At 68.8% G+C, this 114268-nt stretch carries 102 protein-coding genes and 1 pseudogene (2 of these 103 running past the window's edge); 60 read left to right on the forward strand and 43 right to left on the reverse strand.

The window, feature by feature from the left end:
* On the reverse strand, positions 1-98 hold the start of the coding sequence (locus tag QFZ21_RS14580; RefSeq protein WP_307378962.1) for a MerR family transcriptional regulator. 709 nt of this gene lie to the left of the window's left edge; 98 of the gene's 807 nt are visible here — the first part of the coding sequence; it begins with the start codon at positions 96-98; the stop codon falls past the left edge of the window.
* Between the two features lie 182 nt (positions 99-280).
* On the opposite strand from QFZ21_RS14580, the gene QFZ21_RS14585 reads away from it, so the two are divergent.
* Complete coding sequence (locus QFZ21_RS14585; protein ID WP_307378964.1) at positions 281-1675, forward strand: HNH endonuclease signature motif containing protein; 1395 nt, start codon at positions 281-283, stop codon at positions 1673-1675.
* Between the two features lie 75 nt (positions 1676-1750).
* On the opposite strand, the gene QFZ21_RS14590 is transcribed toward QFZ21_RS14585, so the two are convergent.
* Positions 1751-2410: a hypothetical protein gene (locus QFZ21_RS14590; protein ID WP_307378966.1), complete on the reverse strand. Its 660-nt coding sequence runs from the start codon at positions 2408-2410 to the stop codon at positions 1751-1753.
* A gap of 199 nt (positions 2411-2609) precedes the next feature.
* Here QFZ21_RS14590 and dnaK point away from each other — a divergent pair, with 199 nt between their 5' ends.
* The 6 genes from dnaK (at position 2610) to QFZ21_RS14620 (ending at position 8909) form a co-directional block, all read left to right on the forward strand.
* On the forward strand, positions 2610-4475 hold the full coding sequence (gene dnaK, locus QFZ21_RS14595; RefSeq protein ID WP_307378968.1) for a molecular chaperone DnaK: 1866 nt from the start codon (positions 2610-2612) through the stop codon (positions 4473-4475).
* A 2-nt stretch (positions 4476-4477) separates the two neighbouring features.
* Entirely contained in the window at positions 4478-5155 is a 678-nt protein-coding gene (locus QFZ21_RS14600) for a nucleotide exchange factor GrpE (protein WP_307378970.1), read from the forward strand.
* Positions 5156-5162: 7 nt separating this feature from the next.
* On the forward strand, positions 5163-6146 hold the full coding sequence (locus QFZ21_RS14605; RefSeq protein WP_307378971.1) for a DnaJ C-terminal domain-containing protein: 984 nt from the start codon (positions 5163-5165) through the stop codon (positions 6144-6146).
* Positions 6147-6191: 45 nt separating this feature from the next.
* Entirely contained in the window at positions 6192-6620 is a 429-nt protein-coding gene (locus QFZ21_RS14610; RefSeq protein ID WP_307378973.1) for a heat shock protein transcriptional repressor HspR, read from the forward strand.
* A 205-nt stretch (positions 6621-6825) separates the two neighbouring features.
* Positions 6826-7869, forward strand: coding sequence for a Gfo/Idh/MocA family protein (locus tag QFZ21_RS14615; protein ID WP_307378975.1), 1044 nt, complete (start codon positions 6826-6828; stop codon positions 7867-7869).
* Positions 7866-8909 carry a Gfo/Idh/MocA family protein gene (locus QFZ21_RS14620; protein WP_307378976.1) on the forward strand — a complete coding sequence of 348 codons (1044 nt, stop codon included), beginning with the start codon at positions 7866-7868 and terminating at the stop codon, positions 8907-8909. The genes QFZ21_RS14615 and QFZ21_RS14620 overlap by 4 nt, the downstream gene beginning before the upstream one ends.
* Before the next feature lie 33 nt (positions 8910-8942).
* Here QFZ21_RS14620 and QFZ21_RS14625 read toward each other — a convergent pair whose 3' ends face one another.
* From QFZ21_RS14625 to QFZ21_RS14665, 9 genes are all read right to left on the reverse strand, one after another.
* Entirely contained in the window at positions 8943-10835 is a 1893-nt protein-coding gene (locus QFZ21_RS14625; RefSeq protein ID WP_307378978.1) for a hypothetical protein, read from the reverse strand.
* Entirely contained in the window at positions 10832-13444 is a 2613-nt protein-coding gene (locus tag QFZ21_RS14630) for an alpha-mannosidase (RefSeq protein WP_307378979.1), read from the reverse strand. The genes QFZ21_RS14625 and QFZ21_RS14630 overlap by 4 nt, the downstream gene beginning before the upstream one ends.
* Complete coding sequence (locus QFZ21_RS14635) at positions 13441-14019, reverse strand: SIS domain-containing protein (protein WP_307378980.1); 579 nt, start codon at positions 14017-14019, stop codon at positions 13441-13443. Before QFZ21_RS14635 ends, QFZ21_RS14630 begins: the two co-directional genes overlap by 4 nt.
* Positions 14012-14977, reverse strand: a complete 966-nt coding sequence (locus QFZ21_RS14640) for an ROK family protein (protein WP_307378981.1) — start codon at positions 14975-14977, stop codon at positions 14012-14014. The genes QFZ21_RS14635 and QFZ21_RS14640 overlap by 8 nt, the downstream gene beginning before the upstream one ends.
* A gap of 113 nt (positions 14978-15090) precedes the next feature.
* On the reverse strand, positions 15091-15789 hold the full coding sequence (locus tag QFZ21_RS14645; protein ID WP_307378983.1) for a phosphotransferase family protein: 699 nt from the start codon (positions 15787-15789) through the stop codon (positions 15091-15093).
* 2 nt (positions 15790-15791) lie between these two features.
* Positions 15792-16820, reverse strand: a complete 1029-nt coding sequence (locus QFZ21_RS14650; RefSeq protein ID WP_307378984.1) for a LacI family DNA-binding transcriptional regulator — start codon at positions 16818-16820, stop codon at positions 15792-15794.
* Entirely contained in the window at positions 16817-18679 is a 1863-nt protein-coding gene (locus tag QFZ21_RS14655; protein ID WP_307378985.1) for an MBL fold metallo-hydrolase, read from the reverse strand. The genes QFZ21_RS14650 and QFZ21_RS14655 overlap by 4 nt, the downstream gene beginning before the upstream one ends.
* Positions 18676-20454 carry a hypothetical protein gene (locus QFZ21_RS14660; protein ID WP_307378987.1) on the reverse strand — a complete coding sequence of 593 codons (1779 nt, stop codon included), beginning with the start codon at positions 20452-20454 and terminating at the stop codon, positions 18676-18678. Before QFZ21_RS14660 ends, QFZ21_RS14655 begins: the two co-directional genes overlap by 4 nt.
* Positions 20455-20499: 45 nt before the next feature.
* Complete coding sequence (locus QFZ21_RS14665) at positions 20500-21291, reverse strand: GntR family transcriptional regulator (protein ID WP_307378988.1); 792 nt, start codon at positions 21289-21291, stop codon at positions 20500-20502.
* A 118-nt stretch (positions 21292-21409) separates the two neighbouring features.
* Here QFZ21_RS14665 and QFZ21_RS14670 point away from each other — a divergent pair, with 118 nt between their 5' ends.
* Genes QFZ21_RS14670 through QFZ21_RS14695 form a run of 6 tightly spaced genes read left to right on the forward strand, consistent with a single transcriptional unit; the run spans position 21410 to position 25675 of the window.
* On the forward strand, positions 21410-21829 hold the full coding sequence (locus QFZ21_RS14670) for a PTS sugar transporter subunit IIA (protein WP_307378989.1): 420 nt from the start codon (positions 21410-21412) through the stop codon (positions 21827-21829).
* Positions 21829-22299, forward strand: a complete 471-nt coding sequence (locus QFZ21_RS14675; protein WP_307378990.1) for a PTS sugar transporter subunit IIB — start codon at positions 21829-21831, stop codon at positions 22297-22299. Before QFZ21_RS14670 ends, QFZ21_RS14675 begins: the two co-directional genes overlap by 1 nt.
* Complete coding sequence (locus tag QFZ21_RS14680) at positions 22296-23069, forward strand: PTS sugar transporter subunit IIC (protein ID WP_307378992.1); 774 nt, start codon at positions 22296-22298, stop codon at positions 23067-23069. Before QFZ21_RS14675 ends, QFZ21_RS14680 begins: the two co-directional genes overlap by 4 nt.
* Entirely contained in the window at positions 23059-23916 is an 858-nt protein-coding gene (locus tag QFZ21_RS14685) for a PTS system mannose/fructose/sorbose family transporter subunit IID (RefSeq protein WP_307378994.1), read from the forward strand. Before QFZ21_RS14680 ends, QFZ21_RS14685 begins: the two co-directional genes overlap by 11 nt.
* 12 nt (positions 23917-23928) lie before the next feature.
* Positions 23929-24996, forward strand: a complete 1068-nt coding sequence (locus tag QFZ21_RS14690) for an SIS domain-containing protein (protein WP_307378996.1) — start codon at positions 23929-23931, stop codon at positions 24994-24996.
* Between the two features lie 4 nt (positions 24997-25000).
* Positions 25001-25675 carry an HAD family phosphatase gene (locus QFZ21_RS14695; RefSeq protein ID WP_307378998.1) on the forward strand — a complete coding sequence of 225 codons (675 nt, stop codon included), beginning with the start codon at positions 25001-25003 and terminating at the stop codon, positions 25673-25675.
* Here QFZ21_RS14695 and QFZ21_RS14700 read toward each other — a convergent pair.
* Genes QFZ21_RS14700 through QFZ21_RS14715 form a run of 4 tightly spaced genes read right to left on the reverse strand, consistent with a single transcriptional unit; the run spans position 25638 to position 30017 of the window.
* A complete protein-coding gene (locus QFZ21_RS14700; protein WP_307379000.1) occupies positions 25638-27077 on the reverse strand; it encodes an alpha-amylase family glycosyl hydrolase in 1440 nt (479 codons plus the stop codon). The genes QFZ21_RS14695 and QFZ21_RS14700 overlap by 38 nt on opposite strands.
* Positions 27074-27727 (reverse strand): hypothetical protein, encoded by a 654-nt coding sequence (locus QFZ21_RS14705; RefSeq protein ID WP_307379002.1) that lies wholly within the window; start codon positions 27725-27727, stop codon positions 27074-27076. Before QFZ21_RS14705 ends, QFZ21_RS14700 begins: the two co-directional genes overlap by 4 nt.
* Positions 27724-28587 carry a hypothetical protein gene (locus QFZ21_RS14710; RefSeq protein ID WP_307379004.1) on the reverse strand — a complete coding sequence of 288 codons (864 nt, stop codon included), beginning with the start codon at positions 28585-28587 and terminating at the stop codon, positions 27724-27726. Before QFZ21_RS14710 ends, QFZ21_RS14705 begins: the two co-directional genes overlap by 4 nt.
* The gene (locus QFZ21_RS14715) at positions 28584-30017 is read right to left on the reverse strand and encodes an FGGY family carbohydrate kinase (RefSeq protein WP_307379006.1); all 1434 of its coding nucleotides are present in this window, start codon (positions 30015-30017) and stop codon (positions 28584-28586) included. Before QFZ21_RS14715 ends, QFZ21_RS14710 begins: the two co-directional genes overlap by 4 nt.
* A 70-nt stretch (positions 30018-30087) precedes the next feature.
* Here QFZ21_RS14715 and QFZ21_RS14720 point away from each other — a divergent pair, with 70 nt between their 5' ends.
* The 8 genes from QFZ21_RS14720 to QFZ21_RS14755 all read left to right on the forward strand — a co-directional run bounded on the left by QFZ21_RS14720 (position 30088) and on the right by QFZ21_RS14755 (position 39555).
* Positions 30088-30852 carry a DeoR/GlpR family DNA-binding transcription regulator gene (locus QFZ21_RS14720; RefSeq protein WP_307379007.1) on the forward strand — a complete coding sequence of 255 codons (765 nt, stop codon included), beginning with the start codon at positions 30088-30090 and terminating at the stop codon, positions 30850-30852.
* Positions 30849-32141 carry a 3-oxo-tetronate kinase gene (otnK, locus tag QFZ21_RS14725; RefSeq protein WP_307379009.1) on the forward strand — a complete coding sequence of 431 codons (1293 nt, stop codon included), beginning with the start codon at positions 30849-30851 and terminating at the stop codon, positions 32139-32141. Before QFZ21_RS14720 ends, otnK begins: the two co-directional genes overlap by 4 nt.
* The gene (locus QFZ21_RS14730) at positions 32138-32734 is read left to right on the forward strand and encodes a class II aldolase/adducin family protein (protein ID WP_307379010.1); all 597 of its coding nucleotides are present in this window, start codon (positions 32138-32140) and stop codon (positions 32732-32734) included. Before otnK ends, QFZ21_RS14730 begins: the two co-directional genes overlap by 4 nt.
* 59 nt (positions 32735-32793) lie before the next feature.
* Positions 32794-33246, forward strand: coding sequence for a helix-turn-helix transcriptional regulator (locus QFZ21_RS14735; RefSeq protein ID WP_307379012.1), 453 nt, complete (start codon positions 32794-32796; stop codon positions 33244-33246).
* A gap of 263 nt (positions 33247-33509) precedes the next feature.
* Entirely contained in the window at positions 33510-34475 is a 966-nt protein-coding gene (locus QFZ21_RS14740; RefSeq protein WP_307379013.1) for a carbohydrate ABC transporter permease, read from the forward strand.
* The gene (locus QFZ21_RS14745) at positions 34475-35428 is read left to right on the forward strand and encodes a carbohydrate ABC transporter permease (RefSeq protein WP_307379014.1); all 954 of its coding nucleotides are present in this window, start codon (positions 34475-34477) and stop codon (positions 35426-35428) included. The genes QFZ21_RS14740 and QFZ21_RS14745 overlap by 1 nt, the downstream gene beginning before the upstream one ends.
* Before the next feature lie 180 nt (positions 35429-35608).
* Positions 35609-36973 (forward strand): ABC transporter substrate-binding protein, encoded by a 1365-nt coding sequence (locus QFZ21_RS14750; RefSeq protein WP_307379015.1) that lies wholly within the window; start codon positions 35609-35611, stop codon positions 36971-36973.
* Between the two features lie 71 nt (positions 36974-37044).
* Complete coding sequence (locus QFZ21_RS14755; protein WP_307379016.1) at positions 37045-39555, forward strand: hypothetical protein; 2511 nt, start codon at positions 37045-37047, stop codon at positions 39553-39555.
* A gap of 7 nt (positions 39556-39562) precedes the next feature.
* On the opposite strand, the gene QFZ21_RS14760 is transcribed toward QFZ21_RS14755, so the two are convergent.
* The 4 genes from QFZ21_RS14760 to QFZ21_RS14775 are packed head-to-tail and all read right to left on the reverse strand — an operon-like array spanning position 39563 to position 43810.
* Positions 39563-40651 carry an enolase C-terminal domain-like protein gene (locus tag QFZ21_RS14760; protein WP_307379018.1) on the reverse strand — a complete coding sequence of 363 codons (1089 nt, stop codon included), beginning with the start codon at positions 40649-40651 and terminating at the stop codon, positions 39563-39565.
* Positions 40652-40657: 6 nt separating this feature from the next.
* On the reverse strand, positions 40658-41551 hold the full coding sequence (locus QFZ21_RS14765) for a carbohydrate ABC transporter permease (protein WP_307379019.1): 894 nt from the start codon (positions 41549-41551) through the stop codon (positions 40658-40660).
* Positions 41548-42498 carry a carbohydrate ABC transporter permease gene (locus QFZ21_RS14770; RefSeq protein WP_307379021.1) on the reverse strand — a complete coding sequence of 317 codons (951 nt, stop codon included), beginning with the start codon at positions 42496-42498 and terminating at the stop codon, positions 41548-41550. The genes QFZ21_RS14765 and QFZ21_RS14770 overlap by 4 nt, the downstream gene beginning before the upstream one ends.
* A gap of 4 nt (positions 42499-42502) precedes the next feature.
* Positions 42503-43810: an ABC transporter substrate-binding protein gene (locus QFZ21_RS14775; RefSeq protein WP_307379023.1), complete on the reverse strand. Its 1308-nt coding sequence runs from the start codon at positions 43808-43810 to the stop codon at positions 42503-42505.
* A 155-nt stretch (positions 43811-43965) separates the two neighbouring features.
* Here QFZ21_RS14775 and QFZ21_RS14780 point away from each other — a divergent pair, with 155 nt between their 5' ends.
* The 3 genes from QFZ21_RS14780 to QFZ21_RS14790 all read left to right on the forward strand — a co-directional run bounded on the left by QFZ21_RS14780 (position 43966) and on the right by QFZ21_RS14790 (position 48426).
* Positions 43966-44646: a GntR family transcriptional regulator gene (locus QFZ21_RS14780; RefSeq protein WP_307379024.1), complete on the forward strand. Its 681-nt coding sequence runs from the start codon at positions 43966-43968 to the stop codon at positions 44644-44646.
* Positions 44647-44782: 136 nt separating this feature from the next.
* Positions 44783-47461, forward strand: a complete 2679-nt coding sequence (locus QFZ21_RS14785) for a discoidin domain-containing protein (RefSeq protein WP_307379026.1) — start codon at positions 44783-44785, stop codon at positions 47459-47461.
* Positions 47458-48426, forward strand: a complete 969-nt coding sequence (locus QFZ21_RS14790; protein ID WP_307379027.1) for an alpha/beta hydrolase — start codon at positions 47458-47460, stop codon at positions 48424-48426. The genes QFZ21_RS14785 and QFZ21_RS14790 overlap by 4 nt, the downstream gene beginning before the upstream one ends.
* Before the next feature lie 28 nt (positions 48427-48454).
* On the opposite strand, the gene QFZ21_RS14795 is transcribed toward QFZ21_RS14790, so the two are convergent.
* On the reverse strand, positions 48455-49387 hold the full coding sequence (locus QFZ21_RS14795) for a hypothetical protein (RefSeq protein WP_307379029.1): 933 nt from the start codon (positions 49385-49387) through the stop codon (positions 48455-48457).
* A 47-nt stretch (positions 49388-49434) separates the two neighbouring features.
* On the opposite strand from QFZ21_RS14795, the gene QFZ21_RS14800 reads away from it, so the two are divergent.
* From QFZ21_RS14800 to QFZ21_RS14830, 7 genes are all read left to right on the forward strand, one after another.
* Entirely contained in the window at positions 49435-50583 is a 1149-nt protein-coding gene (locus tag QFZ21_RS14800) for a DUF4185 domain-containing protein (protein WP_307379031.1), read from the forward strand.
* A 155-nt stretch (positions 50584-50738) separates the two neighbouring features.
* Positions 50739-52106 (forward strand): extracellular solute-binding protein, encoded by a 1368-nt coding sequence (locus tag QFZ21_RS14805; RefSeq protein ID WP_307379033.1) that lies wholly within the window; start codon positions 50739-50741, stop codon positions 52104-52106.
* Between the two features lie 76 nt (positions 52107-52182).
* The gene (locus QFZ21_RS14810; protein ID WP_307379034.1) at positions 52183-53109 is read left to right on the forward strand and encodes a carbohydrate ABC transporter permease; all 927 of its coding nucleotides are present in this window, start codon (positions 52183-52185) and stop codon (positions 53107-53109) included.
* 10 nt (positions 53110-53119) lie between these two features.
* Entirely contained in the window at positions 53120-54007 is an 888-nt protein-coding gene (locus QFZ21_RS14815) for a carbohydrate ABC transporter permease (protein ID WP_307379036.1), read from the forward strand.
* A 22-nt stretch (positions 54008-54029) separates the two neighbouring features.
* Positions 54030-55130, forward strand: coding sequence for a DUF4185 domain-containing protein (locus QFZ21_RS14820; protein WP_307379037.1), 1101 nt, complete (start codon positions 54030-54032; stop codon positions 55128-55130).
* A 54-nt stretch (positions 55131-55184) separates the two neighbouring features.
* Entirely contained in the window at positions 55185-56336 is a 1152-nt protein-coding gene (locus QFZ21_RS14825; RefSeq protein ID WP_307379038.1) for a methyltransferase, read from the forward strand.
* 62 nt (positions 56337-56398) lie between these two features.
* Complete coding sequence (locus tag QFZ21_RS14830; RefSeq protein WP_307379039.1) at positions 56399-56839, forward strand: DoxX family protein; 441 nt, start codon at positions 56399-56401, stop codon at positions 56837-56839.
* Here QFZ21_RS14830 and QFZ21_RS14835 read toward each other — a convergent pair.
* From QFZ21_RS14835 to QFZ21_RS14850, 4 genes are read right to left on the reverse strand one after another with little or no spacing between them, the layout of a single operon-like run.
* Complete coding sequence (locus QFZ21_RS14835) at positions 56832-57173, reverse strand: gamma-glutamylcyclotransferase family protein (protein ID WP_307379040.1); 342 nt, start codon at positions 57171-57173, stop codon at positions 56832-56834. The genes QFZ21_RS14830 and QFZ21_RS14835 overlap by 8 nt on opposite strands.
* A 9-nt stretch (positions 57174-57182) precedes the next feature.
* Positions 57183-58721, reverse strand: coding sequence for a DUF4185 domain-containing protein (locus QFZ21_RS14840; RefSeq protein WP_307379041.1), 1539 nt, complete (start codon positions 58719-58721; stop codon positions 57183-57185).
* A gap of 48 nt (positions 58722-58769) precedes the next feature.
* Positions 58770-59261 (reverse strand): GNAT family N-acetyltransferase, encoded by a 492-nt coding sequence (locus QFZ21_RS14845; protein WP_307379042.1) that lies wholly within the window; start codon positions 59259-59261, stop codon positions 58770-58772.
* 1 nt (position 59262) lies between these two features.
* A complete protein-coding gene (locus QFZ21_RS14850) occupies positions 59263-60396 on the reverse strand; it encodes a glycoside hydrolase family 172 protein (protein WP_307379044.1) in 1134 nt (377 codons plus the stop codon).
* A 102-nt stretch (positions 60397-60498) separates the two neighbouring features.
* On the opposite strand from QFZ21_RS14850, the gene QFZ21_RS14855 reads away from it, so the two are divergent.
* Positions 60499-61485 carry a LacI family DNA-binding transcriptional regulator gene (locus QFZ21_RS14855; protein ID WP_307379045.1) on the forward strand — a complete coding sequence of 329 codons (987 nt, stop codon included), beginning with the start codon at positions 60499-60501 and terminating at the stop codon, positions 61483-61485.
* Positions 61486-61497: 12 nt separating this feature from the next.
* Here QFZ21_RS14855 and QFZ21_RS14860 read toward each other — a convergent pair whose 3' ends face one another.
* Positions 61498-61905 (reverse strand): hypothetical protein, encoded by a 408-nt coding sequence (locus QFZ21_RS14860; protein ID WP_307379046.1) that lies wholly within the window; start codon positions 61903-61905, stop codon positions 61498-61500.
* A 201-nt stretch (positions 61906-62106) separates the two neighbouring features.
* Here QFZ21_RS14860 and QFZ21_RS14865 point away from each other — a divergent pair, with 201 nt between their 5' ends.
* The 4 genes from QFZ21_RS14865 to QFZ21_RS14880 all read left to right on the forward strand — a co-directional run bounded on the left by QFZ21_RS14865 (position 62107) and on the right by QFZ21_RS14880 (position 69330).
* Complete coding sequence (locus QFZ21_RS14865; RefSeq protein ID WP_307379047.1) at positions 62107-63654, forward strand: FGGY-family carbohydrate kinase; 1548 nt, start codon at positions 62107-62109, stop codon at positions 63652-63654.
* Positions 63651-66323, forward strand: coding sequence for a GH116 family glycosyl hydrolase (locus tag QFZ21_RS14870; RefSeq protein WP_307379048.1), 2673 nt, complete (start codon positions 63651-63653; stop codon positions 66321-66323). The genes QFZ21_RS14865 and QFZ21_RS14870 overlap by 4 nt, the downstream gene beginning before the upstream one ends.
* Complete coding sequence (locus QFZ21_RS14875) at positions 66320-67954, forward strand: fucose isomerase (protein WP_307379050.1); 1635 nt, start codon at positions 66320-66322, stop codon at positions 67952-67954. The genes QFZ21_RS14870 and QFZ21_RS14875 overlap by 4 nt, the downstream gene beginning before the upstream one ends.
* Before the next feature lie 170 nt (positions 67955-68124).
* Complete coding sequence (locus QFZ21_RS14880) at positions 68125-69330, forward strand: endo-beta-N-acetylglucosaminidase H (protein ID WP_307379051.1); 1206 nt, start codon at positions 68125-68127, stop codon at positions 69328-69330.
* A gap of 16 nt (positions 69331-69346) precedes the next feature.
* Here QFZ21_RS14880 and QFZ21_RS14885 read toward each other — a convergent pair whose 3' ends face one another.
* Genes QFZ21_RS14885 through QFZ21_RS14900 form a run of 4 tightly spaced genes read right to left on the reverse strand, consistent with a single transcriptional unit; the run spans position 69347 to position 75709 of the window.
* A complete protein-coding gene (locus tag QFZ21_RS14885; RefSeq protein WP_307379053.1) occupies positions 69347-72553 on the reverse strand; it encodes a glycoside hydrolase domain-containing protein in 3207 nt (1068 codons plus the stop codon).
* Complete coding sequence (locus QFZ21_RS14890; RefSeq protein WP_307379055.1) at positions 72550-73482, reverse strand: carbohydrate ABC transporter permease; 933 nt, start codon at positions 73480-73482, stop codon at positions 72550-72552. The genes QFZ21_RS14885 and QFZ21_RS14890 overlap by 4 nt, the downstream gene beginning before the upstream one ends.
* Positions 73479-74366: a carbohydrate ABC transporter permease gene (locus tag QFZ21_RS14895; protein WP_307379057.1), complete on the reverse strand. Its 888-nt coding sequence runs from the start codon at positions 74364-74366 to the stop codon at positions 73479-73481. Before QFZ21_RS14895 ends, QFZ21_RS14890 begins: the two co-directional genes overlap by 4 nt.
* Positions 74367-74407: 41 nt before the next feature.
* Positions 74408-75709, reverse strand: a complete 1302-nt coding sequence (locus tag QFZ21_RS14900; RefSeq protein WP_307379058.1) for an ABC transporter substrate-binding protein — start codon at positions 75707-75709, stop codon at positions 74408-74410.
* Positions 75710-75925: 216 nt separating this feature from the next.
* On the opposite strand from QFZ21_RS14900, the gene QFZ21_RS14905 reads away from it, so the two are divergent.
* On the forward strand, positions 75926-77236 hold the full coding sequence (locus QFZ21_RS14905) for a glycosyl hydrolase (RefSeq protein WP_307379060.1): 1311 nt from the start codon (positions 75926-75928) through the stop codon (positions 77234-77236).
* A 29-nt stretch (positions 77237-77265) separates the two neighbouring features.
* Here the strand turns inward: QFZ21_RS14905 and QFZ21_RS14910 are convergent, their stop codons facing one another.
* Complete coding sequence (locus QFZ21_RS14910) at positions 77266-78063, reverse strand: phosphotransferase (protein WP_307379062.1); 798 nt, start codon at positions 78061-78063, stop codon at positions 77266-77268.
* Positions 78064-78153: 90 nt separating this feature from the next.
* On the reverse strand, positions 78154-78888 hold the full coding sequence (locus tag QFZ21_RS14915) for a hypothetical protein (RefSeq protein ID WP_307379063.1): 735 nt from the start codon (positions 78886-78888) through the stop codon (positions 78154-78156).
* Between the two features lie 316 nt (positions 78889-79204).
* Between QFZ21_RS14915 and QFZ21_RS14920 the strand changes: the two genes are divergently transcribed.
* The gene (locus QFZ21_RS14920) at positions 79205-79561 is read left to right on the forward strand and encodes a nuclear transport factor 2 family protein (RefSeq protein ID WP_307379064.1); all 357 of its coding nucleotides are present in this window, start codon (positions 79205-79207) and stop codon (positions 79559-79561) included.
* Positions 79562-79684: 123 nt separating this feature from the next.
* Here the strand turns inward: QFZ21_RS14920 and QFZ21_RS14925 are convergent, their stop codons facing one another.
* Both QFZ21_RS14925 and QFZ21_RS14930 read right to left on the reverse strand, forming a co-directional pair.
* Positions 79685-80470, reverse strand: a complete 786-nt coding sequence (locus QFZ21_RS14925) for an SDR family oxidoreductase (protein ID WP_307379065.1) — start codon at positions 80468-80470, stop codon at positions 79685-79687.
* Between the two features lie 188 nt (positions 80471-80658).
* On the reverse strand, positions 80659-81189 hold the full coding sequence (locus QFZ21_RS14930; RefSeq protein ID WP_307379066.1) for a MarR family winged helix-turn-helix transcriptional regulator: 531 nt from the start codon (positions 81187-81189) through the stop codon (positions 80659-80661).
* 138 nt (positions 81190-81327) lie between these two features.
* Between QFZ21_RS14930 and QFZ21_RS14935 the strand changes: the two genes are divergently transcribed.
* Positions 81328-82446 (forward strand): DNA alkylation repair protein, encoded by a 1119-nt coding sequence (locus QFZ21_RS14935; RefSeq protein WP_307379067.1) that lies wholly within the window; start codon positions 81328-81330, stop codon positions 82444-82446.
* A gap of 1 nt (position 82447) precedes the next feature.
* Complete coding sequence (locus QFZ21_RS14940; protein WP_307379068.1) at positions 82448-82987, forward strand: MarR family winged helix-turn-helix transcriptional regulator; 540 nt, start codon at positions 82448-82450, stop codon at positions 82985-82987.
* 10 nt (positions 82988-82997) lie between these two features.
* Here QFZ21_RS14940 and QFZ21_RS14945 read toward each other — a convergent pair whose 3' ends face one another.
* Positions 82998-84029, reverse strand: coding sequence for a LacI family DNA-binding transcriptional regulator (locus QFZ21_RS14945; protein WP_307379069.1), 1032 nt, complete (start codon positions 84027-84029; stop codon positions 82998-83000).
* A gap of 113 nt (positions 84030-84142) precedes the next feature.
* Between QFZ21_RS14945 and QFZ21_RS14950 the strand changes: the two are divergent.
* A pseudogene (locus QFZ21_RS14950) lies at positions 84143-87152 on the forward strand (alpha-mannosidase).
* A gap of 97 nt (positions 87153-87249) precedes the next feature.
* Positions 87250-87660 carry an MmcQ/YjbR family DNA-binding protein gene (locus tag QFZ21_RS14955; RefSeq protein WP_307379071.1) on the forward strand — a complete coding sequence of 137 codons (411 nt, stop codon included), beginning with the start codon at positions 87250-87252 and terminating at the stop codon, positions 87658-87660.
* 7 nt (positions 87661-87667) lie between these two features.
* Here the strand turns inward: QFZ21_RS14955 and QFZ21_RS14960 are convergent, their stop codons facing one another.
* Positions 87668-88117, reverse strand: coding sequence for a MarR family winged helix-turn-helix transcriptional regulator (locus QFZ21_RS14960; protein ID WP_307379072.1), 450 nt, complete (start codon positions 88115-88117; stop codon positions 87668-87670).
* Positions 88118-88210: 93 nt separating this feature from the next.
* Here QFZ21_RS14960 and QFZ21_RS14965 point away from each other — a divergent pair, with 93 nt between their 5' ends.
* Genes QFZ21_RS14965 through QFZ21_RS14975 form a run of 3 tightly spaced genes read left to right on the forward strand, consistent with a single transcriptional unit; the run spans position 88211 to position 91037 of the window.
* Positions 88211-89257 (forward strand): LLM class flavin-dependent oxidoreductase, encoded by a 1047-nt coding sequence (locus QFZ21_RS14965; protein WP_307379073.1) that lies wholly within the window; start codon positions 88211-88213, stop codon positions 89255-89257.
* Positions 89258-89286: 29 nt separating this feature from the next.
* The gene (locus QFZ21_RS14970; RefSeq protein WP_307379074.1) at positions 89287-90360 is read left to right on the forward strand and encodes an LLM class flavin-dependent oxidoreductase; all 1074 of its coding nucleotides are present in this window, start codon (positions 89287-89289) and stop codon (positions 90358-90360) included.
* Entirely contained in the window at positions 90357-91037 is a 681-nt protein-coding gene (locus QFZ21_RS14975) for an NADPH-dependent F420 reductase (protein WP_307379075.1), read from the forward strand. The genes QFZ21_RS14970 and QFZ21_RS14975 overlap by 4 nt, the downstream gene beginning before the upstream one ends.
* A gap of 7 nt (positions 91038-91044) precedes the next feature.
* Here the strand turns inward: QFZ21_RS14975 and QFZ21_RS14980 are convergent, their stop codons facing one another.
* The 3 genes from QFZ21_RS14980 to QFZ21_RS14990 form a co-directional block, all read right to left on the reverse strand.
* The gene (locus tag QFZ21_RS14980; RefSeq protein ID WP_307379076.1) at positions 91045-91719 is read right to left on the reverse strand and encodes a hypothetical protein; all 675 of its coding nucleotides are present in this window, start codon (positions 91717-91719) and stop codon (positions 91045-91047) included.
* Positions 91716-92174 (reverse strand): MarR family winged helix-turn-helix transcriptional regulator, encoded by a 459-nt coding sequence (locus QFZ21_RS14985; RefSeq protein WP_307379078.1) that lies wholly within the window; start codon positions 92172-92174, stop codon positions 91716-91718. Before QFZ21_RS14985 ends, QFZ21_RS14980 begins: the two co-directional genes overlap by 4 nt.
* 121 nt (positions 92175-92295) lie before the next feature.
* On the reverse strand, positions 92296-92883 hold the full coding sequence (locus QFZ21_RS14990; protein ID WP_307379079.1) for a hypothetical protein: 588 nt from the start codon (positions 92881-92883) through the stop codon (positions 92296-92298).
* A gap of 121 nt (positions 92884-93004) precedes the next feature.
* On the opposite strand from QFZ21_RS14990, the gene QFZ21_RS14995 reads away from it, so the two are divergent.
* Both QFZ21_RS14995 and QFZ21_RS15000 read left to right on the forward strand, forming a co-directional pair.
* Positions 93005-94219, forward strand: coding sequence for a glycosyltransferase (locus QFZ21_RS14995; RefSeq protein ID WP_307379081.1), 1215 nt, complete (start codon positions 93005-93007; stop codon positions 94217-94219).
* Positions 94220-94233: 14 nt separating this feature from the next.
* Positions 94234-95472, forward strand: a complete 1239-nt coding sequence (locus QFZ21_RS15000) for a glycosyltransferase (protein WP_307379082.1) — start codon at positions 94234-94236, stop codon at positions 95470-95472.
* Here the strand turns inward: QFZ21_RS15000 and QFZ21_RS15005 are convergent.
* Complete coding sequence (locus QFZ21_RS15005) at positions 95445-96089, reverse strand: hypothetical protein (RefSeq protein ID WP_307379083.1); 645 nt, start codon at positions 96087-96089, stop codon at positions 95445-95447. The genes QFZ21_RS15000 and QFZ21_RS15005 overlap by 28 nt on opposite strands.
* Before the next feature lie 52 nt (positions 96090-96141).
* On the reverse strand, positions 96142-96303 hold the full coding sequence (locus QFZ21_RS15010; protein ID WP_307379085.1) for a hypothetical protein: 162 nt from the start codon (positions 96301-96303) through the stop codon (positions 96142-96144).
* 85 nt (positions 96304-96388) lie between these two features.
* On the opposite strand from QFZ21_RS15010, the gene QFZ21_RS15015 reads away from it, so the two are divergent.
* The 6 genes from QFZ21_RS15015 to xdhC all read left to right on the forward strand — a co-directional run bounded on the left by QFZ21_RS15015 (position 96389) and on the right by xdhC (position 104469).
* The gene (locus tag QFZ21_RS15015; RefSeq protein ID WP_307379086.1) at positions 96389-97399 is read left to right on the forward strand and encodes a GlxA family transcriptional regulator; all 1011 of its coding nucleotides are present in this window, start codon (positions 96389-96391) and stop codon (positions 97397-97399) included.
* Positions 97400-97656: 257 nt separating this feature from the next.
* A complete protein-coding gene (locus tag QFZ21_RS15020; protein ID WP_373426047.1) occupies positions 97657-98145 on the forward strand; it encodes a nucleoside deaminase in 489 nt (162 codons plus the stop codon).
* 24 nt (positions 98146-98169) lie between these two features.
* A complete protein-coding gene (locus tag QFZ21_RS15025; RefSeq protein WP_307379090.1) occupies positions 98170-99684 on the forward strand; it encodes an NCS2 family permease in 1515 nt (504 codons plus the stop codon).
* A 32-nt stretch (positions 99685-99716) separates the two neighbouring features.
* Positions 99717-101204 carry a xanthine dehydrogenase small subunit gene (locus QFZ21_RS15030; protein WP_307379091.1) on the forward strand — a complete coding sequence of 496 codons (1488 nt, stop codon included), beginning with the start codon at positions 99717-99719 and terminating at the stop codon, positions 101202-101204.
* The gene (xdhB, locus tag QFZ21_RS15035; protein WP_307379093.1) at positions 101201-103573 is read left to right on the forward strand and encodes a xanthine dehydrogenase molybdopterin binding subunit; all 2373 of its coding nucleotides are present in this window, start codon (positions 101201-101203) and stop codon (positions 103571-103573) included. The genes QFZ21_RS15030 and xdhB overlap by 4 nt, the downstream gene beginning before the upstream one ends.
* Positions 103574-103584: 11 nt before the next feature.
* Positions 103585-104469, forward strand: coding sequence for a xanthine dehydrogenase accessory protein XdhC (gene xdhC / locus QFZ21_RS15040; protein ID WP_307379095.1), 885 nt, complete (start codon positions 103585-103587; stop codon positions 104467-104469).
* A gap of 2 nt (positions 104470-104471) precedes the next feature.
* Here the strand turns inward: xdhC and QFZ21_RS15045 are convergent, their stop codons facing one another.
* Complete coding sequence (locus QFZ21_RS15045; protein ID WP_307379097.1) at positions 104472-104642, reverse strand: hypothetical protein; 171 nt, start codon at positions 104640-104642, stop codon at positions 104472-104474.
* Positions 104643-104760: 118 nt separating this feature from the next.
* Positions 104761-105462, reverse strand: coding sequence for an NRDE family protein (locus QFZ21_RS15050; RefSeq protein WP_307379099.1), 702 nt, complete (start codon positions 105460-105462; stop codon positions 104761-104763).
* A gap of 55 nt (positions 105463-105517) precedes the next feature.
* Here QFZ21_RS15050 and coaBC point away from each other — a divergent pair, with 55 nt between their 5' ends.
* The 6 genes from coaBC (at position 105518) to QFZ21_RS15080 (ending at position 110725) form a co-directional block, all read left to right on the forward strand.
* A complete protein-coding gene (coaBC, locus tag QFZ21_RS15055; RefSeq protein ID WP_307379101.1) occupies positions 105518-106732 on the forward strand; it encodes a bifunctional phosphopantothenoylcysteine decarboxylase/phosphopantothenate--cysteine ligase CoaBC in 1215 nt (404 codons plus the stop codon).
* 34 nt (positions 106733-106766) lie between these two features.
* Positions 106767-107234, forward strand: a complete 468-nt coding sequence (gene bcp / locus QFZ21_RS15060; RefSeq protein ID WP_307379103.1) for a thioredoxin-dependent thiol peroxidase — start codon at positions 106767-106769, stop codon at positions 107232-107234.
* Positions 107235-107376: 142 nt separating this feature from the next.
* Positions 107377-107880 carry a 2-oxo-4-hydroxy-4-carboxy-5-ureidoimidazoline decarboxylase gene (uraD, locus tag QFZ21_RS15065; RefSeq protein WP_307379107.1) on the forward strand — a complete coding sequence of 168 codons (504 nt, stop codon included), beginning with the start codon at positions 107377-107379 and terminating at the stop codon, positions 107878-107880.
* Positions 107877-108218, forward strand: coding sequence for a hydroxyisourate hydrolase (gene uraH, locus QFZ21_RS15070; protein ID WP_307379110.1), 342 nt, complete (start codon positions 107877-107879; stop codon positions 108216-108218). Before uraD ends, uraH begins: the two co-directional genes overlap by 4 nt.
* A 7-nt stretch (positions 108219-108225) precedes the next feature.
* Positions 108226-109119 carry a factor-independent urate hydroxylase gene (gene pucL / locus QFZ21_RS15075; RefSeq protein ID WP_307379112.1) on the forward strand — a complete coding sequence of 298 codons (894 nt, stop codon included), beginning with the start codon at positions 108226-108228 and terminating at the stop codon, positions 109117-109119.
* Between the two features lie 172 nt (positions 109120-109291).
* The gene (locus QFZ21_RS15080) at positions 109292-110725 is read left to right on the forward strand and encodes a nucleobase:cation symporter-2 family protein (protein ID WP_307379114.1); all 1434 of its coding nucleotides are present in this window, start codon (positions 109292-109294) and stop codon (positions 110723-110725) included.
* Positions 110726-110733: 8 nt separating this feature from the next.
* Here QFZ21_RS15080 and QFZ21_RS15085 read toward each other — a convergent pair whose 3' ends face one another.
* Positions 110734-111480, reverse strand: a complete 747-nt coding sequence (locus QFZ21_RS15085; RefSeq protein ID WP_307379117.1) for an SDR family oxidoreductase — start codon at positions 111478-111480, stop codon at positions 110734-110736.
* A gap of 82 nt (positions 111481-111562) precedes the next feature.
* On the opposite strand from QFZ21_RS15085, the gene aceE reads away from it, so the two are divergent.
* Positions 111563-114268, forward strand: the 5' portion of a protein-coding gene (gene aceE, locus QFZ21_RS15090; RefSeq protein WP_307379120.1) for a pyruvate dehydrogenase (acetyl-transferring), homodimeric type. The gene runs 42 nt beyond the window's last position; only the first 2706 of its 2748 coding nucleotides appear in the window; it begins with the start codon at positions 111563-111565; its stop codon lies off the right edge, out of view.

Below are 114268 nucleotides of genomic sequence, written 5' to 3' on the forward strand. Positions count from 1 at the left end.
TCCACGTGAGCGGGCACGAGCAGGCCGGCGGTGTCCCAGTGCCGCAGCATCCGGTGGGTCACCTGGCCGATCTGCGCGAACGCTCCGATGGATAACATGTCTCAGTTCTCCCGTCTGCCACAGTGTCAGGGTCAAGTATCGCCGTGGATCCGGTCTGCCGAACCTCGTGCTGCTGCCGTCGGGTGGCCATATTGAGGTCCCCTTCCAGGCATGCCGGTATATCGCTTTTGCGCTCCTGATCGGGCCTTTGAATGTCGGTGGCCCCTGGTTCACTGAAGGTATGACAGCACTGGCAGACGCGACGATCGAGCAGGTGGAGGCGCTGAGTTCGGCGACCGACATGCTCGTCGAGCTCGAGCGCACGATCAGCAGTCTGCAGGCCGCGCGCGACGGTGTTCTGGCGATCGGGTCGCGTCTGGCGCTGCAGGTCGCCGATGAGGCGGAGCATCCGGACTTCGGTGACCAGACGACGCGCACGGTCGCGGCCGAGATGGCGGCGGCGTTGCGCGTGAGCGACCGCACGGTGCAGGCGCGCATGGCAGACGCGGTGTGGCGGGTCGAGCGGTTTCCGCTGGTGTGGGCTGCGCAGGGGGCCGGGCGCATCAGCGCCGCCCATGCGCGGGCGATCTGCGAGGCGGCCGAGCACCTCGACGACGCGGCCGACCGCGATGCGTACTCTGCCGAGATGGTCTCGTTCGCGGAGTCCGAGTCGCCGAACCGAGTGTCGCGGCGGGGGCGTCGCGTGGCGGAGAAGTATCAGTCGCGCTCCATCGACGGGCGGCACAAGGATGCGCGGCAGAAGCGGTCGGTGTGGGTGAAAGACGTCGGCGACGGGATGACGCAGCTCGGGCTCCTCGGTCCCTCCGCGCTCGTGCACGGGGTCTTCGAGCGGCTGACTCAGATGGCCCAGACGGTGCAGGAGCACGAATCCGTTTCGGATCGAGACTCGGTGCAGGAACAGTCCGCGCGGCGGGCGAGCGCGGCCGGAAGCTCTTTCGGGCCCGCGGCGAACGAGAGTTCGGATGCTGCCGCCGACGCTCCCGCCCCGGATTCCGCAGCCGCGGCCGACGCACGCACGATCGCGCAGATCCGTGCCGATCTCGCTCTCGATCTCCTCCTCGCCGGAGCGCCGACCGGGCATGACACCCCCGACGGACTCCTTGCCGCGATCCGGGGATCGGTGTCCGTCACCGTTCCCGTCACCACGCTCATGGGCTGCGGTACGACACCGGCCGAGCTCGACGGGCGCACCCCGATCGACTCGGTCACCGCGAGAATGTTCGCCGGCGCGGCATCCGGCTGGGATCGCATCCTGACCCACCCGATCACCGGTGCTCTCCTCGCCGTGGATCGATATCGACCAGGGTCAGAGCTCAAGCGGTACCTTCGTGCCCGCGATCAACGCTGCCGATTCCCCACCTGCGGCTACCTGGCCGCCGACAGCGACATCGACCATACGCACGACGCAGCTCACGGCGGTCCCACCAGCGCGGACAACCTCGGCCACCTCTGCCGTCGACACCACACGCTCAAGCACCACAGTCCCTGGCACGTCGAACAGCTCGAACCCGGCGTCTACGCCTGGACCAGTCCCACCAGGCGCACCTACATCGACGAACCCCCGCGGCCGAACACCGTCACCTTCACCGAAGATCTGACGCCCGCGCCGTTCTGAGACCTGCGCCGTTCTGACACCAGCACTGTTCTGACACCAGCACTGATCTGAAGCGCGCTCAGTCTGGAGACCCGATCACTTGCTCACATGGATCGCGACCCTGCTGATGACATCCGCCGCGCGTTCCGGGGCCTCTGCCGATCGACAGACGACCGTGAGATAGACAGCGGCCCTCAGCTCGGCGAACCCGCGCACGGCGTAGACCCAGCTGCCGCGGTCGTCCGCACCGCCCGCATATCGATACTCCGCAGCCGGATTGTCCTCGAACGTGAATCCCATCACGCCATCCGACACCTCGCCATCGAGGGGAGCGTTCTGGCTCTTCATGACGCTCGCGAGGACGAAATCCGACGCGTCGCGGTCATCCGTCGAGGTCATGTCGAACACCTTCCCCTGCCAGAACACGGCGAGGCACTCGTCATCGGCGCTCCGGTACTGCCACGTCCCAAAACCCTCATCCGGGGCGTCGAGAGTCCACTCGTCGCCCGCAAGCCGGGCATCGTTCCAGCCCGCGATCGCATCCGATGGGAGTACTGCGCCATCGTCGAACGTCAGGGTGTCCCCGGTGCGATCCTCGATGGTGAAGGGGGGCGACGGCGACACTCTCGGCTCCGGACTCTGCGCCTCCCGGGTGCCGGGCGCTTCTCGCGCTTCCGGCGGCACCGAGCATCCGCTCAGCACGAGAAGAGCGAGGACAGCGGTCAGGGCGACGAGGCGAGATGCGTGGGAAGTCATGGTGGGGGAGCCTAGGCAGCATCGTCCTCGTTCGATTTCCCCTGTGGATAACCCCGATCCACAAAGTTGAGCCAACTCATATCAACTTCGTTTTGACACCATCCCGCGGTCGGAGTACAGTTGAGCCATCGCGACTCAGGTTTCTCTGATCGCCGCAGATTTCCGCACCAAGAAGAACTTCCAACAAAGGAGAAAACACATGGCACGTGCTGTCGGTATCGACCTCGGAACCACCAACTCCGTCGTCAGCGTCCTCGAGGGTGGCGAGCCCAAGGTCATCGCCAACGCCGAGGGATTCCGCACCACCCCCTCGGTGGTCGCCTACACCAAAGACGGAGAGGTGCTGGTCGGCGAGACCGCCAAGCGCCAGGCCGTCACCAACGTCGACCGGACGATCTCTTCCGTCAAGCGCCACATGGGCACCGACTGGAGCTTCGACGTCGACGGCAAGAAGTGGACGCCGCAGGAGATCTCCGCGCGCATCCTCATGAAGCTCAAGCGCGACGCCGAGTCCTACCTGGGTGACACCGTGACCGATGCGGTCATCACCGTCCCCGCGTACTTCAACGACGCCGAGCGTCAGGCCACGAAGGAGGCCGGTGAGATCGCGGGCCTCAACGTGCTCCGCATCATCAACGAGCCGACCGCGGCTGCCCTCGCCTACGGACTCGACCGCGGCAAGGAAGACGAGCTCATCCTGGTCTTCGACCTCGGTGGCGGAACCTTCGACGTCTCCCTCCTCGAGGTGGGCAAGGACGACGACTTCTCGACCATCCAGGTGCGCTCGACCGCCGGTGACAACCGCCTCGGTGGAGACGACTGGGACCAGCGCCTCGTCGACTTCCTGATCAAGCAGTTCAAGGAGACCACGGGCGTCGACGTCTCGGGCGACAAGATCGCCCTCCAGCGCCTCAAGGAGGCTGCAGAGCAGGCCAAGAAGGAACTCTCCTCCTCGACCAGCACCAGCATCAACCTCCCGTACCTGTCGCTGACCGACTCGGGCCCCGTCTCGCTCTCCGAGACGATCACCCGCGCGAAGTTCGAGGACCTCACGAAGGACCTCCTCGACCGCACGAAGAAGCCGTTCGAAGACGTCATCCGCGAGGCCGGCATCAAGGTCGCCGACATCGCGCACGTCGTGCTCGTCGGTGGATCGACGCGTATGCCCGCCGTCGCCGAGCTCGTCAAGCGCGAGGCCGGCAAGGAAGCGAACAAGGGCGTCAACCCGGATGAGGTCGTCGCCGTCGGTGCCGCCCTGCAGGCCGGTGTCCTCAAGGGTGAGCGCAAGGACGTGCTGCTCATCGACGTCACCCCGCTGAGCCTCGGAATCGAGACCAAGGGCGGCATGATGACCAAGCTCATCGAGCGCAACACGGCCATCCCGACCAAGCGCAGCGAGACCTTCACCACGGCAGACGACAACCAGCCGTCCGTCGCGATCCAGGTCTTCCAGGGCGAGCGCGACTTCACCCGCGACAACAAGCCCCTCGGCACCTTCGAGCTGACCGGAATCGCCCCGGCCCCCCGCGGCATCCCGCAGGTCGAGGTCACCTTCGACATCGACGCCAACGGCATCGTGCACGTGTCCGCCAAGGACAAGGGCACCGGCAAGGAGCAGTCGATGACGATCACGGGCGGCTCGTCGCTGTCCAAGGAAGACATCGAGCGCATGGTGCGCGAGGCCGAGGAGAACGCGGCCGAAGACAAGAAGCGCCGTGAGGCCGCCGAGGTCCGCAACCAGGCCGAGACCCTCGCCTACTCGATCGACAAGCTGATCAAGGAGAACGAGGACAAGCTCCCCGCCGACGTCAAGGAGTCGGTCCAGGCCGACGTCGACGCCCTCAAGACGGCTCTCGCCGGCGAGGACGACGACGCCGTGAAGACCGCGTTCGACAAGCTGAACGAGTCGCAGGGCAAGCTCGGCGAAGCGATCTACGCCTCCTCCCAGGCCGATGCCGCAGCCGGCGCCCCGACCGACGGCGAAGCCCCGACCGCCGATGATACGTCCTCCGAGGAGGACGTCATCGACGCCGAGGTCGTCGACGACGAGGAAGACAAGAAGTAATCATGACGGACAAGAACTTCGACAACGGTTCGGTTCCTGAGCCTGACGAAGGACGCAGCGAGGGGTCGGATGCTCAGGCATCCGGCCCCGCGCCGCAGAACCCCGACTCCACCGAGGCTGCCGCGGCCGAAGGCTCTGACGAGACCCCGGTCGACGGCGCGCCCGATTCGGTTCCTGAGCCTGACGAAGGGCTCACGGTCGACGACATCCTCGGCGCGACGCAGACCGGCGAGGCCGCGGCGGAAGACGCCGTGCTCGCCGACCTCGAGTCCACCCTGCTGAACGACCTCAAGCGTCTGCAGGCCGAGTACGCCAACTACCGCCGCCGCACCGAAGAGCAGCGTCAGCTCGAGGCCGACCGGGCGAAGGGCGAGGCCGCCAAGGGTCTCATCCCCGTGCTCGACGACCTCGACCGCGCCGCCCAGCACGGCGACCTCGTCGAGGGCACTCCCTTCGCCGTGATCGCCGAGAAGGTGCGCGTCGCGGTCGAGCGTCTCGGCGTCGTCTCGTACGGCGAGAAGGGCGAGGTGTTCGACCCGCAGCGCCACGAGGCGATCTTCCAGCAGCCCACTCCGGGCACCACCGAGACCACGGTGCTCGAAGTCGTCGAGGTGGGCTACCGCCTCGGTGACATCGAGCTGCGTCCCGCGAAGGTCGTCGTCGCCGTCCCTGCCGAGTAGGTGATCGATGGCCAGCCAGGATTGGTTCGAGAAGGACTTCTACAAGACCCTCGGGGTCGCGAAAGACGTCAGCGACGCCGACCTCAAGAAGACGTATCGCAAACTGGCGCGCAAGTATCACCCCGATTCCAATCAGGGTGATGCCGCGGCGGAGGCGAAGTTCAAAGAGGTCAGCGAGGCGTACTCGGTGCTGTCCGACTCCGAGCAGCGCAAGGAGTACGACGAGATCCGCGCGATGGGCTCGGGTGCACGCTTCACGGCGCCGGGCTCGAGCTCGGGCGGCTTCGAAGACGTCTTCAGCCGGTTCGGGCAGCAGGGCCGTGGGCAGACCGCCGATTTCGAGGACATCTTCGCGATGTTCAACCAGGGTCAGGGCGGCACCTTCGGGTCCGGCCGCTTCGGTCAGACCTCGGGTGGCTTCCGCGGCCCGGGCGGCCCGCAGCGCGGCGCCGACGTCACCGCGCGCACCACGCTCGACTTCATCACGGCCGTGCAGGGGGAGACGATCTCCCTCCAGGGCGATGACGGCAAGCCGTTCAAGGTGAAGATCCCGGCAGGTGTGGCCGACGGACAGAAGATCCGGCTGCGCGGTCGTGGTCGCCCCTCGCCCGATGGCGGGGAGCGCGGAGACATCGTGGTGCAGATCGCGGTGCGTCCGCATCCGGTCTTCACGCGCGACGGACTCAACCTCCGCGTCATCGTGCCGGTCACCTTCACCGAGGCGACCCTCGGTGCGACGATCGAGGTTCCGACGCTCGGCGGAGACGTGGTCAAGCTGCGCGTCGCACCGGGCACCCCGTCCGGCCGCGTGCTGCGCGTCAAGGGCCGCGGAGTCGCGACCTCGAAGGGCACCGGCGACCTGCTCGCCGAGCTCCAGGTCGCGGTGCCGACGCACCTCGACGACGCCGCACGTGAGGCGCTCGAGAAGTTCCAGGCGCTCGAGCCCGACGAGAACCCGCGGGCCGAGCTGATGGCGAAAGCGCGGCGCTGAACATGAGCCCGATCATCGCGGACACCGGAGTGGAGGTGAGCGTCCATGACTGACCAGGGCATGGATGCCGACACCCCGGTGTTCGCGATCGCCGTCGCCGCCGAGCTCGCGGGCATGCACCCGCAGACTCTGCGGCAATACGACCGGATCGGTCTCGTCGTCCCCGGCCGCACCTCCGGCGGGTCACGACGCTATTCGACCCGCAACATCGAACAGCTCCGTGAGGTCGCGGAGCTCTCCTCTCAGGGTGTGAGCCTTCCCGCGATCGCCCGACTCCTCGACCTCGAAGACGAGAACCGCGTGCTGCAGAGCAGGATCGCCCAGCTCGAGGGCGCACTGCGCGCCGAGCGGGAGAGCCGCCCCGGCGTGCGCGTCTTCGCCGCCGGATCCACAGGCGTCGTCCCGATGCCTTCCGGCCGCCGTCTCCGCCGCTCCACCGAGATCATGCTCTGGAACCCGCGCCGCGAAAGCTAGTGCTCTTCCACACCTTCCGGTCGCAATTGATGCCGCTCGGACGTCTCCGAGGCAGCACGAAGTGCGACCGGAGTGCAGCCGCGCTCTCGACAGAACGGGGGGATGCACTGCTCGGGGAGCAGCTGGTAACGTTGCCACATCCACCCCCCTCACCGGTTTCTTCCGCGTGCGCGCGGACGGAACGACGACACGAAGGAGTGCACTGTTGGCTGACAACACCGCCGGCGAAAACAGCGAAGCGGCAGGCCGAAACGCGGCAAGCAACGACGCGAGCGGCCGAGAAGCGATCGGAGTCGGCGTCGTCGGATTCTGGCACGTCCACGCAGACGACTACGCCCGCGAGACCACAGAGCACAGCGGCACCCGCCTGGTCGCCGCCTGGGACCCGGATGCCGAGCGTGGCTCCGAAGGTGCTGAGCGCCTCGGCGTCGACCTCGCCGACAGCCTCGACGAGCTCCTCGCTCGGCCCGACGTCGACGCGATCACCGTGACGACCGCGACCAACGAGCACACGGACGTCATCGGGCGCGCCATCGCCGCGGGCACGCACGTCTTCACCGAGAAGCTGCTCGCACCGACGTTCGCGGAGGCCGAGGCGCTCGTCGCCGCCGCGCGGGAGAAGGGCGTCGCGCTCGTCGTCTCCCTGCCCCGCTTGTCGGAGCCGCTCATCACCACGGTCGCGCAGCTCATCGACGACGGCGCGCTCGGTGACGTGACCTATGCCCGCGTGCGGATGGCCCACGACGGCTGGATCGGCGGCTGGCTGCCCGAGCGCTTCGCCGACCCGGTCGCCGCCATCGGCGGAGCATTCGCCGATCTCGGCTGCCACCCGGCCTACCTCGTGCAGCGGTTCCTCGGCGCCTTCCCCGACGAGGTCACCGCCTCCTACGGACACGTCACCGGTCGAGCCGTCGAAGACAACGCGGTCGTCGTCGCCCGCTACCCCGGCGGGGCGCTCGGCGTCGCCGAGGCCAGCTTCGTCACGACCCCCGGCGCGTTCGCACTGGAGATCCGCGGCACCGAGGCTTCGCTCCTGTTCGGATTCGGTCAGGAGACGCTCACGGCCAAAGGAGGCCGCTTCGGCGACACCTGGGTTCCCGTGGAACTCGGCGCCGGCGCCCCGACCCCGTACGCACTGTGGATCGACGCGATCCGTGGCGAAGCCGACACTACCGACAACCTCCAGGCCGCCGTGGACCTCACCCGGTTCGTGGTCGCCGCCAACGACGCAGCGAAGGGACACGCATGACCACCTCGACAGACCACGCTTCCACGGGCAGGATCCGGATCGGACTGATCGGCGCCGGCGGCATCGCCGGAGCCCACGTCGCCGGATATCTCCGCAACCCCGACACAGTGACGTTCGCGGCGATCGCCGATCCGGTCGCGGAGAGCGCCGAGAAGCGCCGCGGTGACGACGCCGATGTGCGCATCTACAGCGACTACCGCGACATGATCGCCGCCGGCGGCCTGGATGCCGTCGACATCTGCCTCCCGCATCACCTGCACGCCGAGGCGGTCATCGCCGCGGCGGATGCCGGCCTGCACGTGCTCTGCGAGAAGCCGCTGTGTCTGACCGCCGACGAGGCCGAGGCCATCGCCGCCGCAGTCGAGCGCAACGGCGTCACGGTCATGTGCGCGCACAACCAGCTCTTCCTCCCCGCGGTCGCCGCGGCGAAGGAGCTCGTCGACAGCGGGGCGCTCGGACGCGTGTACGAGGTGCGCACGACCGACAGCTTCTACAACGACTTCACCCCGGAGAGCATGGGCTGGCGTGCCCACGCGGCGACCGCGGGCGGCGGCGAGCTCATCGACACCGGCTATCACCCGCTCTACCTGCTGCAGCATCTGGCCGGTGGCACCCCCGTCGATGTCACGGCGATGCTCTCGCGGCACCGCCTCGACTTCATGGAGGGGGAGGATTCCGCGCAGGTCCTCGTCCGCTACGACAACGGCGTGGTCGGCCACGTCACCACCAGCTGGGCCTACCAGCCCGCGGTCGGCACCGAGAAGTTCTCGCTCGTGGGAGAAAAGGGCTCGCTGTCGTCCGACGGCACCACCCTCGTGTCGCGCGTGCGCGGAGAGGACCCGGTCACCGTCGAGTTCGAGCCGGTGCACGAGTTCGCGGCCGAGATCGCGCACTTCGCCGAGTCCCTGTTGCACGGCACGCGTCCCATCCAGACGCACGTCGAAGGCATCGACGTGCTCGGTGTGATCCTCGCCGCCTACGAGTCGGCGGCGAGCAGGACGATCGTGCCCGTGCAGAACGCGGCGCGCGTCAACGCCTGATTCGCCGCCGCCGCCGACCGTCCGCCGCCGGGCTCATTCCGCGAGTCCGGCGGCGATCGCATCCTCGCAGCCGAGCAGCAGCACCCCGGCGCTCCACGCGTGCGACAGCGTGAGAAGCATCCCCTTCGGCTGGAAGCACTCGGTCTGGTAGTACCGCTCGGTGACCATGCCCCGGTAGGCGTTGAAGTCGCCGTCGAACCGGGCGATGAACTGCCGGAAGCAGGCCAGCGACTCGAGCGCGCGCTCCCGGTAGTGCTCGTCGCCCGTGGCCGCCGTCAGCGCCAGCATCTCCTGCGTCATGATCAGCCCGTAGGCGTGCAGGTGCTGGTTCGACGGCGAGGCCTGATCGGCGCCGCGGGTGCCGAAGTCGTAGATGCCGAGCATCGACGTCGCCGGGAAGTCGACGTCGTAGGTGTACCGGAACGACAGCGCGAAGTCGGCAGCGCGTCGGGCGAGGTCGAGCCAGCGGGCGTCCTCGGTCGCGCGGTGCAGCGCGATGTAGGCCATGACCGCGACGTAGCCGTCTTCGCTCGTGCCGGCGAGGTCGACGTCCTCCGGAGCGCCGTGCAGGTTCTCGTCGAGCACCAGCCGCGCGTACCAGTCGCCCGCGCGGACGGCGGCGGGAAGGTAGCGCTCGTCCCAGGATGTCGCCTCGGCCAGGGCGCCGACCCAGGCGAGTCCGGCGGATCCGTCCCAGACCAAGACCTCGCCCGTCTCGGCGTGATGGATGCTGCCGAGATTGCCGTCCGTCCGCTGGCGCGCGACCACGGCGTCGAGGTTCGAGACCGCGGCGGCGCGCCAGTCGTCGCGACCCGTCAGCGCGACGGCTCGCACGAGGAACTGCGTCGCTTCACCGAGCGTGCGGCCGTGCAGCCCGCGGCGGTGCTCGGTCCAGCTCTGCGTCCAGCCGCTGTCCCGGTACCAGACCCCCCAGAACGTGCCGCTCGGCGACAGTTCGGCCGTGCAGAAGTCGATCACCCGTTCCGCAGCATCCTGCAGTGCGGCGTCGCCGGTACGGTGAGCGTGCCGCAGCATCGCATACGCCCACGGGATGCCGGACACCCAGCCCACGTGCATCGCCTGCCGGTCGACGGACTTCCCGTCGCGACCGGACACCTCGCGGTCGAAGCCGACGGTCTCGAGCAGCACGCCCGGGTCGGGGTCGTAGTGCCAGCGGTGCAGCCCCTCGGCGCTCAGCGCCGCCGCCGTCGGGATGTCGACCCACGGACGGAGAGGAGCGGATGCTGCGCCTTCGGCATGCAGCTCGCGCAGCACGCGCGCGTAGTCGTGCCGGTCTTCCGTGAGCTCGTGGACGCGCAGGTCGATCTCGACGACGCTCCCGGGCTCGAACGCGTGGCGCAGGACCTCGGCCGGCCGCGGCTCGGCGTCACCGTAATAGGTCACGGGGTACTCGCGCGCCGGGAAGGTCGCGCTCAGCACCGCCGCACCGTCGCGCAGCGCGAAGCCGAGCCCGGTGAGACCGAGAGCGGTGACCGGGGGAGCGGACAGGGCGACGCCCGGTCGACCGCGATCCGGCCAGACGAAGACCGCGGGCGTCGCGGCCCGATCGGAGCGGAAGTGCCACTCGCTGCTGATGAAGGGGTCGCTGATGAAGGGATCGCTGATGAAGGGGTCGCTGATGAAGGGGTCGCTGATGAAGGGGTCGGTCCCGGGAGCGGGATGCGCTTCGAACCGCGGGTACGGCCGGTCGTTCCCCGCGGGGCGGTTGTCGCCGTAGAACAGTCCCGGGATGAGCCACCACGGCGCCGCGGCATCCGGCACCGGGAGCGAGATGCGCACGGCGGCGGCGACCGGCTCGGTGCCGTCGTAACTCACCGACACCCGTCGGCGGTCGCCGTCGCCGCTGATGCCGATCGTGAACAGCGACGCGTCGGCATCCAGCACTTCGGCGATCAGCGCGCTCACGCGGGCGGTTCTCCCAGCGGCCACTCCAGCAGGTCGACCTCCACGATGTCGGCATCCGCATCCAGGGGCACGCGGAACGTGCGCAGCTGATGCGGGCGGAACTCGCCCTCGATCGTGCGACCAGCGAAGGGAATCTCGAGGTGTGCGCTCGCCGCGCGACCGGTCGTCTCGACCGCGCGGACGATGATGTCGGCACCTGCACCGGCGTCGGGCACGTCTTCGCTGCCTTTGATCGCGGTGATCATCACGGCGCCCGATCCGTCGTCGGCGAAGCTGTTCCGCGCCGGGAGGTCGCCCGGGTGGAACGACTCCTGCTGTGCCCGCACCGGCGCCCCGAGCACGGCGGCCCGACGGGTCGGCTGAGCATCGCTCCAGTCGCCGCCGTGCGGGATCAGCTCGAGGCTGAAGCGCTGGATGCCCTGATCCTGAAAGGAGTAGATGCCCTCCGGGTCGAGCAGACGAGGGTCGTGCCACGAGTAGACCGGGCTGCGCACCGCGGTGATGCCGATACTCGCGGTCTCGAGTCCCGCGGAACCCGCGGGCGACACGTCCCAGCCGTGCTTCGTGGTGGCGACCACCGTCAGTCCGGCAGGCGCACCGTCGACCGTGCCGGTGAGGTCGACCCACGACTGCGCGGGCTCCTCGGCGCCGTCGACCGGGCGCTCGATCGTGCCGTACGGGATCTCGTAGGTCGCCGACGGGTCCTCGAGGCCCACGGGGAACCGCAGCTTCAGCAGGTGCGCCTGCTCGCGCCAGTCGATCGTGACGTCGACCCGCACCTCGCGGGCGTCGTGGTCGAGCAAGTATTCCTCGACCAGGGTGCTGGCTCCCCAGGAGCGCTCGACGCGCACGCGCGACCGCAGCGGACCGGTCTCGCGCACCACGATGCGGTCGAGCGCCATCGCGGCACCCGGCCAGGCGTAGGAGATCACGCGGTGGCCCCAGGTGTCGGTCGGGTCCTCGCACACGGCCGTGCGCGGCTGGCCCTGCGTGCCGGCGAGCGGGTCGACGCCCGTCGCCTTGTCGAGGAGTGAGATCACATCACCGGTCGCCGGGTCGAGCTCGACCCGCAGGTGCGCGTTCTCGATGACTGTGCCGTTCCCCGAAACCGACAGCGCCGAGGGCTGCGCGATCGCGGGTCCGGGGAGCAGCCGGTAGAGGGCGTAGCCGAAGGCGGGCACATCGGCCCGGAACGTCACGGCGCCGCGGCTGCGGTCGCCGGTGGTGGCGGTCGACTGTGTCGCCTGCGAGAAGACCTCGAGACCCTCGTGATCCACCACGCGCACCCCGTGAGGCTGCGCGCCGAACTGGAAGTCGACGTCGACCGAGACCGCCCAGGGATGCGGGTTGAACACCACGATGGGCTGCGTCGCGGTGTCCATCGGGATGTCGATCCGGCGGGCGATGCGGTTGTGCGCGCGGGTGATGATGCGCTTCGAGATGGCGATGGCCTCGCCGAGCTGGTCGCGCGCATCGTCGTACGACGGCTCGATCGCGGAGCCGGGGAGGATGTCGTGGAACTGATTGAAGAGGATCTGCTTCCACGCGCGCTCGAGGTCTTCGCGCGGGTAGTCGTCGCCGCCGAGTGCCAGCGCCACGGCGGCCCAGCGCTCGGCCGACAGCACGGCGTGCTGCGCCTTGCGCTGCCAGGCCTTGATGCCCGAGTGCGCCGAGTAGCAACCGGGTGCATGGTGCTGCAGGTCATCGCGGCGTACCGCGAGACCGTCGAGGAAGCCCTCGCCGCGGGCGAGCATCTCGTCGAAGTAGGTGCGCGGTGACGACATCGTCATCCTCCCGAAGGTTCCCATCCGGTCGTAGCGGTGGATCGAGTCGATGTTGGCCTTGGTCGGGCCGCCACCGTGATTGCCGACGCCGTAGAACACCATCATCGACCCCAGCGAGCGGTCGAGCTGGCCGAGCGACTTCTCGGTCTGACCCGAGACGTCTCCGGGAGGGCTGCAGTACTCGAACGGGATGCGGAACGCGAGCACCCGCGATCCGTCGGGCGACTCCCAGTGGAACAGCGTCTCGTCGAGGTCGCCCTCGTGTGGGCCGGGACGCAGGAACGTGTACGAGTCCATGCGCTGGCCGCGGAGAATCTGGGGGATGCTGACGCTGTGGCCGAACGGATCGACGTTCATGCCGACCGTGGAGATCGTGCCGAACCGGGACTGCAGGAACCGCTGGCCGTAGAGGCCCTGACGGGCGAACGACTCGCCCATCGGCATGTTGCAGTCGGGCTCGACCCACCAGCCGCCGACGTTGACCCAACGGCCTTCGGCGACGCGCTCGGCGATGCGTGCGAACATCTCGGGGTCCTGCTCCTCGACCCACGACAGCAGCACGATCTGGTCGCAGGTGAAGACGAAGTCGGCGTACTCGTCCATACGGTCGAGCGCACTCGCGAAGGTCGCGCGGGCCTCCTGGTACCCCTCCTGCCACGGCCACAGCCACACCGGGTCGAGGTGCGCGTTGCCGATCATGTGCAGCGTGCGGTCGGGCGTCGCCGCCGGGCGCTGCGTCTCAGGGCGCCCGTCCGGCTGCGCGCCGGAGGGAGCGTTCGAGATCGGTGCTCGGGAAATCGGTGCTCTCGAGTCCGCTGCACTCACGCCAGTTCCTCTCCCGCTGCCCATGCATCCAGGATCTCGGAAAGGGCGTGCAGGAAGAAGGTGTGCATCTCCTGGATCCGGGGAGTGTCGGAGGAGGGGGAGAGCAGCACGTGGTCGGCGAGGGCGAGCGAGGGCCCGCCGTCTCCGCCGCCGAACAGCAGCGTGGTGGCGCCGTTGGCGCGGGCGGCGGCGAGGGCGTCGACGATGTTCTGCGAGCGGCCTGAGGTCGTGAAGGCGGCCACGACGTCGTTCGGGCGGGCGAGCGCCTGCACCTGACGGGAGAAGATGTCCTCGAACGCGTAGTCGTTCGCGATGCACGTCGAGACGGTGGCGTCGGTGGAGAGTGTCACCGCGGGGAGCGGCCGCCGGTCACGACGGTAGTGGCCGATGACCTCGCCGGTGAAGTGCTGCGCGTCGGCCGCGCTGCCGCCGTTGCCGAACGTGTAGAGCGTGCCGCCCTTCTCGAACGCATCGATGAGCACGGCGCCCACCGCCTTCACGGCGGGCAGCAGCGCTGCGGCATCCGTCGCGGTGCGAATGTGGGCGTCGAGCTGTTCGTCGAGCCAGTCAGACACGGGCTTCCTCCAGGAGGTCGAGGGCGAGGGCTCCGGCACCGACGACGCAGACCTCGTCGCCGAGTCCTGCGAGCGTGACGGTGGCGCGGGCCGCCGCGGGGGGCATGGCGGTCGTCTGCACGGTCGCGCGGACGGGGTCGAGAAGCTGAGCGCCGGAGCGCGTGACACCGCCGCCGAGCACGACGACGTGCGGCTCGAAGACGTTGACGAGGTCGGTCACGGCCTGTCCGAGGACGTCGGTGGTCTCCCGCCAGAGCTCCGTCGCGACTTCGTCACCCGACGCGGCGGCCGCGGCGACGTTCTCGGCGCGGACGACGTCGAGGTCGCGCAGCGTCGACGGGCGGTCATCCGAGGCGAGGAGGTCGGCGGCCCGCGCGGCGATCGAGGTGCCGGAGGCGTAGGCCTCGAGGCAGCCCTTGCGCCCGCACAGGCAGTCGCGTCCGCCGGGACGCACGGTGATGTGGCCGAACTCGCCGCCGTTGCCGGCGGCTCCTCGGTGCAGGCGTCCGTCGATGATCGATCCGCCGCCGACGCCGGTCGAGAGGGTGAGGTACAGCGCGATCTCCGCGCCCTGCGCCGCGCCGTAGCGGTGCTCGCCCAGGACCGCGGCGGTGGCGTCGTTCTCGACGACCGCGGGCACGCCGAACTCCTCGGCCGCCATCGCGACGATCGGGATGTCGATCCAGCCCGGCAGGTGCAGAGGGTGGGTGAGGATCCCGGCGGGGGCATCCAGGGGTCCGCCGCAGCTGATGCCGACGGATGCCGGTGCGCCGAGACCCGCCGCGGCGATGCTGCGGTGCCCCATGTCGAAGAGGTGCGCGATCACGGCGTCGGGGCCCCGGTGCTTCTCGGTCGGCTCGGAGAGGAATCCGTGCGTGCGCCCGTCCGGGGTCATCATCGCGACGGCCAGCTTGGTGCCGCCGATGTCGAGTGCGAGCACGCTGCGCTGCGTTGCCATTCCATCCTCCGGCCTGCCGTGTCCATGGTGTTCGTCACCACGTCTGGAGACAGTGTGACATCGTTCCCACATCTTAGCAAAGCAGAATTCTGATTTCAGCGGACGGAGCCGCGTCAGTCCGGCCAGCGGCGCAGCCGCTCGGTCAGATCCGCGAGGTACTCCGGCGGCCCCGCCTCGGCGAACCAGAGCCACAGCTCGGCGGCGTGGATCGGCACCCACGCTCGTGCGGCCTCGCGATCCGCGCCGTACGCGTCGATCAGGGCGTCGAACGACCGCTCGTCCTTGAGGGAAGCACCCCACGCCGCGCGGGAGAGCTCCCGCAGCGGATCGCCGAGATGCGCGGCCTCCCAGTCGATGATCGCGGTGATCGCGCCGTCGACGGCCAGCACGTTCCCGTCTGTCCAGTCGCCATGGCTGAACACCGCACCGGCGGACGGCGGGATCGCGAGCGGCAGCGGTGGTCCGTCGGCTTCCCGATAGCGGCGGATGATGGCCTGGTCATCGGGCGCGGACGGCAGTCCGTCGGGCACTGGCAACTCGTGCAGCGATCGCAGGAGCGGAGCGGATGCGGCGAGCAGCTCGATGCGCTCGTCCGCACTCCCGCTGTCGAGGCGCTCGCCCGGCATCAGCGTCATCAGGATCGACCCCGGCTCGACCGTCACCAGCTCCGGCACCGGCAGGCCGCTCCCGGCCAGAGCCCGCAGGGCGAAGACCTCGGTGTCGTGGCGCCGCGCATCCGGCATCCGCTTCTCTACGAACGAGCGGCCGTCCCGCTCGACGAGACGCACCTGACCGACGGCGCCCTGACGCATGGTCACTCCGGCGGTGCCGCGACCGAGCCCCGATCCAGGAACTGCGTCGGCATCACGATCGTGCGCACGGGAGCATCCGGCGACTCGATGCGCTCCAGCAGCGCCCGGAGGGCAGCGGCGCCGAGCGCTCCGGCATCCTGCTGCCTGGTCGAGACCCCCGGGTGCACCATGCTCATCCAGGGGGCGTCGTCGAATCCGGCGACGCTCACGTCTTCGGGCACGCGCAGGCCCAGTTCGGATGCTGCGCGCCAGGTGCCCTCGGTCAGCACGTTGTTCGCGGCGAACACCGCGGTCGGGCGGTCATCGCGGGAGAGCAGGCGCAGGGCCGCGGCCTTCGCCTCCCCGGCATCCCATCCGGCCTGCACGATGAGCGTCTCGTCGACCGGCACCTTGCGCGCCTTCAGCGCGTCGAGGTACCCGCGCTGGCGCTCGTCACCGGTGGTCCACTCGGTCTCATCGATCAGCAGGGCGATGCGTCGATGCCCCGCCTCGATCAGGCGGGTCGTGGTGTCTCGGGCCGCGGCGCGGTTGTCGACCACGATGGCGTCGGTGCTCTCGGCGTCGAATCGGCGGTCGACCTCGATCAGCGGCACACCGATCCGGCTCAGGTACGCGCTCAGGTCGGCGGAGACCGGGGTCGCGATCACTCCCGACACCCGCGAGCCGACCAGCGTCTCGGCCGCCTCGAGCTCATCCGGGCTGTTGCCGCGCAGATCGACGAGCACGACGGTGCGGCCGTGGGTGCGCGCCTCTTCGCCGATGCCGGAGGCGAGCTCGGCGTAGAAGACGTTGCGGAGGTCGGAGACCAGCAGCCCGACCGACTTGCTGGTGCGCTGCTTGAGGCTGCGCGCGGTCACATCGACGACGTAGCCGATCTCCTTCGCCACGGCCCGCACGCGCTCGCGCACCTCGGGCGCCGCGTAGCCGTTGCCGGAGAGCGCGCGCGAGGCGGTCGACCGTGACACCCCCGCGGCGGTCGCGACCTCGCGGATCGTCGGCCGCTCGAACGCCGGACGGGGCCGGTCGCTCATGCCCGCGGATCCGTGGAGTCGGATGCGGCGACGTCGAGCAGGGCCTCGGTGTGCTGGCCCAGGCGCAGGTTCCCGATCGTGACGTCGAGAGCGAGGCGCTGCCGTCGCCCGGCGGAGGTCGGTGTGACGGTCAACTGCACGGTGGCCTCCTCGTGGGGTCCGAGCGCGAACTCGATGTCGCGCCGGGACGAGCGCCAGCCTACTGGCAACACCGGCGATACCCGCACCTCCGCCTGCTCGCCGAGCGGATTGCGCAGCCGCACCGAATACTCGACCGGCTCGCCCACGACGGTCGCGTGACGGTAGGGGAGCAACCGGGCGGCCTGCCCGTCCGGACCGACCCCGACCTCGTCGAGGGGCAGCAGCCGCTCGTGCAGGTCGTCGACGAGCCGCCCGGACTCGGCGAGGTAGTCGAGGTACTCGTCGTCGACGGTGCGCGGCTCCCAGTGCCCGCTCGCCATCAGGCCGGGTCCGATCCTCCGGTAGAGCGCGGCACTGCGGCTGTAGTCGCCGAGGCGGAAGAGATTGCGGTACTGGTAGTTCATGATGTCTCGGCGGCCGTCACGCCCGCCGAGACCCTCCTGCTGATCGCCGGTGAACACCACGGTCATGCCGTCGATCTCGAGGGAGTACGCGACCGCGTAGAGCGTGTGGCCCGGCTGCTCGTGCGCGGTGAAGGTGTGCTCGTTCCACGTGAACGGCTCGTCGAGCGGCAGCACGCGGTCGGCGGTGATCGGGTCGTACCACTGGCACGGCAGATCTTCGAGCCAGGGGTCGGCCATGGTCGGGGCAACGTTCTCGGGGATCCAGAGCTCGGTGCCCTCCACGTCGCGCAGCAGGGGCATCCCGGCGATGTGATCGTCGTGATAGTGCGTGGGGAGCGCGACGGCGATGCGGGTGACGCCGTGATTGCGGCGCAGGGCGGGGAGCGACGCGAGCCACGGCCGCCGGGCCGCCCGCTCCTGCCCGGGCACGATGCCCGTGGTCATGTCGTAGCCATAGTCGATGATCAGTGCCTCGCCATTCCCGGACAGCACCACGTACGAGCACGACATCGAGGTGCGGTTGAGGAGCAGATGCTCCGAGAGCGCCACGAACGGATCGTCGAGTCGTGCCATCAGATCCCACGGATACGAGCGCCGCGAGTCGACGTACTCCTGCATCCGCTCGGCGAGCAGCTCGAGGGCGCTCGCGGCATCCTCCATCACCTCGCCGTGCGACGGGGCGAGCCGCGTCGCGCCCTCGCGCGCCAGCATCCGCGCGCTGAGCACCGTCATCGCCGGACCCTCGTTCTGCGTGTACGACCACTGCGTCGCGGCGAGTGACCAGACCTTGCCCGGTGCATAGATCAGGTCGCCCGAGAACGCGAGCACCTCGTCGTCGCGCTCGAGCAGATAGGTGACGGAGCCGATCGTGTGCCCCGGAGTCGGGATCACCCGCAGACGGATGCCGGCGGCCTCGAGCATCCGGTACTCGGGAACCGTGGCGTGCACCGGCACCGAGGCGAGCAGGGAGAAGCGGTCCTGCCGCAGGTTGTAGTCGTTGTCGAGCGGGCGACCCTCCCACATCTCCTCGACGCGGTCGAACAGCTCGCGCTCGACCGGCGGAACATGGATGCGGGCGCCGTGCGCGACGGCGAGCGGAAGGCCCTGGCCCTGATCGCGGTGGTGGTGCGTCATCAGCACGTCGGAGATGCGACGGATGCCGAGACTCGCGAGCTCGTCGAGGGCGAGGCCGGAACCGAAGTCGATCGCCACCGCCTCGCGCTCGCCGGCGGGGGCGTCGGGGTCGACCAGGAGATACACGTGGCAGGTGTCCGCGATCCGCCAGACGCCGCGGGCGATCTCCGTCGCGGTCATCGCAGTCCTTCCCGGTACGCCGACCAGGTGCGCGCGATGTCGGCGAGGTGCTCGGGGCCGATCGGCTCATCCTCGCGCACGCGCTCCAGATAGTAGAGCGCGGGAACACCGTACTGCGGCTGCGCCTTCGCATAGTCGAGCCACTCGTCGCGGTTCGGCATGGGCCACTGGTCGGTGTCGACGGGGTGGTGCGGCAGCACGGCCGCCACGACCGCGTGCCGCGCCCTGAGCTGGTCGACCACGGCGACCGGGCGTCCTGCCGTGTCGCGCTCAAGGACGTCGTTCGTGCGGATCATGCCGGCGACGTCACCGAACGACGGATGCACGGCGTGCGCCACGACGAGCGCATCCTCCTTCGTCCGCGTCGCCGTGCGGTGGATCCGCTCGAGGAGCCGGTGCACCGCGGCGATGCCCCAGACGCCGTCGCTGTCCGGCGCCGAGCGCAGCATCCGTCCGCTCGGCGCGCGCTGGGTGAAGTCGACCTTGAAGCCGTCGGCATCCAGCCCGTCCGGGGAGAGCAGGTGCTCGACGATCGCCTCCAGCCGGGCGAGGTAGGCGGGGCTGCCGGGATCGGCGGCGATCGCGCGGCCCGCGGCATCCGTGACGCACTCCTCGACGGGGAGGCCGTGCGGGTCCCAGGCCTTCCACCACAGCAGTACCTTCCGGCCCGCCGCGTGCTGCCGTTCGATCCAGCCGCGCAGGTCGGGCCAGGCCTCGGTGTCGGGCTCGGCCGTGCCGTACTGCGCCTGCCACCGGTCGTCGATCACGATCGTGCCGGGGTCGAGGTCGGCGGCGTCGAGGGTCTGCAGGAACTCGTCGTAGATCTCCTGGCGGCAGAGGTCGGGCGCGGGGGCGCCGCCACGGGCGACCTGGGCGCCCCAGCCGCAGAACAGCGGTTCGAGCCACCAGCGGTGCACGTCGACCGGGGCCTCCGGCGCGCATCCGGTGCGGATCAGGTCGGCGCGGTAGGAGCGGAGCATCTCGTCGGGAGAGGCGGTGGCGCGCAGCACGACGGTGGGGGAGCGCCAGCGCCCGGACACCGCGGTGTGGCCCTCATAGGCGAGGCGAAGGAGGGCGCCGCCGTCGACCGGCTCGTAGCGCAGCGTGGTGAAACCGAGCTCGGTCACGGGTGCGCGCAGCCAGGTCGTCAGCCACGGACCCTCGCCCGGCGTCACGGGCGACTCCGCCGCCGAGCGACCGAAGGCCAGCGCGAGCGGGGGCGGCGAGAAGATGCCGTTGAGGCGCCCGGGATCCGCGTCGCCGACGACACCGAGCGAGGCGGCCGCCCACGCCGGCCGCACGAACGCCACCGGCTCGGTCGGGGTGGGGACGGAGAGGGACTGTGCGTCGATGCCGGAGCGGAACGTGCCGCTCGCCCCGGTGGGCAGGATGCCGTCGCCGCCGAACAGCGTGACGTCGGTGATGTCGCCCTCGCCCTCGGCGTCGAGCGTGATCTCGACGGTATCGGCGGTGCAGCGGATCTCGAGGAGGCGCTCGCGCCAGGCCGTCGACTCCGTGCGGATCGTGACGATCACGGCATCCGACTCCGTCCGCACCGTCGGTTCGTCGATGCGCAGCGTCTCATCCTGAGCGGCCGTCGTATGGATGCTGGACAGGGCGCTCAGTCGCATCCACCGTCGCCCGTCCGCGTCGGCCAGTTCGAGATACGGCGAGCGGATCAGGCCGCCGGGACCGGTGCGCCAGGAGAGGGAGTAGTCGGTGCCGCGGATGGTGCTGCGGTCGTCGTCGCTCGTCATCGAGGGGGCGGAGATCATGGCGAAGAGTCTATGTGATAACGTTCCCATGTTGTGTCAAGCCGCTCAGTCCCTGGGCGTCGCGTCGTCGATCGTCCGCTGGGCGGCAGCTTCGATCCGCCCCTGAGGCGCAGCGGTGAAGGTCGCCCGGAAACGGTAGCGATCCGCACGCCACACACCGCGAGCGATCATGATCGGCCGACCGAAGGCGCCGAAGAGCACCTCGTTCTCGACGAGGACCGGGGCTCCCGCTTCGATCCCCAGCTGTTCGCCATCGTCGCCCGCCAGAGCAGCCTCGGCCGTGAGCGCGCTGCGCTCCGGTCGTGCGCCGTGAGTCTCGAGCAGCGCATACAGGGACGACTCCCTGTCGAAGTCGCGGTCGATCCCGGGTACCCGGTCGACGGCGATCACGTTGTGCTCGACACAGACCGGGATGCCCTCCAGGATGCGTGTGCGGCTGATCGCGAAGACCCGGCTCTCCGGTCCGAGCTCGAGGATGACGCTCTCCTGTTCCCTCGAGTCGCGTACGGCGGCTCGCAGGAGTCGGCTCTGCAGCCGTGCGCCCCGCATGGCGGCCACTTCGGTGAAGCTGAGGAGCGGTCCGTGAGGCGCAGGATACGTCGTCGGACTCGCGTACCAGCCCGATTGGGGGAGGTTGGTCACCTCACCGGTGTCGGCGAGATGCTGCAGCGCGAGCCGCAGGGTGCCTCTGCTCACACCCAGCCGGGCGGCCATCTCGCGCTCGGATGGCAGCTTCCCCTGCGCGGCCTTGGCGGCTTCGACGTAGACATCCGACAAGCGGTCCGCCACCGCCGCGACGAGGTCGCTCGCGGGGCGAGGAGCACGGGGCGTGACCATGATCGCGGAATTGGTCCTTTCCCTGCCTCGAGCTGTTTCGGGGTGTCTAGCATCAGGCGAGATAGAGAGAGCAGGAGCGGCCGCGGACTTCCCGGCCGCCTCACGACAATGAGGTTACATGAGCAACCGATTGCTGCTGACCGGCCATGGCGCGCTGGCGCAGGGCATGCGCGATGCCGCGCTGCTGATCCTGGGAGAGCGCGACGACGTGCTGGCGACGGCGCCCTACACAGGCGACTTGGACGCACTCACCGCCGAGGTGGACGAGGTGCGCCGCGCGGCGGATGACGGCACCGTGTTCATCGTCACGGACCTCGAGGGCGGTAGCCCCCACAACGCGGTGCTCGGGATCAGCCGCGACCCGCGGGTGCGGGTGCTGAGCGGGATGAACCTGCCGCTGGTCCTGGCGCTCGCCATGCAGCTGGAAGAGCTCGACGGCACGACCGCGCTCGACGAGCTGCTCACCGAAGCCCGTGACGGAGTCGGCGAGCACCGTCTCGCAGCCGCCGAGACACCGACCGACGAGGAGGACTTCTGATGATCACACTGCTGCGGGTCGATCACCGCCTGATCCACGGACAGGTGGTGCTGTCATGGCTGACTCAGTACGACAGCAACGCCATCCTGATCGCCAACGACGATCTCCCGAGCGACGACCTCCGGAAGCAGACCCTGCGCCTCGCGAAACCCGCCGACGCGAAGCTGGTGATCAAGACCGTGGACGACGCCATCGCGGCGATCGCCGAGGGGCGGACGGACGCCTACCGGCTTTTCATCCTCACCGAGAACGTCGCGGATGCGTGCCGGATCGCCGAGGCCTGCGCCGACGTCGATCACATCAACCTCGGTGGCACCCGCCCGTCCGCGGATGCCACCCGGGTGACGTCGACGGTCGCTCTGACCGCGGCGGATCGTGCTCGTCTCGAACTGATCGCCGCGCGCGGCGTGCACGTCGAAGCCCGAGCCGTCCCGTCCGATCGCGAGACTGTCATCGGAGCAACCCGATGATCGCCCTCGCGCTCGCGTTGATCACCTTCGTCGTCGAGCTCGGCAGCATCTTCGGTGGACGCAGCCTGTTGGAGCGCCCGATCGTGACCGGCACTCTCGTCGGCATCGTCATGGGCGACCCGATCAACGGAATGCTGATCGGCGCCACGCTCGAGCTCGCGTTCATCGGTCTGTTCTCGATCGGTGCGGCCATCCCTCCCAGTGTCCCGGTGGGCGGCGTCCTCGGCACGGCCTTGGCACTGGCGGCAGGTGCCGGTCCTGAGACGGCGCTGGTTCTCGCGTTCCCCGCAGCAGCCCTCGGTCTGCTCGTGGAGAACACCAGCTACGCGGTGATCAACCCGACGCTGCTGCACCGCGCAGACGCCTACGCACGGCGGGGGAGCATCCGCGGCGTCGGCGCCATGCACATCTCGGCCGGTCTGATCGAGGCGACGCTCGTCTCCACCCTCGTGGGTGTGGCTTTCGCCCTGGGGTCCGGAACGGTCTCGGCCATCGTCGAGGTCATCCCCGCGCAGATCTCGATCGCTCTGCAGATCGCCACCGGCATCCTTCCCGCGCTCGGATTCGCTCTGCTGGGACGGATGCTGATCAACAAGCGGGTCGTGCCGTTCCTGTTCATCGGCTTCCTCGTCGTGGCGTACCTCCAGTTGCCCATCGTCGGGGTCGCCGCATTCGGGGTCATGGCCGCATGGCTTCTCATCCTGCGCAGACGCGCACCGGAACCGGTCCCCGCAGGCGGACGTATCGAGGAGGACGAAGATGACTTCTGAGCATCGGGAACAGCGACAGGAAGAGTCCGCTGCCGAGCACACGATCACCCGGTCGGTATTGAACAGGATGTTCCTGCGATCGCTGACACTGGAGGCGTCGTTCAACTACGAGCGGCAGCAGGGTCTCGGCTTCGCGTTCATCATGGGCCCCGCCATCCGCCAGCTCTACCGTTCCCAGGAGGAGCGCGCCGCAGCCCTGCAGCGCCACCTGGCGTTCTTCAACATCACTCCATATGTCAACCAGGCAGTGGTGGGTGCGACGACCGCAATGGAGAAGGAGCGGCGCAACAACCCGGCGATCACCGACACGTCGATCGAGAGCGTGAAGGTCGCGCTGATGGGGCCGCTCGCCGGAATCGGCGATTCGCTCTACTGGGGCACTTTGCGTCTGATCGTGACCGGTATCGCCGTCTCGCTCGCTCTGGCCGGCAACTTCCTCGGGCCGATCATCTTCATCCTCGGGTACAACATCCCCGTCCTCGGGCTCTCCTACTTCTACCTCCGCGGGAGCTTCTCGCTGGGGGCGAAGTTCCTGGGTTCCATCTCGGCTGACCTCATGGAACGGATCACCTCCGCCGCGACGATGGTCGGCCTGCTCGTGATCGGCGGGCTCACGGCCTCGTTGGTGAACGTGTACACGCCCCTCTCCTTCGCGGTCGGCGAAGGAGAGAGCAACCTCCAGACCGACGTCCTCGACGGCATCCTTCCCGGCATGCTGCCGCTCGCGACGTTCTGGCTCTACTACTGGCTGCTCGGGAAGAGGTGGAAGCCGTGGCACCTGCTGCTGCTCTCCCTCGCCCTCGGATTCATCGGCGCCTACACCGGCATCCTCGGTGTGAGCGAGTAAGGAGACACAGACATGACAACCATGTGGGATTGCGTCCAGGACCAGCCGGCGCGAGTCGGTGCCTCTCTGGAGTTCGCGAGCGTCAGCGCCCGCCTCGCCCCGCTGCGGGAGCTGCTCGAACGGATCGATCGCCCGCAGCACGTGCTGGTCCTCGCGACCGGTTCATCCTCGAATGCGGTCTCGGCGATGAAGCTGCACGTCGAGCACGTGACGGGTCTCCCGGTCACGGTCGTCGAGCCCACGCTCTACGTCCAGTACGGCACGGTCCAGGACGACATCGGCCTGGTGATCGCCGTGTCGCAGCGCGGCACCAGCTCGTCGACGCTCGCCGGATCGCAGATCGCGAAGCAGAGCGGCCTGCCCCTCGTGGCCCTCACAGCGGTCGCGGACTCGCCTCTCGGTCGGCTTGCCGACGCGGTCGTCGATCTCGGGATCGGGGATGAAGCGGTCCTGTACTCCACGATCGGGGTGACCGCGACGATGGCCACCACGGCCCTGGTCGGCATCGAGATCGCCCGCTCCCTCGGTCGCGCGGTCGACCCGGGTCTCGACGCCGACGGCATCCGCCGTGTGGTCGCCCTCTATCCGCAGATCCTGGATCGCGCGCGAGAACTGGTAGATGACACCGTTCTCGTCGAGAGCGCCAGACGCGTCTCGGTCGTCGGCTCGGGCCCGAACGTCTGGACGGCTCTGGAAGCCGAGACGAAGATCGCCGAGACCTGCCGGATTCCCGTGCAGGGGGCGGAACTCGAAGCGTTCATGCACGGGCCGATCTTCGAACTCCAGCGCGACCATACTGTGCTCCTGATCGACGCGGAGGGATCGCCGGCATCCGCACGCACCCGGCAGTTCGCCGAATTCGCAGCCCGCCACTGCGATCACGTCGTCACCGTGTCGACGGGTGCTTCCGGCCCGGCTGTCGTGGGCCTGGACGTCGAGGTGCCGGATCTGCTCTCGCCGCTCGCGCTGGTGCTCCCGTTCCAGATGTACTCTTGGCGGGTGTCGCAGCACCGGGGGATCGACCTCACGGTGTCGGAGTTCGACGACTTCGACGATTTCATGCGCACGAAGGTGTCGTGAATCGATGGTCATCGAAGCAGTGGTGTTCGATTTCGACGGCGTGATCGTCGACAGTGAACCCATCGGCCTCGAACTCGATCGTCTCCTCCTGCAGCGGCACGGCATCTCGCTGACGCATCGGGAGGTCGCGGACCTGTTCCTCGGGCGCACCGAGCAGCACCGGCTCTCGGAGTTGACTCGTCTGCTGGGCGCGGCGCCCGAGCCGGAAGCGGATGCGGAGAGCGCAGGCCTCTACGAGCGGATGTTCGACGACGTGGAGACGATCGCAGGCGTGACGGCGGCGCTGGATGTGATCCCGCTCCGAAAGGCCATCGCGTCGAACAACGGGCGTCTCCGGATCCAGCGGTCGCTTCGCCGGCTCGGACTGGGGCACCACTTCGACGATCGCATCGCCGTGCGCGCCGATGTCGCGCGCGGTAAGCCCGCGCCCGACGTGTACCTGCGGGCGGCCGAGATCCTCGAGGTCGATCCGTCGCACTGCGTCGCCGTCGAGGATTCGCGACCGGGTATCGAGGCCGCGAGCGCCGCGGGGCTGCACGTGTTCGGCCTCGCCAACGACTACACCTCGGCGGCCGACATCCGCGCCGACGGGGCCGTCGCCTTCGAGCGGATGTCGGACCTGCCCGGATTGATCCAGGGCCTCACCGCAGCAGATCCACCGCCACCCCATCGAGCGTGATCGCGAAGCCGGGGTCGTCGAAGCGCGCTCGCAGCAATGCCTCGTGTTCGCCGGTCCGCCAGCGCAGCAGGAGCGCCGCGTCGCCCTCGGTCTCCGACGAGAACTCCCCGTCGAAGACCGGATGCTGCCGCAGCCGCGCGAGCGCGAGCTGGCCTCGTGCGGCATCCGACTCGAGTGCCGTGCGCAGCTCGTCCGCGGAGTAGCGATGGCGATTGACGTCGCGGCCCTGGCCGGTCTCGGCGAAGAGGGCGATGTCGTCCACACCGGCCAGCAGCCCGACGTAATAGAACTGCGGCTCACCGGGCAGGAAGATCTGCACGGCCCTGGCGAGCAGCATCCGCTCCGTACTCCGCCCCAGCACGCTGAAGAAGGTGGCGTTGATCTGATGCGGCAGCGTCATCCACGCCGGGATCACGGATGCCAGCGACGAGTGGCCGTCTGTCGCGTCGTGCGCGTGCCGGAAGATCTCGGCCATGTCGTCGTGCGACAGCAGACCGGGCAGGTCGCCCGACGGACCCGCGTCGATCACGCCGATGCCGTCATGGGTGTCGAGCACGGTGATGGCGTTCCGGGGACGGATCTCCAGCCACGACGCCAGCCGGTCGACCCGGCCGGTCGCGAACGCGTGCAGCAGCAGCGGTGAGAGCGCGAAGTCGTACACGAGATCGACGAGCGGAGCGATGGCCAGCTGCTGCGAATAGTGGGCATGCACCTCGACCAGTACCCGCATCCCTCTCGAGCGGATGAGCTCGGCGGCCTGCGCGACAAACTCCAGCGTCTGCGGCGTCATGAACGAATCGGACCCCGGGGTCTTCACCGCATAGCCGACCGCGTCCAGCCGCACGGTCCGCACACCGCCGGCAGCGAGGGTGTCGGTCAGGCGCTCGAGGTAGCCGAGGCCGCGCGGATGGGTGATGTCGATGTCGACCTGCGAGGGCATGAACGTCGTCCAGACCAGGCGCCGCGTGCCGTCGGCCGCGCGGTAGGGCGTGAACGGCAGGCCGGGCCGCGGGCGGTAGAAGCGGGTGATGTCCGCCTCGGACGCACCCTGCGGGAAGACGCGGTCGAAGGTGAGGAACATGCCGTCGTGCGCGGATGCCGAGCCGTGAGCGAGCCAGTCCCGGAACTCGGCGGATCCGCTCGATACGTGATTCACGATCAGGTCGGCGGTCACCTCGCGTGCGGCGCCGAGGCGGGCGACGTCGCCCCAGGAGCCGAGGCGCGGGTCGACGGCGGTGTGATCGGTGGGGTCGAAGCCGGTGTCGTCACCGTCGAACGGCGTGTAGAAGGGGAGCACGTGCACGCCCGTGAACGCCGACAGCTCGTCGGCCAGCAGCACCTCGAGCCCCGGTAGGTCGCCGGCGAGGCGATCGGCGTAGGTCAGCAGCGAGACGCCGCTCATCGGTCGTCGTCCAGCGTCGCGAGGAACGCGGCCGACCCCGACTCCGGCGAGGTCAGGACCCGCGGATCGTCGCCGGCACCTGTCGCCATCGAGGCCTGGGCGAGCACGATCACGTCGACGTCGCCGGCCCGACGGATGGCATCGGCGATCAGTTCGTCATGGCGCGCCTGGTCTCCGGCGGCGCGAGCCGCCGCGGCATCCGCCACCACCTCGGCCGTCACGTCGATCCCGCCGTGCGCCGCGGCCTCAGCCTCGACCAGGCGGCCGGTCGGACCGAGGGTCGCCGCGAGGGTGGCGAGCACCAGGATGCGGCCGGAACCCGACGATGCCCGCTCGACCGCGGCCTTCGCCATCGCGGCGTCGACGCGGACCAGCCGCACGCCCACCGCTCCGGCCGCCTCGACCGTCGCCTCCCCGATCGACGAGCAGGTCACGAGCACCGCCTCGGCGCCGGCGTCCCGCAGAGCAGCGAGGTGCACCCGCAGGTCGGCGTCGACGTCGGCGGTGATCCCCGTCTCGATGGCGCGGGACAGCAGCGTCGGATCGGCGGTGTGCACGATCTCGAGGCCGTCGCGCCGCGAGGTCAGCAGATCCTGGAAGACCGGCACGAGCGCCGGAACCGTGTGCAGGACGCCGATGCGCGCGCTCATGCGTCCTGCCAAGGGCGGGCGTTCGCGTCGACGACCTCGGCGAGAGCGGCGAGGCGGTCGACCGAACGGGCACGCAGCTCGCCACGCACGTCATCCGCACCCACGACGTCGCTCCACAGTGCGCGGCCGGCGAGGAAGCCGCTGGCCCCCTCGAGGCACGCCGCGCGCACGGCATCCGCGAATCGATCGCGTTCGACGCCCTGCGACAGCACCACCCACGGACCGGTCATGCACTCGTTCAGTGCCGCGCTCGCCGCACGCTGCTCGGCCTCGGTGCCCGCGCCGGTCATCGGCACCTGCGCCTTGTACAGGTCGGGATGCAGCGCTGCGAGCTCGCGGGCGGCCTCGCGGATCGCGGCATCCAGCTCGAAGTCGGTCTCGCCGGGGGCGGCGCGCACCACGGGCTCGAGCACCGACAGCACGCCGCGCTCGCGGGCGGCCTCGATGAAGCGCGCCGCCAGGGCCACCCGGTCTTCGCGTCGCTCGTCGCGCCGCCAGATCACCAGGAGCTTGAGGGCGTCGACCTGCTCGGGCAGGTCGGCGAGGGCGGCGAGATCGAGGTCGGTGTCCTCCACCGGGCCGCCGTCGGCTTGGTCGAGCGCATCGACGGCCAGGATGAGTCCGGTCGACTCCGGCACCGCGGCGCGGACCCGGTCGAACCCGAACTGCCGGTCGGCGAGGAAGCCGGAGGCGTGCGCGGCGAGCTCCTCGGCGACAGCGACCTTGAAGTCGATCAGCACCTCGTCGACCGGGCGACCCTGCCCCGCCGTGTCGAACATGTGCCGGAGGCTCTCGCGCTGGTCCATGGCGACCATGGCGAAGGTTCCGGACGGGCGGGCGATGGCATCGAGCGTGGTCATGATTCTCCTCGTGAAGGGATGGTTGCGGGGTCGCCGGCTGCGGACCCGACGGCTGCGAGGAACCGTCGGTAGGCGTCGTCGAGAGCGGGGTCGTCGATGGGGGTCGCTTCTGCGGTGGGCAGGACCGAGGTCTCGGCTGCGGCAACCTCGCTGCGGACCGCCGCGAGAAGGGCGGCGCCGGCGGCGACCGGTTCGTCGGCCGCGCAGACCATGGTCGGCACACCGGATGCTGCGGCGAGGGGCGCCCACACCGGCACGCGGCGCGCGATCGAGCCGAGCAGCGTCAGCGCGGTGGTCGGCGACCCGGCGAGTCGGTCCGCGGTCTCCCGCATCCACCGCGCGTGCGCGACGAGCGATTGCAGCAGGCCGCGAGCCCGCTCATCGGCATCGCCCTCACCGACGATCTGGACCGCGGCGCCGGGATGCGGCGCCGGGCACTGGCGCCCGGAGAGATACGGCAGCACCGTCATCGCCGAGGTCGTCCACGAACCGGCGGTCAGCGCGGCAAGGCGCTCCCGCATCCGATCGTCGGGGAACTGCGCCTCCCACCAGGCCAGCATCGCGCCGCCGGCCGGGCTCCCGCCGAGGATCGTCGTGGCCGATCCGTCGACCGTGCGTCCGACCGAGAAGCCTTCGGCGACGGCACGGGCGATGTCGACGGCATCCGCGATCCGCACGATCGCCTCGGAGGTGCCGAGGGAATCGGCGGTGTCGCCCGGGCGGCGTGCTCCCGCGGCCCAGGCCCCGACGGCGTGATCGTGTCCGGCGATGTGCACGGGGATGCCCATCTCGAGGCCGAACGCAGCGGCAGACGAGGCCGTCGCGCCGACCGGGTCGCCGGGGGCACGCAGCGCGGGGAATACCTGCTCGGCAAGCCCGATGCCCGTGATCAGGCCGGTGTTCCAGGCGTCGCCGCGTCCCGCGAGCATGCTGCGGGCGGCGAGCGTGTGGTCGGTGGCGCGGATGCCGGTCAGCGCGTGCGCGACGAGGTCGGCCACGCCGGCCCAGTGCCGCATCGCAGCGTGAATCTCCGGCTGCTCGACCCGGAGCGCGGCCAGCGCGACGGCGGCCGGCTTCGTCGTGGCGGGGATGCCGGTGGCCGCGGGCAGGTCGGGGTGCAGGGCGAGGAGTGCGTCGAGGTGCGTGCGATCGACGCGGCGGTCCCAGCGCAGCAGCGGTGTCAGCGCCCGGCCGTCGGAATCCAGCGCGGCTCCGCTCTCGGCCATCGAGGCGATGCCGACGGCGGCGATGGGGCCGGATGCCGCGGCGGCGCACTCGCGTGAGACGGCGGCGGCCGTGGCGATGAGGTCCGGCACGGTCGACGGCGTGGGTCGACGCGCGACGTGCACGACCGACACACCATCGGTCACGTCGACGAGGGCTGCCTTCGTCGTCGTGCTGCCGATGTCCAATCCCAGGACGAGTGTCACTCGCCAAGTTTGTGACATTTTGAACAGAAAATGCAAATGTGTCCGATAATCGACAGGACGGAAGGAAGCCATGCGCTACACGAACGCCCCGGAACGCCGCGCACATCTCGAGCGACGCATCACCACCGACGGGTACCTGTCATCGTTGGCGGCAGCGCACGAGCTCGGCGTCTCCGAGATGACGGTGCGCCGCGACCTGCGGATGCTCGAGGAGCAGGGGGCCGTCCGGCGCGTGGCCGGCGGCGCCACGGTCGTCTCCGGCGGCGTGCCGTTCGAAGGACGCGATGCCGTCGGTGCCGCGCAGAAGCGGGCGATCGCCGAACTCGCCGCCGTCGACGCGGCCACCGCCGAGATGGTCGCCCTCGACGCCGGCACGACGGTCGCCGCCCTGGTCCCGCTCCTGGGCCCGAGCACCGTGGTGACGCACTCGCTGCCGGTGATCGAGGCGCTGACGCGGGCGGGGTCTCCGCGCCTCGTCGCCGCGGGTGGGCACTACCAGCCCGACACCCGCAGCTTCGCGGGTCCCCTCACCGAGGAGACCCTGCGCGGGGTGCGCTGCGACGTCGCGTACCTGTCGGCGACCACCGTCGGTGCGGACGGGCTCTGGGGCACCAACGCCCTCGATGCCGCGATCAAACGCGTGCTCGCGCAGCAGTCGGCCCGGGTCGTGCTCCTCGCCGATGCCGGCAAGCTGTCCGGCGGGCACCCCGGCAGTGCCGCGGTGCGCATCGCCGGCCTCGACATCATCGACGTGCTCATCACCGACGGTCGCGCCGACGCCGAGGCGCTCGGCCCCTTCGAGGCCGCCGGCATCGAGGTCAGGATCGCCGGATGACGCTCGAGCTCGGTGTGATCGCCGACGACATCACCGGCGCGTGCGATGTCGCCGCGGGCGTGAGCGCAGCGGGTCTGGACGCGGAGGTGCGGATCGGCGTGCCGTCCGCCGGCTCGCGAACGGATGCCGCGTGCGTGATCGTGGCGCTGAAATCGCGCACCGCGCCGGTCGACCAAGCGGTACGCGAGAGCGTCGCCGCCGCCCGTGTGCTCCGCGACGGGGGCGCCCGCCTGATCTATCAGAAGTACTGCTCGACCTTCGATTCGACGGATGCCGGCAACATCGGTCCCGTCGCCGACGCGCTGCTCGCCGAGCTGTCGGCGGATGCCGTCTCGGTCGGCACCCCGGCCACCCCGGCCGCCGGTCGCACGATGCACCGGGGCCACCTGTTCGTCGGGGACCGGCTGCTGTCGGAATCGTCGCTCGCGCAGCATCCGCTCACCCCGATGACCGACCCTGACCTCGTGCGCGTGCTCGGGCGGCAGACGCCGCATCGCGTCGGCTCGGTGCCGATCGACACCGTGCACGATGGTGCGGGCGCGATCGGCGCGCGGATCGACGAGCTGCGCGCGGACGGTGTGCGGCATGTGCTGCTCGATGCCGTGGACGACAGCGACCTGGATGCCGCGGCCGAGGCGCTCGCCGCATCCGACGCCGTGCTGCTCGGGGGTGCGGCGGGTCTGGCCGTGGCGTTCGCCCGGAGGCTCGGCGGGGGCAGCCCGCTCGCTGTCCCGGGGCCGCCGGAGGGCCGGACGCTCATCGTCTCCGGCAGCGCCTCCGAGCGCACGCGCAGCCAGGTCGCCGCACACACGGGGCCGCTGTTCGCCCTCGACGTCGAGGCGCTCGCCGCCGGTACCGACGCGGTGGTCGAGCAGGCGCTGGAGTTCGTGCGCGCAGCATCCGGCGTTCCGCTCGTCTCGGCCACCGTCGATCCGGCCGAGGTGCGGCGGGTTCAGGAGCGCTGGGGCGTCGAGCGCTCGGCGGCCCTGGTCGAAGACGCGCTGTCGCGGATCGCCGCGCTCGCCGTGGAACGTCTCGGGGTCCGGCGCATCCTGGTGGCCGGAGGTGAGACCTCGGGAGCCGTCGCCGCGGCTCTGGGGGTGTCCACACTGCGCGTGCGCCGCGTCGTCGCGCCGGGCGTGGCCTGGACCACGGCGACGGATGCCGCCGGCCGCGAACTGGACCTGTGCTTCAAGTCGGGCAACTTCGGCGGCGAACGCCTGTTCGTCGATGCCTGGACTGAGGATGCCCGGACAGAGGATGCCTGGCCAGAGGAGGAGATGTCGTGACTGCCGAAGACCTCGTGGCCGCCTGCCGGGCCGTCGCCGCCGCCGGGCTCTCGCCGGGCAGCTCGGGCAATGCGAGTGTGCGCGTCGGCGACCGCATCCTCATCACGCCGACCGGATCGTCGCTGCGACGAGTGACGCCCGAGCAGATCTCCGTGCTCGCGGCCGACGGCACCCACCTCGAGGGGCCCGCGCCGACGAAGGAGTGGGCGATGCACCTCGCGGCCTACCGCGCGCGTCCCGACGCTCAGGCCGTCATCCACCTGCACTCCCGCGCCGCGACCGCGGTGTCGTGCCTCGCTTCATCCGGTGACGATCCGCTCCCCGCCTACACGCCGTACCGGGTGCGGATGCTGGGGCGCGTCGAGCTCGTGAACTACGCCGCGCCGGGGTCCGACGCCCTCGCCGCCGGGGTCGAGGCTGCGGCATCCCGCAACCACTGCCTGCTGCTCGCGAACCACGGCAGTGTCGTGTGCGCCCCGGATCTCACCCGCGCGATCGACCTGTGCGAGGAGCTCGAGGCCGCGGCAGAACTCACGCTCGCCCTGCACGGCCGCGAAGCCCGCACTCTCGATCCCGCGACCGCCTGGGGGTAGGTGTATCAGAAGTGATACAGTCCCCTGGCCGCGCTGCTGATCTGAACGAAGGAGCGATCGTGCCCTTGCGATTCCGGAACATCGACGCGACCCCTGACGACCCCGTTCGAGAGTGGGGTTTCGAGGGGATGCTGGCCGCGATCGATCGCGGATACGCCACCGACTGGCGCAAGCTCATCGCAGCCGTGCTGTCCGAGCCCGAGCTGCGCCCGGTGTTCGAAGAGGCCCGGGAGGCCGCGGAATCCCGGTCCACCGTCGCTCTGTTGGATGCCGTGCTCGAACGAGCGGAGCGGAGCCCGTCGGAACAGGCGCTGGCTCGGTTGCGCAGCGCGTATCGCGGAACCCGCATGACCCAGGCCGAGCTCGCCCGCCGGCTCGGCACGTCTCGCACGCGGCTGAACTCGTACCTGACCGGCAAGGTCACACCGGCCATGGACGTGCTCGTCGCGGTCGAGCAGATCGCCGAGCGGCACCGAGCGCCTGCGCGCGCACACAACCTCGTTCTCGACTGACACGGGCGCTCCCACACCCCCCAGGAGCACATCCCCGACCCTGCGCGCAAGGTGGGTGGACAACTTCTCCCGCCGTCCTAGCATCTCCGCGGGATCACGTTCCGTCGGTTGCGGGAAGGGGAACGCGACCCGTATAGTCACAGCCATGTGGTAACGATGCCACAGGTCGACGGGAGAAGCGACATGAGACACACGGACCGCTGGGCCCCCTCCGGAATCGAGGGGGAGAGATGAGCCTCGGTTCGGATTCGGAGACTCGCACCATGAGTCTCGCGAAAGACGAAGGCGCTCGTCCGAAGCGACGTCGCAGGGAGCGCGCGCCGAAGGTCAAGCAGCACTACAACAAGCGCGAGGCGATCGCCGGCTACCTCTTCATCTCGCCCTGGATCATCGGGTTCCTGATCTTCACCGCCGGCGCGATGGTCTACAGCCTGTACATCTCGTTCAGCAACTACAACCTCGCGACCAACACCGCCCGTCCGGTCGGCATCGACAACTACGCCCGCCTCTTCGAGGACCCGCGCGTCGGCGTCTCGCTCGCGAACACGCTCTTCTACGTCGTGATGGCCGTCCCGCTCGAGATCGCCTTCGCGCTTCTCCTCGCGATGCTGCTCAACCGTGTCGGCCGCGGCGCCGGCTTCTTCCGCGTGCTCTACTACCTGCCCAAGATGACGCCGGCGGTGGCGACCGCGGCGATCTTCTTCCTGCTGCTCAACGGCAACTCGGGCGCGATCAACGCGTTCCTCCGGGTCTTCGGCATCCAGGGTCCGCAGTGGCTCGTCGATCCGGACTGGGTCAAGCCCAGCATCGTGATCATGACGCTGTGGGGGGTCGCCGGCACCATGGTGATCTTCCTCGCAGCGCTGAAGAACGTGCCGGTCGAGCTGTACGAGGTGGCCTCGCTCGACGGGGCCGGGCCCATCCGCAAGTTCTTCTCGATCACGCTCCCGATGATCTCGGGCGCGATGTTCTTCAACGTCATCGTGCTGTCGATCGCGGCCTTCCAGATCTTCGACCAGGCGTACCTGCTGTTCTGGCGAGATCAGAGCAACTCTTCGCCGGAGGCGTCGCTCTTCTACGCCATCTACCTGTTCCAGCAGGCCTTCCGTCAGTTCAACTTCGGCTTCGCCGCGGCCATGGCCTGGCTGCTCTTCGTGATCATCATGCTCATCACGGTGATCCAGGTGAAGTTCGGCAACCGATTCGTCTACTACGAGGGAGACCGTTGATGTCGTCTTCACTGCGGCAAGTGCCTCCCGCTGCGATCCCGGGGAACGAGTCCGAGACGGTCGCCGTCACCGTGCCCAAGCGCTCGCGCTGGCGACGGGCCGTGGCGCGGCCGAAGACCCTCGTCGGCAAGATCGTCCTCGCGATCATCCTGATCGGCTTCGGACTGCTGTTCCTCTACCCGTTCGTCTGGCTGGTGGCCGCGAGCCTCAAGCCGCGCGGCGAGGTCTTCGACAACCTGCTGATCCCGAAGACCTTCATGCCGGAGAACTACGTCGAGGTGTGGAACCAGCTGCCACTGCTGAGCTGGGTGTGGAACAGCGTCGCGATCGCGCTGCTCGCCGCCGGGACCGTGGCGATCACCAGCTCGATCGTCGCGTTCGGCTTCGCGTACTTCAAGTTCCCCGGCCGCGGGCTGCTCTTCGGCCTGGTGCTCGGCACGATGATGCTGCCCGGCGCGGTCACCATGATCCCGATCTACCTGATCTGGAAGGAGACCGGGATGCTGGGCACGTGGGTGCCGCTGTGGGGCATGAACCTCTTCGGGTCGGCGTTCTACATCTTCCTGCAGCGGCAGTTCTTCCTCGGGCTGCCGAAAGAGCTGTTCGAGGCCGCCCGACTCGACGGGGCCAGCTACTGGGGACTCTTCTGGCGCATCGCCATGCCGCTCTCCATCCCGTCGTTCATCATCGTCTTCCTGTTCGAGTTCCAGGCGAGTTGGAACAACCTGCAGTCCGCGCTGATCTACCTCAACGCCGGGTCGGTCGAGGACTTCACCGCCCCGCTCGGCATCGCCTACGCGATGACGAAGTACAGCCCGACCGCGGGAGGCCAGGGCGACTATCAGTACGTCATGGTGGCGTCGCTGATCGTGACGATCCCGATGCTGATCATGTTCGCCTTCGGTCAGCGCTACTTCATCGAGGGTGTCGCCACGCAGGGTCGGAAGGGATGACCTCGTGAGCCCATCGGTATGGCATCGATTCCACAGTCCAAAGGTCACAAACCAATAAACACGCGGCAGCACCATTGCCCCGACGGGTTCGTTCCGTTACTTTCATGTGGGAAGGTTCCCACATTCGGAACACCCGACCCGGCGGAGGCGATGGCGCCGCCCCAATCGAAAGGGAAAGAGATGCGCAAGCGCATTCTGGGATTCGCCGCGATGGCCGCGGCATCCGCACTCGTGCTCGCCGGCTGCAGCGGCGGGGGAGCCGGTGAGGGCGACAGCGACACCGACTTCGACGCGAAGGCCACCGGCACGCTGAACGCCTGGGGCTTCGAGAACGCCGACGATGTCGGAACCTCGCGGATGGACTACGCCGCCGAGCAGCTGAGCGACGTCGACGTCAAGCTCGACGCGACCGCCTTCGACGCGCAGAAGTTCACCACGCGCATCGCCAGCGGCGACGTGCCCGACGTGGTGCAGATGGACCGCCGCTACGTCACCACCTACGCGGCGCAGGGACTCATCCAGCCGCTCGACGAGTGCTTCGCCGCGCAGGACGTGACGCCCGACGAGCACTGGTACCCCTCGGTCGTCGACGACGTGACCTACGAAGACGGCGTCTGGGCGGTGCCGCAGTTCTACCAGCCGCCGGCGATCCTCGTGAACAAGACCGTGCTGGCCGAGGCCGGAGTCACGCCCGACCAGATCGACACGTCGAAGCCCGACGTGCTGCTCGAGGCCATCGGCAAGATGTACAAGGAATCCGGCGGGGTTCCGAGCCGGCTCGGACTCGACCCGGTCGCCACCGGCCAGGGCCCGCTGTGGATCCTGGGCATGGGCGGTCAGCTCATCGACGACAAGGGTGCTCCGACCCTCGACGACCCGAAAAACATCCCCGGCATCGAGCTGCTGAAGCAGATCACCGATGCGCAGGGCGGATTCGCCGGGGTGAAGAGCTTCACCGACTCGTTCGACACCTTCGGCGACAACAACCAGTACGTCGCCGGTCAGGTCGGCGCACAGGTCAACGCGCAGTGGTACCCGAACGTCCTCGGACCGTACGCCGACCAGATCGACATCGAGGCGGTGCCCTTCCGCGACTCGAACGGCGACCCGTTCTCCGTCGCATCCGGCACGGCGTTCGTCGTGCCGGTGGGCGCGAAGAACCCGGCGGCCGCGTGCGCCTGGATGGTCAACCTCACGTCGGACGACGCGTGGATGGCTGCGGGTGAAGCCCGCGCCGCGACGCTCACCGAGAACGGTGGTCTGAACACCGGTCTCTTCACCGGCTCGCCGGCAGCCGACCAGGCGATCCGCGACCAGTTCGTGGTCGAGACCGGCAACGCCGGCTTCGACCAGGTCATCTCGACGTTCTACGACGTCGTCGATTACGGCCAGTCGTTCGGCTCCTCGCCGGCCGGCCAGGAGATCCAGAACGAACTGAACAACGCGATCACCGCGGCTCTGCTCGGCGACAAGGACCCCGAACAGGCCCTCGCCGACGCGCAGGACGCCGCGATGCGCGCCTACGAGAACGCCACCGCGGGCTGAGCAGCCTGCACCAGGGCGGGTCGACCTCGGTCGGCCCGCCCTTCCCATGCCACGACCAGTACGGAAGCCTCATGCCGATCCGACAGATCCTCCTCCTCGGCCATACCCACCACGATGTCGGCTACACCAACAGCCCGCGGCTCATCGACCGCCAGCACGCCCAGATCGTCGATCGCGTGCTCGAACTCGCCGCAGAGAACCCCGGCGAGGTGCCCGGGGGAGCCGACCGCTTCCGCTGGACCTTCGAGGTCGCGCGCCCGGTGCTGAACTTCCTGCGGACCGCCACGGCCGCTCAGCAGGAGCAGCTCGCCGCTCTCGCCCGTGACGGCGTTGTCTCGGTGACCGGCGGCTACCTCAACATGACGCAGCTGCCGAGCTCGTTCGAGTTCGATGCCGCGTACGAGCAGCTCGCACGGATCCGTGCGCTCGGGATCGAGGTGCGCACCCAGCAGCACGGAGACGTGAACGGCCTGTCCTGGGGCGCCGTCGATCAGATGACGGATGCCGGCATCGACCGGCTCGTGATGGCGCTCAACCCCGATCATGGCCGTGCGCCGTTCGCCCAGCCCAGCGGATTCTGGTGGGAGGGGCCGTCCGGCCGACGAGTGTTCGTCTGGCTCTCGACCCATTACGGCTTCGGCGAGGAGTGGGGGATCGTCGACGGAGACGTCGACAAGGCCGAGCAGCACATCGAGGCCTTCATCCAGGAGCTCGAGGGCCGGGCGGACTACCCGTGGAGCACCGCGGTCGTGCACGCCGGCAACGACAACCGCTGGCCCACGGCGCTCTTCCTCGAGGTCGTGCGCGCCTGGAACGCCCGGCATCCGGACCTGCCGATGCGCACCACGACGATCGACGAGGCGCTCGACGAGCTCACCGCCGAAGCCGCGGATGCCGACCTGCCGACGGTCCGCGGCGAGTGGGCGGACTGGTGGTCGCACGGCCACGGCTCGACGGCCCGCGAGGTCGCGGTGTACCGGGAGGCCCGTACGTTCGCGCGCGCCGCACAGTCGTCACTCGCGCTCGCGCGTCTCGCGGGTGACGGCGGAGCCGCAGGGTTCGACGTGCTCGGCTACCGACGAGGGCCGGTACGGCACCGCTCCGACGACGAGGTGGCGCAGCTGCTCGACCACGTCGACGAGCAGCTCCTGCTCTACGGCGAGCACACCTGGGGCAGCTGGGAGACGTACTCGAAGGCGCACTCCACGTTCAGCCACTCGCACCACAACGCCAAGTCGGGCTTCGCCTACGACGCCTTCGACCATGCGCGAGACCTCGCGATCGAGGGGTGGTTCCGCTCCGTCGGGGCCGCAGGGGAGTCGGATGCCGGCGGGTCGTCTGTCAGCGGGGCGGATGCCGGCGGGGCGGATGCCGGCGGGGAGGATGCCGTCGTCGTGCTGAATCCGACCGAGTCCCGCCGCCGCGAGGTCGTCGACGTGGAGGTGCTCGGGTCTCGACGCGTGCGCGTGCTCGCCGACGTCGAGCCCTTCGGGGTCGCCGTGCTGCCGACGCCGGCACCGGCCGTCGAAGAGATCGCGAGCGGGGCGATCACGGTCGGCCGCTACCGGGTGCTCGTCGATCCGGGGCGCGGAGGAATCGTGTCGCTGGTCGACACGATCGACGGGCGTGAGCTGGTCGACACCGGCGCCGAAGCTCCGCTGGGCGCGCTCGTGGACGAGCTCGTCGTCGAGGGCTCGACCCACCCGATGATCACCGAGTCTCCGAAAAACTTCCACCCGGAGCATCCGGGGCCGGACTTCCGCCACGAGGTCGCCACCGGCGGCGGACCCGTGCGCGTCCGTCGTTCGGGCGCGATCACCGAGGTGAGCTGGGAGACCGCGACCGCGGGCATCCCGCAGGTGGTGACGACGCTCGTGCTCGCGGAGGACTCCGCCGAGATCGGACTCGACGTCTGGCTCAGCAAGCCCGAGCGCTTCGCGCCCGAGAGCGTCTTCGTCGCCTTCCCGTTCGCGGTCCGCGACCCGCGCTTCCTGCTCGAGACCGCGGGTGCCGTGTTCGAGGCCGGCCGCGAGCAGCTGCCCGACACGAGCAAGGACTGGCACTCGATCCAGCACGCGGTCGGCGTCGCGGGTACCGAGGGTGGGATGCTCTGGGGCTCGCTCGATGCGCCGCTCGTGCAGGTGGGCGGCATCCACACCGGGAAGTGGGCGCGAGAGCTGGAGGTCTCATCCGGTCAGGTGAACAGCTGGCTGATGAACAATCTGCACTTCACGAACTTCCAGGCGCGGCAGGAGATCACCCGCCGGTTCCGCTACCGCTTCCGCCCGGTCTCCGAGGTGGACGCCGTCGATGTGCGCCGGTTCGGACGCGACCTGCTCGAACCGCTGCAGGCGCGGCACCTGCCGGTGGCACCGTCGGCGCCGCCCGCCTCCCCGATCGCCGTGGCTCCGGCCGACTCGCTGCTGGTCGAGCTCCGACCGGTCGGCACCGACGTACGGGTGCGTGTGCGCAACATCTCCGATGAGGCCGTGGTCGCACAGGTCAGCGTCGCCGGTGAGGCACCTCCTCGTCGGGTGGAGGTGGCAGCAAGGGGCGTGGCCGACCTGATGATCACCCGCTGAGGCGCGCTCACACGCTGATCAGACTGCCCAGACCTCGCGGTGCTCCGGTCTCGGCCCACACGGCTTCGTACCCCATGCCCGGTCCCTGCGGGGCCCGGACGAGGCCATCCGCACCGACCTCCGCGGGGCGAACCACCGGGTTCGAATCGATCAGCGCCTCGTAGTAGGTCGTGTTGGGGATGGCCATGCACAGGTGCGTGTTCGCCAGGCCGCCTCCGTGCACCTCGGCGCGCATCAGGAACGAGTCGGCGAGGTGGGCGATGCGCAGCGATCCGGTGATACCGGCCCGCAGCCCTGTTCCCGTGCGCACCGCGGTCGCGCAGCCCGACGCGATGAAGTCGGCGGTGTTCATGTGCGCACCGTCACTCGTCTCCGCGACCAGCAGGGGGATGCTGACGCGCTCGGCGAGGCGCTGGTACGCGGTCAGGCTGAACTCGCGCATCGGCTCCTCGTACCAGAGGTACCCGGCGTCGGCGAGGACGTGGCCGAGCCGGGTCGCATCCAGCAGATCGAAGCCCGCGGACCCGTCGTACATCAGCGGGACGTCGTCGCCGACGTGCTTCCGGAGGCGCACGATCAATTCGGCATCCCGGCCCACATCCCCCCAGGCGTGCAGCTTGATCGCCGGGAATCCGAGCTCCAGGCAGCGATCAGCCACCGCGAGGTACTCATCGACCGTGGCGAAGGTGACCGTCGAGGCGTAGGCGGGGATGGCGTCGCGGTACGAGCCGATGAGCTCGTGCACGGGCAGGCCGGCGATCTTCCCGCTGAGGTCCCACAGCGCGTCGTCGATGACTCCCTGCACGTAGACGGGGAACTCCTCGATCCGATCGAGTTCCCACATCCGGTGCCACAGCCACTCCCGGCGCAGCGGATCCTGCCCGACCAGTTCCGCACGGATGCGGCGGTCCACCAGATCCCGCAGGATCTCGCCCCTCCGGCAGTAGGCGTAGCCGCGATGGCCGGCATCCGATTCGAGCACCAGCCAGCCGCCCACGTGGGGGCCGTCGGAGCCGGGCAGCCCGGCCCTCCAGCGGAACGCCGGCGTCTGCGCTTCCTGTTCGACGGTCACGACGTCGACTCGAACGATGGTCACGATGTCCTACTCCTTCACGGATCCGGCGAGGATGCCCTGCACGAGGTAGCGCTGGCAGAACACGAAGATGATGGCGATGGGGACGACGACGATGAGCCCGGCCATCGCGACCTCCGGGCGGTGGATCGCCAGGTCGCTGCCTCCGGATGCCGGGTTGAGCGCAGGCGTCCCCGAGATGAGCGCCCCGAGGCCGACGGGGAGGTTGAATGCGTCCTGCCGGCTGAGCATCACGTACGGCAGGAAGTAGTTGTTCCAGTTCGCGACGAAGCTGAAGAACGCGAGCAGGCCGACCAGCGGCGTCGCCAGCGGGAGGGCGATGCGTCGGAAGAGACCCCACTCGCTGCATCCGTCCAACCTGGCCGCCTCCAGCAGTCCCTTGGGCAGGCTGGTGGAGAAGTAGATGAAGGCCAGGTAGACGCCGAACGGGTAGAAGCTGGCGGGGAGGATCACCGACCATGCGGTGTTCGTCATGCGCACCGCGTTGAACTCGAGGAACAGCGGCAGCACCAGGGCGGTGGGCGGGATCATCATCGTCACGAGCGTGAGGATGAGGAGGGGCTTGCGGAACGGGATGCGACTGATCGCCAGCGCGTACCCCGCCATCAGGCAGGTCGCGAGCGTGATCACCAGCGATGCCGCGGAGTACCAGGCGGAGTTCAGCATCCACTGGAAGATGATGCCGTTGCTGTAGCCGACGAGGTTCTGCCAGGACGTCGCGAACCCTTCCCAGGATCCGAAGCCGAGCGGTGCGTCTCCGACGATCTGGGCATCCGTCTTCGACGGCGCCAGCACCAGCCAGACGAGCGGGATGAGGCAGTACACGCCGAACGCGAGCAAGAGCAGGACCCGGATGCTGCGCGCGACGACAGCGGCGGGGGCGTTGTGACGACGGGCGCTCACTCGTCCACCTCCGTGGCGAAGAAGTCGGTCCGGAAGACCATGAACAGGCCCGCGGCCACGCAGACGACGAGCAGCACGATCGAGACCGCGGCCGCGGAGCCGAAGTCGGCGTTCTGGAAGGCCAGCGAGTACCCGAACTGGTTCAGAGACCACCAGGGGCTGCCGGCCGAGCGGGTGATCGCGTAGATCAGCTGCGGTTCGACGAACAGCTGCACGCCGTTCGCGAGCGACAGCACCACCATGTAGACCACGTACTTCGAGACGAGCGGCAGCTTCACCTGCAGTGCGGTGCGGATCGGACCGCTGCCGTCGATCTGCGCGGCCTCGAGGATCTCGTCGGGGATGTTCTGCATCGCCCCGTACATGATGATGATCCACTGCCCCACGCCGGTGGTGAAGGCGATCAGGGCGAAGATGATCGTGAGGTTCTGATTCTGGAAGACGCTGGTGCCGGACTCGAAGCCCATCGCCCGCAGTGCCGGACCGAACGGGCTGAACGAGGGCTCGAGCATGCAGTACCAGAGCATGACGGCGGCCGATCCCGTCACCGCCCCGGGAAGGAAGTACGCGAGGCGCATGAGCCCGGAGAACCGGCCGCGCCGCTGGTGCAGCAGGAGGGCGAGGAGCATGACGCCGCCGACCATGATCGGCAGCCAGATCGCGAGGTAGATGCCGACGTTCGCGACGGCCGGCCAGAACCGGAAGTCGGCCAGCATCTTGACGTAGCTCGATCCGAAGGGCGTCTGGCCCTTCACGCCCACCAGCGAGATGACGACCGAGTAGACGGTCGGCCCCAGCCCGAACAGCAGCAGGAGCACCACGTAGGGGAGCATGAAGAGCGAACCGGTCAGGTCGTACTTCGCCCGCCGCCGGCGCGGCGGGCCCGGCGACCTCCGGGACCGGACTGGGGCGGCGGTCGCCGCCCCCGTGTGGGTTGTGGACGTCACGAGGTCATTTCTCCACGATGTATCCGACGGACTGCGCCAGCTGTGTCAGCTGGGTCTGCAGGGCCGGAAGGGCCGAGGCGATCGTGTTCCCGCTGCGCACCGCGTTGACCACGGTCGCCGTGAACGCCTCTTCGACGTTGTAGGCGGTGTTCGACTCGGCCGGGTTGATGAGCTCCGCCTGTGCGGCGAGCGCCGGCGTCGGGTCTTCCGCGTAGAACGGATCCGTCGCCTTCGCCTCGCTCCACTTCTCGGCCGCAGGGCCGTACGCCGGGTAGGTGGCGGCCGCTCCCTGGTAGTCGAGGTCGGTCGTCATCCACTCGATCACGTCGGCCGCGGCCTGCTTGTCGTCGCTGTGCTTCGAGACGACGAAGATCCCGCCGCCGGTCGCGCCCGACCACGCCTTGTCCTCGCCCTCCCACTGCGGGTAGGCAGCAGCGGCGAGTCGGCCTTCGGGAAGGGCATACGACGCCTCGGGCTTGAACACGAAGTCGCCGTACCAGCTCGCGCCGGGCATCATCAGGATCTTCCCCTGCTTGCCGAGCTCGGAGACCTCGGCGTCGAACGGGCCTGCCTTCGCCACGACGCCCGACGCGATCAGCGGGTCGAGCAGGTCGGCGACCCGCGTGCACCGCTCGTCCTCGGTGTTGATCTGCACCGTCTGCTTCTCGGTCACCGTCTGGATCGGGCATCCGCTCGACCAGAAGAAGTCGTAGTAGACGAACGAGAAGCCGGCGGTGCCGATGATGTATCCGGGGTGCTCCGCAGCGACGCGCTCGCCGAGTTCCGCGTATTCGTCCCACGTGGTGGGGACCTCGTAGCCGAACTCGTCCATCAGGGTCTTGTCGTACCAGAGCACCGACTGGGCCAGGTCGTTCTTGAGGCAGTAGAGCTCGCCGTCGATCGTGCAGCCGTTGTTGGCCTCGCCGAAGCCGTCCTGCACGTCCTCGGGGATCAGCTCGCCGAGCGGTGCGGCGAAGTCGAACGTCGGGTTGGCCAGCGAGGCGATCTCGTTGGGCACGGCGTCGAAGATCACGTCGGGCCAGCCTTCGCCGGTCTGGTTGAAGAGCTGGATCTTGCTCAGCAGCGTGGCCGCGTCGTAGGTCTCGATCTTCAGCTTCACGTCGGGGTGCTGCTTCTGATACTCCTCGAACCCGGGCTGGCGGGTCGAGTCCGTCCAGATCAGCAGTTCGCCGTCGCCCTTCTCGGTGCCTTCGGGGGTGCTGCCGCATGAGCTGAGTGCGAGCGCGGCGACAGCGGCCGAGGCAGCGGCGAGCAAGAAGCGGGAGCGCTTCGGCATGGTGTGAACACGCATGATTTCTCCTTGGAGCGACGACTTTGTCGAGGATGCACGACACGAAGTTTCGTGTACGATCACCCCATATTCGGCTCAGCTCTTCCGAACGGTCAAGGTCGACCGCACATGAAACACGACATTGCCGTCGTCTCCCAAGAATCGGATTTCCCGCGATGACAACTCCCGACACCCCGCGGCTGCCGCGGGTCGCCGCGCGTCCCATGCTCAGCGACGACGTGTACCGCACGCTCCGAGACGCACTGGTCAGTGCGCGGATCGCCCCGGGCGCACGGATGAACCTGGATGCTCTCGCGCGCGAACTCCATGTCTCCAACACCCCGGTGCGCCAGGCGCTCGCGCGCCTCGTCGCCGACGGACTCGTCACCCAGACGCCCTATCGCGGGTTCATGGCCTCACCGCTGCTGGACTCCGAGCAGATCCGCCAGCTCTACGAGTACCGGACGATGGTCGAGCCCAACATCGCAGGCATGGCGTCGGTCCGCCGCAGCGACGAGCAGTCGGCGCAGCTGCTCGAGATCACGGATGAGGCCACCATCGACGCAGCGATCAGCGAGGAGGCCAGCGGACTGCTCGGCGAACGCGACGTCGCGTTCCACCTGGCGGTGGCGTCGTGCATCGGCAACCCCATCGTGGGAGAGCACCTCGGACAGGTGCTCGCCCGCATGCAGTCCTACACGCTCTACACGCACCAGCCGTCAGCACGGCTGGCCTGGGAGGAGCACCGCACCATCGCCGAGGAGATCAGCGCGGGGCGTGCGACCGAGGCCGCCGAAGCGATGAAGGCGCATCTGGCGAACGGCATCGGCAGGATCCGCGCGGTCATCCCGCACTGACGAACTCGGGATCCGATCGCGAGTCCTCGCGCCGGCTTCGTGTTCTCTGGCGGTGATCGCTTCGCTCCCTGACGCGGCGGGACGATGATGTTCGGCACACGTCAACGGCGACGTGCACACCCGACAGGAGAACCCGATGGGACTCAGGAAGAATCTGGCTGCTGCGACCGTGCTGATGCTGATCGGGGCGTCGGTGCTCGTGACGGCTTCGCCGGCGACGGCGGCGGATCATGTCGTGCAGACGACCTACTACGCCGCACCCACGGGCAGCGGGTCCACGTGCTCGTCGGCGAGTCCGTGCTCGCTGACCGGTGCGCGCGACAAGGTCCGCACCGTGAACACGAATATGACCGGCGACATCGTCGTGCTCCTCAAGGGTGGGACGTATCCGATCGCGTCGACGTTCACGTTGACAGAGAGCGCCACGATCCATGACTCAGGCACCAACGGGTTCGACATCATCTACCGGAACGCGCCGGGTGAGACCCCGGTGCTCAGCGGTGGCGAGACGATCACCGGGTTCACCGTGCACGACGCGGCCAAGAACATCCATCGCGCGCCCGTGAGCGCGAGCCTCGAGACCCGGCAGCTCTACGTCGGCGGGCAGCGAGCGATCAGGGCCCGCAGCACGGGGAACCCGGCTTTCACCCTGACGTCGACCGGATACACCGTGCCCTCCTCCGGCGTGTACAGCGGCATGGCCGGTTGGGGAGCGGTCAGCGACATCGAGGTCGTCACGACCATGAGCTGGAAGCAGGCTCGATACAGCGTGGGGAGCATCACCGGCACGGCGATGACGATGGATGCGGCGGGCTGGAACGACGGCAACACGCAGCCGTCTACGGCCTCGCGCTCGATGGCGTGGATCGAGAACGCGTATGAACTGCTCGACACGGAGGGGGAGTGGTATCTCGATCGCGGCGCGAACTGGATGTACTACATCCCGCGCGCCGGTGAGAATCTCGCCACTGCGCCGGTGGTCGCCGGACGGACGGAGGGCCTCGTCGCGGTGTCCGGGTCCGCGGCGACCCCGATCCACAATGTGACCTTCGACGGCCTCACCTTCGCCCACGACAGCTGGACGCTTCCGAACACCGCCGCAGGGTACCCGGACTTCCAGGGAGGGGCGGTGTATCGCGGTTCCGGCGACTGGTGGAACAACTCAACGATGACACCGGCCGGCGTGACCTTCACCGTGGCGCGTGACGTGACCGTGAAGAACAACACCTTCACGCACATGGCGAACGCCGGACTCGCGTTCGGTGCAGGGAGCCAACGCAACACGATCGACCGCAACACCTTCACCGACATCTCGGGCAACGGCATCAATGTCGGGGGAATCGACATCGCGGATCATCACCCCACTAACCCGCAACTCATCACGCGCGACAACACCGTCTCGCGGAACACCATCACGAAGGTCGGCGTCGAGTACGGGGACAACCTCGGGATCTTCCTCGGCTACACACGCGGTTCGGATGTGCGCAACAATGTGCTCCACGACCTCCCCTACTCCGCGATCTCGATGGGCTGGGGCTGGGGATACATAGACACCCTGGGAGCGCCGGTCGCCGGGAACAACGTGGTCCGGGGCAACCTCGTCTACGACTTCATGAAGGAGCGTCAGGACGGCGGAGCGATCTACACCCTCGGCTCGCAGCTCGGTTCGCAGATCGTGGACAACTACACCTACGGCGCCCAGCACATCTTCGGCGGCCTGTACCTCGACAACGGCTCCGCCGGAATCATGGTGAAGAACAACGTCGTGAGCAACGAGGCGGCGAGCTCGAACCAGTGGGCGCTCGTGAACACCTCAGCCGGCGGGTACTGGAACCCGCACGACACCCTCGTGACGCAGAACTTCTTCCGCGCCGGAATGGTCGCCAGCCCCGGCGGCGGCAGCAACGTCGTCACCGCGAACACATCGGTGTCCGGTGCCTGGCCGGCCACGGCGCAAGCGGTGATCGACAACGCCGGTGTGAGCGGAGTGGCAGTCACGGCGGTCGTCCCCGGTGAGCCGGCGCTCTCCACCGGCAAGCCCGCCACGGCCTCGAGCACGTTCTCGGCGACGTATGACCCAGGCAAGGCTGTCGATGGTGACCCGTCCACGCGATGGGCCCAGGGCTCGGGTCTGCCTGACCCCTCGTGGCTGCGAGTGGACCTCGGCGCTCAGTATCAGCTGTCGAGCACGACGACCGTGCCCTACCTGCACACAGGCAAGGCACTCAAGTACAAGATCGAGTACTCGGTGGACGGCAGCACCTGGTCGACCTTCGTGGATCGCACCGCGACCTGGACGGTTCCGGGCACCGACGCCCCTTCCTCCGCGGCGACCGGACGCTATGTGCGCATCACCCTCACTGGCACGCAGGGCCAGGGCGGCAGTCTCCATGAGTTCAAGGTCTACGGCACCCCGGTGCCACCGCTCTCGCAGGGCAAGGCCGCCACGGCTTCGAGCATCTACTCCGGCGCGTACGACGCGAGCAAGGCGGTCGACGGGAGCGCGGCCACTCGTTGGGCGCAGGGCTCGGACCTGCCTGATCCCTCGTGGCTCCAGGTCGATCTGGGAAGCGCGCAGTCCATCGGTCGCACCGAGACGCAGGCATATCTCCCGAGCGCCAGCGGCGTGAAGTACAAGATCGAGTACTCCACGAACGGCACGACCTGGTCGATGTTCGCCGACAGGACCGCCGCGTTCGTGACTCCCGGGACCGACACCGTCCCGACCGCCGTGTCAGCGCGGTACGTGCGCATCACGTTGACCGGGACGCAGGGCCAAGGCGGCAGCCTCTACGAGTTCAAGGTCTACGGGTGAGCGCAGAGCGACGACTTCAGATCCGTCCGCCCGCACCAGAGGGCATCAGCGAAGAGGCGCGGCTGTTCCTCGACAGCCAGCCCGCGGCGACCACGGTCGAGTCCCGTACGATCCCTCTCGACGATGTGGAGGGGTGGGAGCGGCTGATCGCAGAGGCGGATGCCGCCACGAGAGAGCTGCTCGTCGCCTGTCTGCCACCGGCCGGCTCGCTCCTCGTCGAGGACGATCTGATCGGCGACGTCCGAGTGTTCCGCATCCGCCCCCGTGACGGCGTCGCGGACGAAGGCCCCTTGTTCCTCGATGTGCACGGCGGCGGTCTGATCCAGTGTGGAGGTGACCTCGCCTGGATGACGTCCGCCCTCGCGGCGGCCGGACGGGACGGTGTCACCTGGGTGCCCGACTACCGGATGCCGCCGCGCCATCCGTATCCCGCGGCGCTCGATGACATCATCGCGGTCTATCGCGCAGCGCTCAGACACCGCCCCGCATCGCAGATCGTCGTCTCCGGGACGAGCGCGGGCGGAAACCTGGCTGCCGCACTGATGCTGCGAGCGGAGGACGAAGGTCTCCCCCTGCCCGCTGCCGTCGTCCTGCTCACACCCGAGGTCGACCTGACGGAGTCCGGTGACACGTTCCGCACTCTGATGGGCATCGACATGCTGGACTCCCTGCGCACCGTGAACGAGCTCTACGCCGCGGGCGCAGATCTCGCGCATCCGTACCTGTCACCGCTGTTCGGAGACGTGACCGGCTGGCCGCCCACGTTCCTCCAGTCCGGCACGCGCGACCTCTTCCTCTCCAACACGGTGCGGCTGCACCGCAAGCTTCTCGCCGCCGCCGTTCCCGTGGAACTCCACGTCTTCGAGGCCATGCCGCACGGAAGCTTCGGCGGGCGCACCCCGGAAGATGACGAGCTCCGCGACCACGTGCGCCGCTTCGAGCGGAAACACCTCGGGAGCGTCTGATCGCGGTCTTCTCGGTCGTCCGGCAGGCTCAGACCTCGTCGACCGAGAACCGGAACACCGCCCCCTGCCGGAACGGCTCGACGATCTCGAAGTTCTCGAAGGCGGGGCCGCCGGGGATGGGTGAGGCGCTCGCCCAGTAGGACCAGCGGGCGTTGACGACGGCCTCGAGTTCGGGGTGCGGGTCGTCGACGCGCCAGGTCTGCACCGCACGACGTCCGAGGAACCGCCAATGCGGGGCGGTATCCGCCGAGTACTCGACCGCGGTCGGGTCGAGCTCGTCTCCGGTCGCACTTACGATCGCAGCGTCGCCGTCGCGCGTCAGGTCGGCCAACGGGAAGCGTCCGTGCTCGGTGAACGCCGTGCCGGTGAACCCGGGCCAGAGCTCTGCGGGGGTGACGACCCGGTCGGCGAGGTGCAGGCGGCGCAGCCGCGCCCAGTTGCCCATGGTCGCGGTGAGGATCAGGTGCGAGAGCGGGACGGATGCCGCGTTCGTGAACCCCGCGAGTTCGACCTCGTGCGGGCGGTCGGCGAAGAACCGAAGCCGAACCCGCACGTCAGCGCCGTTGTCGAACCGCTCCACGCCGATCCATACCGTGAGGGTCTCGACGCCGTCGACGGTCTCGATGACCCCGGCGGCCGGCGCGGAAGTCGCACCGCGCTCGGCGGCATCCGACGCATCCGCCGACCAGAACCGCTTACCGCGCTCGCTGGGATCGAGGGTGCTGGGCTCGAGCTCGGAGAAGCCCCGAGCCGTCGCGCCGACCGGGATCGGCTCCACGGCGATGAAGTTGACCAGGCGCTCGCGCGGATGGTCGAGGTAGGGCGTGAACACCCGCAGCAGCCCGCGCGGGCCGGGGATCGGCGGGATTCCGACCTGGATGCCGTCGACATGACCCCAGCGGGACTCGGCGGCAGGAGCACCGGATGGTCGGAGCCATCCGGCAGCGGGGGAGAGGGACATGACCATGACCCTAGTGCGATGAAATCGATTTCGCTAGATTCGATCCCATGCACCGACGCACCCCCTCATCCCGTCGCGCCCTCGTCGCGGCATCCGTCGTCCTGGCTCTCGGCCTCGCCGGGTGCGCAACCGGTGGCAGTCCCGAGGTCGATCCCGATCCGGACAAGCCGTTCGTGCTGACGGGGGTGACCGACGTCACCGAGATCGCGCAACTCACCGGCCCCGACGCCATGAACGACACGGCATCCGTCTCCGTCGCCGGCACGGATCTCGGGTCGATGGTGAACGTCGGCGAGAAGACGTTCTTCCTGTTCGGCGACACATTCGGGGAGCGGGATCCCGACTCCATCGGCGGGCAGGGCGAGTTCTGGCGATCGAACGTCGCCGCCTGGACCACCGATGACGATCCGACCGACGGCATCGACTTCGAGGGCTGGGTGGAAGACGACATCGGTCTGGCCGCCCCGCTCATCGAGGGCGATCACGACGCCAACGGAGCAGGCGGCGAGGTGACGAACATCCCCACCTACGGCTTCGCGATCGGCGAGACGATCTACGTGTCGTACATGTCGGTGAAGTTCTGGGGCGAGCCGGGCGCCTGGGATGCGAACCGTTCCGCGCTCATCGTCTCGCGCGACGACGGCGAGAGCTGGTCTCCGGTGGAGGGCGTCGAGTGGCCCGGTGACTCGAACTTCGTCCAGTTCGCGACCGCGCAGGTGAGCGAGGGCGGACAGGACTGGATCTACTTCTGGTCGATCCCGTCCGGGCGGTTCGGCGGCGTGCAGCTGATGCGCGTGCCCGCCACCGAGAAGGCCGTCGAAGACCAGGGCGCCTACTCGTACTTCGCCGGGATCGACGGCGAGAACCCGCGCTGGAGCGACGATCTCGCCGACGCCGAGACGATCGTCGAGGGTACGATCGGCGAGCTCTCGGTGATGTGGTCGACCTATCTCGAGCGGTGGATCATGACGTATTCGGATGCCGGCAGCGCCTACATCCGCGAGGGGATCACGCCGTGGGGACCGTGGGGCGATCCGATCGAGCTCGTGCCGGGCGCGGACTATCCCGGCCTCTACTCGCCGTACTTGAATCCGCGCTATGTCACGGAGGACGGCCGCCGGATCCACTTCTCGCTCTCCCTGTGGGACCCGTACAACGTGTTCTGGTTCTCGGCCGATCTCCAGCGGGCTGAGTAACATGACCCATGCTTTTCCCTTGCGCATGAAATCGATTTCGCCTACTCTGGCGCTACCCGGTCACTGAGGATCGATCGGCCCGGCCGGTGGTCTTCGGCAACAGCCGAGCACACAGCACCGACTCGACGAGGAGTCCGTTCCCTGAGGAGGAACAAATGAGAATCACCACCCGAACCCGCCGCACCGCGGTCGCCGCTCTCGGCGCCCTCACGGTCGGCGCGATGCTCGCCGCCTGCGGCGCCGGCACCCCCGGTGGAACGGCCGGAGGGGACGGCGGCGAAGACGGCGTCACCACCATCCAGTTCTGGCACCGCAACTTCACGCCCGCCGAGAACGAGTGGTACGCCAACATCGTCAAGGAGTTCAACAAGTCCCAGGACGAGATCAAGGTCGTCGACACCGAGGTGCCGGCCGACGCGTGGGACCAGAAGATGAAGGCCGCGCAGGCCGCCGGCAAGGCTCCCGACGTCTACACGAGCTCGGCGAACCTGCTCGACCTGGTCAACGCGGGCTCGGTGCACGAGCTCGACTCGATCGTCTCGGAAGACGCCCTCCGCCAGATCCTGGACAACGCGACGTCGATCTCCGAGGTCGGCGGCAAGCACTACGCCTACCCGCTCCTGCTCGAGCCGCAGACCGTGCTGTTCTGGAACACCGACATGCTCGACGCCGCCGGTGTCGACTCGGCTGCCGCTCCCGAGACCTGGGACGACCTGCTCGACGCCTGCGCGAAGATCCAGCCGACGCTCGGCGACGGGCAGTACTGCATCTCCCCGGCGCAGGACGCCGTGACCTTCGCCTGGTCGACGGTCGGGCAGCAGTACAACTTCGCCGGCCACCTCGCCCTGACCGATGACTGGGCGGCGCCCGACATCGACAACGACGGCTACCGGTCGCTGATGGAGCAGTACAAGGTGCTGTGGGACAAGGGCTACATGCCGAAGCAGCCCCTCGCCGCGTACGTCGCCGGTGAGGACTTCGGCCAGCAGAAGGTGGCGTTCAAGGTCTCCGGCTCCTGGATGATGTCGGAGATCGGCTCGGACTACCCCGACCTGCTCTCGAAGACCGGCGTCGGCGCATTCCCGAACGCCTCGGATGCCGACGGCCGCACCGCCACCACGATGGGCAACTTCACCTGGGTGGTCGACGCCAAGAGCAAGAACGCGGAGGCCGCAGGGAAGTTCCTCGAGTGGTCGATCGCGGGCGACCCGGAGAACCTCGTGCCGTTCTTCGTCGACACGCAGTTCACCAAGGTGCCGGTCCGCCAGTCGGTGCAGGATGCCGTCGCCGCCAGCCAGGAGGCCGCAGACGCCCCGTGGTCGAGCATCATCGTCGACGACATCGCGCCGGACGCGATCGCGGGTGCGACCTACCCGTGGGACGTCAACCTCGCCGTCGGCACCGCCATGGAGTCCGTGATGAAGGGCTCGGCGTCGCCTGACGACGCGATCAAGACGGCCAACGCCGCGATCCAGACGGTCATCGACCGTGACGGGCTGCCCGACAAGGCGCCCAAGAACTGATATCGCTCGCTGTTCGGGGGCCGGGCCCATCCGGTCCCCGAACAGCGTCGCACCCTGAGATCGCGACGAGGTGGAAATGGCCAGTCAGGCTGTGCAGGAACGCCGGGAGATCCGGCAGAGACAGAACCGGTACAAGTACCGCGACAACAGGACCGCCTACTGGTTCCTGGTCCCGCTGGTGGTGCTGCTGGGGATCTTCGTGATCTGGCCGGCGATCTACGCCGGGTTCCTCTCGTTCCAGGACTGGAGCTTCTACAAGGATCCGGAGTTCGTCGGCATCCGCAACTACGCCAACGTGCTGAAGGACCCGCTGTTCATCGCGACGATCGGGCGCGGCTTCCTGTTCGTGCTGATGACGGTCCCGCCGATGCTGATCCTGGCCTTCCTGTTCGCCAGTCTCGTGGTGGCGGTGTCGCGCCGGGCCGCGAGCGTGCTGAAGGTCAGCATCTACATCCCGACGATCATCTCCGCGGTGATCACGTCGATCATCTTCGTGCTGATCTACAACTACTCCGGCGGTCTGCTGAACGCGTTCCTCGGGGTGTTCGGCGTCGAGCCGATCGCGTGGATCGGTGACCCGAAGTGGGCGCTGCTCGCCGTCGCCGTCCCGGCCATCTGGCTCGGGATGGGGCTCACCTCCCTGATCATGGTCGCCGCGATGGTCGACATCCCGACCGAGTACTACGAGGCGGCCGCGATGGAAGGCGCGAACTGGGGGCAGAAGACGGCGTACATCACGATCCCGCAGATGAAGAACGTGATGCTCTACCTGCTCATCACCGGGTTCGTCGCGGCGATCCAGCAGTTCGAGCTCCCGCTCGTGATGACGCAGGGCGGTCCGCTCGACTCGACGACCCTGCCGAACCTCTTCATCTTCAACCACTTCCGCAACGACGTGAACGTCGGCTATTCGATCGCGGCCGCGCTGCTGCTGTTCGTGGTGCTGGGAACCATCTCGGCGCTGGTGTTCAAGTTCGTCAACTCCGAGAGGCTGGTCGACTGAGATGGTCGTCATGCAGGACACCACCCGCATCGTCCTCGCCGGCAAGGAGCCGCGGGCGCAGCGCAAGGCACCGCGCACCGCCGGCGGCTGGCTCCTCGTTCTCGGCAAGGTGATCCTCGGCGCGATCTTCGTGATCGCCTCGCTGTTCCCGCTCGCCTGGATGATCATCGCCGGCTTCAAGTCCAAGACCGAGGTCGTCGAGACGCCGTTCCAGTTCTTCCCCGAGGTGTGGCTGTGGCAGAACTACGCGCAGATCCTCGCCGACCCGACGTTTCTGCAGACGCTCGCGTGGACGTTCATGGGAGCCGTGCTGTTCACGGTGGGAAGCCTCGCGGTGAACTCGCTCGCGGCCTACGCCTTCGCGCGGCTGGACTTCCGGTTCAAGGGGATCATCTGGGTGATCGTCATCACCACGATGTTCATCCCGGGCATGACCATCCTGCTCACGAGCTTCATCGTCGTCACCCGGCTGTCGATGCTCGACACCCTCAGCGTGCTGGTCATCCCCGGTCTTGCGAGCGCCGGCATGGTCTTCTTCATCCGGCAGTTCTACCTGAACATCCCGAAGAGCCTCGAGGAGGCGGCGATGCTCGACGGCTGCGGCCGGTTCGGCATCTTCGTGCGCATCTTCCTGCCGCTGTCGAAGCCGCCGTTCGTGGTGATGGGCATCACGGCCTTCCTCGGCTACTGGAACTCGTACGTCTGGCCGATCCTGACGATCACCTCGCCCGAGCGCTTCGTGCTGCAGCAGTACCTCGCGACGTTCCGCTCCGAGCGCAGCACCGAGCTCGGGCTGCTGATGGCCGGCTCCGTGCTGGCCGCGGCACCGGTGATCATCCTGTTCCTGATCTTCCAGCGCCAGATCATCGGCAACATCAAGATGGCGGGACTCAAGTAAGCGGTACCGAGAGGAGAGGTCGATGAAGACCGAGAACACGTACGGACCGAAGATCAGTCGCCGGGGAGTGCTCCAGGGCGCGGCGGTGGTGGGAGCGTCCTTCTTCGCCGCGACCGCGGTGCCGGCGCCGGCGTCGGCCGCCGGCCTGACCGTGTCGAGAATCAAGGTGCTCGCGGGCACGCAGAGTCCCTCGCAGTACGGCATCGGGGCGACGGATCTCGGCATCCCCGCACGAACGCCGGACGGGCGGATGCTGTTCCTGTTCGGCGACACGTGGGCCGACCACGTCGGCGGCGCGAACTGGCGCTCCCCGGTCGCGCTGTACTCGTCGACCACGAACCTCGCGGCCGGAGTGACCTTCAACGGCTCCGGCGGGGCGGGCGCGAACACGCAGGGTGTGGCTCCGCAGCTCTGGTACTACCCGCATGACGCCTACTTCACGACGGTCATCCCCTCGGACGTGATCACGATCGGATCGCGGATGTATCTGCACGCGATCGTGAACGGCCCGGCCTTCGGGGCCGTGCGCTGGACGGAGCTGTGGAAGTCGGACGACAACGGCGCCACCTGGCAGCACACCGGTCTGCAGTTCCCGGCGAACATGGCCGGCGGCAAGTTCCAGTGCATCACGTGGGGCCTCGGCAGCGACGGCTACGTGTACATCTACGGCACCGGCTTCCAGCGAGACAAGGGCATCGTGCTCTACCGGGTGCCGTCGAACAACATGACCACGCTCTCGGCCTACCAGCCGTGGGGCTTCGCGAACGGATCCTGGGGCTGGGGCAAGCCGGTGACCGAAGTGCTCTCCGGCGGGTTCGGCGAGATGTGCCTGCGTCCGCTCGGCGGCAAGTGGATCCTCACGTGGTTCAACGCCCCGGCGTACCGGATCGACGCGATGGTGCTGAACACCCCGACCGACAACCTCTATACGGCGACGAAGACCACGCTGCTGTACGGGAGCGAGTGGAACCAGGAGGATGCTTCGCACGTCGCGCAGCTGTACGGCGGCTACATCATCCCCGGGTCGACCCTGTCGGATCTGCACCTCAGCGTGAGCCAGTGGCACACCGGGAACAACAGCGTCTACCACTCCGAGCAGTTCCGGGTGCAGGGGCTCGTGTAGGGGTCGCGAGAGGAGCGCGTCACGCCCGTAGGCTTGCTGCGGGACGGAGACGACGTGAAGCTGACAGCTCGCACGCTGCGGGGCCTGGAATGGGTCGCCGCCGCCGAGATCGAGCGACGACTGCCGGACGCGACGAGCATCCGGATGGCGCCGCGCGAGGTGACCTTCGAGTACCCGATCCTCGACGCGGCCCTGCTTCAGCTCCAGCCCGTCGACGACATTTTCTGCGTGGTCTCGACGATCGACGGTGTCGGATCGACGAAGGATGCGGTCGCCGACCTGGCGAGCCGGATGCAACGCCTCGACTGGGAGCCGGTGCTGGCCGAGCTGCGGAGTGTGCGGACGATCCCGGACGGGTTCTTCTTCGACGTGGTCGCGAGCATCGACGGCGCCCACCGCTACAACCGGTTCGACGTCGAGAACGCGGCCGGCGCCGCACTCGCCCCGCAGCTCGGGGGTACGCACCTCGCGCGCACGGCGGAGGGCTTCGCGTCGGCGGATCGGCCGGATCTCACGGTGCGGGTGTTCGTGCAGGACGGGTCTGCCGTGGTGGCGGTGCGGCTGACCGCGGCGCCTCTGCATCGGCGCCCGTACAAGCAGGCGACGGGGCCGGGCACCCTCCACCCGCCGGCCGCGGCGGCGCTCGCCACCATCGCGGGCGTGACCTCCGACGATCGCGTCTACGACCCGTTCTGCGGTGACGGGACGATCGCCATCGAGACCGCGCTGCAGCATCCGGGCATCGTCTTCGGGGCCAGTGACCTCGATCCGGTCCGCGTGGACAACGCGCGGCAGAACGCCGGCCGCGCAGGGGTGGACGTGGACTTCCGCGTCGCGGATGCCGCGCTGATCTCCTGGCAGGAGGTCGAACCGTCGGTCGTCCTCACCAACCCGCCCTGGAACAACGCCGTGCATGCGGCCGGCGGAGCAGCGGCATCCCTCGACGCAGTCTGGCGCGCGGCCCGGCCGGCACTGCGCGGAGGGCGCCTCTGCGTGCTGGCCGACGAGAAGCTCGGCATCCCGGAGCGGTTGGCGGGACTCGGCTACCGCCCCAGCTTCACGACCCTCATCCGGCTCAACGGACGCCTCACGTCGCTGGTCGTCGCGGGCGCGGGCGACGGTCCCGGGCCGGAGCTCGCGCCCGAGCTGCGGGCCTGGCATACAGCCGCGCACTCAGGAGACGGAAAAGTCGGCTTCCTAGCGTGAGAGCAGGGAAAGCCCCTGCTCCGCGCTCGCGCGGGTGTCCTGCCACGAAGGATCGACCTCCGATGACGAACACCAAAGCCCCCTCTCCCGCCGTCTCTCTGGGACTCCTCGTCCTGCGCGTCGTCGTCGGCGCCGTCTTCGCCGCACACGGCGCGCAGAAGATCTTCGAGTTCACCATTCCCGGCACCATCGGCAGCTTCGCCGACATGGGCATCCCGCTGCCCGAGCTCGCCGCACCCGTCGTCGCGTTCGTCGAGCTGATCGGCGGCATCCTGCTGATTCTCGGCTTCCTCACGCGCCCCGTCGGCATCCTGCTCACGGTCGACATGGCCGTCGCGCTCGTCGCCGTGCACCTCCCCGCGGGCCTCTGGGTCGGAGAGGGCGGCTACGAGTTCGTGGCGGTCCTCGGCGTCGCGGCTCTCGCCCTTGCCCTGACCGGTGCGGGACGGTTCTCGCTCGACGGCGCGCTGCTGCGCGGACGCGCCCCGGCCTGGCTCAGCTGACCTCGAGGTACGCCCACGCAGTGCGGCCGGAGGTGAGCGTCACCTCTCGACGGCCGTAGTCGTCGACCTCGTAATCGTCGGTGGCCTGGAGCTCGGTGTCCGAGAGCTCGAGGCAGGCGCCGTCGACGGCATCCGTCTCCGTTCCTCGCCGAAGGATCGGATGCCGGTCCGACCCGCTCGTCGCGATGACGAGCGGGTCGGTGATCAGCAGCCAATCCAGGCGGTACCCGGGAAGCGAGTCGACGGTCGTCGGCACCTCGCGGCCGTACAGCGCGCGCTGCACCTCGGCCTGTCGAAGGGTTCCGTACGAGAAGACGCGGTGCGGGGTGCTCACCGATCCAGGTTAGGGCGACCGGACCAGGGCGACGTCGTCGAGCTGCAACCAGATGTCGCCGCTGTTCGTCCACACCCCGCCGAACACCTGCACCTGGTCGTTCGCGCCCGTGTCGACGTCGACCGTGAAGCGCGTCCACGCGCCGACCGAGACGAAGTGCGCCTCGCCGAGCACGGTGCCGTCGAGCTCACGCACCCCGAAGTAGCCGTTGTCGCTGTTCGTCGACGTGCGGAGGAATCCGGTCAGCCGGTACGAGGTGTTCGGCTCGACCGCGACGTCCTGCCAGATGTCGCGCCACCCCGAGTTGTACCGCACGAAGATGTTCCGGTCGCCGGTGAATCCGCCGCCCGGCGCCGTGTCGATGCCCGAGTTGGGCTTGGCGCCCCAGGTGCCGTCCGCTCCGGTGCCGACCGCATCCGACCGTTCGAAGCTCGGGTCGACGATCAGGTTCGGGTCGACGATCATCCCGTGCTTGTCGAGCCGCATGTGCATCAGGTACACGTTGTACGGGTTCCACTGCGACATCGCGAAGTAGATCTCGCCGTCCTTGTTCCACGGATGGAAGTAGCCGCCGTACAGCGCCGGATAGTCGGTCGAGCTCGCGACCGTCTGCGCCGGGCTCCACGGGCCCTCGGGGTTCTTCGCGGTGTGCAGCACGATGTCCTCGCCGGACAGCGTCATCAGCAGGAACCGCTTGCTGTGTGCGTCGTACTGCACCGAGACCTCGCTCATCGGCGCATCGATGACGGGAGCGGCATCCGCTTCTTTCTTGCTCCACTTGCGGCCGTCCCAGTAGCGGTACTGGGACTTGTCGAGCAGCTTCTTCGCGGGGACCTTGGCGACCGAGACCGGGCCGTTGCGCCCGTTCTGCGTGCCGAAGACGTAGATGGTGCCGCCCTTCTGCACGTAGGACTGCATCTGGAACGGGTCGTCGCCGTCGGGGTTCTCCCACCGGGTGTCCGACACGGTCCAGTTCGCCCCGCCGTCGTCGGAGTAGGCGATGCCGGCGTGGTTCGTGTCCCACATCCCGGGCGGGCCCCACTGCTTCACCGACATGAATCCGAGGTACTGCCGGTCGCCCACCGAGATGCCGGCCGTCGGGATCACGGTGATCTCGTCGCCGTTGATCTTCTTCGACGGGATGATCTCCTTCGCCACACCCTGGGGTGCCTGCGCCGCCCAGTCGAACAGCATCCCGTCGGAGAGATCCGCGTCACTCGAGCGCACCAGCACGTTGCTGCGCCAGTTGCCGTTGGGCGGGGCGCCGCCGCCGGGACCGGTCCACGAGTTGCCGAACGTGTCACCGAACGCCGTCAACACATGGCCGTCGCCGTCGTCCCACATGATGCCGAGGTCGGTGGCCTTGATGTCCCACCGGCCCCAGGTGTTGTTCGGGGCGTCGGGTCCGGTGAGCTTCTCGACCACCGTGACCGGCGTCGACGCGGTCGTCGCGATCGCGGGTGCCGAGACGGCCGCGCTCGCCACGACCACCACCAGCGAAGCCAATGCGGCACCGGCCGCGAGTCGTCGTCTCTTCAGAGGCGCCATTGCCATCTCCTTGTGTCGCCCGCGCGCGGCGGGATGTCAGTGTCAGAACTACGGTTTCCGTGCGAGCCGATACCTCGTGTAGGAGGAGAACACCTCGACGGGAGCGAAACCGGCTCTCGAGAGCACCGCCTCGCTGCGGACGTTGCCGTGCGAGATGCCGGCGAAGATCTCGGTCGCGCCGACTGCGCGGTGGGCATGGTCGATGAGCGCGCGAAGCGATGCCGTCGCGAGACCGCGACCAGTGGCCTCCTCCGCAAGCCAGTACCCGCATCCGTACCGTGGCGGGTCGACGGGCACCAGGCTCACGACGCCCTGGAGCCGGTTATCCTCGAAGATGCCGAAGAGAAATCCGGCCGTATCGTCGCGGACGAGCCTGTCAGCGAGTCCGGCGTGATCAAGGGTGACCAGATCGCCGTAGTCTCCCCCGGCGGTGAGGTGGGCACGATTGTCGGCGACCACTTTGCGGAGGCTGGCCACGTCGCCGATGCCGAGCGGCCGGAGCCGCACCTCGTCGATCGTCGTGACCAGCCACTCGGACATGTCAGTCCTGAGGAGCCCGCGGCGGCGTCGAGCCGATGTCCGGCACCGGAGCGGTTCCTAGGTGGACCTCCAGGTCGTCGGCGGTCGGCGTCTTCGGGCGACGCGCGGTCGGACGGTCGAGGTAGAACATCGCGGTCGAGGCGATGTCGTCGCGCAGCGGCAGGTAGCGCCATCCGCTGCGCCAGCCGAGCGCCTGGATGTCGACCTTCGGGATGCCGGTGGCGAAGTGGATCGGGTCGAGCAGGTGCCAGCGGTACATGCCGAAGCGCTGCTGACTCACGTAGAGCCCGTCGGGTCGGATCACCTGCGGCATCCCGAGGTAGGGCGTCGAGAACTCGGTGTAGCCCTGGCCGGGGATGTCGAAGTTCCAGGCGCCGCCGAAGTAGTCCTCGGTGCCGGTGCCTGCGATCGTCGGATAGTCGGTGTCGTCGTCGAGGTAGAACTTGATCTCGCCCTCGCCCCACCAGCCGTTCGAGTTCACACCCCACGCGATGTAGGTACCGACGTACTGGCCCTGACCTTCGATGCCCTCGAGGATGACGTGCGGGGTGCGGTCCTCGAGCGGATTCGACCGCCGCCACTGGGCGTGGAAGTACGCGTCGTTCGAGTAGTCCGCGCCGATCTCATAGGTCACCTGGTAGTAGACGCGCACATCGACGACCGAGGTGTTCTCGATGGTCAGCCGGGCGCCGTCCTTGAACGGCATCGGCCAGTACGAGTTGAATCCGCCGTGCGGGTTGGCTGCGATGGTCTGCGAGTTCACCTGAGCGAACACGCCCCATCCGTTGCAGAAGAAGTCGCCGTACGGGACCTCGACGGCAGGTTCCTCGGAGCCGTCCCAGTAGGCGCGGAGCAAAAGCGTGCGCCAGTTGTCGGTGTGCGTCGTGATCCAGATATGCGTGATCTTGCCGGCGCCCTCGATGTTCGCCAGGTCGAACGTGTCGCCCGCCTTGATGTCGATGCTGGGGGAGATCTTCCAGCCGGGGCCGAGGTCACGCGCGTTCGCTGCGCCCGTGCCCTCGGTCGCCCGGCCTCCGCCCCCAGCGGATCCGTCGAAGTTCTCCGGGGAGATCGATCGCGTCTGCACGGAGCGCAGGGCAGCGAGGGAGGCCAGATCAGATGATGCAGAAGTCATGGCCGCCAATGTAATCGATTTCAGCCGAGAACTCCATAGATCGTGTTCCTCCGCGATACTGTTGCTGCACGTCCGGCGCAACCGGGCAGGCAGCGAGGACACATGGCCACGATCTACGACGTCGCAGAACTCGCGGGGGTCTCTCCCGCGACGGTCTCGCGTGTCTTCAACGGCACGAGCGTGTCGGACGAGAAGGTCGCCGCTGTCCGCGATGCCGCGGCACAGCTGAGCTTCACGCCGAATCGCACCGCCCGGTCGTTGCGTCGACAGAGCTCCGAGGTCATCGCGCTCGTCATCCCCGACATCGAGAACCCGTACTTCACCGAGATGGCCCGCGGCGTCGAGGATGTCGCGTCCGAGGCCGGCTATTCCGTCGTGCTCTGCAACTCCGACTCGCAGATGGAGAAGGAGGCGACGTATCTTCGGATCGCGATCGCCGAGCACATGTCGGGCATCATCATCGCCACCGCCGAAGAGCACTCCAACCTCGACAGCATCCTCGCCACAGGACGTCCGGTCGTGGCGGTCGACCGCAGCACGACGTACGACATCGACGGCGTCGTGATGGCGAATCGGGCGGCGGGAATGTCGGCGACGAAGGATCTGATCGACGCCGGATACCGCCGTATCGCCTACATCGGCGGGCCCGAGCACATCGACACGGCGGCGGAACGCGCGGCCGGCTGGCGATCAGCGCTCGGTGCCGCTCAGCCCGACCTCGACCTGGACTCTCTGGAACGCTTCGCGACGTTCCGTGTGGACGGCGGCCGTGCGGCGATGGAGGAGCTCCTCGCGCTGGCGGACCCGCCGGATGCCGTCGTGGCGGGCAACAACCTCATCGGGGTCGGTGCGATCCAGGTGCTCACCGAGCACGGACTGACGCCGCCGCAAGTGGGAGTCGCCGTGATCGGCTCGCTGCCGTTCACCACTCTGTCGCCGAACGCCGTGACGGTCGTGCGGCTGCCGGCGCGGCACATGGGCGTCACGGCGGCACGGATGCTGCTGGAGCGGATCAAGGGCGACAAGCAGCCGGCGCGTACGGTCGTGCTGCGCAACGAGGTGCAGCCCGCGAGCACGCAGCGCGTCTGACGGGGTCTTCCGTCAGGAGGACTTCCAGAAACGCGTCGCCAGGTTCGCGACCTCCTTGTCGAGGTCTTCGAGCCTGCGGTCGATCGATCCCAGGCGCTCGGTGAACTTCGTGTCCATGGCGTCGAATCGGGCATCCATGGCGTCGAACTTCACCTCCAGGATTCCGTTCAAGCCGTCGAATCGCGCATCGACGGCCTCTCGGAAGCCGTCGAATCGGGCAGCGGACCCCTCGAAGCGGGCGTCGATTCCCTCCCTGAGGCCGTCGAATCGCGCCTCGAGACTGTCGAAGCGCGCGGCGTTCTCGTTGCGGACCGACGTGATGATCCGATCGTTCTGACGCAGCAGCAGCGTGATCGCCCCGATCATGATGGCGGCGAAGACTGCGATCAGCGTCCACACCTGCGGTTCGGTCAACTCCATGGCTCCAGTCTGCGAGGGAAAGGCCAGATTGTCACGGTATTCCGGTGGTGGGCGGCGCCGATCGCGCGATCAGTGGAGAACCCTCGACTGACCCGGATTGTGCAGATGAACTCTGCAGCGACCTTGCGACATGAAATCGATTTCGCGTACAGTGACGATCAGGTTTCAGATTCCGCGCTTCAGGTTTCAAGGAGGACGCCCATGCGCTGCACCCTCGGGGTGGACATCGGCACGTCCAGCAGCAAAGGTGTGCTGGTCGACGACGACGGCGTCATCGTCGCGACGGTGACCAGGGCGCACGAGGTCAGTCGGCCGCGCAGCGGCTGGGTGGAGATGGACGCGCGGGTCTGGTGGGACGAGTTCGTGTGGATCACCCGCGACCTGATCGCCGCCGCGCCGGACGCCGAGATCGCGGGTGTCGGCGTCAGCGGCATGGGACCGTGCATCCTCCTCGCCGACGAGCACGATGAGCCGGTGCGCCCGGCCATCCTCTACGGCGTCGACACGCGGTCGACGGCCCAGATCGCGCGGCTGACCGCCGAGCTCGGAACCGACGCGATCACCCGGGTCGGCGGCTCGACCCTCACCTCGCAGGCGGGCGGCCCGAAGATCGCCTGGATCGCGGACGAGGAGCCGGAGGCCATGGCCCGCGCCCGTCGCCTGTTCATGCCGGCCAGCTGGCTCGCTCGCAAGCTCACCGGGGCCTACGTGCTCGACCACCAGTCCGCGAGCCAGGTCTCACCGCTCTACGACATCGAGGGCGAACACTGGCATGAGCCCTGGTGGGCGGAGTACGCGGGGGCGATCGAGCAGCCGGCACTCGGCTGGGCCGGCGACCGCGCCGGTGAAGTGACCGCTGATGCGGCATCCGCCACCGGCCTTGCTGTCGGCACCCCCGTGATCATCGGCACGATCGACGCGTGGACCGAGGCGGTCAGCGTCGGCGCGCACGAGGCCGGCGATCTGATGCTCATGTACGGGACCACGATGTTCCTCGTGGTCACGGGGGAGGAGACGCTGCGCACCCCCTCGATGTGGACCACCGCCGGAGCCTTCGCCGGCACCCGCAACCTCGCCGGCGGCCTCTCGACCTCGGGAGCGCTGACGGCCTGGCTGAAGGACCTGACCGGCGCCGATTACCCGGAACTCCTCGAGGACGCCGAGAAGTCGGGGCCGGGAGCGCGCGGTCTGCTGGTGCTGCCGTACTTCGCGGGCGAGCGCACCCCGATTCAGGATCCCGACGCTCGCGGCGTCATTGCGGGCCTCACCCTCGACCACACGCGCGGCGACCTCTACCGCGCCGCCCTCGAGGCGACGGCTCTCGGCGTGCGCCACAACGTCGAGACGATGCGCGCGGCCGGTGCCGACATCCGCCGGATCGTCGCGGTCGGCGGCGGCACCCAGGGGCGGCTCTGGCTGCAGATCGTCTCGGATGTCACGGGACTCGTGCAGGAGGTGCCGCAGACGACCATCGGCGCGAGTTACGGCGCTGCCTTCCTTGCAGCGACCGCGATCGCCGAGGCAGGAGAGGCACCCGCGATCACGTCCTGGAATCCGATCACCGAGACCATCCAGCCGGATGCTGCGCTGCGCGACTTCCACGACGTCCTGTTCGACCGATACGTGCGACTGTACGAGGGGTCGAAGGATGTCGTGCACGAGCTCGCCGCAGAGCAGCGCGAACCAGCACAGCAGCGCGAACCAGCAGAGCAGCGCGAACCAGCAGATCAGCGAAAGGCAGCCGCATGACCCGGCGCGCACGCGGCATCCCGCACACCTCACAGCCCACGGCCTTTCCCCTCGGCGGCGTCGGCACCGGCAACGTCTCGATCGGCGCGCGCGGCGAGCTGCGCGACTGGGAGTTCGAGAACCTGCCCGACAAGGGGCGCCGCAACCCGCACTCCTTCTTCGCGATCCACGCCCGCCCCGAAGGCGGCACACCCGTGACCCGGGTGCTCGAAGCGAAGCTCACCGGCCGCCACGATGCCGACGCGGGTTATGCATTCGATCAGCTGGCGGGCCTTCCGCGGCTCGACGGCGCGACCCTGCACGGCGAGTATCCCGTCGTCGACGTCGATTTCACCGACGCGATTCTGCCGGTCGACGTCTCGCTACACGCCTTCACCCCGCTCGTGCCGCTCGACGCCGACGCATCCGGCATCCCGAGCGCGGTGCTGCGATACCGCGTGACGAACCCCGGCACGGTGCCGGTCGCCGTGACCGTGGTCGGCAGCGTCTCGCACACCGCCGGTCGCGGCACGCCAGGACCGGACGCGCCCTGGGGCATGCGCGCGACCCAGACCGTGCGGTGGCGTGAAGACGCAGACGTGCGCGGTCTCGACTTCGGCATCGACCTCCCCGAGGACGACCCGGGCTACGGCACGCTGAGCCTGACGACGACGGATGCCGCCACCACGGTCAAACCGCAGTGGGTCACGAGCTACTGGCCGGATGGCGCCCGACTGTTCTGGAACGACCTCACCGACGACGGGCTGCTCGCGCCCGAGCCACGGCTCACACTGGAGGATCGCCCGCGCGGGCTGTTCGCCGAGCTCGACGCCGATCCGGATGCTGCGCCGCTCACCGAGGAGGAGATGCTCGCGAAGCTCCCGCGGCTGCGTACGGGCTCCCTCGGCATCGTGCACACCCTCGCCCCCGGCGAGTCGCGCGACTTCGAGTTCATGCTGTCGTGGAGCTTCCCCAACCGGAGGCGCGGCTGGCACGGGCACATCATTCAAGAAACACCGATGAATGCCGATGGGTCCCTGAGCCTGTCGAAGGGCGCGGATCCTCCCGCCGACGGCCCGCTGTCCCCCATCGTCCGCAACCACTACGCGACCCTCTGGCCCGATGCCTGGGCGGCGGCGACGCACCTGCACACCCACCTGCCCACGCTCGAGTCCGCGACCGACGCGTTCGTCGAGGCGCTGTATGGCAGCAGCCTCGACCCCGTGCTCATCGACGCGATCGGGGCGAACATCGCCGCCGCCCGCTCGACCACCGGATTCGTCCTCGAGTCGCCGAATCCGGGACTCGGCGACGGGCCGGTGTTCGCGGCCTGGGAAGGATCCTTCGACCACGGCGGATCGTGCGAGGGCACCTGCACGCACGTCTGGTCGTACGCGCAGACCCTGGCCTGGCTGTTCCCTTCGCTCGAGCGCAGCGCGCGCCGGGTCGAGTACCTGCTCGAGACCGATGAGGCCGGCGCGCAGAAGTTCCGCGGCAACCGCATCTTCGGCGGGCCGTCCTGGTTCATGGCTCCGGCGGTCGACGGGCAGCTCGGAACCCTGCTGCGGCTGCTCCGGGAGTGGCGGTTCAGCGGGGACGACGACTTCCTGCGCGAGCTGTGGCCCGCGGCATCCCGCACCCTCGACTACGCGATCCGCGAGTGGGATCGCGACGGCGACGGGCTGCTCGACGGCGAGATGCACAACACCTACGACATCGAGTTCCACGGCGCCGAGCCGCTCGCGAACGGTGTCTACCTCGCCGCCCTCCGCGCCGGCACCCGGATGGCGCAGCACCTCGGTGAGCCGGAACGCGCGCGCGACTGGGCGGCCAGAGCCGACCACGTCGCGGCCGCGATGGACGAGACGCTCTGGAACGGCGAGTACTACCGTCAGGTGATCGACGACGCCGACGCGCACCGGTACCAGTACGGCGACGGCGTGCTGTCCGATCAGCTGCTCGGACAGTTCCACGCCTCCGTGAACGGGCTGGGGCACATCCTCCCCGCTGAGCGGGTCGACTCCGCGCTCGCCGCAATCGTCGCCCACAACCACCGCGACGACCTGTCCACCCATGAGAGCACCCAGCGGGTGTACGCGCTGAACGACGAGGGCGGACTGCTGCTCGCCTCCTGGCCGAACGGCGGGCGACCCGCGATCCCGTTCGTGTACTCCGACGAGGTGTGGACGGGCGTGGAGCACCAGGTCGCGGCATCCCTCCTCTTCGCCGGCCGCTACGACGACGCGCTGCTCGTCGAACGCACACTGCGCGCCCGCTACGACGGTGAGCACCGCAGCCCGTGGAACGAGATCGAGTGCGGCAACCACTACGCCCGCTCGCTCGCCTCCTGGGCGCTGCTGCTCGGCGCGACCGGCGCGCAGTGGGATGCGCCGTCGGGCGTGCTGTCGTTCGCGCCGGTCGGCGGCGCTTCGACAGGCTCAGCGACCCAGGGTGGACGCTCAGCGACCGACCGGTTCCTCTTCACCACCGGCACCGGCTGGGGACGCGTCGAGATCGACGGCGACGCCCTGACCCTCCACCTCGACGGCGGCGATCTCGACATCGCCGAACTGCAGCTGCACGGCCGGACCATCGGTCGCGGCATCCGACTCGGCGCGGGCGACTCGTCGCCCGGCTCGACCACCCAGCGTTTCCCCCTCAGCACGACCACGACACCGGAGGCATCATGACCACCTACACCCTGCCGACACCGGCATCCCGCCCGGCATCCGCGCCCCAGACCGCGTACCTGATCGCCTCCGGTGACCTGCGCGAAGCGGCCAACACGGGCGGCTGGCCGGTGCAGGTCGAGCTCGAGGCGGGCGTCACCGGCGTGTTCGAGGGCCTCGGGTGGACGGTCATCCGCGCCAATGAGGTCGATCCCACCACCGGCCACGGGTTCATCTCGAGCCAGCGCATGGGCCTCGAGGTCTTCAAGAACATCCCGACGGATGCTCCGCTCATCGTGGCCGAGGCCGTGTGGCAGTACTCGCACCACGTGCTCGCCGGACTCCGCACGCACCGGGGGCCGATCCTCACGGTCGCGAACTTCGCCGGCGACTGGCCGGGGCTCGTCGGGCTGCTCGGGCTCAACGCGGGGCTCACGAAGATGGACAAGCCGTACGCCTCGATCTGGTCGGTCGATTTCACCGACGACTGGTTCAAGGCCGGTATCAAGGAGTGGACCGAGACCGGCTCGATCACGCACGACGGCTCGCACGTGCGCGCCCTGCCCGAGCTGCCCGACAGCCCGGAGAAGCAGCTGGGCGAGGCGCTCGCCGCAGAACTGTTGGCGGAGAAGGCCATCATCGGCGTCTTCGACGAGGGCTGCATGGGCATGTACAACGCCATCTTCGACGACGAGCTGCTGAACAAGACCGGCATCTACAAGGAGCGCCTGTCGCAGTCGGCGCTGTACGCCGAGATGCTGAACGTGTCGGAGGACGAGGCGGATGCCGCCTACACCTGGCTGACCGACAAGGGCATGACCTTCGTCTACGGCGAGGATGCCGCCACCGAACTCACCCGCGAGCAGGTGCAGTGGCAGATGAAGATGTACATCGCCGCCCTCCGCATCGCGGACGACTTCGGCCTCGACGCGGTCGGCATCCAGTACCAGCAGGGTCTCAAGGACCTCGTCCCGGCATCCGACCTGGCCGAGGGCATGCTGAACTCGACCGAGCGTCCGCCGGTGACCTCGCGCGACGGCTCGCGCGTGCTGCACGAGGGCCGTGCGTTCCCGCACTTCAACGAGGCCGACGAGGGTGTCGCGGTCGACGCGCTGGTCACCGACCGGGTCTGGCGCGCGATGGGACTCGTGCCCGACAACACCCTGCACGACGTGCGCTGGGGTGAGGACTTCGACGGCCAGTTCGTCTGGGTCTACGAGATCTCGGGCTCGGTGCCGGCCTCGCACCTCGGCGGCTGGCAGAACGCCGAGGGCTGGCGCCAGGGCCACGTGTTCTTCCCGGCGGGTGGCGCGACGATCAACGGCGTCTCGAAGCCGGGCGAGATCGTGCTGTCGCGGGTGTTCATCGCCGACGGCATCCTGCAGGCCGACATCTTCCGCGCGTCGGTCGTCGAGCTGCCGGCCGAGGAGACGAAGCGCCGCAAGGACGCCACGAACCCGGAGTGGCCCATCGCGCACGTGGTGCTGCACGGCATCTCGCGCGACCAGTTCATGGCCCGGCACAAGGCGAACCACGCGCAGACCGTCTACGCGCCGGATGCCGAGACCGCCGACAAGGCTCTCATCGCGAAGGCCGCGATGTTCGCCGGCATGGGCATCAAGGTCAACCTCGTGGGAGACGTGAACCTCTGACCTGGACTGGTCTGGATCAGAAATGCCGCTCCCGCCTGGCCGGGGGCGGCATTTCTGATCCACCGTCTTCTCATGACCCTTCAGCTCGCGTGACTTAAGCGATATAGTCGGCGGCAGGTCGCGCCGATGCGGCCAGATCTCGACATCGATGATGAAGGAGACGATCTGTCATGAGTCAGTCACGCATCAGGAGTCACCGGTTCCGAAAGGGCCTCGCGGCCGTGGCGGGACTTGCCGTCGCCGCAGCCGGTGCTGTCGCTGCCGGCCCGGCCGCCGCGGACGAGACGCCCGACGTCGACCCGCAGCTCGCGGTCTACGTCGAGGTGAACTCGAACGATTTAGCGAACGTCGCCGACTACACGCTCGCCGATTCGGGGGAGGCCGCCATCGACATGGCGATGATCTTCGCCGCCAACATCAACTACGACGGCGAGAAGGCGTACCTGCACTTCAACGAGCGCGTCACCGAGACGCTGAACGACGCCGAGAACCAGATCCGACCCGTGCAGGAGCAGGGCACGAAGGTGCTGCTGTCCGTGCTCGGCAATCACCAGGGCGCCGGGTTCGCGAACTTCACCTCCTACGAGCAGGCGGATGCTTTCGCCGCACAGCTCGCCGACGCGGTGACCACCTACGGGCTCGACGGGATCGACTTCGACGACGAGTGGACCGAGTACGGCGCGAACGGCACCCCGCAGCCCAACGCGCAGTCGTTCGGCTGGCTGGCCACGGCGCTCCGCGAGCGGATCGGTGACGACAAGATCATCAGCCTCTACGCGATCGGCCCCTCGTACACGACGACGGACTTCACCTCCTTCGATGCCGAGGGTGTGCTCGACTACGCCTGGAACCCGTACTACCCGACCTACGACGCCCCGACGGTGCCCGGGCTCGAGGACCGCACGCGCATCGGCGCCGCGGCGATCGACCTCGCGAACACCAGCGCGGCGACAGCGGCGGACTTCGCGAACCGCACGATCGCCGACGGATACGGCGTCTACGTGGCGTACGACCTCACCGCGACGGATCAGTCGGCCTACCTCTCCGGAATCACCCAGGCGCTCAAGGGCGAGGCGACCGAGTACCGCGCGGCGCCGAAGGACCGCACCGCTCCGACCGTGACGGTGAAGCAGGGAGCGGGGTTCACGAGCGGATCCGCCGAGGCGTACTCGAAGGTCAGCTTCAAGCTCTACGACGCGGGCAAGATCGATCGGCTCAGCGTCAACGGCGTCGTGAAGGACCTCACCGACAACACCTGGAGCGACCTCAACTTCGTGAAGCCCGGAGCGTTCGGCGCGGTCGCCGGGTCGAACACGCTTGAGGTGCTCGACGTCGCGGGCAACCGCACCCAGGTGTCGTTCGTGCTGGCGGGCTGATCTCGACCCGAACTCTTCAGTCCAGGTCGAAGAGCTCGAGCTGACGGATCGTGACCTCGGCCTCCGCTCGCACGCGGAGCGCCGAGGTCTCGATGCGCTCGGCCAGAGTGAACGGCGTCGTCCGGTTCGGTAGCAGCGCCGCCTGATGGGTCGTGTGGACAGGAACCCACTCGTCATCCGCCCCGAGAACTTCCCAACGGAGGGCGGAAGCGGATGCTGCGCCCACGGTCGTCACGGTCAGGTCGCTGATGGCGCGGGGTGCGGGGAACCGCCAGCCCACCCACTCCCCGGCGTGCAGCGCGGTGCCGGCATCACCCGAGAGTGCGCCGTCGTCGAACACCCGCTCGGGGTGGGAAAGTCCGGGGGAGGAGATCACCTGGCCATCGCCGGACGTCAGGTCGGAGTGCCACCCATCCATGGCTCGGGCCGATGACGGGGCGCCGGTCTCGAGCGCCGCCGCCGGGTCGACGCCGAACTCCAGTTCGAGCACGGCGTCTCCTACGAGCGCGTCGATCGGCAGCTCCGCGTTCGACAGAAGGATGCCGTCGAGCCGCGCCTCCTGCAGGATGTGAGCCAAGGGCTCGCTGCGCCGAGACACGACGCGCAGCGAGGAGCCGTCGCCGCGATCGACCCGGATGTCGTCGAACAGCGGCGACCCGATCCGCAGCATGCCCGAGGCGAGCTCCAGCGGGTACAGCCCGAGCGCGGCCCACAGCCACCACGCACTCATCTCGCCGTTGTCCTCGTCGCCGGGGAACCCCTGGCCGATGTGCGCGCCGGCGAACAGGCGCCCGGCGAGGTCGTGCACGAGGGCGCCGGTCCGCCACGGCTGGTCACTGAACGCGTACATGAACGGGATGTGGTGCGCCGGCTGATTCGAGATCGCGCACATGCCGGAGCGCAGCGCGCGCGCCTCCCGCTGCTCGTGGATGACCGTGCCGTAGGCGCCGCCGAACCGCTCGTCCGCGGTCTCCGGTTCGGCGAACAGGGCGTCGAGGTGTCGACGGAGACCGGCGGGACCGCCGTAGAGGGCGGCCAGACCGACGCCGTCGTGCACGGCCCCGACCGACATGCCCCAGGCGTTCGTCTCGACGTTGTCTCCGCCCCAGGTCCGCGGGTCGAAGCCGTCTGCGGCGGCGAAGGCTCCTCGGTCGTCTCTGCCGCGGAAGAACCCGGTCTCGTTGTCGAACAGCGTGCGGTACGACCGCGCCCGGTTGGCGAAGTACCGGGAGAAGGACCGGTAGCGCGCGGCATCCGCCACAGACTCCGTGTCGGCAGCGAGCCGCGAGGCGAACCGACCGAGCGCGGCGTCGCTCACCGCGTTCTCGATGCTCCAGCTCATCCCTTCGGGGACGCCCGAGGAGATGTATCCGGTGAAGCGACCTCGGGCGATGCCTTTGCGGCCGCGGCGGGCGTCGGGCCCCGGCTCGCAGGCGTTGCGCCATCCGCTCTCGAACGCGGCGACGCGGTCGAACCCCACGTCCCAGCGCGCGGCGTCGGCGAAGATCTGATCGCTGGAGGTGCCGACCATGCTGTCGACGTACCCCGGGGCGCTCCACCGCGCCATCCATCCTCCGCGGCGGTGCTGCTCGAGCTGGCCGTCGAGCAGCCGTCCGGCGAGTGCGGGATCGAGAAGGGCGAGCGCCGGCCACTCGGTGCGATAGGTGTCCCAGTAGCCGTTGTTGACGACGAGTTCTCCGTCGGCGACAGGGTCTCCCTCGGCGCCGGTGGCGTCGGCGAACACGTCGGCGAATCGCCAGACCGGCGCATCGCGCGTGCCGGTGTTCTCGCCCGCGGTGTTCGGATACAGGTGCATCCGGTGGAGGGCGGCAGCGATTCGCGCCCGGTGCTCCTCGTCGGCGAGCGAGCGGTACGGGGCTTCTTCCTCCGGCAGCGGCGGGATCGTGACGCGCCCCAGCAGGCGATTCCAGGATGCCGCCGATGTCTCACGCAGCTGCCCGAAGGACACCTCCGAGGGTGCCTCGATCGCGAGGCTGCGCCTGGCCTGCGCGACCGACAGGAACGAGACCGCGATCCGCACCTCGAGCGACCCGTGTCCGCTCACGAAGCCGGCGACCTCGCTCCGGCCGTCGTCATCGAGACGGCCGCAATCGCCCCCGCCACCAGGCAGTACGACGCCGGCGAAGAAGCAGCGGGGTGCGTTGCCCCAGTCCTCCGGCCCTTCCGGGATCCAGCCCTCGAACCCTCCGACATCCGCCCATTCGAGGCGTCCGTCAGCGTTGAGCTGATCGATCACGAAGCCGATCCGGGCGTCGGAGTCCGCACTCTGCACGCGGAAGGCCGCGGCGTGCGAGGTCGCCGTCATCTCGACGTGCAGCCCGTCGCCGAGGTCGGCCGCATACTCGTGCGGACGCGCGCGCTCGCTGCCGGGGACGATCCAACGGCGGCGACCCGCGCGCTGCGACACCGGTCGGCCGACGAACGGCATCAGCTGCAGTACCGAGCGATCGCCGATCCACGGGCTGGGCTGATGCGAGAACTGGAGCGCCTCGAGGCGGCGGCCCTGCGGGTCGTCGTGCACGAAGGGGCGGTACGGCCAGCGCGAGTCGGCAGCATCCGTCGCCGGAGTCACGAAGGTGAAGCCGTGCGGCACGGCCACCGCCGGGATCGTGTTTCCGCGCGAGAACCGCGGACCCGAGTGCGAGCCGCGCCTGGTGTCGACCTGTTCGACGGGAGTGAGGGGTGCGGATGCCGCGGGCTGCTCGACCGTGACCTGCACGTATCCCGAGACCTCGCCAGGGAGAGCCTCGGCTCCCGCCAGCGAGCCAGCGCCGAGCACGACCTCGACCGTTCCGCGGCGATCTGCCACCGGCGCGAGCGAGACGGTGTCGGCATTCCACTGTTCCGGCATACTCCAGCGCGCGCCGAACTGCTCCTCTGCGGTGATCGGGAAGTCGTACCGATCGCGGACCGCCGCGATCTCGCTCAGTCGGCTGCCGTCGGCGAATCGCACATCGACCGCCACCGCAAGCGCCGCATGCGGGGCCAGCGTCGCCGCAGGCCCGTCGGCGTAGAACGCCCAGTGCAGCACGGTCTCCCGCGAGAACGTGAGATCCGCGAGCCCCGGCACATCGATCCGCTGCTCACCCGCCGCCGGGTCGAACGCGAACGAGAACACAGGGCCGGCCAGCACGCCCGCGCGGGGACGCGAAGAGGGAGGATCCGCCGGACCGTCGGCCGGAGAGAGGTGCACGGTGCTCACCCCTTGATCGCGCCCTCCTGCACGCCCTTGAAGAAGAATCGCTGCGTGAACGAGAACATGATCACGATCGGCACGAGCGCGATCATGGTCCCGGCGGCGATCAGTCGCGGGTCGACCGAGAAGCTGCTGTTGAGGTAGGCCATGCCGACCGTCAGCGTGTACTTTCCGGGGTCGGAGAGCACGATGAGCGGCCACAGGTAGTCGTCCCAGGCGCCGATGAACGCGAAGATCGCGACCACCGAGACCATGCCGCGGATGTTCGGCCAGACGATGTGGCGGATGCGCTGCCAGGTCGTCGCGCCGTCGACGGTCGCGGCATCCAGCACGTCCTTCGGGATCATGCGGCAGGCCGTGGCGATCAGGAGCACGTTCATCGCGCTGATCGCACCGGGCAGGAAGACGCCCCACAGGGTGTCGGCGAGTCCCAGTGCGCGGATCGTGAGGAAGTTGCTCGTCACCGTGACCTCGCCGGGGAACAGCAGGGTCGAGAGCAGGATCGCCATCACGATCCACTTGCCGCGGAACCGCATGCAGCCGAGCGCGTAGCCGGCGAACGTGGCCAGCACGACGTTGCTGACGACCGTGCCCACCGAGACGAGGAGCGAGTGCCAGGCGTAGAGGTAGACCGGCACGATGTCGGCGACGGTGGAGTAGTTGCCCAGCGTCGGCTCGCGCGGGATGAGGTTCGGCGGGAACGAGTAGATGTTCTCCTGCGGGCCCTTGAACGACGTCGACAGCTGCCAGAGGAACGGGCCGATGACGAGCACGAGCACGAACAGCAGCAGCGCGTAGCGGCCGATCAGTCCGCCGAGGGTCGGCTTGCTGAAGTCGCCGGAACCCCGGCGGCGGAAGACGCGCTCGCGCTCGGGCTTCGCCGCAGCATCCGTCGCACGATCGTCGTGGGTGCGGGGCGGGGTGAGGATGCTCATGCGGGGACCTTCGCCTTCTTCTCGCGATTCATGAAGGCGATCGCGGCGAGCGGGATGAGGGTGAGGAGGAACAGCGCCACGCTGATCGCGGACGCGTACCCGATGTTGCCGTTCAGGCCGGAGCCGACCTGGCGGATCAGCATCACCAGCGACATGTCGTAGCCGCCGGGTCCTCCGGTGCTCTTGGAAAGTACGTCGAGCTCGGCGAACACCCTCATCGCGGAGACGGCGATGAGCACGGCGATCAGGAGCATCGCCCCGCGCACCGATGGGATCGTGACGGAGAGGAAGCGGCGGAAGGCGCCGGCACCGTCGAGCATCGCGGCCTCGTGCAGCTCCTTGCCGACGTTGCCGAGGGCGGCGAGGTACACGACCATGTAGTAGCCGAGCCCCTTCCACACCGTGAGCAGGATGGCGCAACCCAGCAGCAGCCAGCGATCCACGAGGAACGCCATCGGCTTGTCGACGAGTCCGAGGAACTCGAGCGTCTGGTTGATGATGCCGCGGCTGTCGAACAGCCAGGTCCAGATGAGCGCCACCACGACGACCGACGCGATCACGGGGAAGTAGAAGGTGGTGCGGAAGAACGCGATGCCCGGCAGCTTCTTCTGCACGAGAAGGGCCAGCAGGAGCGGCAGGATCGTGAGCAGCGGCACGCACACGACGACGTAGATGATGCAGGTCGTCAGGGCGTTCCAGAACATCTCGTCGCCGAACATGCGGTCGTAGTTTGCCGCGCCGATGAACTCGGGTGTGCGCAGCGGACGCGCGTCGGTGAAGCTGAGGAAGACCGTGTTGAGGAACGGCCAGAGCGCGAACACCAGCACCCAGATGACGGCGGGGCCGAGGAGAAGCCAGGGCGTGAACCATCGGTGGGATCTCATCGATCTCACCCTGCTCCGGATGCCGGTGTCCGCGCTCATGCTTACTGGTCCACGCGGTTCGCGTTGGCGTACTCGACGATCTTGTCGAGCTGCGTCGCAGCATCCGCCTCGCCGTTGATCGCCAGGGCGATCTGCTGCGTCATGTAGGTGGCCATGTCGGAGGTCCACTGGAACGGCAGCGCCTTCGCGCCTTCCATCGCAGTGAAGACGGTGTCGATCGCGGCGAGCTGCTTCTCGTCGGTGATCGACGAGGAGATGTTCTCCACGACCTTGTCACCTCCGGCAGCGGTGCCAGGAGCGGTGCCGACGGCGAGCGACGAGAACGCGACCTGGTTCTCCTCGTTGGTCACGAACTCGGCGAAGGCGAGCGCGGCCTCCTTGTTGTCGGAGTCGGCCGAGACGTTGAGTCCCTGCACGTAGAGCGGCGGCACGCCCAGGCGCTGCGTCGCGACGGTGTTCTCCAGCAGAGCCGGCGCATCCTTCTGCAGGTCGGTGGTGAAGCCGGTGCCTCCGGTCGTGAACGCGACCTTCTCCTGGATGTAGGCCTCGGCGTTCCCGCCGTAGTCGCCGGTCAGCGCCTCGGCGGGCATCGCACCCGCGGCGTAGGCGTCGGCGTAGGCCTGGATGATCTCGGCGGCCTCGTCGGTGTTGAAGTCGAACTCGCCCTTGTCGTTGATGACCTCCATGCCGGCGGCCGTGAAGGTGTCGAGCGCGGGGATCGACGAGAGCAGCTGCACCTTGCCGTCGGACTCGGTGGCGACCTTCTTCGCGAGGGTGAGGAGTTCGTCGACAGTGGTCGGCAGGTTTTCCTCGGTGACGCCGAACGGGGCGAGCTGCGCGAGGTTCCACCACGAGGCGTCGCTGGAGAGGTACCAGGGGAGCCCGTAGGTGCCCTCGACCTCGGGGTACTGGCTGTAGGACTCCCAGGCGCCGGCGTTGTAGACCGACTTCAGATCGGGGTCGGCCGTGTCGATGTCGACGAGCTTGCCGGCCGCGACGAGCGGGTAGGCGATGTCCGGCGGCAGGTTCAGCACGTCGGGGAGGGTGTCGGCGTTCGCCTGGCTCAGGATCTTCTCCTGGTAGCCGTCGCCCGGCTGGTCGAGCCACTCGACCGTGACGTCGGGGTTCTCCTTCTCGAACGCGTCGATCAGGTCCTCGAAGTAGGGCGTGAACTTCTCGTTCTTGAGCGACCAGGTCTGGAACTGGATCGATCCGCTCAGCTCGCCGGAGGTGTCGATGGGGCCGCTGTCGCCGGAGCCTCCGCCGCCCCCGGTGCAACTCGTCAGCGCCAGGACGCCGATGCTGAATGCGGCCAGAGCGGCAATGCGTGTCGGAACTCTCATCGTGCTTCTTCCTCGAGGCGGGCGATTCCGCGTGGCGCCCACGGATGAATGGACTGCAACGCTTTAGCAGATGAAACCACCGGATGCTGCGCCTGTCAAGGTGCTGGCGGAGGGTCTCACGGGAATCCGGTTCTGGTGGTGGGTTGTTCGTTGCTCAAGCGTTATAGTGATGCGACATGCCCTCGCCGGAGGGCGCCGTCGGAAAGGTCCGGACACATGACGCAGCGTGGCGCTCTCGATGCTTCCCTGAGATTCGGGGCGAACTACACGCCGTCGAAGGACTGGATGCACTCCTGGCTCGACTTCACGCCCGACGACGTGCGCCGCGATTTCGCCGCGCTCGCCGAGCTGGGCCTCGACCATGTGCGTGTCTTCCCCCTGTGGAACGTGCTCCAGCCGAACCGCACGCTCATCCGCGCGAAGGCCGTCGACGACGTGCGCACCATGGTCGACATCGCCAGCGAGTTCGGGCTCGACGCCAGCGTCGACGTGATCCAGGGGCACCTGTCGAGCTTCGACTTCGTCCCGTCCTGGCTGTACACCTGGCACGACAAGAACATGTTCACCGATCCGAAGGCGCTGGAGGGGCAGGTCGCGCTCGTCGACCGGCTCGGACAGGCGCTGCGCGAGGCGCCGAACTTCCTCGGCCTGACCCTCGGCAACGAGACCAACCAGTTCTCGGCGCACACCCACCCCTCGCCGTGGCCGGTCACGCAGGACGAGGCGGGCGAGTGGATCTCGGCGCTGCTCGCGGCGGCGGATGCTGCGGCGCCCGGCCACACGAACGTGCACAGCGAGTACGACGCGGTCTGGTTCATGGACGGCCACGGGTTCACGCCCGCGCATGCCTCGCGCCTCGGCGCGATGACCACGATCCACTCCTGGATCTTCAACGGCACCGCGCAGCGCTACGGCGGGCGCTCGGTCGCGTCAGACCGGCACGCCGAGTACCTGATCGAGCTGTCCCGCGCCTTCGCGACCGACCCCGACCGGGTGGTCTGGCTGCAGGAGGTCGGTGCGCCCTCGAACTGCCTCGAAGAGGACGAGATGCCCGGGTTCCTGGAGGCGACGGTGCGCTCGGCCGCGCGCACCGAGAATCTCTGGGGTATCACCTGGTGGTGCTCGCACGACGTGAGCCGCGACCTCGGCGACTTCCCCGAGCTGGAGTACTCGCTCGGTCTGGTCGGGCAGGACGGGGAGGCGAAGCCCCTCGGACGCCGGCTGGCCGAGCTCATCCCCGAGCTTCGCGTGCGTCAGACGCCGCCGGCGCGGGAGACCGCGATCGTGGTCGACGTCGATGAGCGCGAGGTGCCCGTGAGCCGTGCGGCCCTGAGCCCCGGAGGAGTGGTGTTCCAGGCGTGGGTGGATGCCTGCGCGGCAGGACTCGACCCGGCGTTCGTCACTTCACGGACGGCCCAGGATTCTGCGGCGCTCGAGGCCCGCGGCATCCGTCATCTGATCCGCCCCGACGTGTCGGCGAACGAGGTCGACCCCTATGGCTCGGTGAACACGGTCGTCGGAGCCTGACGCGGGGTCGGGTGTCAGTGCCAGAGTCGCTACGACCACCCGAAGTGCCGCAAGACAGCGTTGGCGACGCCGTCGATGCTGTCTCTCTGGCTATCGGTCAGAGGAGCGACCTCGCTGTACGCGGCGATGAATGTCGCGCGATTGGCCAGGCTCATCGGGCGCCAGTCGTGGTACTGGGTACCGAGCAGAACCGCGGACCGTCCTACTTCCCACGCCCTGTCCTGGTAACAGGCTTCGTCGAAGTCGAGGATCGCGGCGATTTCGCCGTGTCGCTGGAGGACGTTCGCAGACCGGAAGTCCCCATGCACGAGCTGCCCCGTCTCGCCTGGCACGGCGGTAAGGCGCGGCGGGTACGCGGCCAGCGCCTTGTGCAGCAGCGCCAGCGTCCGACCGGCGGCCACCAGCTGGTGGCCATCCTCAACGTCGAGCGGATCCCCCATGATCGCTGGATAAAGGCCGACAGAGATGCGATCGCGTTCGACTCGCAAGCCGCCATCCCGGCTTCGAACCGGTGCGGCCACGGGCACGCCTTCGGCGTCGAGCCACGCGATAAGTGTGTCGATTTCCGCTAGTCCTGGGAACAACGACGGGTCCACAGCGCACTTGGCGACGAACGACTCGCCGTCGATCGTCACCCATGCAAGGAGCTTGCTCGCACTCATCACCAGGCGGTCGCAGCTCTCAACGTCGAGCGCCCACGCATCGCGAAGGGTTTCGCTGAGCCACACGGCAGCGGCATCGACGCCGGCGAACCCGAAGCGTTCAGCCAGTGCCGTTGTCGGCTCGACGGACTCCCATAACATCTGCAACTCAGGCTGGGAAATCATGAGTTCGAGTCAATCATTGAAGTCGCTGGCTGCTCGAGTGAGTGTGCCGATACTCATCGTTTTCGGCGGGCAGAGCGGCCCATTTGTCGCCTAATCGCGTAAAGCGAGGATGGCCTCGGCTAGGGGGGTATGTCGGTGTTGCTGCTCGTCGTCCCAATGCCCGAGGAGGTGCAGCGTCACGGTCCGGAACAGCAACGCGCGCAGCAGCAACTGACACCAGTGTTCGATGCCGAAGTCGCGGCTCAGCTCCTGAACGGGGTGGTCGTGCCAGCAGGCGGCGTCGACCACCGCAATCGCCGCACCAAGGCCCGAAGGCCGCCAATACGGTGCCCAGTCGATGACGCAGGGAGGGTGACCCTCGGCGAACATGACATTGCCCAACAGGTCGCCGTGGATCACCTGGTCGGATGCTGCGATCGGCCGACGCTCGTTCGCGAGACGCTCGAGGAAACCATCGGTCGGGAGAGTCGCCTCGCCCCACGCGATCCGGTCGGCTCGACTCCAGGGGTCTGAGGATGCCTCGATGAACGGCGGGCGAGGCTCCGAGGCGATTGCCTCATGAAACGCCAACCCCGCGCGCACGACGTCTTCGACGCGGGTCTCGTCCGCGGCACCGGGCACCCACTCCATCGCATGCCACCCGTCTCGCACCCAGCTTCCCTCGGCGTCCAAGAGGGGTCGGGGGACACGGAATTCGCTGGACCCCTGCAATCCGGAAAGGACTTCTGACTTCCAGGTCGCCTCGAGCGCGTCCCCCGTCGGCCGCAGAACCACGTCGCCGACCCGCCACGTCAGACCCCGCCCGCCGGGCAGCAGCTCCGGCACTCCTACGCAGCCGAACGCTCCGGTTATCCGTGCGGACGGGGGCACCGGTCGAGTCGTTTCCACCATCACCTCAGTATGGAGCCGTCCGGTTTGGTCGGAGACTGAATCGCAAAAATAGTGTCCTCCACGACAGTAATATGATACTGTCCCAGAGGACGGTATCTACGACGGCCCGCGGTGGAGTCCCAAGATTTCTGGCTCGCTGCCTGGCTGTATCGGTGTCACTCGTGGTGTCCGTTCTGGCATTTCCTGGCGGTCGCAATCAGCGTCCGTCTCATCGAAAGCACGAGACATCTCGTCGAAGAAAGGACACGCAATGAGCAAGGAACTGAAGAATGAAGAACTGCCGGCGGCCGTGCACGGTTTCGTCGACGGGTGGCAGTCGGGTGATGCGGACAAGGTCGAGGCGCTGTTCACCGAGAACGCGGTCGTCACCGACGAAGGCCACACGCATCGCGGCAAGGACGAGATCCGCACCTGGATCCGCAACACGATCCACCTCTTCACCACCACCCTCACGTTCCTCGGGGGACGCGAGGTCGGCGGGATGGTGGGAGCGTCGTACCGCCTCGAGGGCGACTTCCCGGGCGGAGTCGTGGCACTGGAGTACCAGTTCCACCTCGATGAGGAGGGCCAGATCGTCGAGCTGGACTTCGCCGAGTCGGCAGCCTGACAGACCAGCGCGCAGCAGAAGAGGCTGCCTCCCCACCCGGAGGCAGCCTCTTCTGCTGCGTGCTGCGAGTGCAAGAAGCGCCGGCCAGCCATGGTGTGGCTGACCGGCGCATGAACCGTGTCTTCAGACCGTACGGACTGTTCCTCCGTCGATGACGACCTCCGTGCTGACGATGGCCGATGCTCGGTCGGAGACCAGGAACCCTACGAGGTCCGCGATCTCCTCCGTCTCGGCGAACCGGCCCAGGGGTACGCCTCCGAGAGAGTCCATGACCCGCTGTGCGGCGGCTTCGCGACTGATCCCGTTGGCTTCGGCGAGTCGGTCGTAGAACACCGCGGTGGCCTCTGTGTTGATGCCGCCGGGACTGAGGGCGTTCACGCGCACGCCCTTCGGCGCGAGCTCGGTCGCCAATCCCTTGCTGTAGGTGCGCAGTGCCGCCTTCGCCGCCGCGTAGGGGAGTGTCGATTCCCACTGCGGTTGCACATGCTGGATCGAGGTGAAGTGCAGCACGACTCCTGATCCCTTGGCGATCATTCCGGGGATCAGCGCGTGGTCGAGGCGCACGGCGCCGAGGAAGTTGAGCTGAAGTTCGGTGATCCACTGCTCCTCGGGAACGGCCTCGAACCCGCCCGCCGGAGTCGAGCTGCCACCCACGACGTGCACGATGATGTCGGCGCCGCCAGCTTTCGACAACTCTGCGGCGACGAGGTCCGTGCCCTCCTTGGTGGAGGTGTCAGCCGCGATGAAACGGTCGGGGTGCTCGTAGCCTGCGGGCATCGATCGGGCGGTCACGTAGACGTCCGCGCCGAGTTCTCGCAGCCTGTCGACCACCGCGGCGCCCGCGCCCTTCGTTCCTCCGGTGACCAGCGTTCGGCGACCGTCCAGGCGGTCGCGATCTGTCTGTGACATGTGTCTGCTTCCCATCGCTCGGTGAGGTCTTCGAGCGCGACCGAGTCGTCGCGCACGAGATCCTGTCTCCCAGGACACTATCATGTACCGTCCCACAGGACACTAAAATCATCGGCGCACGACGAAACTCGTCGCTGCCAAGGCTGGCCAGCAGGGATGCCGGACGCTCGCTTCGCTGCCGCCGAGCCTCAGGACTCGTCGGGGAGGAGGCCTCGTTCGAGCATCCGATCGGCCGATGCGATCGCATCCTTCACGAATCGCTCGGTGAGGGCTGTGTACCGACGCACGTCGGCGGGAGACCACCCCTCGAGCACCTCGGCGATCATCCGGTCGCCGAGCGCGTAGACGCCTCGGGCCGCCTCTTCTCCCGCCTCGGTGAGGCTGATCAGAGTCGCGCGGCGGTCGGTCGGATCCGTCTTGCGCTCGACGAGTCCATCGCTTTCGAGCCGTCGCACGATCTTGCTGACGTACGAGGCGCCGGTCGCCAGCACCTCCGAGAGTGCGGTCGGCCGCATCGGCCCCCACGCGAGAAGATGCCTGAGCGTCTGGTGGGACGGCTGGTCGATCGTCTCGCCGCTCTTGGCGAGGATGTCGCCCTGGAGGGCGGGCGAATCCCAGAGAAGGATCAGGGCACTGAGGTTGGCGAGTAGCTCTGACCGGTAGGGGAAGTCGCTGGCGCGCAGCGATCGTGAGCCGTCGCCCGTTCTGCTGTTCTCCACAACGCGACTCTACAGACAATGCTCCCTGAGACAGTTTCTCGGTGACGACTCCCACCGGATCAGATGTCCGCTATCCTGTCCTGTAGGACAATAACCTCACCTGCCGAGGACGAGGCGCGACGACGGAGAGGGAACGCCATGGGAACCATGGACGAGCTGATCGACCCGGGCGTCGTTGCCCGCTTGCGGGATTCGCTGACAGCGGTCGCGCCGGGGCTGCCGCTGCCGGCGCTCACGGAAGCCGGGCGTGCGATCCCCGGGAAGCGGTTGCGGGACCGAGTGGACATCGTTCGTGATGCCCTCCTGACCGACGTGCCGGCGGGGTTCCCCGCCGCTCGGAGGATGGTACTGGACCTCCTGAAGGTCCCGCAGTTCGGGGGCTGGAGCATCTGGCCCACGAGCGAATTCGTGACAGCCCGCGCACTCGAGACTGGCTCGACGACCGACTTCGATGCGGCGATGGAGGTGCTGGCGCAGCTCACGATCGGCCTCAGCAGCGAGTTCGCGGTTCGCGACCTTCTGATCGCTCGACCGGAGCGCGCCCTCGGCGTCATGCGCAGCTGGACCGGTCACGAGAACGAGCATGTGCGCCGCCTCGCGACCGAAGGGTCACGTTCGTATCTGCCGTGGGCCAAGCGGGTCCCCTGGCTCATTGCACACCCCGACGCCACGCGGGGAATCCTCGACGCGATCTACCGCGACCCTGCGGAGTATGTGCGTCGTTCGGTCGCCAACCACCTCAACGACCTGAGCCGCGTCGACCCTGCCCTCGTGGCCGAGATCGGTCGCGGCTGGCACGGGCAGCCCGACGTGAACACGCCGTGGGTGCTCCGGCACGGCCTGCGCACCCTCGTCAAGAAGGGCGACCCGGAGTCGCTATCGCTGCTGGGGTATAAGGGCGATGGCCTCAGCGTGGGACTCCCGCGCCTCTCCAGCCCGAGCGTCCCGCAGGGCGGCGCGCTCGAGTTCTCGGCGGTGGTGACCAACGACGGCAGCATCGACGCGGCCGTGGCGATCGACTACTCCATCGGATTCCTGCGCGCCAACGGCTCGGTGAGTCCGAAGACCTTCAAGCTCGCGTCACGCCGGCTCGCTCCGGGAGAGAGTGTCGTGGTGAGCAAGACGCACTCGTTCCGCCCCATCACGACGCGCACCTACTATCCCGGCAGGCACTCCGTGACCGTGCAGGTCAACGGCAAGGTTTCCCCATCGGCTGACTTCGCGCTCGAGGGCGACGCGGGCCCCCAGCAGGGGTGACATGAAAGGCGAACGCGATGCGAAGGGCCGGGCGGACGTCGGCGGTACCGACCTTCCGGACGCTCGCGGCTTTCCCTACCGGTCGAAGCTGCTGTCGAGTCTGAGCGCGCTGATCCTGATGTGGGATTCGCCCGTCCTGCAGGGCGAGATCCTCGCGAAGTCGGGGGAGGCCATCGACCAGCCGGCTCACCAGGCTCTGCGCCATCTGCTGGCATGGGGACCGACCAGGCCGAGCGTGCTTGCCGAGGTCATCGGGACCGGCGCTTCGAACGTGAGCAAGATCATCGGGCGCCTCGACCAGGACGGCCTGGTCGAACGCGGCGCCGATGATGACGACGGACGTGTCACCGTCATCTCACTCACACCGCTGGGCGAGGAAGCGGCGCGTGGGGTCTATGCGCTCGGAGATCGGATGATCGCCGAAGTGCTCGAGGGGTGGTCGCTCGGCGATGTGCGGCGGTACACGACCCTCACCGAGCGGTTCGTCACCGACGCGATCACATCCACGGCACGGATGCGCGAGCGCGGACTGCGCCCGTGACGTGACGACGTCAGTCGAGCCGCGCCGGCGGAGCCGTGCTCTCGCGCGCCGTGAGCACCGGCGTCGGCCCCTCGACGCTCGGCAGGTTCGCGCCCGCCTCGATCTGCTGCAGCAGCAGGGTGGCCGCGCGCTCGCCGAGCTCGAAGGTGTCGCGGGTCATCGCGGTGATCGAGGGGTTGATCAGGCCGGCGATGACGGAGTCGTCGAACGACGCGAGCGACACATCCCGCGGCACGGCCCGCCCCATCTCCTGCGAGACGCGGAGTCCGGCGACGGCCATCACGTCGTTGTCGTAGACGATCGCGGTCGGACGCTGGCGTCCGGAGAGCAGTGAGCGGGTGACCGCGGAGGCGCGCGCGGGCGAGAAGTCCGTCGTGATCACCTCGCCTTCGACACCGTCGGAAGCCATACGCTCGAGCACCTCGGCGCGCAGGTGCGTGTGCTCGAGGTCGGCAGGGCCGGCGACGTAGGCGATCCGGGTGTGCCCGAGGGCCGCGAGATAGGAGAACAGCGTCTCGGCCACCGCATCGTCGCCGATCCAGACGCTCGGCACCGAACCGTCTGGAGAGGGCTTGGAGCCGATCATCACGGCACGGGCGTCGAGCGCCTCGATCCGTGCAGCACGGGGGTCGTCGTCGCGCGGATCGATGAAGATGAAGCCGTCGACCTGATTCGAGGAGCGCCACTGCCGGTGCACCTCCATCTCCTCGGCGACGTCGCTCACGAGACGCAGCTGCAGGCTGACCTTGCTCTCCGAGAGCCGCGACTCGATGCCGGCGATCAGGTCGGTGAAGAACGCCTCCGCACCGAGGGATCGCGCAGGGCGGGCGAGCGCGAAGCCGACCGTGTTCGCCTTCGCCCCGACGAGCGCGCGCGCCGCCGAGCTCGGCTGCCAGCCGTTCTGCTCGACGATCGAGAGGATCCGCTGCCGGGTCTCGTCGCTCACGCCGGGACGGCCGTTCAGAGCGAAGGAAACGGCTCCGGGGGAGACCCCGGCCATCCGCGCGATATCGGCGATGGTGACGCGTTTCGCCGGACTCATAGTCCCTCACCATACTTGATCGGTTTAGTCTCGAGAAGCACGGATACGGTGTCCTAGACTTGGACACTAGATCGTTTTAGTAACCCTCACCGTCGAGCCGGAGATTCCCCCACATGCATGACGACACCTCGCTCACCGTCGGCCGCGTCAAGCGGGTCCTCGAGGAGCGCATCCGCCCGGCGATCCACTCGGCATCCGTGCCGTTGACCGTCGAACTCCACGAGCTGCCCGGAGAGCCGATCAGTCCCGCGGAAGGCCTCGCCCTCGACTTCGCGCCCGGCGCCGTCGGAGAGCCGTGGGGTCCCGCCTGGGGGACCACCTGGTTCCGGCTCACCGGATCCGTCCCCGCCGAGTGGGCCGGCCGCCGCGTCGAAGCCGTCATCGACCTCGGGTTCGACATCAACATGCCCGGCTTCCAGTGCGAGGCACTCGTGTACCGCCCGGACGGCAGCCCGGTGAAGAGCATCAACCCGCGCAACCAGTGGCTGCCGATCACCGAGACCGCCGACGGCGACGAGCCCGTCGAGCTGTACCTCGAGGCCGCAGCCAACCCCGTGCTGCTCGACTACCACCCCTTCCTGCCGACGCAGGAGGGTGACATCCAGACCTCCTCGCGCGAGCCGCTCTACCGCTCGCGGCGGATGGACCTCGCCGTGTTCGAGCAGGATGTGTTCGAGCTCTCGCTCGATCTCGAGGTGCTGTTCGAGCTGCAGGCCGAGCTCGCACCGACCTCGCCGCGCCGCATGCGCATCCTGCAGGCGATGGACGACGCCCTCGACGCCCTCGACCTGCAGCGCATCGCCGCGACCGCCCCGGATGCCCGCGCCCGCCTCGCCGACGTGCTCGCAGCCCCCGCCGAGGCCAGTGCGCACCGCATCTCGGCCATCGGTCACGCACACATCGACTCCGCCTGGCTGTGGCCGGTGCGCGAGACGATCCGCAAGGTCGCCCGCACCACCTCGTCGATGACGACCCTGCTCGAGGAGCAGCCCGAGTTCCAGTACGGCATGTCCAGCGCGCAGCAGTACGTCTGGCTCAAGGAGCACCGTCCCGAGGTCTACGAGCGCGTCAAGGCTGCGGTCGCCGAAGGACGCTTCCTGCCGCTGGGTGGCATGTGGGTCGAGTCCGACACCGTGATGCCGACCGGCGAATCGCTGGTGCGCCAGTTCTCGCACGGCCAGCGGTTCTTCGAGCGCGAGTTCGGCATCCGCTCGAAGGGCGTCTGGCTGCCCGACAGCTTCGGCTATTCCCCGGCTCTGCCGCAGCTGATGCGCCGTGCCGGTTTCGAGTGGTTCTTCACGCAGAAGATCTCGTGGAACCAGCAGAACGTGTTCCCGCACCACTCCTTCCAGTGGGAGGGCATCGACGGCTCGCAGGTGTTCACGCACTTCCCGTCGATGGACACCTACAACTCGCAGCTGAGCGGCATGGAGGTCGCGAAGGCCTCGCGTCAGTTCAAGGAGAACCGGCTCAGCTCCCGGTCGATCGCACCCGTGGGCTGGGGTGACGGGGGCGGCGGCACGACCCGCGAGATGACAGGCAAGGCGAAGCGCCTCGCGAACCTCGAGGGCAGCGCGCAGGTCGTGTGGGAGCATCCGGACGTCTTCTTCGACGCCGCCAAGGCCGAGCTGCCGCACCCCGCCGTCTGGGTCGGCGAGCTCTACCTCGAACTGCACCGCGGAACCCTGACCAGCCAGCACGCCACCAAGGCGCTGCACCGCTGGGCCGAGCACGCGCTCATCGAGGCCGAGCTGTGGGCGACGACGGATGCCGTGCGCACGGGAGCCGCGTACCCCCAGGACGAACTCGACCGGCTCTGGAAGATCGTGCTGCTGCACGAGTTCCACGACATCCTTCCCGGCACGTCGATCGCATGGGTGCACCGCGAGGCCGTCGAGGTGCTGACGAACGTGCTGACGGATGCCGAGGAGATCTCGGCATCCGCGCGCCGCTCGCTCGCCGGCGAAGGGGAGCGTGAACTGGTCTTCGAGCCGACCTCCGTCGGGCGCGGGAAGGCCCTCGGAGCATCCTTCGTCCCCGCCGAGGATGGGTCCCTGAGCCTGTCGAAGGGCGTGTCGCTCACCGAAGAGGACGGCGGCTGGCGCCATGGAGAACGACCTCGTGTCGGTCCTCGTCTCGGCGGACGGACTCATCGTCTCGGCCGTCGACCGCGCCACCGGTCGCGAGGCCGTCGCGGCGGGTCAGGCGGCGAACCTCTTCCAGCTCCACCAGGACTTCCCGAACATGTGGGACGCGTGGGACATCGACAAGTACTACCGCAACAGCGTCGACGACCTCACCGCGGTGTCGTCGATCGAGGCGACCGTGCACGGCGGCACGGCGGTCGTCACCGTGCGCCGGGAGTTCTCCGAGTCGACCATCGAGCAGAACATCTCCCTCCGCCCGGGGGAGCGCACGGTGCTGCTGCGCAACGACATCGACTGGAACGAGACCGAGAAACTGCTCAAGCTCGCCTTCCCGCTCGACGTGCAGGCGTCGCACACCGACGCCGAGACGCAGTTCGGCTTCCAGTCGCGCGTGACCCACACCAACACGAGCTGGGAGGCCGCGAAGTTCGAGACCTCGATGCACCGGTTCGTGATGGTGCGCGAGCAGGACTTCGGGGTCGCGCTGGTGAACGACTCGATCTACGGCTACGACACCACGCGGGAGGTCGACGGCGATGCCGTGACGACGACCGTTCGGCTGTCGCTGCTACGCGCTCCGCGCTTCCCCGACCCTGACACCGACCACGGGCCCCACCAGATCGAGGTCGGCTTCGTGATCGGAGCGGATGCCGCGATCGCGACGGCCGAGGGCATCCGGATGAACGCGATGGCGACGGTCGTGCGCGGGGAGCGCGAGGTCGAGCCGCTGGTCTCGGTCGAGGGCGAGGGGATCATCGTGTCGGCGGTCAAGCTCGCCGACGACGGATCCGGTGACGTGATCGTGCGCGTGTACGAGGCTCTCGGGCGACGGACGTCGGGCGTGCTCACGGTCGACTTCCCGCATCGCCAGGTGCGGGAGGTGAGCCTGATCGAGGACGAGCTCGACGAGCCGCGTCTCGGCGGCGAACTGAAGCTGCGGCCGTTCGAGGTGCGTACGCTCCGCATCATCCGCTGACTTCGAGCCCGCGGGGTTCGAACCCGCTGAGGTGATCGCCCGCCTCGCTCCGGCCGTGGTGCTGGTGCGAGGCGGGGATCAGCGAGATCATGGCCTCATGGCCACCATCGACGATCTGCGCGAGATCGCGCTCGCGCTGCCCGGCGTGCACGAGGTGATCGATGGGCACACCGGTGATGCCGCGTGGCGGGTCAAGAGCGGGATGTTCACCGGTCTTCGTGGTCCGCGACAGACCGACCTCCGCCAGCTCGAGGACCTCGGGCGGGAGTGGCCGGCCGGCGTCGTGATCGGAGTGCGGACGGCGAGCCTCGAGGAGAAGGAAGCCCTGCTCGCGGCCGAGCCGGATGCACTCTTCACGATCCCGCATTTCGACGGATATCCGGGGCTGCTCGTTCGGCTCGACGTGATCGATCGGGAACGCCTGGCCGAGCTCGTCACGGATGCCTGGCTCACGCGCGCACCCGTGCGAGTCGCGAAGGAGTGGCTCGCGGAGCACGGGCTGGAGTGACCCCGCGCTAGACGCCCGTCTTCAGCGCGCGGGTGATCTCGCTGACCTGCTGCAGCTGCTCGTCGTCGAGGTGGTCGACGAAGAGCTCGCGGATCGCGCGAAGGTGCGGCACGTTCGATCGCCGGAAGGCTCCGGCGCCTTCCTCGGTCAGGACGACGACGGCTCCGCGGTTGTCGGTCGCGCAGTCGTCACGTCGGATCAGGCCGCGGCGCTCCATGCGTCCGAGGTGGTGCGACAGTCGGCTGCGTTCCCACCCGATGGCTGCGGCGAGCTCGCTCGACCGGAGCTCGTGGTCGCTCTGATCGCTCAGCGCGAGCAGCACGGAGTAGTCCGCCGCCGAGAGACCGGACTCGTCCTGCAGGCGTCGCCCCAGTTCGCCCTGGATATCGGCGACGGTCTCGATGAAGTCTCGCCAAATGCGCAGCTGCGGCGCGGTGGGCGTGCGGCGCGTGGTCATGGGTCCTCCTGAAGTTGACATGTCCATCATATCGGAATAGAAAGAGGGGGCAAGTGGTTGACGTGTCAATAGTCGAAGAGAGCGGGAGGCGTCGTGGACGTGCAGGGATTCGAGATCGGCCTCAACTCGTTCGGTGACACGGCGTCATCGGGCGGGCGGGACCTGAGCGGCGCCGAGACGGTGCGGCTGCTCGTGGATGAGGCTCGGCGAGCCGAGGATGTCGGGATCGACGTGTTCAGCGTCGGGGAGCACTATCGCCCCGGACACAACGACTCCGCCGCACCCGTGCTGCTGGCCGCGATGGCGACCGCGACCGAGCGGATCGGACTCGGAACGAGCGTCACGGTGCTCAGCACCAACGACCCGGTGCGGCTGTATCACGAGTTCTCCACGCTGGATGCCGTCTCGAACGGCCGCGCGCAACTCGTGCTCGGCCGCGCCTCGGCGACCGAGTCGTTCCCGCTCTTCGGCTACGACCTGGCCGACTACGAGGAGCTGTTCGAGGAGAAGCTCGAACTCTTCATGCGACTCCAGCGCGAGGAGGCCGTCACGTGGTCCGGCACGACGAGAGCGCCGCTGCGGGAGCACCTCGCCCAGCCGCGGATGCGCCCCGGCGGCATCCCGACCTGGATCGGCGTGGGTGGGAGTCCCGCCTCGGTGATCCGCGCCGCGACCTACGGGCTTCCTCTCATGCTCGCCATCATCGGCGGCGACCCGCAGCGGTTCGCCGGGCACGTCGACCTCTATCACCGCGCCCTCGTGCAGGCCGGTCACGCCATCCAGCCTGTCGGGATGCATTCGCTCGGCCTCGTCGCCGACACCGACGAAGAGGCGAAGGAGACCTGGTGGCGCTACTGGGAGCCTGTCGTCACCGACCTCGCGAACGAGCGCGGTTTCTACGCGCCGACACGCGCGCGGTATGAGCACGAGATCGCCGATGGCGCACTGTTCGTCGGTTCGCCCGAGACGGTCGCCCGCAAGATCGCGCAGTCCGCGCGCGACCTGAGCCTCGATCGCTTCGACCTGAAGTACGACATCATGCACCTGCCGACCGAGGCCCGCGCCCGCACGATCGAGCTGCTCGGCCAGGAAGTCGCACCCCGCGTGCGCGAGCTCCTCTCCGTCGAGCGCGCCGCCTGAACCCCTCACACCCGAGAAGAGAAAGAACCATGAACGACTCAGCATCCGTCGACAACCTCGAATTCGGCCTCGACACCTTCGGCGACCTCACCGAAGACGAGAACGGCGAGCTGTCCACCTACGCCGACGCCATCCGCCAGACCGTCGACGAGGCGGTGCTCGCCGATCAGCTCGGCGTCGACGTGTTCCTCGTCGGCGAGCACCACCGCGCGGAGTACGCGATCTCGAGTCCAGAGACCGTGCTCGCCGGCATCGCGACCCGCACCTCGCGCATCCGCCTGGGATCCGGCGTGACCGTCCTCAGCTCCGACGATCCCGTGCGGGTCTTCCAGCGCTTCGCCACCGTCGATGCCCTGTCGAACGGCCGCGCCGAGGTTATCCTCGGGCGCGGCTCGTTCACCGAGTCCTTCCCCCTCTTCGGATACGACCTCGCCGACTACGAGGTGCTCTTCGACGAGAAGATCGACCTGTTCGCCGAGCTCGTGAAAGAGGCGCCGGTCACGTGGTCGGGCACGCAGCGCCCGGCGCTCGTCGATGCCGACGTCTTCCCGAAGACCGAGGGTGGGCTGAGCACCTGGGTGGGGGTCGGCGGCTCCCCGCGGTCCGTCATCCGCACGGCGCACTACGGCTTCCCCCTCATGCTCGCCATCATCGGCGGCGCCCCCGAACGGTTCGCCGGCTACATCGATCTGTACCGGCGGGCAGCCGAGCAGTTCGGCACGACGGCGCACCCGGTCGGCATGCACTCGCCGGGCTTCATCGCCGACACCGACGAAGAGGCGCGGGAGCTCCTCTGGCCGCGATACCGGGTGATCCGCGACCGGATCGGTGCACTGCGAGGCTGGCCGCCGATCCGCCGGGAGGAGTTCGACCAGGAGATCGAGAGCGGCTCGATGTACGTCGGCTCGCCCGAGACGGTGGCGCAGAAGATCGCCCGCACCCTGGGCGCACTCGACGTCGGCCGCTTCGACCTCATCTACACGATGGGCACCCTGCCTGCGGCGGCGCGGATGCGGGCCGTCGAGCTCTACGGATCGGTCGTGATCCCGCGGGTGCGCGAGCTGTTGGCGGCTCAGCAGGCGGAGAACGAGGTGGCGGCATGAGTGACCCTCGAGCCGAAGGGCTGACGCTCGGCATCCTCGGGGCGGGCAAAGTGGGCACGGTCATCGCCCGGCTCGCCGTCGCCGCGGGGTACCGGGTGCTCATCGCAGCTTCCGGTGACCCGGCGAAGATCGCGCTGACCGTGGAGGTGCTCGCCCCCGGCGCGGTCGCCACGACCGCGGCATCCGCGGCTCAGCAGGCCGACATCGTGATCCTGGCGCTGCCGCTCGGCAAGCACCGTTCGGTGTCGGCGGAGCTGCTGCGCGGAAAGGTCGTCGTCGACGCGATGAACTACTGGTGGGAGACGGATGGGATCCGCGAGGAGTTCACGGGTTCGACGAGTGAGATCGTGCAACGGTTCCTGCCGGACTCGCTCGTGGTGAAGGCTTTCAACCACATGGGCTATCACGACATGGAGGCGGAGTCGCGGCCGTCCGGTGCACCGGAGCGCAAGGCGATCGCGCTCGTCGGAGACGACGAAAGCGCCCTCACGCAGGTCGCACGGCTGATCGACGATCTGGGGTTCGACCCCGTGTCTGCGGGGACGCTCGCCGACGGCATCCGCCTGCAGCCGGGTACGGGAGCCTTCGGGGCGAATGTCGCGCGCGACGATCTGGTCGCGCTCGTCGAGGCTTTCGACCCCGAGCGCGATCGGCTGAAGCTCCCGGTTTTCGGCTGAGGGATGCTCAGTCCGCCGCGATCAGAAAGGGCCGCGCGGCGGCGAGGAACGCGCGCGGGTCGTCGGCCCAGAGGCGGATGCGGATGACCTCGTGGTGTCCGCCCTTCGGCTGAAGGCCGGGGAGGCGGATCGTGACGGGGCGTTCCAGCTCGATCTCGATGTTGGTCTCGTCCTGCATCCGCTCGGCGTACTCGGCACCCTCTTCGGTAGCGGTGATCCGCGGCTGCTTCGGCTCGTCGACGCGCTTCGCGATGGCGACCGAGGCGATGTCGTTCCACGACACCGCGACGTCGAGCTCCAGCCCGCTGCGGATGCGGATGCCGTCGGGCCCGACCGCGTGCGGACGCATGAGCATCGCGCAGAGCAGTCCGATCATCCAGGTCAGACCCCAGATGCCGAGGATCAGGATGGGGATGCGCACGGCGGGCCAGGGGTGCACGATGAGGTCGAGGATCGGGATCTCGACGGCCGACAGCACGATGAAGATGATGAGGATGGTCATCACCGGCTGGTGGTAGGCGATGCCGGTGCCGCCGCGCGGGACCGCGGGTCGTCGCGCGATCGCGCGACCGATGCTGGAGTAGACGCGCAGCTCCGCGATGAGGGCCCGGTACAGGAAGTTCAGTGCGCGCGCCGTGCGAGTCGGGGCGGGTGGGGCTGTCGACCTGGTCTCGGTGCTCATGACGCAGCCTGATCTTCGGTGCCCGCCGCCGCTGCGACGAGCGTCTCCAGGTGGGTGGCGATGGCCGCGATGCCCCGTTCGACGGCGGCACGATCCTTCGGGGCGACGGCGGCGAGCAGCGTGTCGTTGAGCTCGGTGTGTTCCTGCTGCATCCGGGCCATCGTCTCGGCAGCGGTCGCCGTCAGCTCGACGATCACCGAGCGACGGTCGGTCGGATGCGGCGTGCGGCGGACGTGGCCGGATTCCTCGAGGCCGTCGACCAGTCCGGTGATGTTGCGCGGCGTGACCTCGCAGAGGCGGGCGAGGTCGCGCTGCGTCGACGGTCCGGCGTGCTGCAGCACCCAGAGCAGGTGCACGCGGGCGGTGGTGAGCCCGGTGCCGTCGAAAGCCCGGGCCATGTCTCTCTGGAACAGTTCACCGATCAGCAGCAACCGGTCGAGCAGCACGGTCTCCATACAGTGAACCTACTACATGGTTACCCAACTTCACTACTTTTGATGCTCCCGTGGCAGTTGCTGCGGGTTCAGCGGCCGTGAACCCGCACGAACTGCCACGGGAGCAGCACGAGCAGCGGGGTCAGGCCGGATCGAGCCGCAGCACCTCGGGGGACTCGCCGCCGGTGAGATCATCGGCGATGCGGATGCTGCGTGCCAGGTCGTCGAGCGCTCCGGTCAGTGTGCCGAAGCGCTCCCGGTCGCTGCACACGGCGGTCAGGGTCACGAGGTGCGTCCCGGTGTCCCACGTGTAGGTCGCGAACGGTGGCGAAGCCTCGGAGGGCGGCAGCGGGACGAGCAGCTTCTCGCCGGCACCGAGACGCGTCGGGAACGACTGCGTGTCGTCGTAGTCCATCGGCATCGAGGCCCGCGCGATGCGCACCTCCGGCGTCAGCTCCTGCGCGGTCGCCATCGCCACGACCAGCTCGGGCTCGGCCTTCCATGTCCACACCAGCACGCGGCCGTCCGCGCGCTTCATGAGCATCGGGGCCGCCTGGCTCATCGCCCACGCACCGAACCGCGAACCCGGACGCTCGGTCGCCCCGACCGCCGCATTGACCTGGCCCAGCAGCATCCGGATCGCCGCCTTGCGGTGTCGTCGTCCACGCCAGCCCAGCGAGTCCGTCACGGGAATCCACAGCTGGGGATCGGCGTCGGCAGTCAATCGCATGCCTTCACGCTAACGGCTCACCCTGGGGGATGCCGGTACGCCTCGGCGGCGCGATCAGGCCCCTCGGGTAGAGTGGCCAGCGCCCGACCGGGCTCCCCTGGCCGCCGTACCGTAAGGCAGAATGTCTTCCTCTCCCTCCGATCCGACGAACGCCGCGGACACCCCGCCCCGTCCGCTCAAGATCCTGATCGGCTGCGACACCTTCGCTCCCGACATCAACGGTGCCGCCCGATTCGCCGAGCGTCTCGCCGCGGGTCTCGTGCAGCGAGGCCATGACGTGCACGTGTCGGCACCCAACCAGGCTTACCGCCGCGCCCAGCCGCGCACCGAGGTCATCGAGGGCGAGCCGATGACCCTGCACCGGCTGCCGTCGCTGCGCTGGCCCCCGCACGACTGGCTGCGATTCGTCTGGCCGTGGCGCTCCAAGCACTACGCGCGCATCGTGCTCGACCGCGTGCAGCCCGACGTCGTGCACATCCAGTCGCACATCGTCATCGGTCGTGGTCTCGCCCACGTCGCGCATGAGCGCGGCATCCCGGTCATCGCCACCAACCACGTCATGGCCGAGAACATCCTCGACCACACGACCATGCCGAAGTTCATCGACGACCTGGTGCTGAAGTTCGCCTGGGCCGACGCCAAGCGCACGTTCGACATCGTACGCGCCATCACCACCCCCACCCGTCGTGCCGCCGACTTCCTCGAGCGCACGGTCGAGGTCACGGGCGTCATACCGGTCAGCTGCGGCATCGACCGCACGCAGTACACCCCGGTGATCGCCCCGCGCGACAAGAACCGCATCGTCTTCGTCGGCCGCCTCACCGCCGAGAAGCAGGTCGAGGTCATCCTGCAGGCCATGACGAAGCTCGACCCCGCCCTCGACACCACGTTCGACATCGTCGGCGGCGGCGACCAGCGCAAGCAGCTCGAGAACCTCACCGCACAGCTCGGGCTCTCCGACCGTGTCACGTTCCACGGCCGCACGACCGACGAGGAGCTGCGCGCCCTGCTGTCGCGCGCGAGCCTGTTCGTGATCGCGTCGATCGCTGAACTGCAGTCCATCGCGACCATGGAGGCGATGGCCTCGGCCCTGCCGATCGTCGCGGCGGATGCCGTCGCCCTCCCGCACCTGGTGCACGACGGCGAGAACGGCCACCTGTTCGAGCCGGGGAACGTCGACGAGCTCGCCGCCCGCCTGACGGATGTGCTCACGGCGTCGCCGGCGGAGTTCGAGCGGATGCAGCGCGCCTCGCTCGACGGCGTCGCGATCCACGACATCAACCGCACGCTCGACACGTTCGAGGCGCTGTACCGCGACGAGCCGCTGCCCGCGTAGCGCGGCACCCCGACATGCACATCGTCTTCTTCGGCGATCAGCACCTCGACTCCCTCGGCGGCGCACAGGTGTCGATGCGGCTGCAGCGGCAGTTCCTCGAGCGTGCCGGTCACACCGTGACGGTCGTCGCCCCGAGGATGCACGGCGCCAGGTCGGGCTCGGCGCCCCAGGGCGCTGCGGATCCGGCCAACGTCGACCTGCCGTCGATGCCGATCACGCTCGATCGGGAGTACTCGATGAGCTGGCCGGGCCGCGCGACCGACCGGTTCCTCGACCGTGCGATGACCCGTCGGCCTGCGGTCGACCTGGTGCACGTGCAGGCCGACTTCTGGGGTGCGTTCGCCGGACACCGCTACGCCCGGCGCCACGGCATCCCCGTGGTGCACACCATGCACAACCGGGTCGACGTGGGTATCGCGGCGGTCACTCCGTTGCACCGGCCGGTGCTCGCAGTGCTCAACGCCTGGCGCCGCGGCGCGATGCGCGGCATCGGCGAGCGGGTCCGCGGCAGCGACGGCTGGGCATTCCTGCGCGGTCTCGCCGCCGGCGCCTCCGCGGTCACGGCGCCCTCGACGCATTTCGCCCGCCGGCTGGAGGAACACAAGGTGTTCTCGTCCGTCGACGTCGTCTGGAACGGCATCGACGACGACCTCCGTGCCGCAACACTCGCCGCGGCCCCGACTGAGCGCGAGCCAGGGCGCCCGCGGTTCGTCTGGCTCGGCCGGATGAGTCCCGAGAAGCGGCTGCTGCCGTTCCTGCACGCCTTCGTCTCGTCGGGCATCGATGCCGACCTCGAGATCATCGGCGGCGGGGCACAGCGCCCCGCGGCGGAGAAGATCGTCGCCGGTCGCTCCGGTGTCCACTTCGCCGGGCGTCTCACCTACCCGCAGACACTGGCCCGCATCGCCGCGGCCGACGCGCTCGTGCAGACGTCGATCGGCTTCGAGACCCAGGGGATGACCCCCTTCGAGGCCGCGACCCTCGGAACCCCGTCGATCATCTGCGACCCCGACATCGCCGCAGAACTCGGCGGCGGACTCTGGGCTGTATCGGATGCCGACGCCACGGCGGACCCGCGCGAGCGCGAGGCGCAGCGAACGGCCGCGCTCGCCGAGACGCTGCGACGCGCAGCATCCGACATCGCCGCCGGCTCTGCGCCGGTTCCCGATCGGGAGGTCTCCGAGGCGTTCCGGCAGTCGTCGCGCACCGCCGCGATGATCGAGGTCTACGAGCGGGTGCTCGCGAGCCGCTGACCCGCGCGGCCGCTCACGGTCAGAAGAAGCGGTAGAACAGCGACGAGATCCAGCCGAGCACGATGCCGATCAGCTGGATGCCGCCGACACCGATGGCGATGCCCGCGAGGAGATGCCCGCCGGGTCGTCGAGCGGCGATCAGGCCGAGGACGAGGGCTGCGGCGCCTGCCGAGGAAGAGGATCACCGCGAAGACGAAGCTGAAGACTCCCCAGTTGCCGGCGTCGTATCCGAACGAGGCGAGCACGAACGGCTGTGACAGGATCTGCAGCGCCCCGACGGCGGCGACGACCAGCGCGACGATGAACGCCGTGCGGGCCAGCGAGTTGCCGGTGCCCGAGGGGCGCGACTGGCCGTGCGGCTGCTGGCCGTAGGGCTGCTGCCCGTACGGCGGCTGTCCGGAGGACTGCGGCTGAGCCGGATACTGCGGTTGGTAGGACTGCGGCTGGGGCGACTGCGGCTGGGCCGCCGGGTACCCCTGCGGCTGGGCCGGGGGGAATCCCTGCGGCTGCGACGGGTACTGGGGCGCTGCCGGGAGGTGCGCGGCGGGCGGCGCGGGCGGGGACGCGGGGTTCGGCTGTGCGGACGGCGGGACAGGGGGCTGCTGCGGCTCGCTCATGAGGTCGAGCGTAGCCCGGGAATGCGGATGCCGGGAGTGCCGGCGCCGCATCTCAGCGGTAGACGTGCCCGGACTCCGCGTGCTGCGACACGTCGCGCCCGGCGAGGCGGTTCCAATCGGTCGGGGTCGGGCGGAAGCCGTCGCGGCGCAGTTCGACGACGGTGGCGATGCTGGCCCAGAGCACCAGTGCGATCAGGGCGATGATGAGTATCATGGCAGAAACGCTACGCATGCAGCAGAACGGCCACGAGTGGCAGATGAGACTGCAGGCGTATGAAAACTGCCAACCCGGAGAACTCATGAAGACGGTCGCCTGCGTCATCCAGGACGGGTTCGCCCCGTTCGAGTTCGGCGTCGCCTGCGAGGCATTCGGCCTCGACCGCGCCGACGACGGCGTGCCGAACTTCGACTTCCGCATCGTCGCACCGAAGGCAGGAGTCGTGACCTCGAAGATCGGCTTCTCGGTCAACGTCGAGCACGACCTCTCGTTCGCGTACGAGGCAGACCTCGTCGTCTTCTGCCCGGTGCCGCGGGCCCACTGGCCGCAGATCGATCCGCTCCTGCTCGACCTCGCCCGCGACGCGGTCGCCCGTGACGCCTGGGTGATGAGCGTCTGCAGCGGATCGTTCATCCTCGCCGCCGCGGGCGTGCTCGACGACCGCCGTGCCACCACGCACTGGATGTACGCGCACGTGATGGCGGAGATGTACCCGCAGATCGACATCGACCCGGACGTGCTCTTCGTGCAGGATGGCAAGATCATCACCAGTGCCGGGACCGCCGCCGGCATCGACGCCTGCCTGCACCTGTTGCGTCAGGAGCTGGGCGCCGAGCTCACGAATCGCATCGCCCGCCGCATGGTCGTCCCGCCGCAGCGCGACGGCGGGCAGGCGCAGTTCATCGACCGCCCGATCCCGGTGGTCCCCACTGACTCGCTCGCTGCCGTCGCCGACTGGGCCGTGGACCACCTCCGCGACGAGCTCGGGGTCGACCAGCTCGCCTCACGCGCACTGATGTCGCCCCGCACGTTCGCCCGTCGGTTCAAGGCGGAGTACGGCGCGACCCCGGCGGCGTGGCTCGCGCGCCAGCGCATCATCCACGCGCAGCGGATGCTGGAGCGCACCGATCTTCCCCTCGAGCAGATCGCCGACGAGTGCGGGTTCGGCTCCGCCGCGGTGTTGCGCCAGAACTTCGCGCGCGTGCTCGGGATCACGCCGACCGCCTACCGCGCGCGGTTCTCCTGCGCGGAGCCCGAGGGTGTGCCGGAACGGCTGTCGGGCAGGATGCCGGAGCGGATGCCGGCGGCCTGAGCATCCGTTCGCCGGGCGCTACACCGATACCGCATCGTGGAAATGGAATTCCACATAGGGGTGGACGCCCGCGGCATCCGGTGTTACAGTCGATCCCAGTCCGGACCTCAACAGAGGCCTACGGGCGGAAGCAGAAAAACCTAGCGGTTCGACGTATATCTCGCGGAACGGCCTGATCCAGGCTCGACCCGATAAGCCGTATCACTGCGACGACAGCAAGGAAGCTCTCCGTCATGCACAGTACCGCTATGCCCGAAATCGGGCAGCAGACCACCCCCGCCGAATATCTCGCTCGGGCCGTCGCCCTCGCGACCGACAACGTCCGGAACGAAGGCGGCCCGTTCGGCGCCATCGTCGTCTCGGCCGACGGACGCGTGTTCGAAGGCGTCAACCGCGTCACCGCGAACCTCGATCCCTCGGCGCACGCCGAGGTGACCGCGATCCGTAACGCGTGCCAGCAGCTCGGCACCTTCGACCTCACCGGAGCCGTGCTCTACAGCAGCTGCGAGCCGTGCCCGATGTGCCTCGCCACCTCGCTCTGGGCCCGCGTCGACCGCGTCTACTTCGCCGCCGATCGCGACGACGCCGCGGATGCCGGGTTCGACGACGCCGTCTTCTACCGCTACTTCGAGGGTGGAGAGGAAGACCGGGCGATGATGCCGGTCGCGCAGGAGACCCTGCCGCCCGCCGAGCGGATCGCTCCCTTCACCGAGTGGAGCACCACCGCCACTCGAGTCGACTACTGACCGCGCGGAAGACAGGAGACGAAGATGTCCACCTCAGCATTCCTGCCCGGCGAGCCCGAGACCGGGGCCACCCCCGCGGTCGAGCACCCGCCGCTGCCCACCGGCGCCACGACCACCGTCGACGCCGAACCCCGTAACCGCCTCGACCGCTTCTTCGAGATCACGCAGCGCGGTTCCACCTTCGGTCGTGAGATCCGAGGCGGCATCGTCACCTTCGTGACCATGGCCTACATCGTCATCCTCAACCCGCTGATCCTCGGCGGCGTGAACGACGTCGAGGGCAACGCGCTGCAGGCGGCGCAGATCGGTGCGGCCACAGGTCTCACCGCCGGGGTCATGACGATCCTCTTCGGACTGATCGCCCGCCTCCCGTTCGCGCTCGCCGCGGGCCTCGGCATCAACTCCTTCCTCGCGGTGTCGGTCGTCGGCCAGGTCACCTGGCCGGAGGCGATGGGCCTCGTCGTCATCAACGGCATCCTCATCGTGCTCTTCGGGGCCACCGGCATCCGAACCGCGATCTTCAACGCGGTGCCCGCTCCGCTCAAGGCGGCGATCACGGTCGGCATCGGCCTGTTCATCGCCTTCATCGGCTTCGTCGACTCGGGCTTCGTCAACCGCACCCCCGGCGGCCCGCCGGTGCAGCTCGGCGACGGCGGATCGATCACCTCGGTCCCGACCCTGATCTTCCTGCTCGGCCTGCTCATCATCGGTGTGCTGGTCGCCCGCAAGGTGCCGGGCGGCATCCTGATCGGCATCGTCGCGGCGACCGTCATCGCGGTCATCGCGCAGGCGTTCCTGAAGCTCGGCCCGAGCTTCGAGGAGCCGGGCGGGTGGCACATGACGATCCCCGAGATCCCGACGTCGTTCGTCACGATCCCCGACTTCGGGCTCATCGGACAGTTCGATCTGTTCGGCTCGTTCAGCCGGATCGGCGCACTCGCGGCGACGATGCTGGTGTTCACGCTCGTGTTCTCCAACTTCTTCGACGCGATGGGCACCATGACCGGGCTCGCGAAGAACGCCGGGCTCGCGTACAAGGACGGCACGTTCCCGCGGCTGCGCTCCGCGTTCGTGGTCGAGGGCCTCGGCGCCGTCGCCGGCGGCGCGACCTCGACCTCGTCGAACACCGTGTTCGTCGACAGTGCGTCCGGGATCGGCGAAGGTGCCAGGACCGGCCTCGCCTCGGTGGTCGTCGGTGCGCTCTTCCTGCTCTCGATGTTCTTCACCCCGCTCACGCTCGTGGTGCCGATCGAGGTCGGATCCGCCGCACTGGTCGTGGTCGGCGCGATGATGATGTCGCAGATCAAGGAGATCAAGTTCACGAACTTCGCCGTGGCGCTCCCCGCGTTCCTCACGATCGTGACCATGCCGCTCACGTACTCGATCGCCAACGGGATCGGCGTGGGCTTCATCGCCTGGGCCCTGGTCAACGCCCTCTCCGGCCGCGCTCGCAAGGTGCACTGGCTGATGTGGATCGTCGCCGCCGGATTCGCCCTGTACTTCGTCCGCGGGCCGATCGAACAGCTGCTCGCCGGCTGAGACGCCCCGGAATACACTGAGGAAGACCCACCATGAATGACATCGCCGTCAACGTCAATGGGCGCACCCGCCCGCTCGCCGGTGTGGCCGCACACGCGACCGCACTCGACTGGCTGCGCGACACCGGTCTCTCCGGCAGCAAGGAGGGATGCGCGGAGGGCGAGTGCGGAGCATGCGCGATGCTGCTCGCCACCCCCACGCCCGACGGCGGCACGGAGTGGACCCCGGTCAACGCGTGCCTGGTGCCGGTCTACGCGCTGAACGGCCAGGAGATCGTCACGGCCGAGGGGCTCGGCACTCCCGATGCGCTGCACCCGGTGCAGGAGAAGCTGGCCGAGGCCGGCGGGTCGCAGTGCGGATACTGCACCCCCGGCTTCGCCTGCAGCATGGCGGGGGAGTACTACCGCTCCGCCCGCACCCCGGTCGAGAGCACGCCGGCTCTGGCCGGCACCGGGCACGATGACGGCCTCCCCTCGCACGACGCGGAGCACGGCCCCAACGGGTTCGACCTGCATGCCCTCAGCGGCAACCTCTGCCGCTGCACCGGGTACCGCCCGATCCGGGATGCCGCCTACACGCTGGGCTCGCCGGAGGAGACCGACCCCCTGCAGCAACGGCTCGCGGCACCGGCGCCCGCCGCCGTCGCGACCGACGCCCAGGTGGACGGGTCGCGCTTCATCCGCCCGGCATCCCTCGACGAGGCCCTGCGCCTGCTCCGCGACGAGCCGGACGCGCTCCTCGTCGCCGGCTCCACCGACTGGGGTGTCGAGGTGAACATCCGCGGCCGCCGGGCGCCGCTCGTCATCGCGATCGAGCAGCTCGACGAGCTCCGCACCCTGCATCACGACGATGAGGTGCTCGAGATCGGCGCGGCGCTCCCGCTCTCCGACATCGAGAAGCGCCTCGACGGCGCGGTGCCGCTGCTCGCTCAGCTGCTTCCGCAGTTCGCCTCGCGGCTGATCCGCAACCGCGCCACGTTCGGCGGGAACCTCGGCACCGGATCCCCGATCGGCGACAGCCCGCCCGCGCTCCTCGCGCTCGGCGCCAAGCTCGTCCTGGCATCCACCGAGGGGGAGCGCGAGGTCGAGCTGTCGGAGTACTTCACCGGCTACCGGCAGACGATCCGCCGCCCCGATGAGCTGATCCGCGCCGTGCGCATCCCGCTGCCGCTCGCTCCGGTGACCGCGTTCCAGAAGATCGCGAAGCGCCGCTTCGACGACATCTCCAGCGTCGCGATCGCGTTCGCCCTCGACATCGAGGACGGGGTCGTCACCGCGGCGAGGATCGGCCTCGGCGGCGTCGCCGCCACGCCGCTCCGCGCCCACGCCACGGAGGCGGCCCTGATCGGCCGACCCTGGAACATCGCCACCGTGCGCGCGGCATCCGAGATCCTCGGCTCCGAGGGCACCCCGATGTCCGACCACCGCGCGAGTGCGGACTACCGCTCGCTCATGCTCAACACCGCCCTGCTGAAGCTGTACAGCTCGACGGTCATCAGCTCGAAGGAGGTATCGGCATGAGTGCTCTCGCCGACAGGCCAGCGAACCCCGTGGTCGGGCACCGCGCCGCGCACGAGAGCGCCGCTCTGCACGTCACCGGCGCCGCCATGTACACCGACGACCTCGCCGCTCACACTGCCGGAGTGCTGACGGCCTGGCCGGTGCAGTCCACGAACGCGCACGCGAAGGTCACCGTCGACGTCTCGGGCGCCTACGAGGTGCCCGGTGTCGTCCGCGTGCTCACGGCCGACGACGTGCCCGGCGTCAACGACGCGGGGATCAAGCACGACGAGCCACTGTTCCCCAGCGAGTCGATGTTCTACGGGCACGCGCTCGTCTGGGTGCTCGGCGAGACCCAGGAGGCCGCGCGCCTCGGCGCCGAGCGGGTCACGGTCGAGTACGAGCCGCTGCCGTCGCTGATCACCGTGCGCGAGGCGATCGACGCCGAGTCCTACCAGGGCATAGCCCGCACCGTGCAGCGCGGCGACGCGGCATCCGCCCTCTCCTCCGCAGCGCACGTCTTCGAGGGCGTCACCGAGTTCGGCGGGCAGGAGCACTTCTACCTCGAGACGCACGCCTCGCTCGCCATCCTGGACTCCGAGGGCCAGTACTTCGTGCAGTGCTCGACGCAGCATCCGTCCGAGACGCAGGAGATCATCGCGCACGTGCTCGGCATCACGTCGAGCCAGGTGACGGTGCAGTCGCTGCGCATGGGCGGCGCGTTCGGCGGCAAGGAGATGCAGCCGCACGGCCTCGCCGCGATCGCCGCCCTCGGCGCCAAGCTCACCGGACGCCCGGTGCGACTGCGCCTCAACCGCACCCAGGACATCACGATGACGGGCAAGCGGCATCCGTTCCACATCTCGTGGAAGGTCGGCTTCGATGCCGACGGGATGCTGCAGGGCCTGGACGCCGTGCTCACCTGCGACGGCGGCTGGAGCCTCGACCTGTCGGAGCCCGTGCTCGGCCGCGCACTGTGCCACCTGGACAACGCGTACTGGATTCCGAACGTGCACGCCTACGGCCGCATCGCGAAGACCAACAAGGCCTCGAACACCGCGTTCCGCGGCTTCGGCGGACCGCAGGGTGTCTTCCTGATCGAGGACATCCTCGGTCGGGTCGCGCCCGCGCTCGGCATCGATCCGCTCGAGCTCCGCGAGAAGAACTTCTACCAGGCGGGTCACACCACCCCGTACGGTCAGCTCGTGAAAGACGCGCCGCGTATGGGCGCCATCTGGAGCGAGCTCCGCGACGAGGCTGAGATCGACGCGCGTCGCACGGAGATCGCCGAGTTCAACGCACGCAGCCCGCACATCAAGCGCGGGCTGGCACTCACGCCCATCAAGTTCGGCATCTCGTTCAACTTCGCGGCCTTCAATCAGGCCGGTGCCCTCGTGCACGTGTACAAGGACGGCTCGGTGCTCATCAACCACGGCGGCACCGAGATGGGGCAGGGTCTGCACACGAAGATGATGCAGGTCGCCGCCACCGCACTCGGGCTGGAGCTGCACCAGGTGCGGCTCGCACCCACCCGCACCGACAAGGTACCGAACACCTCCGCCACGGCGGCCTCGTCGGGCACCGACCTCAACGGCGGCGCGGTCAAGAACGCCTGCGAGCAGATCCGCGAGCGGATGGCCGACGTCGCCGGACGCCTGCTGAACGCCGATGCGCGCGACGTCGTCTTCGAGGGCGGGTACGTCACCGCCTTCGGCAACACGACGCAGCGCCTCACCTTCGGTGAGGTCGCGAATGCCGCGTACCTGCAGCGCGTACAGCTGTTCGCCGCGGGGTACTACCGCACCGAGGGGCTGCACTGGAACCCGGAGATCATGCAGGGCTCGCCCTTCAAGTACTTCTCCTACGGGGCAGCGGCGACCGAGGTCGAGGTCGACGAGTTCACCGGCCTCTACAGCGTGCGGCGGGTGGACATCATCCACGATGTCGGCGACTCGCTGTCGCCGATGCTCGACATCGGGCAGATCGAGGGCGCGTACGTGCAGGGCGTCGGATGGTTGACGCTCGAGGAGCTGCGCTGGGACGAGAGCGACGGCCCGAACCGCGGCCGGCTGCAGACCCAGTCGGCGTCGACGTACAAGCTGCCCAGCTTCTCGGAGATGCCCGAGCAGTTCCACGTGCGCCTGTTCGAGAACGCCCGGGAGGACGGCGCGGTCTACGGCTCGAAGGCCGTCGGAGAGCCGCCGTTCATGCTGGCGTTCAGTGCCCGCGAGGCGCTGCGCCAGGCCGTCGGCGAGTTCGGTCCGGCAGGACACATGGTCGAGCTGCGGTCGCCGGCGACCCCCGAGGCGGTCTTCTGGGCCGTGCGTGCGGCACAGCAGGCGTCGGATGCCGCAGGAGTGCCCGACCGGGAACTCCTGGTCGTCCGCTGATCGGACCCGACATGGACTGGATCGATGCGCTGCAGGCGCTGCGCTCCTCGCGCACGCCCGCGGTGATCGTGACGCTCGCCCTGGTGCGCGGGCATGCGCCCCGCAACGGCGGCGCGAAGATGGTGGTGTCGCCCGATGCGGTGTTCGGCACGGTCGGCGGCGGGAACCTGGAGGCCACGGCGGTCGACCGGGCGCGAGCGATGCTCAGCGCGGGATCGGCGGAGCCCGAGCTGCTGGTGCTCACGCTCAGCGACAAGGCCGTCACCGAATACGGCGTGCAGTGCTGCGGAGGAGAGGTCACGATCATGCTCGAGCCTGTGCGGGTCACCCCCAGCATCGCGATCTTCGGGATGGGGCACGTCGGACTGGAACTCGCGCGCATCCTCGCGCGGCACGAGGTCGACCTGCACCTGATCGACTCCCGGGCCGAGATGCTGGCGGCGGAGCGCATCGGGGTGCCCGGCGAATCGGGTGTCTTCGCCGACAGCGTCGCGCGCATCCACACGACTCTCGCCCCGGTACCGGAGTCCGCGCTGGCGGGGCTGCCGGCCGGTTCGCACGTGCTCGTGATGACGCACGACCACGTCGAGGATCTCGCCGTGGTCGACATGTCGTTGCGCACGGAGGGTCTGGCCTCGATCGGACTGATCGGCTCGTCATCGAAGTGGGCGCGCTTCGCGAAGAAGCTCCGTGAGCTCGGTCAGGACGAGAGCGATCTCGCCCGAGTCGTGACGCCGATCGGCATCCCCGAGGTCGCCGGCAAGCAGCCGGCCGTGATCGCTGTGAGCGTCGCCGCGCGGCTGCTGCAGCTGATCGACGAGGCAGCGGCCGACGAAGGTACGGCCGACGAAGGTACAGCCGACGAAGGTGCGCTCGAGGAGGGCCCCGGCGCCTGAGGTCAGGACGCCTTGGGGAAGAGGATGCGCATCGCGCGGAGGTAGCGGGCGCCGACCTCGCCGCGGGCGGGCATGTGGAAGTCGGGGTCGATGTTGACGATCGACCGCTCGGAGACGGCGCGCTGCGCCGCGGGAACCTCTGCGATGTCGGAGGGGTTCAGCATGATGGTCACCTCGATCCTTCTCTGCCTTGCCGTAGCTATTTCATAATACGGAAACATTGTTCTGCTCTATGAAAAGAGTACGATGAGCCACCCGCGCCGTCAAGAGGCGCGGATCGACTCGGCGACGTCAGGCCGACCAGTGCCCGGGGCGGGGGAGTGTGCGGTCGTGCACCTCGACGCCCGCCGGCGTGACCTCCGCGGTGCAGTACAGCAGCGACTGCGTCGGATAGCCGTGCGGCCGATTGTCGCGGATGATCGCGCGGTCGTCCTCCGGAGAGAGCCGAGCGGATGCCGCGAGCAGCGCGATCCACGAATCGACCCAGTCCGCGTCGGCCGCAGCCGGACCGAGCGCGCGGAACTCCGGCAGCCAGGCCGCGATGCGCGGGGTGGAGGGGTCGTCGAGGTCGTCGTGCGCGATCATGTGCGTGCCCGGGTCGATCGCCGTCTCCCGCAGTACCTCTCCGTCCCAGCTCAGCACCCGCGCGCCCTCCGGGCGCACCTCGAGCAGGTTGAACCCGTGCATCGGCAGTGGGCCCTCGGGGGAGCGCCCCGCCACCGATTCCAAGGCGAGCGTGCCGCGAGACACGGCACGATCCTCGGCCAGCCCGCCCACGTCCTCGCGGTTCAGCAGCACCGCGAGTCGGCGCTCCTCGGGATGGACCGCGAGCCAGGCGCCGCCCGCCCGACGATCGCGGATGCCGATCACGCCCGGGTACCGCTCGGGCCACCACGGACCCAGCGCATCCCAGTCCCGCTCCGGGTCTTCGTCGCGCACCGCGAGCAGTCGCGCGTTCCCGGCCTCCGCCACATCGATCACGACCGTGCACACGGTCGCCAGTCTAGGTCGTGACCCCGCGGGACGGATGCTGAGGCAGAATCGGAGGGTGAACATCGTCGTGGCGGTAACGGGCGGCATCGCCGCGTACAAGACGGTGCATCTCGTGCGCCTGCTCATCAAGGCCGGTCACGACGTGACGGTGGTCCCCACGGAAGACGCGCTGCGCTTCGTGGGCACTCCCACGTGGGAGGCCATCAGTCGGCATCCGGTGACGACCAGCGTGCACGACGATGTCGCGAAGGTGCGCCACGTCGCCCTCGGGCAGGCGGCCGACCTCGTGATCGTGGCGCCGGCGACCGCGAACTCGATCGCCAAGATGACCGCCGGGCTCGCCGACGACCTGTTCGGCACGACGCTGCTCGCGACCGAGGCCCCCGTGCTGATAGCGCCTGCGATGCACGCCGAGATGTGGCGGCACCCGGCGACCCGGGCGAACATCGAGACCCTCCGCGGCCGCGGCGTGCACATCGTCGGTCCCGCCGACGGCGAGCTCGCCGGCGGCGACAGCGGACCGGGGCGGATGTCGGAGCCCGAGGAGATCTTCGCCGCAGCGCAGGCCCTGTTCGCGCCGCGCGACTTCGACGGGGTGCGCGTGGTGATCTCGGCCGGCGGCACGCGGGAGCCGATCGATCCGGTGCGCTTCCTCGGCAATCGGTCGAGCGGACGGCAGGGAGTGGCGCTGGCCGCCGAGGCCGCAGCGCGCGGGGCCGCCGTGGTGCTCATCGCCGCGAACATCTCCGGCGACGTGCTCGCGGCAGCGCAGCATCCGTCTATCCGGGTCGTGACCGCGGGCTCCGCCGACGAACTCCAAGCGGCCATGGCGGATGCCGCGCCTGAGGCCGACGTCGTGGTGATGGCGGCGGCCGTCGCCGACTACCGTCCGGTCGCGGTGTCGGACCGCAAGCTCACCAAGGAGACCGGGGGCATTCCGTCGATCGAACTCGTCGAGAACGCCGACATCGTCGCGGGCCTGGTCGCCTCCCGCGCACCGGGGCAGGTCATCGTCGGCTTCGCCGCCGAGACGCCGGAGGACGAGCAGGAACTGATCGACCGTGCGCGGCGGAAGCAGCAGCGCAAGGGCGTCGACCTGCTCGTGGTGAACGAGGTCGGCTGGGACCGCGGCTTCGAGAGCGCGGACAACGCCGTGCACATCTTCGGAGACGAGGGGATGCCGCCCGCCATCGCCGCCGGTTCCAAGCGGGAGGTCGCGGCTGCGGTGTGGGATGCCGTGCGCGCTACACTTTCGTCAGACAGAATCTGATTTCCGCATAGCGGAAGCACCGAATGGAGTCCTCATGACCGAACAGCTCGTCGCCGGCGACGCCGCCCCCGACTTCACGCTCGCCGACGCCGACGGAGCCCCGACCGCGCTCGCCGACTACCGCGGCAAGAACGTCGTGGTCTACTTCTACCCGAAGGCCGCGACGCCCGGCTGCACGACCGAGGCCTGCGACTTCCGCGACAACCTCTCGTCGTTGGCGGCCGCCGGATATGCGGTGCTCGGCATCTCGCCGGACGACACCGCCGACATCCGTGCGTTCGCGGACGCCGAGGGCCTGACCTTCCCGCTCCTGGCCGACACGGATGCCGCCACGGCGCGCGCCTGGGGAGCTTGGGGCGAGAAGGCCGTCGGGGATCGCACCTTCGACGGTGTCATCCGCTCGACCTTCGTGCTCGACGGCGACGGCATCGTGCAGCGCGCCGAGTACGGCGTCGACCCGAGCGGTCACGTCGCTCGCCTCCGCGCCGAACTCGGTGTATGAAGAGGGTTGACATCCGTCTGATCTGTGCGCACACTTGTTACGCATGCTGAAATAACAGTTCCGGCATACGGAAAGTAAGACTTCGCAAGAAGAATCCGTATAGTCCTACGCGCCGGATGCCAGCATGTGCTGAGGATCGAAGATGTTGCTCACGGAGTTCAACTCCCGCACTCGCGAAGCCGCTGTCGGCGTCGTGAAGCCCGCCCTGGACATTCGCCGCTGGTACGACGCGATCGTCGACGGCCGGCCGTACGCCTCGGTCGAGGCGCTGACGGAAGCGGCCTTCGAGGTCGCATCGCCGCTCACCGAGGACGAGATCGACGGGGCGCTGTCGCACCACCCGCGTATCGGTGAACGCGCCGTGGGTCAGACCGCCGAGGCCGCGCATGCCCGCCGCGAGCAGTCCGGCGTCGACGCTGCGGCCGCCGACGCGCTGGCCGCCGGCAACCGTGCCTACGAGGAGCGGTTCGACCGCGTCTTCCTCGTCCGCGCGGCCGGTCGGTCGGCCGATGACATCCTCGCCCTGCTGCAGGAGCGGCTCGGCAACACTTCCGAACAGGAACTGGCGGTGATCGACCAGCAGCTGCGCGAGATCGCGGCGCTACGCCTCGCCGGTGCCATCGAGACTGAAGGAGCACGCGCATGAGCGTCTCTCACGTGACCACCCACATCCTGGACACATCGATCGGGCGCCCTGCGCCCGGCGTCGCCGTCGTACTCGAGGCCCGAGTCGGCGACGGATGGTCGGGGATCGGTACGGGCCTCACCGATGCCGACGGACGGGTGAAAGACCTGGGCCCCGAGCGGCTGGAGAGCGGTGCCTACCGCCTCCGGTTCGACACGGGGGCCTACTTCGCCGGCATCGAAACGGACACCTTCTTCCCGGAGGTGGTGCTGACCTTCCTGGTCGACAGCGAGCAGGGGCACTATCACGTGCCGTTGCTGCTCAGCCCGTTCGCCTATTCCACTTACCGAGGAAGCTGAGAAGAACATGACGACGATCACCCTGGGCAAGAACCAGTACGGCAAGGCAGAGGTCCGCGTCGTGCGGGTCACGCGCGACACCGCCCGCCATGAGATCGAGGATCTCAACGTCACCTCGCAGCTGCGCGGCGACTTCGCCGACGCCCACTTCAACGGCGACAACGCCAATGTCGTGGCGACCGACACCCAGAAGAACACCGTGTACGCCTTCGCCAAGGACGGCATCGGCAGCCCCGAGGAGTACCTGCTGCGCCTCGGCCGTCACTTCACCGGCGAGTTCGACTGGGTCAGCGGCGGACGCTGGGAGGCCGAGCAGTACACCTGGCAGCGGATCGACGTCGACGGGCAGGGCCACGACCACTCGTTCGTCGCCGGCGGCACCGAGACCCGGACCGCTCTCGTCGAGATCGACGGAGAGCAGACCACGATCATCGCGGGCCTGACCGACCTCAAGGTCCTCAAGTCCACTGAGAGCGGCTTCGTCGGATACCCGAAGGATCGGTACACGACCCTGAAGGAGACGACCGACCGCATCCTCGCGACCTCGGTCACCGCCAAGTGGCGGTACAACCGCAACGACGTCGACTTCAACGAGGTGTTCGCCGATGTGCGGCGACTCCTGCTTGCGGGCTTCGCGGCCAACTACTCCTACGCGCTGCAGAACACCCTGCACGACATGGCCGAGGCCGTGCTCGAGGCGCACCCCGAGATCGACGAGATCCGCTTCTCGACGCCGAACAGCCACCACTTCGTCGTCGATCTGTCGCCGTTCGGCCTGGAGAACCCGAACGAGGTGTTCTACGCCGCCGACCGTCCGTACGGACTGATCGAGGCGTCGTTCCTCCGCGAGGGTGCGGATGCCGACCACCGCGCGTGGGACGGCGTCGCCGGCTTCTGCTGAGCCACAGACCCGATCGATCCTGATCGATCCAGACCCGGGGTGAGTCCGTCACCGACGCACCGGACTCACCCCGCTGTACGTCATACCGACGTTCGTCGTACCCGGCGTTCGTCATGCCCATCGCCCGATACGCCCACCCCGAAGAGCGGGTCCCGGACAAGGAGGTCCTCCGATGTCAGCAGTACGCAAGACCCCGAAGAACACGAACCCGAAGAACACGACCAGTGACCGACCGGAGGACGAGCGCCTCGGCCTCGGCACCGCCTTCACGTTCGGGCTCCAGCACGTCCTGACGATGTACGGCGGCATCATCGCGCCGCCGCTCATCATCGGCGCGGCCGCCGGTCTGACGTCGGCCGAGGTCGGTGTGCTCGTCGCCGCCTGCCTCTTCATGGGCGGTCTCGCGACGCTCCTGCAGACCCTCGGCATCCCGTTCTTCGGCTCGCAGCTGCCGCTCGTGCAGGGCGTCTCGTTCGCCGGCGTCGCGACCATGCTCGCGATCGTGAATCAGGGGAGTGGCCTGCCGGCGGTGTTCGGCGCCGTGATCGTCGCCTCGCTGATCGGTCTCGTGGTCGCGCCGTTCTTCGCGCACATCGTGCGCTTCTTCCCGCCGGTCGTCACGGGCACGGTCATCACGATGATCGGCCTGTCGCTCGTGCCGGTGGCGGCGCGCTGGATCACCGGCGCCGACCCCGAGTCGCCGACCTACGCCGATCCGGTGTTCGTCGGCATCGCCGGCTTCACGCTGTTCGTCATCATGCTGCTGAGCAAGCTCGGCAACGCCACCATCTCGCGCCTGTCGATCCTGATCGCCATGGTCGTCGGCACGGTCTTCGCCGCGGTCATCGGTCGGGCCGACTTCTCGAAGGTGCTCGAGGGGCCGATCTTCGCGTTCCCGTCGCCGTTCGCGTTCGGGGTGCCGACCTTCGACCTCGCTGCCATCGTCTCGATGACCATCGTCGTGCTGGTCATCCTCACCGAGACGACGGCCGACATCATCGCCGTCGCCGAGATCACCGGTTCGAAGGTCGACCGCAAGCGCATCGCCGCCGGCCTTCGCGCCGACATGGTGTCGAGCGCCGTCTCGCCGATCTTCAACTCGTTCACCCAGAGCGCGTTCGCGCAGAACGTCGGCCTGGTCGCGGTGACCAAGATCAAGAGCCGTTACGCCGTGGCGGCCGGAGGCGTGATCCTCATCATCCTCGGCCTGACGCCGATCCTCGGCCGCGTCGTGGCCGCCGTGCCCACCGCCGTGCTCGGCGGCGCGGGACTCGTGCTGTTCGGCACCGTCACCGCGAGCGGCATCCGTACGCTCTCGAAGGTGAAGTACGACGGCAACATGAACCTCATCATCGTCGCCGCCTCGCTGTCGTTCGGGGTGCTGCCCGAGGTGAACCACGACATCTACATGAACTTCCCGACCTGGTTCCAGGTGATCTTCGGATCGGGCATCAGCTCGGCCGCGATCATGGCGATCGTGCTGAACCTCGTGTTCAACCACTTCTCGAAGGGCACCCCGGAAGACCCGTCGGTGTTCGCCGCGAGCCCCGTGCGGGCGGTGAGGACCGACGTCATCCGAACGCTGCGAGCGAGGTCAGGGCGCTGACCGCCGTGTCAGCCTCGGCCGCCGAACGGCATGCCGGATGCCGCGATCGTCAGGGTCCCGACGTTCGCGTCGGGCGGCAGCTGCGCCATGAACACGACCGCGCGCGCGGCATCCGTCACATCGAAGGTCGGCTCCACGCGGCGCGAGCCGTCGGGCTGCAGCGCTCCGGATCCGACGCCGATGTCGGCCATGATCGACGTCCGCGCGTTGCCGATGTCGATCTGACCGCAGGTGATCCCGTGCGCGCGGCCGTCGAGGTCGATCGACTTCGTCAGTCCACTGATCGCGTGCTTGGTCACCGTGTACGCCACCGAGAGCGGTCGCGGCACGTGCGCCGAGATGGATCCGTTGTTGATGATGCGGCCGCCCGGCGGCTGCTGCGCGATCATCGTCCGCATCGCGGCGCCGGCGCACAGCAGCGAACCGGTGACGTTGACGTCGAGCGTCTGCTGCCAGTCGGCGAGCGAGATCTCCGCCGCGGATGCCGTCGGCCCGAACACTCCGGCGTTGTTGAACAGCACGTCCACCCGGCCCCACTCGGCCACGGTGCGCGCGAACAGTGCTTCGACCTCGGCCTCGACGGTCACATCGGTCGGCACCACGAGGGCGTCGGGGTGGCCGTCGGCGGTCTCGTGCAGGGCGTCCTCGCGGCGGCCGGCGAGCACCACCCGGAAGCCCGCCTCGAGCAGTGCGCGGGCGACCGCGCGGCCGATGCCCGAACTTGCTCCCGTCACGACGGCCGTGCGTGCGCTCATGCCGACACCTCTCCGATCTCATCCGATGCCCACTTCGCTGCCGACGAGGCAGACCCCTCCATCTAACAAGAAAGGCCGTACCGTGACCGACAATCGCGCCTCCGCCGTCACATCCGCCGACCTCGATGCCGCCGACCTCGATACTGCCGGCCTCGACACCGATCTCGATCCCGAGGAGACCGCGGAGTGGCTCGAGTCCCTCGACGCGCTGATCAGCGAGCGCGGCGCCGAGCGCGGCGGACACATCCTGCGCACCCTCGTCGATCACGCCGGACTCCGCTCCGAGCCGACGGTGACCACCGACTACGTCAACACGATCGCCACGGCCGACGAGCCCGAGTACCCGGGCGATGAGGAGCTCGAGCGGCGCTATCGCGCCTGGATGCGCTGGAACGCCGCGGTCATGGTGCACCGCGCGCAGCGCCCCGGTGTCGGGGTCGGTGGGCACATCTCGACCTACGCCGGGGCCGCGACCCTGTACGAGGTCGGTTTCAACCACTTCTTCCGCGGCAAGGACCACCCGGGCGGCGGCGACCAGATCTACTTCCAGGGCCACGCGTCCCCGGGCATGTACGCCCGCGCCTTCCTGGAAGGACGCCTCGGCGAGGACGATCTCGACGGCTTCCGCCAGGAGAAGTCCCGTGAGGGGCACGCGCTCTCGTCGTACCCGCACCCGCGGCTGATGCCGGAGTTCTGGGAGTTCCCGACGGTGTCGATGGGCATCGGCCCGATGAACGCGATCTACCAGGCGCAGTCCAACCGCTACCTGCACGGCCGCGGTCTGAAGGACACCTCCGACCAGCATGTCTGGGCGTTCCTCGGCGACGGCGAGATGGACGAACCGGAGTCGCGCGGGCTGCTGCAGCTCGCCGCCAACGACGGGCTCGACAACCTCACCTTCGTCGTCAACTGCAACCTGCAGCGGCTCGACGGCCCTGTGCGCGGCAACGGCAAGATCATCCAGGAGCTCGAGGGCTTCTTCCGCGGCGCCGGCTGGAACGTCATCAAGGTGATCTGGGGGCGCGAGTGGGACGACCTGCTCGCCCACGACGACGACGGCGCCCTCGTCGACATCATGAACACCACGCTCGACGGCGACTACCAGACCTACAAGGCGGAGTCCGGCGCCTTCATCCGCGAGAACTTCTTCGGCCGCGACCCGCGAGTCCGCGCGCTGGTCGACCACCTGACCGACGATCAGATCTGGCGCCTGAGGCGCGGAGGCCACGACTACCGCAAGGTGTTCGCGGCGTATCAGCAGTCGCTCGCCCGCAACGGCAAGCCCACGGTCATCCTCGTGAAGACCGTGAAGGGCTACGGCCTCGGCCCGCGCTTCGAGGCGCGGAACGCCACGCACCAGATGAAGAAGCTCACGCTGCAGGACCTCAAGGACTTCCGCGACCACCTGCACGTGCCGATCACCGACGAGCAGCTCGACGCCGACCCGTATCTGCCGCCGTACTACCACCCCGGTACGGATGCTCCGGAGATCGCGTACCTGCAGGAACGCCGTCGCGCGCTCGGCGGCTTCGTGCCGGAGCGGCGCCCGGCCCACGAGCCGATCGCACTGCCGGATCCGAAGGCGTACGAGGTCGCCGCCCGCGGCTCGGGGAAGCAGCAGGCGGCGACGACCATGGCGTTCGTGCGCGTGCTGAAGGATCTGATGCGCGACCCGGAGTTCGGCAAGCGGATCGTGCCGATCATCCCGGACGAGGCGCGGACCTTCGGCATGGACGCGTTCTTCCCGACCGCGAAGATCTACAACCCGCACGGGCAGAACTACCTGGCCGTCGACCGCGACATCGTGCTGTCGTACAAGGAATCGACCGCGGGGCAGATCGTGCACGCCGGCATCAACGAGGCCGGATCCATCGCGGCGTTCACGGCCGCCGGCACGGCCTATGCCACCCACGGCGTGCCGCTCGTCCCGGTGTACGTCTTCTACTCGATGTTCGGATTCCAGCGCACCGGCGACTCGCTGTGGGCCGCAGCCGACCAGATGACGCGTGGGTTCCTGATCTCCGCGACCGCCGGCCGGACCACGCTCACCGGCGAGGGGCTGCAGCACGCCGACGGGCACTCGCCGCTGCTCGCCGCGACCAACCCGGCCGTCGTGACCTACGACCCCGCGTTCGGATACGAGATCGGCCACATCATGCGCGCCGGCATCGAGCGGATGTACGGACCGGACTCCACCGACCGCAACCGCATCTACAACCTCATGGTCTACAACGAGCCGATCGTGCAGCCGGCCGAGCCCGACGGGGTCGACGTCGCCGGCATCCTGGGTGGCATCCATCGCATCTCGCCTGCCGCGGGCGAGGGCCCGCGCGCCCAGCTACTGGCCTCGGGCATCGGGGTGACCTGGGCGCTCGAGGCGCAGGAGCTCCTGGCCGCCGAGTGGGGTGTCGCCGCCGACGTATGGTCGGTCACCTCCTGGACCGAACTGCGCCGCGACGCCGTCGCCGCGGAGGAGGAAGCGTTCCTGCACCCCGAGCGCGGCATCCGCACGCCGTTCGTGGTGAGCCAGCTCGCGGGAGCGGCCGGACCCGTCGTCGCGGTCAGCGACTACGCCAAGGATCTGCCCGACCAGATCCGCCAGTTCGTGCCGAACGACTGGGCGACGCTCGGCGCCGACGGGTTCGGATTCTCCGACACCCGGGCCGCCGCGCGTCGGTTCTTCAAGATCGACGGCGCCTCGATCGTCGTGCGGGCGCTGCAGCTGCTCGCCGCACGAGGAGAGGTGGATGCCGCAGCGCCCGCGCAGGCGGCGGAGCGGTATCGGCTG

The organism is Microbacterium sp. W4I20 (assembly GCF_030816505.1).
In the GTDB taxonomy this organism is placed as follows: domain Bacteria; phylum Actinomycetota; class Actinomycetes; order Actinomycetales; family Microbacteriaceae; genus Microbacterium.

Bases quoted from the DNA above. Each gene is read 5' to 3' on its own strand.
- QFZ21_RS14590 (WP_307378966.1), bottom strand. From the start codon at position 2,410: ATGACTTCCCACGCATCTCGCCTCGTCGCCCTGACCGCTGTCCTCGCT.
- QFZ21_RS14650 (WP_307378984.1), bottom strand. From the start codon at position 16,820: ATGAGCGACCGGCCCCGTCCGGCGTTCGAGCGGCCGACGATCCGCGAG.
- QFZ21_RS14675 (WP_307378990.1), top strand. From the start codon at position 21,829: ATGATCACACTGCTGCGGGTCGATCACCGCCTGATCCACGGACAGGTG.
- QFZ21_RS14750 (WP_307379015.1), top strand. From the start codon at position 35,609: ATGCGCAAGCGCATTCTGGGATTCGCCGCGATGGCCGCGGCATCCGCA.
- QFZ21_RS14700 (WP_307379000.1), bottom strand. From the start codon at position 27,077: ATGAGCGGCGTCTCGCTGCTGACCTACGCCGATCGCCTCGCCGGCGAC.
- QFZ21_RS14940 (WP_307379068.1), top strand. From the start codon at position 82,448: ATGAAAGGCGAACGCGATGCGAAGGGCCGGGCGGACGTCGGCGGTACC.
- QFZ21_RS14620 (WP_307378976.1), top strand. From the start codon at position 7,866: ATGACCACCTCGACAGACCACGCTTCCACGGGCAGGATCCGGATCGGA.
- pucL (WP_307379112.1), top strand. From the start codon at position 108,226: ATGACGACGATCACCCTGGGCAAGAACCAGTACGGCAAGGCAGAGGTC.
- QFZ21_RS14600 (WP_307378970.1), top strand. From the start codon at position 4,478: ATGACGGACAAGAACTTCGACAACGGTTCGGTTCCTGAGCCTGACGAA.
- QFZ21_RS14975 (WP_307379075.1), top strand. From the start codon at position 90,357: ATGAGTGACCCTCGAGCCGAAGGGCTGACGCTCGGCATCCTCGGGGCG.
- QFZ21_RS14780 (WP_307379024.1), top strand. From the start codon at position 43,966: ATGACAACTCCCGACACCCCGCGGCTGCCGCGGGTCGCCGCGCGTCCC.
- bcp (WP_307379103.1), top strand. From the start codon at position 106,767: ATGACCGAACAGCTCGTCGCCGGCGACGCCGCCCCCGACTTCACGCTC.
- QFZ21_RS14610 (WP_307378973.1), top strand. From the start codon at position 6,192: ATGACTGACCAGGGCATGGATGCCGACACCCCGGTGTTCGCGATCGCC.
- uraD (WP_307379107.1), top strand. From the start codon at position 107,377: ATGTTGCTCACGGAGTTCAACTCCCGCACTCGCGAAGCCGCTGTCGGC.
- QFZ21_RS14645 (WP_307378983.1), bottom strand. From the start codon at position 15,789: ATGCGTCAGGGCGCCGTCGGTCAGGTGCGTCTCGTCGAGCGGGACGGC.
- QFZ21_RS14880 (WP_307379051.1), top strand. From the start codon at position 68,125: ATGAGTCAGTCACGCATCAGGAGTCACCGGTTCCGAAAGGGCCTCGCG.
- QFZ21_RS15010 (WP_307379085.1), bottom strand. From the start codon at position 96,303: ATGATACTCATCATCGCCCTGATCGCACTGGTGCTCTGGGCCAGCATC.
- QFZ21_RS14870 (WP_307379048.1), top strand. From the start codon at position 63,651: ATGACCCGGCGCGCACGCGGCATCCCGCACACCTCACAGCCCACGGCC.
- QFZ21_RS14740 (WP_307379013.1), top strand. From the start codon at position 33,510: ATGAGTCTCGCGAAAGACGAAGGCGCTCGTCCGAAGCGACGTCGCAGG.
- QFZ21_RS14945 (WP_307379069.1), bottom strand. From the start codon at position 84,029: ATGAGTCCGGCGAAACGCGTCACCATCGCCGATATCGCGCGGATGGCC.
- QFZ21_RS14935 (WP_307379067.1), top strand. From the start codon at position 81,328: ATGGGAACCATGGACGAGCTGATCGACCCGGGCGTCGTTGCCCGCTTG.
- QFZ21_RS15005 (WP_307379083.1), bottom strand. From the start codon at position 96,089: ATGAGCGAGCCGCAGCAGCCCCCTGTCCCGCCGTCCGCACAGCCGAAC.
- QFZ21_RS14605 (WP_307378971.1), top strand. From the start codon at position 5,163: ATGGCCAGCCAGGATTGGTTCGAGAAGGACTTCTACAAGACCCTCGGG.
- QFZ21_RS14875 (WP_307379050.1), top strand. From the start codon at position 66,320: ATGACCACCTACACCCTGCCGACACCGGCATCCCGCCCGGCATCCGCG.
- QFZ21_RS14955 (WP_307379071.1), top strand. From the start codon at position 87,250: ATGGCCACCATCGACGATCTGCGCGAGATCGCGCTCGCGCTGCCCGGC.
- QFZ21_RS14895 (WP_307379057.1), bottom strand. From the start codon at position 74,366: ATGAGATCCCACCGATGGTTCACGCCCTGGCTTCTCCTCGGCCCCGCC.
- QFZ21_RS14670 (WP_307378989.1), top strand. From the start codon at position 21,410: ATGAGCAACCGATTGCTGCTGACCGGCCATGGCGCGCTGGCGCAGGGC.
- QFZ21_RS14690 (WP_307378996.1), top strand. From the start codon at position 23,929: ATGACAACCATGTGGGATTGCGTCCAGGACCAGCCGGCGCGAGTCGGT.
- QFZ21_RS14705 (WP_307379002.1), bottom strand. From the start codon at position 27,727: ATGAGCGCGCGCATCGGCGTCCTGCACACGGTTCCGGCGCTCGTGCCG.
- QFZ21_RS14665 (WP_307378988.1), bottom strand. From the start codon at position 21,291: ATGGTCACGCCCCGTGCTCCTCGCCCCGCGAGCGACCTCGTCGCGGCG.
- QFZ21_RS14865 (WP_307379047.1), top strand. From the start codon at position 62,107: ATGCGCTGCACCCTCGGGGTGGACATCGGCACGTCCAGCAGCAAAGGT.
- QFZ21_RS14745 (WP_307379014.1), top strand. From the start codon at position 34,475: ATGTCGTCTTCACTGCGGCAAGTGCCTCCCGCTGCGATCCCGGGGAAC.
- QFZ21_RS15015 (WP_307379086.1), top strand. From the start codon at position 96,389: ATGAAGACGGTCGCCTGCGTCATCCAGGACGGGTTCGCCCCGTTCGAG.
- QFZ21_RS14905 (WP_307379060.1), top strand. From the start codon at position 75,926: ATGACGCAGCGTGGCGCTCTCGATGCTTCCCTGAGATTCGGGGCGAAC.
- QFZ21_RS15030 (WP_307379091.1), top strand. From the start codon at position 99,717: ATGAATGACATCGCCGTCAACGTCAATGGGCGCACCCGCCCGCTCGCC.
- QFZ21_RS15025 (WP_307379090.1), top strand. From the start codon at position 98,170: ATGTCCACCTCAGCATTCCTGCCCGGCGAGCCCGAGACCGGGGCCACC.
- QFZ21_RS14655 (WP_307378985.1), bottom strand. From the start codon at position 18,679: ATGACCGCGACGGAGATCGCCCGCGGCGTCTGGCGGATCGCGGACACC.
- QFZ21_RS14990 (WP_307379079.1), bottom strand. From the start codon at position 92,883: ATGCGATTGACTGCCGACGCCGATCCCCAGCTGTGGATTCCCGTGACG.
- xdhC (WP_307379095.1), top strand. From the start codon at position 103,585: ATGGACTGGATCGATGCGCTGCAGGCGCTGCGCTCCTCGCGCACGCCC.
- QFZ21_RS14640 (WP_307378981.1), bottom strand. From the start codon at position 14,977: ATGGCAACGCAGCGCAGCGTGCTCGCACTCGACATCGGCGGCACCAAG.
- QFZ21_RS15080 (WP_307379114.1), top strand. From the start codon at position 109,292: ATGTCAGCAGTACGCAAGACCCCGAAGAACACGAACCCGAAGAACACG.
- QFZ21_RS14695 (WP_307378998.1), top strand. From the start codon at position 25,001: ATGGTCATCGAAGCAGTGGTGTTCGATTTCGACGGCGTGATCGTCGAC.
- xdhB (WP_307379093.1), top strand. From the start codon at position 101,201: ATGAGTGCTCTCGCCGACAGGCCAGCGAACCCCGTGGTCGGGCACCGC.
- QFZ21_RS14850 (WP_307379044.1), bottom strand. From the start codon at position 60,396: ATGACTTCTGCATCATCTGATCTGGCCTCCCTCGCTGCCCTGCGCTCC.
- QFZ21_RS14860 (WP_307379046.1), bottom strand. From the start codon at position 61,905: ATGGAGTTGACCGAACCGCAGGTGTGGACGCTGATCGCAGTCTTCGCC.
- QFZ21_RS14795 (WP_307379029.1), bottom strand. From the start codon at position 49,387: ATGTCCCTCTCCCCCGCTGCCGGATGGCTCCGACCATCCGGTGCTCCT.
- QFZ21_RS14960 (WP_307379072.1), bottom strand. From the start codon at position 88,117: ATGACCACGCGCCGCACGCCCACCGCGCCGCAGCTGCGCATTTGGCGA.
- otnK (WP_307379009.1), top strand. From the start codon at position 30,849: ATGACGCTCGAGCTCGGTGTGATCGCCGACGACATCACCGGCGCGTGC.
- QFZ21_RS14585 (WP_307378964.1), top strand. From the start codon at position 281: ATGACAGCACTGGCAGACGCGACGATCGAGCAGGTGGAGGCGCTGAGT.
- uraH (WP_307379110.1), top strand. From the start codon at position 107,877: ATGAGCGTCTCTCACGTGACCACCCACATCCTGGACACATCGATCGGG.
- QFZ21_RS14805 (WP_307379033.1), top strand. From the start codon at position 50,739: ATGAGAATCACCACCCGAACCCGCCGCACCGCGGTCGCCGCTCTCGGC.
- QFZ21_RS14775 (WP_307379023.1), bottom strand. From the start codon at position 43,810: ATGCGTGTTCACACCATGCCGAAGCGCTCCCGCTTCTTGCTCGCCGCT.
- QFZ21_RS14820 (WP_307379037.1), top strand. From the start codon at position 54,030: ATGAAGACCGAGAACACGTACGGACCGAAGATCAGTCGCCGGGGAGTG.
- QFZ21_RS14980 (WP_307379076.1), bottom strand. From the start codon at position 91,719: ATGAGCACCGAGACCAGGTCGACAGCCCCACCCGCCCCGACTCGCACG.
- QFZ21_RS14800 (WP_307379031.1), top strand. From the start codon at position 49,435: ATGCACCGACGCACCCCCTCATCCCGTCGCGCCCTCGTCGCGGCATCC.
- QFZ21_RS14970 (WP_307379074.1), top strand. From the start codon at position 89,287: ATGAACGACTCAGCATCCGTCGACAACCTCGAATTCGGCCTCGACACC.
- QFZ21_RS14855 (WP_307379045.1), top strand. From the start codon at position 60,499: ATGGCCACGATCTACGACGTCGCAGAACTCGCGGGGGTCTCTCCCGCG.
- QFZ21_RS14720 (WP_307379007.1), top strand. From the start codon at position 30,088: ATGCGCTACACGAACGCCCCGGAACGCCGCGCACATCTCGAGCGACGC.
- QFZ21_RS14660 (WP_307378987.1), bottom strand. From the start codon at position 20,454: ATGATCTCCGCCCCCTCGATGACGAGCGACGACGACCGCAGCACCATC.
- QFZ21_RS14890 (WP_307379055.1), bottom strand. From the start codon at position 73,482: ATGAGCATCCTCACCCCGCCCCGCACCCACGACGATCGTGCGACGGAT.
- QFZ21_RS14995 (WP_307379081.1), top strand. From the start codon at position 93,005: ATGTCTTCCTCTCCCTCCGATCCGACGAACGCCGCGGACACCCCGCCC.
- QFZ21_RS14785 (WP_307379026.1), top strand. From the start codon at position 44,783: ATGGGACTCAGGAAGAATCTGGCTGCTGCGACCGTGCTGATGCTGATC.
- QFZ21_RS14755 (WP_307379016.1), top strand. From the start codon at position 37,045: ATGCCGATCCGACAGATCCTCCTCCTCGGCCATACCCACCACGATGTC.
- QFZ21_RS15085 (WP_307379117.1), bottom strand. From the start codon at position 111,480: ATGAGCGCACGCACGGCCGTCGTGACGGGAGCAAGTTCGGGCATCGGC.
- QFZ21_RS14810 (WP_307379034.1), top strand. From the start codon at position 52,183: ATGGCCAGTCAGGCTGTGCAGGAACGCCGGGAGATCCGGCAGAGACAG.
- QFZ21_RS14830 (WP_307379039.1), top strand. From the start codon at position 56,399: ATGACGAACACCAAAGCCCCCTCTCCCGCCGTCTCTCTGGGACTCCTC.
- QFZ21_RS14845 (WP_307379042.1), bottom strand. From the start codon at position 59,261: ATGTCCGAGTGGCTGGTCACGACGATCGACGAGGTGCGGCTCCGGCCG.
- QFZ21_RS14815 (WP_307379036.1), top strand. From the start codon at position 53,120: ATGCAGGACACCACCCGCATCGTCCTCGCCGGCAAGGAGCCGCGGGCG.
- QFZ21_RS14900 (WP_307379058.1), bottom strand. From the start codon at position 75,709: ATGAGAGTTCCGACACGCATTGCCGCTCTGGCCGCATTCAGCATCGGC.
- QFZ21_RS14925 (WP_307379065.1), bottom strand. From the start codon at position 80,470: ATGTCACAGACAGATCGCGACCGCCTGGACGGTCGCCGAACGCTGGTC.
- QFZ21_RS14985 (WP_307379078.1), bottom strand. From the start codon at position 92,174: ATGGAGACCGTGCTGCTCGACCGGTTGCTGCTGATCGGTGAACTGTTC.
- QFZ21_RS14840 (WP_307379041.1), bottom strand. From the start codon at position 58,721: ATGGCGCCTCTGAAGAGACGACGACTCGCGGCCGGTGCCGCATTGGCT.
- dnaK (WP_307378968.1), top strand. From the start codon at position 2,610: ATGGCACGTGCTGTCGGTATCGACCTCGGAACCACCAACTCCGTCGTC.
- QFZ21_RS14910 (WP_307379062.1), bottom strand. From the start codon at position 78,063: ATGATTTCCCAGCCTGAGTTGCAGATGTTATGGGAGTCCGTCGAGCCG.
- QFZ21_RS14685 (WP_307378994.1), top strand. From the start codon at position 23,059: ATGACTTCTGAGCATCGGGAACAGCGACAGGAAGAGTCCGCTGCCGAG.
- QFZ21_RS14680 (WP_307378992.1), top strand. From the start codon at position 22,296: ATGATCGCCCTCGCGCTCGCGTTGATCACCTTCGTCGTCGAGCTCGGC.
- QFZ21_RS14920 (WP_307379064.1), top strand. From the start codon at position 79,205: ATGAGCAAGGAACTGAAGAATGAAGAACTGCCGGCGGCCGTGCACGGT.
- QFZ21_RS14710 (WP_307379004.1), bottom strand. From the start codon at position 28,587: ATGACCACGCTCGATGCCATCGCCCGCCCGTCCGGAACCTTCGCCATG.
- QFZ21_RS15000 (WP_307379082.1), top strand. From the start codon at position 94,234: ATGCACATCGTCTTCTTCGGCGATCAGCACCTCGACTCCCTCGGCGGC.